Here is a 91,140-nt window from a genome sequence, read left to right on the forward strand (position 1 = left end):
GAGTAATCTTTCGCTTCACCGCCGTAAGTTTTTGCACAAATAGTTGCAATCGCAGCAGTTAAAGTTGTTTTACCATGGTCAACGTGACCAATTGTACCCACGTTTACGTGTGGTTTATTACGTTCAAACTTAGCCTTAGCCATTTGACTTTCCTCGTTTACGTCGACACCAGTTTAGAGAAAACAACCCTGAAACACTTTTCTTATCGACATTCGCCTAAAAAAACTAAACACCCAATACTTGAAAAGCAGACTATAATAGCCTGCTTCTTTAAATCTTTTGTAGAAAAATCTACTAAGCTGTATATCTGGAGCTCTTATCGAGATTTGAACTCGAGACCTCTCCCTTACCAAGGGAGTGCTCTACCACTGAGCTATAAGAGCGATGTCTTCGATAATAATGGAGCGGGAGACGAGGTTCGAACTCGCGACATGCAGCTTGGAAGGCTGCCACTCTACCAACTGAGTTACTCCCGCATGTTGGTACTTACCACTTCAATCGAAGCTAAATGGTGGTGAGAGAAGGATTCGAACCTTCGAAACTTTCGTAGCAGAGTTACAGTCTGCCCCCTTTGACCGCTCGGGAATCTCACCACATCACACTTACACAGTGCTGTTCTTTACTCAAAATATCAAAACCTTAAGATGGTGCCGGCACACGGATTCGAACTGTGGACCTACTGATTACAAGTCAGTTGCTCTACCAACTGAGCTATGCCGGCGTTTCTTAGTGTTTCGTACGTTTCGTATCGGAACGGTGTGCAGTTTAGCAAAACTTACACATGATGCAAGCAGTTTTTTTAGAAAAACTGCGAAAAACTCATAAAATCAATCCGTTTGACGATAATTCAACCGCTTTGATCACTGCGCGTGCTTTTATTTGGGTTTCATTCCACTCTGACTCAGGATTTGAGTCAGCAACAAGCCCCGCACCTGCTTGTACATAGACTTTTTCATCGCGAATCACACAAGTACGAATCGCGATCGACATATCCATTTCGCCATGCCAGCCCAAATATCCAACTGCACCGCCGAACACACCTCTTTTTACAGGCTCAACTTCATCAATAATTTCCATGGCACGAATTTTGGGAGCGCCTGAAAGTGTCCCCGCAGGAAAAGTCGCCTTAAAAACATCTAAAGCATCGACATCATCCCGCACTTCACCTTGTACATTGGAAACAATGTGCATGACATGCGAATATCGCTCGATCACCATTCGGTCAGTCACTTGCACTTTACCGATTTTAGAAACACGGCCCACATCATTACGACCTAGATCGATCAACATTAAATGTTCAGCGATTTCTTTTTCATCAGACAGCAGATCTTGCTCTAATGCCAAATCTTCTTCTTTGGTCTTGCCTCTTGGACGCGTGCCTGCCAAAGGTCGTACTGTCGCAATGCCATTTTCCAAGCGAGACAAAATCTCTGGCGATGAACCTACGATATGAAACGGTTTTTGATCTGTCAGGGTTTGACCTTGTACCAAAAACAAATAGGGGGATGGGTTTAAGTGACGTAAAGCACGATAGACTTGTAATGCCTCACCATCAAAATCAGAGACCATACGCTGCCCAGGTACAACCTGCATGACATCCCCTGCACGGATGTATTCTTTTACTTTTTCAACTGTTTCGATGAACTTTTCTTTGCCCGTAATCGATTCAAAATGCGGTGCAGTATGTGGTTTCGCTTGCAAACTTACTGGTATTGCAAGCAACTGTTCAAGCTGATCAAGTTTCTCTTGCGCCTTTGCATAAGCATCTTCTTGATGAGCATCGACGTGATGAATCAAAAACAAGGTGTCTTTTAAATTATCAAATACAATCACAGTTTGAGACAACATCAACCATAAATCTGGCAAAGTCACTGGATCGGCTGCTGGGATATTTTTGAGTTTTGGTTCGATATAGCGCACTGCATCATAGCCCAAATATCCAACCAAACCACCGGTAAAGTTAGGTAAGTCAGGTAGTTCCACTTGCGTCGGCACTTTAAATTGGCTTTGAAAGTCACGAATATATTGAAATGGATCACTGCAACGCTGCTGGGTCACAGACCCATCCGCCTGCTGAACGGTTAAAACGCCTTCATTACATGAAAAAACGGTCGACTCACCCAAGCCAATCATGGAATAGCGCGCCCAATTTTCCCCACCTTCAACCGATTCAAATAAATAAGCATGTTTGTGCTGTTTAAACCGTGCAAAAACAGAAAGTGGCGTTTCAGTATCCGCCAAACGTTGGCGGTAAACAGGTATCGTGTTATAGCCTGCTGATTTTAGTTGTTCAAATTGTGCGAATGTGGTCATGGGCATTCTCTATGCTTTTAGCTCTATGGTTTCGATTTTTTTGCGTTTCCTTGTTTCAATTGCGTCAAGCCCGCCATCGAAAAACCATAACAACATTCATGCCCCACTCCTCACTCGATCTTCTTCAATCAACTCAACTAAACTATCAACCACTTGTTGCGGCTGACAGTCATAGATACTTTCTCCATGATTATAGCCATAGCTGACCACAATACAATCAATACCTGCGCGTCTTGCTGCTTCGACATCATTGCTCGAATCGCCAATCATCAAGCTTTGTGATGCAGATGCATTTTGACTTTGCATGCAGTGCAGTAAAGGCAAAGGGTGCGGTTTTCGCTCAGATAAGCTATCCCCACCAACGACCATTTTAAAATACCGACTCAATTCCAAAATATCGAGGATACCTTTTGCTAAATGTGCAGGTTTATTGGTAACACAGACCATCGAGATATCATGCGCTTGACAATACTCCAAAAAGGCGAGAACACCATCATAAACAGTGGTGTTCACACACAACTCTTGCGCATATACCTGCATAAAAGTTTCAAGCAATTGCTTTTGCTGCTGTGCATCTACCTGCCCAAACAAATGTTCAAGCACAGTTTCACATAATCTCGCTGCACCTTTGCCAACCCACTCCCGAACCTGCACTTCGGTTACTAAAGGCAAGCTCAACTTCTCCAAACTCAGATTCATGGCGCGATACAAATCAGCGGCAGAATCCACCAACGTTCCATCAAGATCAAATAGGATCAGATGACGACTTTGTAACTGTGCAACAGACATGATACTGACTCTAGAAAATAAAAAAGGCATACCTATTATGGAATGCCTTTTATTGTAAAGACTTAGACTGATTATTTAAAGAACAGCCAAGCAACCATCGCCAAAATGATCAACACAATAATCGAAATCAAACCAACCGAAGCATTTTTTTGTTGCTGTTTTTCCTGCATCAAAGGTGATTCAGTTGCAACTGGTGGTTGTTCTGAAGCAGTTTGAACATTTACATGTTCAGGAATTGGTGCTGGTTTTGGAATCGCAACTTGCTGTGGCATACCATCACGGCTAATCGGAGTCTCAACTGCACGCTCAGCAATACTCGGCATACCTTGATCGTGCGCAGCAGATGAAATAGGTTCGATTTCAATCTCTGGCAAATCTATATCCATCGTTGTAGGCGCAAAAATCGAGAATGTAAAACTCGCAAATTGCAAAATATCACCATCATGCAATTCGGTTTCTTGCTCAATACGCAGATCATTTACAAACGTACCATTGGATGAATTTAAATCTTGCACCCACAGCATTTGATCTTTGAGCAATAGCGCCGCATGACGACGTGAAATATCCGCTGATTGCAATAAAATATCAGCATCCTGATGTCGTCCGACCAACATATCACGCTCGATCGTGATTTCTTTCCCCGTAAACTCACCTGTAATGGCTTGCAATTTCCAAGTCATAAACACCAATCCTTATCCTGATTTATTGATTATCGGTTCTGGCAATCTTAACATTGTGACATATGTGCTTGTGTGCATCTACTGTGAAGATGCAGGATGAATCGTTGTCGTGGTCACTGTGTTTTTACTTCGCTCTACTGAACGCTTTTGTAAAGGTGCTTCCACCGTCGCAACTGGCGTTGTCACAACCGCTGTTTGGCTTTGTGTGGCTGTTGGCACGTTTTGATAAGGTGAGGCATTCACCGCAGGTTGTTGACGATAAATATCGTTTACACTCTCAGGTAGTTTTGCAAAGTTGCCATTTTTATCCATCGAAAGCTGCAAGCTATAAAGCTGATTATAGCGTTGCTGAGAGATACGACGGATATCATCCGAATCCCCTACAATAGTCGGATGGATAAACACCAAAAGATTACGCTTTTCGTTGCTTCGAGTATCTGCACGGAATAAACGTCCTAAATACGGAATATCGCCTAACACAGGGATACTTTGGCGAGTTAGACTAGTATCATCAGAAATCAAACCACCCAAAATCACAGTTTGTCCATGATCAGCCAATACCGAGGTCTTAATCGCCCGTTTACTGGTCACCAAATCTGTTGCCTGCCCTCGATTAGGCTGAACATTTGAAACCTCTTGTTCAACCTCAAGACGAACCGACCCTCCTTCACCAATATGAGGCACAACTTTCAGCGTTATCCCCACATCCTTCCGTTCAACCGTCGTATAGGGGTTTACGGTACTGTTACCCTGAGTTGCAACTGACCCTGTGACAAATGGCACATTTTGCCCCACGACAATATAAGCTTCTTCATTATCCATTGTGACAATTGATGGAGTCGATAAAAAGTTCGATTTAGTATTCGCTCTCAGCGCTTGTATCAGCGCACCGTACGCCCTGCGTGGGTTTTCAAAATTCCCGACACCTATTGAAGCACCATCTCCCAAAGCACCTGCTGCACCTGCTGCACCGCCAGTTAAATAACCAGCTGCAATTTTGGACAATCCAGAACCAAGATTTGAAAAGTTAACCAGTCCAACACCGCTACTTAGATCACCTAGTACCCATTGCACACCGAGTTGATCGGCATCACTACCCACAATCTCAATAATCGCAGCCTCTATCAGCACTTGCTGACGACGGGTATCCAATTGTTGAATTGCGGATTCAATTTCGCGCATCAACTGCGGATCAGCCTTAACCACTAAAGCATTCTGCGTACTGTCCGCAATAATACTGACACCGCCACCATTGAAGCTGGTCACATCATTTTGGCGGTTATTAAAGCCACTGTTGAGGCTAATCCCCGAACTACCTGATGAATTCCCTGACGAGCTTGTGCTTTGGTTATTTGAAATCAAATTATTGATCGGATTTGATGCATTACTATTGTTTGATGAAGCAGATGAAGCAACCGACTGACCAGAAACTAAACCTTGTAAAATTTCAGCGAGACTTTTTGCGCTGGCATATTTCAAACGAAAGACTTTCAAACCACCCAAACGATCTGCCGATGGCACATCCAACATCTCAATGATTTGACGCAAACGCTTACGTGAATCAGGATCACCTTTGATTAGAATACGATTGGTGCGATTGTCAGCAACGATACGTACGCGTGATCCCACAAAGTCTTTTGCTGCACCTGTTGCACTCATGGTTTCCAACAAAGTGATCACTTCCTCAGCCTGACTCGACTGCAAGCCAATCGCCTCAATATCGTTCTGACCCGTACCATCCAAGTTACGTACAATATTTTCAAGCTGATAAATATTGGCGGCGCGATCCGAAACAATCAATGCATTGGTTCCAGCAACTGCTGCCAAGTGTGCAAACTGCGGCATCAATGGGCGTAACGCAGGAACCAGATCATTTGGATTGGTATTTTGCAACCAAATCACCCGAGTTACGATCTGATCACCACCTGCACGATTGCGCCCATCGTAAGGAATACCAGCATTTTTTACATTACTGTCTGGTACCAAACGAATGGTATTTCCAGAAGGCAATGCCACCACACCATTAACGCTAAGCACCCCCAAAAACAGATCATAAACCTCATCTTTATTGAGCGGTTTATTCGAAATAACAGTCACATTGCCTCGTACACGAGGATCAACCGCAAAGTTCTTACCTGTAATATCTGCAACTTCGTTAATAAATGCTGCTAAGTCTGCATCACGTAAATTGATCTTCCATGTCTGTGCGTGTACATGGGTACTGATTGCCGCAACCAAAGGCGCTGCAGCAAGTAATGCCCAAAGTGGACGATGATGATTCAAAGAAGCCATAACCTGCACTTATTCCTAACTAATGTGATGACGTGTTATCACTGAAAACTCTGTTGTATGGTCATCACTTGATCACCACGTTTTATTTCTATTTTGGCATGTCCTTGACGACGTACTTGCTCTAATAATTGTACTTCGCTAAGTCCTTGCCCAACTGTCTGTCCATTGACCGACAGGATACGATCACCCGAGCGCAAACCCAATGTATTTTTTAAATTCGCTGGCGTTTGATCTGATATTTCATAACCATCGGTCCCACCGCTTACACCCATATTTTTCAAATACTGTTCACGGTTGTCTTGCATCTGTTGAATCGCTTGACCCAATGCAGACTGCGGCGCGTTCTGAACAGGTTCTGGTGTTTGAGGAGGGACATTATTCGGATTGCTAATAACGGGGTCGGCTGGTTGATACAACCCTTTATCTATTCCTTTAAATTTCACTTCTCGTGTCGCACCATTCCCTTGCTTCAATACCACATGATCCCAATAGACTTCCACCAACTGATAAGAGGTCGAAGCCAAGGTCTCACCAACGCGATAACGCTCAGCCGTATCATTCAGCTTAATAACCGCTGAAGACAAGAAACTCGGCGAACCCAAGAGAACGCCTTGTAATTCTAAATTGATATTGTCTTGAGCCGTTGTCGCTGCAGGCTCATTAAATAATGCAAATGAACTGATGTTGGGAACTTGGGCTTGCTGCGAACCCAGTTCAACTCGATCAAATTGCATCGGCTGTGGCGGAGCAACCACCCACCAAAATAAAGAAGCCAGTTTCCAGCAGAGCCATAAAATAAGCAAGGCTAAAATCAAAGGACCGAGTTTATCTAACTTTTGCCAACGCAGTTGTTGTATTTTCTGCATCCATGCGTCCATCACAAACCACCCTGCAGCAATGGCTGACGTGAACTAATAACAAAAGTTTCAAGCCCCGCTTTGCCTTGATAAGACGGAACATTCAAAAGCATGCGCTGTGTCAATTGCACATCGAGCATAAGACTGGCATCTACACTTAAGTTTGCCATTTTTTGACTACGCTGATCACGAACATCAAGTTGTAATTGTCCGTTGCTATCTTTTAATTCAGCAACCAGTGAAGGCATATTCATACGATCTTGACGTTGACCAAAAGTATAGGTCAGCTCACCTCCACCCCAGTTCAATCGCCCTTCTGTTGCACTGAAGCCTTTTTCTTTCTGATAGTTTAATTGCACATCGGCAAGCTGAATTGCATTCTCTGGCCACTGCCAGTCTGCAAAATATTTCAATGTTTCAGGTGAAATTTCACCGTTCAAATCCTTAATCACGATTTTTTTCCCCAAACCATAACCAAAGATACCGTTAAATTGAGTATTGCCACTATGTATATCAAGATTGGCGCCTAAGCGAAACAACAACAGATCCAAAGGTCTCGTTTTCCAATGCACCGAACCCCGTAGCTGACCACGTTGCCAATCCGCCTGCCCCTGCCAAATATTGCCACTGACGTTATGTAATAATTGATTATCTTTAGAAAATTTCGCAATTAGCCATGTTGCTGGAATCTGTAAAATAATAAAAATTAAAAATGCAAAAATGGCGAACAACCACCATCTCCATTGCTTGGTTTTTTTCTTCATCCTACCCATACCAACATACAAAATATCATCCTTTTTGAAATATTCGCTCTGAATGACATTATGCATAATTTTTCAACATCGCCAATTCTCTCATATAAAAAAACCAAGCTTTTTCAGCTTGGTTTTTTTATAAAGGATAAAGTCAGCGTATGACAAAACGATGACTTTTAAAACTTACTTAGATTAAGAAATCTTCAAGTTTTGCACCTTTTTCTAACTCAGCAACTAACCAGCGCGGTTGTTTACCACGACCAGTCCAAGTTTCCTCAGTATTGTTTTTATTACGGTAGCGTGGCTCTACAGCTTTACGTGTTGTTTTCTTACGCTTTTGCTCACCCGCTGCCAATAACTCTTCAACCGTAAATCCAATGCCTTCAGCAATCGCAACGATTTGATTATATGCATCTTCAACAGCTTGGTCTTTTTTACTCGCAATCAATACTTCTGCTTCTGCTTGCAGACGCTTTAAGTCTTCTACCGATAAATCACTAATATCTGGTTTCATCCGAACCACTCCAACTCAATAAGGAAAAATATATATCACGCAAAAATAAAATGAATTCAAAAATTCAGTTCAATATTAATTTATAAGCAATTCACTAATCAATATAAGAATAGTCGATTTAATGGCACTATAACAAAAAAATTGCTTTTTATTTACAATAAACTTCAAAAATATAAACCCAGCATAAAATATTTATTTATCTATTTTAATTTAAACCCATTCCAAACTGATCTTAACAGTGAGCATATTAAGCCCAATAAAAACACTTTTCATCCTATTGATGAGAGCGAGATTCAATTACCATCATTATTATTTAAACAATAAAAGAACCCCATTATACATACCGCCAATAAAGACATAATTGTCTTTATAATTACGAGTTTAGCTCCAAATCATTTCCAACACTCGCTTCAAGCTGAACGATTTTCTGTCTAATAAGTTCTGGAATATTCGATTTCTTTGAGCTTACTTTATCAACACAGACAATTACCGCCTCACCTGTTGCAACAATCTCGTTTTGAGTTTCACTCCATAAAACATATTGCATTCGAAATGCACTGTTTCGAAGCTCTTCAACTTTCGCACCAATATGCAAGACATCAGGGTAAAATACAGGTCTTAAATACTTACATTGGCTAGAAGCAACCACAGTCAATATATCTTGATCGAATATATTTAATGCCATTAAATAAACAATTCGGGCGCTTTCCATATAACGATAATATTGCACATTATTTACATGGCCAAAAGCATCCATATCCCCCCAAGCAACAGCTTGCTTATGCACAATTGGATAGACAGACAATTCATTCATATTTAGACTCATAGCTTAAAATTAAGAAAATTAACATCATTTTCAAATATTAAATTCAACTGTTTGATTAAATCAAGATTATCCCCAAGCATTGACTTAATTCGTAAATAACTCATTAAAATATTATCAGGATATAAAGTTAATAATTGTTCTGCTTCAAGGTGTCGTTGAGTTGCCACATAAATATGCCACTTTGCAAAGGTCAACATTGGCACACTGGTATAGCGCTGTTCGAGCTGCATAATGCGTTGTTCAACATAACTATAATCGGGGATTTGCTTTAACAACTGTTGTTGGAACCACAGGTAAAATACTTCTGGATCAAAATGCTCTTGCAACAAATGTAAAGCCAAGTCTTCGTGCTGCACACTCATCTCTGGCATCCGCGCCAATAATTTTAGCCAGAGCACCTTACTCGTATAGGGGCGAGCTTGAATTTCACTTTGCAACGCGAGATAACGCTGCTGTAAAGCTGCCAAATCATCAACTGAAGCCTGATCAAACTGAATCAAAAGCTGTTGCAACCATAAATCACGATGCGCTGGGTCAAGTAGACCAAATTGAGTCGTTTGCAGAAATAACCAAGGCTTTTGTAAAGCAAGTTTGCCCCAAAGCGCAGTCATACGTTGCTGATAAGCTGTTTCTACTTCAGCCAACCATGGAGAAAGTTGGTGCTGTGTCAAAAACTCCAAGTGTATCAGTGCCTTTTCGGTCTCTTGTTGTGCTAGAAAAATATCGATTCGTTGCAGTTCTGCCAGCTCAAAAGCCATCGGGGCTGAGCGATCCAAGCACTGCAAGGCCGTATCAAAATCACCATTTTTATAATCAAATTGTGCATCAACGATCGGACTCAACAAACCAGATTGAGTAAAAACACGCTCAATAAACACCTGCTGATCTTTGGCTGAGTCTAGCAACCAAACGATGCCAAGCTGCTCATAAGGGTGTAAATCTTTAAAATGTAGCGCCGTTTCTTTTTTGCGTTGTTCACGCACGATGTAACGCTTACTAAATAACCACAAGAGTTGTGTCAAGAAACTCACAAAAACAAACAGTGCGATCAATCCCCATGCACTGCTTTGAAATTGCCAATCACGCCAGTAAATATAGGCATAGCCATGCCCATAGCCATAGCTCAATACAGCAAACAGGGCAAATAACAATAAACTTGCAAGTAAATAGATCCGTACTAAATGCTTCATTATCGATTATCCCAACAAGCCTAATGTGATTAATTTTGGTGTTGGTACTGCAGGAAGATTTAAAATTTTATCTAATCGTTGCTTCATTTTCTGGCTATTCTGATCAGGCAATTCAGCCAATAATTTCATCACCTCTTGAATCGACTTACGATATTCAATTAATTGCCCTTGATGCAACGCTTGCGAGGCAAGCAATAAGCGCAACTGAGCCTCTTTCAAGGTAATATTACGATGCATTAAATCAGGTGAAGAACGCTGAATTTTTTCCAACTTAAACCACTGCCACCATGCAGATGATTCATTTTTTGCAATCGTCACTTTAGGATTTTGCAGCTCTTGCTGGATTCGCTGATCAATTTCCTGCAATAAATCTTGTAGCTGTTGCTGTTGTTGGTCTTGAGTCAGAATATATTGCTGAATCGCTTGTTTATCTTGTTCAATTGCTTTAACAAGACTGTGCTGCAATGCAGGCGATAGCGCGGACTGAGCAATATGCTGATGCACCTGATTCAAATGATCCAGTGCATAAGTGAACTGCTGCTGATCTAAAGCAAACTGAACCAGTTGCAATTGTTGTTGAATTAAAATGACTGGGGCAATCCCCGTCGTTATGATCGGTGTCATGCTGTAATCAGTAGACGCGGTAGTTGCAACACCACTATTTTGTAATTGACGCTGTACGGCGACCAATTGGTCATTCAATAATGCATAACGCTGGTCTGTTTGAGCAAGTTGTTGTTGAAGTTGCGGAACACTCTGAGCATTTTTCGCAACGTCATAACTCAGCTTGGCTAGCCACAATATACTCAGCAGCAGTATCAAATACACAATTTTTCTCATACCTTTCCTTGCCAGTCACGCATGCGTTGAATAATCTCTGATGCAGATAAATTTTCAAGCTGAATAATGTTAATCGCGTCGCCTAGTTGTACTTGCGAATCTGTTAGAATTTTTGTCAATCGCTCGCCCAAAACAAGATAAATCCACTGTACATCACTGGGATGCTGAGCACAAAGTTGCAACCAATTTTGCCAACTGGCCTCACTACTCACCAGCACAGCAGTAGGTTGATTAGGATCAAGTTTTTGCACAATCTTTAAAAACCCAGACCTACTTTGCTCAGGGCACTGACGGCGGTAAAGCACAAAATTAAGGATAGAGACACCCTGCTGCTGCAATTGTTGCATCATAAATTGCCGCCCGCCTTTGCCCCGCCAGAAAGCGATTTTATTTAAATTTTCTCTTTGTTTTAAAATTGGCAACTCGAGCATTCCTTCCGAGTTTTCCACATCAGGAACATCGCTGGCAATATTAAATTTCATCAGCGCTTGTGCGGTTGCCTGCCCCACCGCAATCCACTGGATATGCTTGAGCTGCGTCAACTGGATACCAGCCTGCTGCAAATAATGCATACCAATTTCAACAGCCGTCGGACTCACCACGACGATGATTTCAGTTTCATCGAGTTGCTGATAAAGGTGTTGTAATACATCAGAAAAAGGTTCAGCAACCAACTCAAGTAATGGCAAAGCCTCGACCTGATAACCCGCCTCAAGCAACGCTTGGGTGAGTGCGTCTGCGCGATCTTCAGGACGAGTATTGATAAAAAGCATTAATACAACGCTTTCAATAATTCACCCGCACCTTGATCAAGTAGCCGCTGTCCAAGCTGCTCTCCCAACTGCTCCGCCTCTGCCGCCGTACCGACCATTTGCTCTTTCAGCAAGGTTTTACCATCAACGCTACCGACTCGCCCTTCAATCAGTAATTGATCATTGACTAAAGTGGCATAGCCTGCGATTGGCACTTGGCAGCCACCCTCCAAATAAGCATTAAGGGCGCGTTCCGCACGGACACAAATCGAGGTTTCTTCATGTTGCAAGGGTTGGATCAATTTAAGCAATTCTGCATCATTTGCGCGACACTCCAAGCCTAGAGCACCTTGTCCAACCGCAGGCAAACTCACCACAGGCGTTAAACAATGACGAATTCGATCCGCCAAACCTAAGCGTTTCAAACCTGCGCTGGCCAAAATAATGGCATCATACAAACCGTCATCCAGCTTTGCTAAGCGTGTGCCAACATTACCTCGTAAATCAATGATTTCTAGATCTGGGCGTTGTTGTAAAATTTGGCATTTACGACGTAGACTCGATGTTCCAACTTTTGCACCTTGTGGTAATGCATCAAAATGCTGATATTGATTTGAAACAAATGCATCTAAAGGATCTTCACGCTCACAAATGACTGCAAGCGTTAAACCTTGTGGCAAGTGCATTGGCACATCTTTCATGGAATGGACTGCCAAATCAGCACGACCATCCAACAAAGCGGCTTCCAACTCTTTCACAAACAATCCTTTGCCCCCAATCTTGGCTAATGGGGTATCTAAAATCTTATCGCCTTGTGTCACGAACTTAACCAGTTCAACCGTCAAATCTGGATAAAGCTCGTTTAAACGAGAACGAATATGCTCCGCCTGCCAAAGTGCAAGAGGGCTTTGTCGAGTCGCAATTTTTAAGGTTTTCATAAATCCAAATTAAGTATTGATCAAGGCAATTGTTCCAAACTTAACTTGATCCCCTAAAATTGCAAGCAAAAAATCATAAAGCCGCCCATACGCTGCCAAAAATACGGCATTTATAATTGATGCATACATTCTCTTAAACTAGGTAAATGACGGCGACTGACCGACAGCCGCTCATCCAGTTCACGTAATCGTACCTGATATTGTCCTGCGGCAACCAACTCAAGACCTTCCAAATAATCAAGAGAAACCAATGCATTTCGATGAATTCGAATAAAACGATCCGCAAATTCCAACTCTAAATCTTTGAGTGTTTCATCAATCAGTACACTGCCACTTTTATGACGCACGGTGACATATTTTTGATCGGCCAAGAAATAATAGACACTGTCTAATGGAATCAGCTCGACCCCACGATAAGTTTTCGCGGCAATTTGATGACGCTGATTTTTTACATCATACAACTCATCTTGTTGCAAACCCGTCATTTGAGCCTGAGTCAGTTGGGTTAAATGCTGAAATACCTGTTCTAAATCTTGGAGTGCTACTGGTTTTAGCAAATACCCTTGCGCTTGAAACTTAAATGCTTCCAGTGCATGTTGATCGTAGGCTGTACAAAAAATAATGGCAGGGCGAGGATTTAAATGACGCAGTTGTTCTGCACATTCCAAACCATTCATTCCAGGCATTTGAATATCTAATAAAACGACATCAGGCGAAGCATTTTCAATATGACTTAACACATCTTGTCCATGATGTGCAGTCGCAACGACTTCATGCCCCATTTGAGTAACTAAACGTGATAAACGCTCTACCGCTAGCGGTTCATCATCCGCAATTAGGACTCTCATCCTTTCCTCCTTGTCACCGCTAACATCATCCATATTTTTTATGGTTAACTTGACTTATTATTTTACTCGATAGTGGTAACAGACCACTGTGGTATATAACGATGTGCCCCCATAAACTTGAAACTTTACGGTTTGACCATAATACGCTTTCAAACGTTGCTCTACATTTTCAATCGCAATACCATTTCCTTTTCGCGTTTTTATTGTATCGCGAGAATATGGGTTAGTAATGACTATACTGACTTGATTTTGCAATATTTCAACCAATACGCTAATTGTTGACTGCTGTAAAACCTTTTCCACCCCATGGAAAATACTATTCTCAAGCAAAGGTTGCAATGTCAATAATGGAATCGTGACCCGTTTTAATTCAAGTGGTGTCGCCTGTATGTTCCATTCTACCTTTAAACGATCCCCTAAACGTATTTTTTCGATGCTCAAATACTGTTGACATAAATCAATTTCCTCCGCCAAACTCACCAATTTAAGTTCCTGAAAACTCGCGCGGAAAAGACGTGACAAACTAATCAACATATTTTCAGCTTTATCAGGATCAATCGTAATTAAACTCACCACACTATTTAAACTATTAAACAGAAAATGCGGATGAATACGCGCCTGCATCGCTTGAATACGTGCATTCAGCTCACTATATTGCTGATTGAGCCACTGTTCTCGCATATATAAATAGCGCAAACAAAATGCCCCCAACAACACTCCATAACTCAAATGCAGACTCATGCCATCAAATAAAATGTCTTCAGAGAAGTCTCCTGAACGAACAGTCCAATATTGAATAAGATTAACCGCACAGGTCGTCAACAACACGATCAGCAGCAATAAAATAAAACCAAGTGTTAATGCCACTTTCTGACTAAATTTAGCAAAAAAATCTTGAAAATAATCAACACATGCGGCAAAGGATAAAATCACCCAGTTAATAAAAAATATATATTGTAAAACACGAACACCCTGTAATGCCTGCCATGACTGAGCTTCAGCCAATGCCAACACCATTGCCAAGACATTACTGGCAACAATTAATTCCAATAAGTATTGCCATTGGCCAATTTTCGTAAAAAAATAGGAACCAGATCGATTCAACTGACGAGATTGCAATAACTTCTTACGTCGAGTTTCGGCAACTGCGTTTGGATTTGCTATACTCTTTTTTATTTTCCTGAGCTGCCATGACCACATCTTCTCAATCCTCTTCTTCAGCAAGCCCTCATCAAACCTCTGGAATGTGGGGCGGTCGTTTTTCAGAAGCAACAGATGCTTTTGTTGCAGAATTTACCGCATCTGTGCAATTTGACCAACGTTTTTATAAACAAGATATTGCTGGCTCAATCGCACATGCAACTATGCTTGCAAAAGTGGGCGTACTCACCGAAGCTGAACGTGATGACATTATTCAAGGTTTAACCACAATTCAAGCAGAAATTGAAGCAGGTAACTTTGAATGGCGCATTGATTTAGAAGATGTGCATATGAACATTGAGTCTCGCTTGACTCAACGTATCGGTATTACAGGTAAAAAACTGCATACAGGGCGTAGCCGTAATGACCAAGTTGCAACGGATATCCGCTTATATTTGCGTGATGAAATCGATGACATCCTTGGCTTATTACTCCGCTTACAAAAAGGCTTACTTGGTCTTGCAAGCAAAAATACCGACACCATCATGCCGGGTTTCACTCATTTGCAAACTGCACAGCCTGTGACTTTTGGTCATCATCTATTGGCTTGGTTTGAGATGCTGGTGCGTGACACTGAGCGTCTACAAGACTGCCGTAAACGTGTCAATCGTATGCCACTCGGTTCAGCTGCTTTGGCGGGTACAACCTACCCAATTGATCGTGCTTTTACTGCTGAACTATTAGGCTTTGAGGCGATTTCTGAGAACTCGCTTGATGCAGTGTCTGATCGTGATTTTGCCATTGAATTCAATGCCGCTGCATCACTGATTATGATGCATCTATCTCGCATGTCAGAAGAACTGATCTTATGGACTTCAGCGCAATTTAAGTTTGTGAATATTCCTGATCGTTTCTGCACAGGATCTTCAATCATGCCTCAGAAGAAAAATCCTGATGTACCTGAGTTAGTTCGAGGAAAATCAGGACGTGTATTTGGCGATTTGATTAGCCTACTGACCTTAATGAAAGGCCAACCTTTGGCGTATAACAAAGATAATCAAGAAGACAAAGAGCCTCTATTTGATGCGATTGACACCGTTCGCGGCTCGTTGATGGCATTTGCCGATATGGTTCCAGCACTTGTACCAAATATCGAAATTATGCGTGAAGCAGCCTTACGTGGCTTTTCAACAGCAACTGATCTTGCAGACTATTTGGTGAAAAAGGGTGTGGCTTTCCGTGATGCGCATGAAATCGTGGGTAAAGCGGTTGCTTTAGGTGTGGCGGAAGAAAAAGATTTGTCTGAACTCACGCTTGAGCAATTACAGCAATTCTCTGATTTGATTACTGCGGACGTTTTTGACAAAGCCTTAACTTTAGAAGCATCTGTCAATGCGCGTAATCATATTGGCGGAACTTCACCAGAACAAGTTGAAGCTGCTATTGTACGTGCACACACTCGCCTAGAACAGTTATACGCTTAAGGATTGATGATGACTAGACAAGTATTTTGCCGTAAATATAAACAAGAGCTTGAAGGCTTAGACTTTGCCCCTTTTCCTGGTGCAAAAGGTCAAGCATTTTTTGAGACTGTTTCAAAACAAGCATGGCAAGAATGGTTAAAACACCAAACCACGCTGATTAACGAAAAGCGTTTAAATGTGTTTGAGTCAGATGCAAAGAAATTTCTTGAAGAACAACGTGAAAAATTCTTTGATAATGATGAAAGTGTTGAAAAAGCTGAAGGCTGGAAGCCTGAGACACAGGAAAGCAACGATTAATAATCGTTGCCTGTGTCGCAAGACTGAGAGCTATGCTCGGAGTGCAAGGATAAGCAAACTTAAAACATCGTTTTAAGGCGCTGCCCTTGCGCAAGACAAAAGGCCACGCCTGAAGTGCAAGGAAAACTAAAGCAAAGCTTTAGTTTTCTGCAAGACAAGGACAAAGTCCGCGTAGGCTATAATCGAAAAGAGTCTAATGCCGCAAGACGAGAAGCTATGCTTCGAGTAAATTGAAAACTAAAGTTTTTAAAGATTTAGTTTTCTGCAAGACAAGGACGAAGTCCGCATAGGCTATAGTTTCAATGTTTTCATAGAAAATATTATCGCTGTGATATCGATTATCTAACCTAAAAAGAGAGCTTAAACTGGCTCTCTTTTTACGTGGCATTTACATTAGCAATAAAGCCTTACAGAGCATACACACTTGTCTACATGACAGTGATGCTCGTTGCGCTTATATTTAATTCAGAAGGACAAAGAGATACGATGATATCTCACGCAACATATGATATTTCTCTCCCAGACTTTCCCCCGAAGTCTGGGATTTTTTTATCTTTAATTTAATAAAACATATTCCCAGATCACAAAACCCAAGCCAAATCCGAGAAAGGCATAAAGGATAATAATAAAAAATACAAAACTGGCTTTGTTGTTCTTTTTTAAAAATCGCATCATCTTCTGCATACCTTAATCTGAGATTAAGATCATTTTGAATGTATTGCTCCTCAAAACATAGATACAGCGCTTTTGCAAAAAACTATAACAGTCCCGCTTAGGAAGAATCATGAGGGTAAAACAATAAAAAAGCTGAGCCTGAAATTATTTCAACGCTCAGCTAATGTTTTTATTTATCGAAACCATAAAAACAGGAAAAATTATTTTCGATGTACTGTTTGTTCAATTTCTTCAATACTGGTATGACGAACATCTCTGCCCTTAGCCATATAAATCACTTGCTCTGAAATATTACGCGAGTGATCTCCAATACGTTCCAATGAACGCAATACCCACATCACGTTAATCACACGTGAAATATGACGCGGATCTTCCATCATATACGTCATTAGCGTGCGTGTCGCTGATTGGTATTCACGGTCAATATCCCCATCCGCCATCACAACTTTTAACGCTTGATCGACATCTAAACGCGCAAAAGCATCTAAGGCATCATGAATCATTACCCGTACTTGATTACCAATATGACGCGTCTCCATATAACCACGTGGCGACTCACCTTCTTCACACAAGGTTTGAGCGATACGAGCAATCTTTGCCGCTTCATCACCAATACGTTCTAAATCTGTATTGGCTTTACTCATCGCAATGACCATACGTAAATCAATCGCTGCGGGATGACGACGTGCCAAAATCAAAGTTAAGCCTTCATCGATATCACGTTCGAGCTGATTGACGGTATTGTCTTTGAACTGAACATCCATTGCTAAATTGGCATCGGTATCTAAAAGCGCATGAATTGCATTGGCAACCTGTTGCTCAACCAATCCCCCCATGCTCATAAATTTGGTATGCACATCTTGTAAGTCTTCATTAAATTGAGAAGAAATATGATGACTTAACACAGGATTACTTGGACTCACAGTATGCCTCCACTAGACACATGGAAAATGATGGATGATTAAAACACAACAATGATGAAACTTTTATGACAATCAATCCTTCGATTTCATCTTTATATCTCAAGCCTTATAATCATGCCGCGATAACAACTTATATCCAAGAACTTTTATGCGTATTTTTATTTTTTGTATTATGAGCAGTACCTTTTTTTTATTAGGCTGCCAAAAACCAACACAACCACAAAATGAACATGAACTGGCTCCCCAACAAGTTGCCAAAAAAATAACTTCTCAAGAGGAGTGTCAAAAATTAGATCAAATCATGCAGAAAATTGATAATCACAGCACCATTGAAGCATTAAATCAGATTAATGCTCAACTCAAACAATGTATTGCAACAGTAGAAAATGTTCAACAATTAAAGTGGCTAGAAAGCTCAACACAAATGTATCAACGTTTTTTAGAAGGGCATCAACAAGCAAAAGAGTATTACACACGTTATTACCCACATTTTGAAAAATATACAACCAGCTTATTAGATAATGAAAATGTATGGGAACAGATGGATAGAAATGAACCTGTTCAAGGGGATATTGCATTATTTAGAGAACTTGCCCCACGTGATCAATATCTATTTAACCATCAACAACAAGCATATATCCATCTACAGGCATTAAGTGAAGGTGTATTTGAATTTCACCGTAAACCACAATATGTAATTGATATTTTCGCTTCTACTTTACCCAAAGACCAACAAGATTTTATTCAACGTATGGCAAAAGACAATCGTGATCCCACTTTTGGAGATGCATCATTAGCAATCTCTTGGCAGGAATTAGTTGAAAGGGCATTATTTTGGGAACGATATATCCAAAAATACCCTAAAGGATATTTCACCCCGGATGCCAAAAATCTATTTGAAGATTATAGTAATTTTATTTTCTTTGGCTTGGATAATACACCTGTATCCGAAAATTACACTTCAGATTCGTGGATTAATGAAGATGCGCTTCAGCAAATTAAACTTCTCGCAAAAAACCACAATACTCAACTAAACAAAAAAGCCCAAAAGTTCCTCAGCTTTATAAAGACACCCACAGAACAACGTCAAGAAAAATTCGCACTTCAACCCATTGAATTATTTGATGAGTATGGCCATAAAAAGTATCCACAACAAATTACACATGAACAATTACGTTTAGTACTCAACATTAAACCACGAGATTGGAATACTTCACGCGATTGTTATAGAGATGCAATTTGTTTTAGACATAAGTGGAATTAAGCCTGCAATTTTTTTTAAATCTGATAATCTAATCACCATAGCTTGACGGAGCGCAGTTAATCAACTGCTGAGATGATCTTAATCCTTAGATTTAAAGATCAGTACCGTTGAACCTGATCAGGTTAACACCTGCGTAGGAATCAAGCCCAGCAAAAACTTAGCCTCTATTTATCAAAAAGATAAATCTGCCATCGTTTTTGGTCGTGCTTGATTCGTTAATGCTCTCCATAAGGATCATGCCATGAATCAATTAACGAATCTTTCCCCTGCTGATATCTCTGCTCAACATGAGCAAGACGCTAAAGATTTAACGCGTATTTTACCCGCATCAAACAAAGTCTATGTCCAAGGTTCTCGCCCCGATATCCAAGTCCCATTCCGCGAAATCAGCCTGACTGATACCCCGACTGGCTTAGGCGGTGAGCATAATCCACCTGTGATGATTTATGACACCTCTGGCGTTTATACCGACCCAAATATACAAATTGACCTCAATAAAGGCTTACCCTCTGTTCGTCAAGCATGGATTGAGGAACGTGGCGATACCGATGTCCTTTTAGGTTTAAGTTCTGAGTTTGGACAATCACGTTTAAAAGATATTCGTACTGCTGACATTCGTTTTGCACATATTCAAAATCCACGTCGCGCCAAAGCAGGCAAAAACGTTTCACAAATGCATTATGCCAGACAGGGTATTATCACCCCTGAAATGGAATATATTGCCATTCGTGAAAACCAACGCCAACGTGAGGGCGTTGATATGCGTCAGCATGCAGGTCAAAACTTTGGTGCACAAAATCTAAAAGAAATCACCCCAGAATTTGTGCGTCAAGAAGTTGCTGAAGGACGCGCGATTATTCCTGCCAATATTAACCACCCTGAAATTGAACCGATGATTATTGGACGTAATTTCTTGGTGAAAATTAATGCCAATATCGGTAATTCTGCACTCGGTTCATCAATTGATGAAGAAGTGGCCAAAATGACATGGGCCACGCGTTGGGGTGCAGATACTATTATGGATCTATCCACAGGGAAAAATATCCACGAAACGCGTGAATGGATTATTCGCAACTCACCTGTTCCAATTGGTACTGTACCAATCTATCAAGCTTTAGAAAAAGTAGACGGCGTTGCTGAAGATCTTACCTGGGAAATCTTTAAGGACACCTTGATTGAGCAAGCCGAACAAGGCGTAGATTACTTTACGATTCATGCGGGTGTGTTACTACGTTATGTGCCAATGACCGCGAATCGCCTCACAGGCATCGTGTCACGTGGTGGTTCAATTATGGCGCAGTGGTGCTTGGCACATCATGAAGAAAACTTCTTATATACGCATTTTGATGAAATCTGCGAAATCATGAAAGCCTATGACGTGTCTTTTAGTTTGGGCGATGGTTTACGTCCCGGTTGCGTCCAAGATGCCAACGATGAAGCGCAATTCAGCGAACTCAAAACTTTAGGTGAGTTGACGCATCGCGCTTGGGAACATGATGTTCAAGTGATGATTGAAGGTCCAGGTCACGTGCCAATGCATATGATCAAAGAAAATATGGATCTACAGCTTGAAGTCTGTAAAGAAGCACCATTCTATACGCTTGGCCCATTGACGACGGATATTGCGCCGGGCTACGACCACATTACCTCTGCCATCGGCGCAGCGATGATTGGTTGGTATGGCACTGCAATGCTGTGTTATGTCACACCAAAAGAGCATTTGGGCTTACCGAATAAGAAAGATGTAAAAGATGGCATCATTACCTACAAAATCGCAGCGCATGCAGCCGACTTGGCCAAAGGCCATCCAGGTGCACAAGTGCGTGATAATGCCCTGTCGAAAGCACGTTTTGAATTCCGTTGGGATGATCAGTTTAATTTGAGCTTAGACCCAGACACCGCACGCAGTATGCATGATGAAACGCTCCCGAAAGATGCACATAAATCAGCTCACTTCTGCTCAATGTGTGGACCTAAATTCTGCTCAATGAAGATCACACAAAATGTGCGAGATTATGCGCAAAACCAACGCAATGCCAAGCAATCAGATGATGCTGAAACAGAAGTTGAAGCAGGTCTCAATGCGATGAAAGCCGCTTATCAGGAACATGGTCAAAAATTGTACCACAAAGTGTAAATCCACTAAAAAAAGATTTTCCTGCGAAACATTCTCGGTTAGGATGAGATATGTACAATCTCATCCTAATTGAAGATGAATATTCTTGAACACGCTAGCTATTCAGCATCCGATGTAAAGATAGAGTCTCGAGAGCTGTTATTTCGAGGATTCATCCAAGTTGAGAAAGTGAGTCTAAAACATCGGCTCTTTCATCGAGCTGATTATTCACCGAGCATTCAACGTGAACTTGTTCATCGTCCTGAAGCCGCTGGTGTTTTATTATATAATGACCAACAACAACGCTTTGCACTCATTGAACAGTTCCGTATCGGTGCATTCAATGATGCTGACTCTGCATGGCAACTCGAAATCATTGCAGGCGTGCTTGATGGAGATGAATCTCCTGAAAGCTGTATTCGCCGAGAAACATTAGAAGAATCAGGTTGTGAAATCACAACATTAAAACACTTATTTAGCTTCTATCCATCTGCTGGCGCTTGCTCTGAATTTTTTCATTTATATGTCGCAGAAGTTGAATTGCCAATAGATGGGGGCATTTTTGGGGTATCGGATGAAGGTGAAAATATTCAGCTTCATTTATTCGATTATTGCCAATTAGACGTATTATTACACAATGGGCGGTTGAGAAATGCACCTGTAATTATGGCATTACAATGGCTTGCTCAACATATACAACAACGATAACAAGTCTGAGGGGCTAAAGACGGTGACATTCCAAGTCTCAACATCATCTCAACAAGATTTTGTGATGATACAGATTACTGATACACATTTATTAGAGTATCCACATTTAGAGTTCGTTGGAATGCAGCCCGAACTGAGTTTTCGTGCCGTCATTGACTTAATGCGTGAACAACATCCTCAGATCGACCTCATTGTTCACACTGGTGATCTAGCCCAAACACCTACGCCTGTAACCTATCAGCGCTATATTCAGCATATGCAAAGCTTGGGTATTCCCTTTTTTCATACCCCTGGCAACCATGATGACGTGGCACATTTTCCATTCCATCAAGCCGACCAAACACAGCCCACGATTATTGAACTGGGGAAATGGTGCATTATTCTACTGAATAGTGCTCAACCACAACGCATTGACGGAAAAATTGCAGATATCCAGTTAAAACAGTTAGCTGAACTGCTCCCCCAATTGCAGGATCGCTATGTCATCATTGCATGTCACCATCATCCATTTGCCATGCAGTCTGCTTGGATTGATCAGCACAAATTAAAAAACTCGTCTGATTTACTGGAAATAGTTAAACTTTTTTCTAATATCAAAGCCATTGTTTGTGGACACGTCCATCAAGACTCTATTCAAACATGGCAAGGCATTGAGTTTTTATCTACTCCATCGACCTGTATTCAGTTTAAACCGAAAAGTGATAAATTTGCTTTAGATGAAGAACATCCAGGTTATCGGTATATTTGCCTCAAAGCCAACGGGGAATTAGAAACCCAAGTTTATCGTTTATCTACGTCCGAACGCTTAATGAGCTCAGAAGTTTTGGGTTATGACTAGCGTAGGTCAACAATCACCCGACTCTAAACTTTTGATTACAAATCACATCCATGATTTCTCACCAAATCTAGACAGGAATGACTACCATCTTGCTCAAAAAATCTATATGATGACGACCCCTGATGGAAAAAACCATCAACAGTTTCTATAAAAACACTTGCATATCACCATATTTTTTGCGTATAGATAGTACGTGTAAGATGAGGAATGCCCTATATGGCGAATGACAACCAAAATCAAGTCTTGGATGAACAAACAGAAGTGATTGACGAGCAAAAAGCGCCTGTAAAACGTGTGCGAAAAACCAAACCTAAAGCTTCAGAAGGTGGAACGACTGCCAGCTTATTTGGTATCGCACCTTATCAGCCAAAGAAAAACGAAGAATACATGTCTGATGGACAACTGGAGCATTTCCGCCTGATCTTAAATGCGTGGAAAGCTGAGTTGATGTCAGAAGTTGATCGCACCTTGAACACCATGCAAGACGAGTCATCTGCACTGCCTGATGTGAATGACCGCGCGACCCAAGAAGAAGAATTTGCGATTGAACTGCGTACACGTGACCGTGAACGTAAACTCATTCGTAAAATCGAACAATCACTTGAAGCGATTCAAGCGGGTGATTATGGTTTCTGTGAAACTTGTGGTATCGAAATCGGCTTACGTCGCTTAGAAGCACGCCCGACTGCGACTCAGTGTATTGATTGCAAAACTTTGGCTGAAATCAAAGAAAAGCAAAATAACGGGTAATTGTGACTGTTGAGAATGCTCCAGCCGAGCACAGCTCGGCTCTTGCTCAGCAGCAAAGCAATCGTTTGCTTAACCTACTTCCAAATTTGCTTAATCGCCTGCCAGAAAAACATAGTTTTTCTCTTGCGCAGCGGCAAAGCGATGCTTTGCTTAATCGCTGCTCATACATCGGGCGCTTTGCCCCCTCGCCTACAGGTCCATTGCATTTTGGATCCTTACTCACTGCGGTTGCCAGTTATTGCGATGCCAAAGCTCATCAAGGCGAATGGTTGGTCCGGATTGAAGATACCGATATCCCACGCATTTATCCGAATAGCGAAACACATATTCTTGCCTGTATAGAAGCTTTTCAGTTTGAACCCGATGCTGAGATCATTTTCCAAAAAGATCGTTTAGATATTTATGAACAGGTACTTGAACAATTAAAATCGTCTCAAGCCATCTATGCCTGTCAATGCACCCGTAAAATGCTCGGTTCAAATCACATTTATGCAGGCACATGCCGTGATTTAAATTTAGATTTTGCTCAACAAGCGATCCGCCTAAAAGTCGCCGACCATCTCATCTGCTTTGAAGATCGTCTACAAGGACGACAATGCTCAAACCTACAGGATGAACTCGGTGATTTTGTCCTAAAACGTCGTGATGGCATTGTGAGTTATCAACTGGCTGTCGTGGTCGATGATTATCTACAAGGCATCACGCACGTGGTGCGAGGCGCAGACCTACTAGATAACACAGCTCGCCAAATCTGGCTCGGCTCACTGTTAGATTATCCATTATTAAGCTATATGCATCTTCCTCTAGCCATGAATGAACAAGGACAGAAACTCTCTAAACAAAATCTAGCGCAAGCCTTAGACATATCTAAAGCCCCCGAATTATTACAACATGCCATTTTAGCACTCGGTCAGCCTGCTGTTGATCTTGACCAACCACGCATCATGCTGCAACAAGCCGTTCAACAGTGGGATGTAAGTTTGATTCCAAAAGGCAATAATTTGACTGGAATCTATCAATAGCCATTAAAAAAAAGCCCTGAGCGATTACATTCAATTGCTTAGGGCTTTTTGACTTTTTAGATATCAACTAGAAATTTGATTCTTCTTTGACAGGATTGAGCTCTTGTGTGGATGCATCAATTTTTAGAATTAAACTAATCATTGCTGCACACATCATCAACGAAGTACCACCATAACTAATAAATGGCAGTGTTAGACCTTTGGTCGGCATCAAGCCCATATTCATACCAGCATTTACCAAAATCTGTAGCAAGAAAATAATACTGATTCCATAAGCCAAGTAACCTGCACGCAAGTAATTATGCTGCAAAGCACGATGTCCGATTTTGATACAACACGCCAACATGGTAAAAGACAGGATCATGACCAAGGTCACCCCGACAAAACCAAACTCCTCACCAAGCACAGCCAACATAAAGTCAGTATGCGCTTCAGGAAGATAGGAAAGCTTTTGTACACTATGACCTAAACCTGTTCCAAACCACTCACCACGCCCAAATGCCATCAATGCGTTAGATAGCTGATAACCCACACCCAATGGATCTGCCCACGGATTGGTAAAGGAAAGTAAGCGTTGAAAACGGAATGGCTCAAAGATAATCAGCGCACTTATACCAGCTAAAATCGCACCCAGCATGATCAAGAATTGTGTCGCAGGTGCACCAGCTAAGAAGAACACACCAACCATCATCAACACGATCACGACCGTTGCACCGAGATCGGGTTCCGCTACGATGAAGCCAACCGTTAAAGCCATCACTCCACTTAAACGTAACAACCCCTTCCAATGCGTTCGAACCTCTTTGGCACGGCGCACCACATAATCAGCCGTAAAAATAGCCATCACAATTTTGGCAATTTCTGTCGGCTGCAAGGTAAAACTGCCGACCTTAATCCATCGATGTGCACCATTTACTTCAGTACCAACCAGCAATACTGCCAGTAATAAAGCCATGGTGATGAGCCACAGTAGAAATGCATTTTTGAACCACAGATTCATCGAAATTCGATAGGTCAGAAAAGCCACCACACCAGCCACACAAATCGAAATACCATGACGAATCAAAAAGTAAAATGGGTTCTCATGAATATATTCAGCATAAGGCATTGATGCAGATGCCACCATCACCGAACCGAAACACAATAAAGAAATAACACAGAAAATCAGTAGATTACGTGCCGTCATTTCTGCTGGAAGCTTTGGCAGACGACTCAATAATTGCGAAATTTTTTGTGCCGTATTTTGGGCTAAATCAGCCATAGTGTTATTCCTAATTTTTATTTTCATTCAAGGCATGTACACATGCCACGAATTGATGTCCACGGTCATTGTAGCTTTTAAACATATCAAAGCTAGCGCATGCAGGAGAAAGTAATACAACATCTTCCGCTTGAGTGACTTTCTGAGCAAGCTCTACCGCTTCTTTTAAGTTACTGACATGTTGGATAGCCGTCGTACCTTGTAACGCTTGTTCAATCATTGCCGCATCTTCACCGATCAGTATCACTTTCTTTACGTATTTTTGTATTGCATTACGTAGCGGTTTGAAATCTTGCCCTTTGCCTTGACCACCCATGATCAATGCCAGTTTACCTTTTTGGGCTTCAATAGCAGCACCTAGACCGTCGATAGCAGCCAGTGTTGCACCGACATTGGTCCCTTTAGAATCATTGTAATAACGCACACCATCGATCGTTTCAACGTATTCACAGCGATGCTCTAAACCTTTAAAGCTTTTCAGTGTTTCAAGCATCGATGACGTTGCTAAGCCAATGGCTTCACCAAGTGCCAAACAAGCCAAGGCATTGGCAATATTGTGCATGCCCTGAATATAAAGTTCTGAGCTTTTGATTAAGCGCTCACGCCCTCGTGCCAACCACATACCCCCATCGGCCTCTCGAAGCACCCCATATTGATTCAAATCAGGTGCATTCAGCCCAAAATTTTGCATCGGTGTTACATCAGGAACTAAAGGACGACTCAAACTATCATCGCGGTTATACACCACCTTTTTTACACCTTGGAAAATACGATGCTTGGCTTTGTGGTAACCCAACATATCGCCATGACGATCTAAATGATCTTCACTCATATTGAGCAATACCGCGACTTCGGCATTGAGATTCGAGGTGGTTTCAAGTTGGAAACTGGAAAGTTCCAACACTATCAATTCAGGTTGATCTTTGAGTAAATCAAGCGCTGGACGTCCAAGATTACCGCCTACAGCCACTTTTTTACCTGCATCAGCGGCCATCAAACCGATGAGAGTCGTCACTGTGCTTTTTGCATTTGACCCGGTAATTGCAACAATGGGGACTTCAGTCGCGCGACGAAGCAGTTGAATATCACTTACCACGGGGATGCCTTGGGCAATCGCTTGTTGAAGCTCGGGTAATTGTGGCGCAAGACCAGGACTTAAAATAATTTCTTCTGCTTGAAGCAAAAGATCGGTATCTAATTTTCCGAAACTTGTTCGAACATTTTTAGGAATTTGATCGTGTCCTGGGGGCGTTGTTCGGGAGTCCGTTACTGCAACTTGGTAGCCTTGTTCATATAGAAAGTTTACTGCTGACACGCCTGAAATACCCAAGCCAGCCACAACTTTTAATCCACCACGTTGTATTAACATTTTTGCCCCATTTATTACGGATCACGGAATGGCAAAAATGTTAGCACTTTACTGTTTTAAATGCTTTTTCAGTTTTGGTTTTATTCAGTCTTTTTTGTGTCAGTGCGTAAAAGTAGAGGGTGATGCACAGCATCCTGATATGAGGTCAGCAATCCTAAAAATTGCCCACATTCTCAAACATGAGCAATCATTATATTTCTTAACGCCATTTTACGGTTTGTACTGGCTCGGACTTTTTCGTCTCTTTGTCATCGGTAGCACAACCACAACCGCCACCACAACCCGCAACCATTTTAGGTTTCAGCCATGTTGCTAAACGCTGCCACCCAAAACGTTGACAGACGTTCGACAAAGCTAAAAATACTGAAGCTGCTGTTTTAGGAAATACCTTTTTAAAAACAATAACGGTACTCCATAGTACCAGTGCAGCAACAATTAAGTACTCAAACATAAGCCGCTCTCCAATGATCCCGCCCCTTAAAAAAGGGCTGCGCTGCGGTTATCGCAGCGCAAGGGAAGATTACAATCACCCCCAAATGCTGGATGCAATTTGGTAAGTGAAGAAGGACATCAAATAAGCCAATCCAAACAGATAAGCTGTCATGATGGCCACATGTTTCCAAGAACCTGTTTCACGACGTACTGTTGCCAAAGTCGCGAGACAATGTGGTGCATAAATAAACCACACCAATAAAGACAATCCAGTTGCCAATGACCAGCCTGAACCATCCGCACTAATTAAGCTCGCCAAGCCCTCTGCAATTGCATCATCATCAGCACCAGACAGTGCATAAACCGTACCCAATGCAGCAACCACCACTTCACGTGCAGCCATTGCGGGAATCAAAGCAATACAAATTTGCCAATTAAAACCAAGTGGTGCAAAAATGGGTTCCATCAAATGACCCAACATCCCTGCAAAACTATAATCAATCGCAGCGCGGGTTGCATCTTCAGGTGCTTGAGGGAAAGTACACAGAAACCAAAGTAAAATCGATAATGCGAAAATGATTCCACCAACGCGTTTTAAGAAGATTTTACCTCGATCCAATAAACCAATGGCCACACTTCTGATATCGGGAATACGGTAACTTGGTAATTCTAGTAACAATGCATGCTGTGATTTATCCTTTTGTAAAAACTTGGTCACAAAGGCAACACACAACGCGCTAACAATACCCGCCATATATAAGCCGAACAGCACCAAACCTTGCAGATTAAAGATTCCCAACACTGTTTGACTTGGAATAAATGCAGCAATTAACAGTGCATAAACAGGTAAACGCGCGGAACAGGTCATCAACGGCGCAACCATAATCGTGGTAAAACGATCCCGATGGTCGCTAATACTCCGCGTCGCCATAATTCCAGGAATTGCGCAAGCAAAGCTAGACAATAGCGGAATAAACGCACGCCCACTCAAACCAGCTTTAAACATTAACTTATCAAGTAAAAACGCTGCGCGCGGTAAATAACCTGATTCTTCTAATACCAAAATAAAGAAGAATAAAATTAAAATTTGTGGCAAGAACACCACCACACTACCCGCCCCAGCGATAATCCCATCAACAACTAAGCTATTCAGTAAAGGATTCGCAATCGATTCGCCCAACATCTCGCCGAGCCAAGCAAAAAAATTCTCGATGCCATCCATAAAAGGGGCGGCCCAAGCAAAAACCGCTTGGAACACGATAAACATCATCACGGCAAGACTAAGTAGACCTAAGACTGGATGCAAAAATATTTTATCGAGAAAATCAGTACGTTTATCTTCCTGATCAACAAAGCTCACCACATCTTTAAAAATCACCTCGATTTTCTGATGATGTTCACCCGTTAAACCACTTAACTCTGTTTGCGGGATCGCATACTTTTCTTGATCCAAAGCGTGACGTAAATTCTCGATGCCCGCACTACGAACAGCAACCGTTTCGACCACAGGTACGCCTAAGCGCTGTGAGAGCTTCTGCGTATTAATCTGGATACCGCGACGACGCGCCTCATCCATCATGTTCAATACAACCAATATCGGCCGACCAAGCTCAATCATTTCCAAGACCAAGCCCAAGTGCAATTTCAAGTTGGTTGCATCTACGACACACAAAAAGGCATCTTGTTGCCCTTCTTCTGCAATTTTACCTTGGCAAACATCACGGGTGATTTCTTCATCTGGACTGGTTGCTTGTAAGCTATACGTGCCTGGCAAATCCAGCACACGCACACTTCGACCAGAAGGCAATTGAAAGTGACCGACCTTACGCTCAACTGTTACACCCGCATAGTTGGCAACTTTTTGGCGTGTTCCAGTTAAATGATTAAATAATGAAGTCTTACCGCAGTTTGGATTTCCCACAAGGGCAACACGTAACGCATCACTCATGCAGGTGCTCCTTCAAGTTGAATTTCAATTTTATCGGCTTCAGCTTTACGCAATGCAAAGCGCGTAAAACCGATCTGGATGAGAATGGGGTCACCACCAAAAATACCTTTGGTCACCACTTGTACTTGTGTACCTGGCACAAAGCCTAAACTCTCTAAACGAACTGCCACAAGATCTGCATGTTCCGTTTCATCGACTGAGCGATTTACTTTGGTAATCATCGCTGTTTGCTTGACTTTTAATGCTGATAAACGCACCACTTTTCACCATAAAACCTTTTGCCCAAGTATACAGACAAATGAGAATAATTACCAAAAGCAATCTCAATGGCATTTACAATAAACCTCCAATCGACAAGCCTTCTGTTTTCTTTTACAGTGCCAACACATCATGCATATCTGAACGACCATGTTAAATAAAAAACCGCGTATCCCTGCCGCCGTGACCATTCCCGAACATTTGGGTTTTTTACAGGGTTTCCGTGATTATTTAGTGGCGCAAACCGTCAGTCCACATACCCGTAATGCTTATTTATCTGATCTGATTCAATGTAGTGAATTGCACAAAAATAGCGTATTACCACAATGGTCGAGTGATGATATTGCGGATGTATTGATTGCATTGACCAAAGCAGGTAAAAGCCCCCGCTCTATCGCAAGGTGCTTATCCGCTTTACGTCAATTTTATAAGTTTCTAAGAGAACAAAAACTCAGAGATGACAATCCTGTTGCCACCCATCAATCGCCGAAAATTGGTCGAGCATTGCCCAAGGATCTATCCGAACAAGATGTGGAGGCTCTGATTCATGCACCAGACATTAGCAATGCTTTAGGTCTACGTGATCGCGCCATGCTCGAGGTTTTATATGCTTGCGGTTTGCGCGTTTCAGAGTTACTCAATTTGCGTTTAGAACTCATTAATTTAAAACAAGGTTTTTTACGTATTACGGGTAAAGGCAATAAAGAACGTCTAGTACCACTTGGGCAATATGCTTGCGAGTGGATCGAAAAATATTTAGCAGAATCTCGACCACAACTGTATAAGAGTAGTACTGATTATCTATTTCTAACCCAGCATGGTGGAATTATGAGTCGTCAAAATTTTTGGTATGCAATTAAACGCTATGCCCTTCAAGCCAACATCCAAACTGAACTATCACCGCATACTTTACGCCATGCTTTTGCAACCCACCTTTTGAATCATGGTGCTGATTTACGTGTCGTCCAAATGCTACTCGGACACAGTGACCTGTCTACCACACAGATTTATACTCATGTTGCGCAACATCGTATGCAAGAACTGCACAGCAAACATCATCCGCGCGGCTAAAATGACCTTTTATCAGAGAATCAGCGATAAGATATTCTCATTCACAGAGAGTCAGCAAGATTTAACGAAGTCATTTGATTTTTTTGGTATGCTTAGCCGCTTATAGAAATGAAAACGTACAAAAAAGGTTCTTTATGGTGTTTACTCGATCTCAGCTTGTACTTGCTTGTACATTAGCCTCAACCTTATTGGTCAGTGCTTGTTCAAAAGAAAATTCAGCACAAAAACAAGATACGCTCACAGCAAGCACACCTGCGACAGGTGAAGCATCCACGTTAAATGAGCGTAATGCACAACAACGTTTGGTCTCGACTTTAGAAAAGAATTTTAAAACCGCTAAAATTAACGCCAAAATCGTTTCAATACAAAAAACTGAAGTTCCCAACTTATTCTGGGTAAATCTTGAAGGTATGGGTTCTGTGTATGCCACCAGCGATGGTCAATATATTATTCAAGGTGATGTGATTCGCTTAGGCGACAAACAGTTGCATAATGTCAGTGAAGCATTGCAAGCCACTGAGAATAAAAAACACTTGGCCTCATTAAAAACTGAAGACCTGATTGTTTATCCAGCCAAAGGCGGCAAAGCCAAACATATCATTTATGTATTTACCGATTCGAGCTGCCCATACTGCCACCGACTCCATGAAAATATTCCTGCCATAAACGAAAAAGGCATTGAGATTCGTTATATTGCATGGCCGCGTGGTGATCAATTTATGCCAACCATGCAAGCCATCTGGTGTAGTAAAGATCGTAAAGCTGCATTTGACCAAGCGATTCAAGGCTTACCTGTTACAGCAGCCGAGTGTAAAAACCCAGTAAGCGACCAATACCAACTCGGTTTAAATATGGGTGTAAATGGTACGCCTGCAATTTATAACGTTGAGGGTGAGTATTTAGGCGGCTATATGACTGCGGATGAAATCGCTCAACGCTTAAACAAATAAGCCTTTTCTCTACCGCCAAGAAAGAACGACTTGGGCGACAGATTAAAGATGATCTTAGCCCTAGTTTCGCTGCATTTTTTTAGCTATGATCAAGCTTCATTAAAATGATTGAATAAAATGGAGTGTGACGTGAAACCAGTTCGTCTGGCGATACTCGGTCTTGGTACTGTTGGTGGTGGAGCCCTTAAATTACTACAAGAAAATGCTGCTGAAATTAAACGCCGTACTGGTCGAGAAATTCAAATTACACACGTAGGCACCCGCCGTCCACGTCCAGATCTACAACTCGCAGGGATTCAGCAAAGCGCTGATTTGATGGAAATTGTACGTCAACCTGATGTTGATGTCGTTGTGGAAGTCATGGGTGGGATTCATCCTGCTTATGAACTGATTATGGAAGCCATTAAACATGGCAAGCAAGTCGTCACAGCAAACAAAGCTTTACTTGCTGAACATGGCAATGAACTGTTTAAAGCTGCTGAAGATAATGCGGTCCAAATCGCCTATGAAGCAGCCGTTGCTGGTGGTATTCCGATTATTAAAGTGATCCGTGAAGGTCTTGCTGCCAACCATATCCAATGGCTCGCAGGGATTATCAACGGTACAGGCAACTTTATCCTCACCGAAATGCGCGAAAAAGGTCGTGCATTTGCAGATGTCTTGGCTGAAGCACAACAACTTGGTTATGCTGAAGCTGACCCAACCTTCGATGTTGAAGGAATTGATGCAGCACACAAGCTTACGATTTTGGCCTCTTGTGCTTTTGGTATCCCATTACAATTTAACAAGGTGTATACCGAAGGGATCAGCAAAATCACCGCGCAGGATGTGAAATATGCCGAAGAACTTGGTTTCCGTATCAAGCATTTAGGTATTGCTCGCCGCGCAGCCAACGGTATTGAACTTCGTGTACATCCAACCTTGATCCCTGCTGAACAGTTGATAGCCAATGTAAACGGCGTTAAAAATGCAGTGTTGGTACAAGCGCATGCCGTCGGTCCAACGCTTTATTACGGTGCTGGCGCTGGTGCAAGTCCAACGGCTTCTGCTGTCGTAGCTGATGTGATTGATATTGTTCGTGACATCTCGTATACCGAAGATGGTGCGGGGACCATTCCGCAATTGGCATTTGAAGCCTTAGCCGACATGCCGATTTTAAGCCGTGAAGAAATGACGACTGGATACTACATCCGTCTAAATGCCGAAGATCAGACAGGCGTACTGGCTGATGTCACCGCGATTTTAAGCCGTACAGGTATTAGTATTGATGCCATCATGCAACAATCTCGTCTAAAAGATTTGATCCCAATCGTGATCTTAACTGATCCAATTGTTGAATCAAAAATGGATGAAGCGCTTGCACAAATTCAAGCATTACCTGCAATTCATGGCGAAATCGTCAGAATTCGTTTAGAATCGCTCGATAGTTAATCAGGTTTTTAAATCCCCCTAAATCCCCCTTTTCAAAGGGGGGACTTGCACATCGTCAAGTCCCTTTTGAAAACAAAGATTTAAAATATCTATATATTGGAACACCATCATGTCGAATGCCAATCGTTATACTGGTCTTGTAGATCGTTATCGTGACCGTTTACCTGTATCTGCAACTACGCGTGCAATTTCTTTAGGTGAAGGTAATACACCGCTCATTAAACTCGAGAATATTCCACGTATTATTGGTAAAAACGTTGAAATCTACGTGAAATACGAAGGTCTGAATCCAACAGGTTCATTTAAAGACCGTGGTATGACGATGGCGGTGACCAAAGCAGTTGAAGAAGGCTCTAAAGCGATCATCTGTGCATCTACAGGGAATACCTCAGCAGCCGCAGCAGCTTATGCAGCGCGTGCAGGCATCAAGGCATTTGTCTTGATTCCAGAAGGCAAGATTGCGATGGGTAAAATGGCTCAGGCGATGATGTACGGTGCGATTACCATGCAAATCCGCGGTAACTTTGATGATGGTATGCGTCTGGTCAAAGAAGTTGCGGATCAAGCACCTGTTACTATTGTAAACTCAATTAATCCTTATCGTTTGCAAGGTCAAAAAACCATTGCTTATGAAATCGTAGAAGCTTTGGGTCGTGCACCTGACTATCACTGCTTGCCTGTCGGCAATGCGGGTAATATCACTGCACACTGGATGGGCTATACCGAAGCTGTTGCAAATCAACCTGCTGATCAGTTTGAACAAGTGATTTATGATGCGGCTACAGATCAGTTCACAGGACCTAAGCCAGAAGGCTTACCAACGATGGTCGGTTATCAGGCTGCTGGTGCAGCACCGTTCTTACGTGGCGCACCTGTAGAGCATCCTGAAACTGTTGCAACTGCGATTCGTATTGGTAATCCACAAAGTTGGAACCATGCTAAAGCAGTAGTACGTGATTCTAAAGGTTGGTTCGATGAACTAACGGATGCTGAAATCCTAGAAGCACAACGCTTACTTTCAATGTATGAAGGTGTCTTTGTAGAACCTGCATCAGCAGCATCGATCGGTGGCGCAATCCGTGATCTTAAAGCAGGTAAAATCGCTGAAGGTTCTGTGATTGTCTGTACGGTGACAGGTAATGGCTTAAAAGATCCTGATACCGCGATCAAGCAATGCGCTGATGCTGTGATGTTGTCGATTGATGCTACGATGGATCAAGTGAAAGATTCGATTCTTTCTAATATGTAACCATCGCGTCTCATGACAAATAAAAAACCAGTTGCATGCAACTGGTTTTTTATTTGTTCAATAATAATTAAACACGTTTTGGTAAAGTATTTAACCAAGTCAATAAGTTGGTTGCATCGCTGTTACGTGCTTGCGTACTTGGCGCACCCAATAACACCACAACCGCTGGACGTGAATTCACAGTAGTGTGCATGACCACACAGCGTCCTGCTTCATTAATATATCCAGTTTTAGACAAATTAATATTCCAACCACCATTACGTACTAAAGCATTGGTATTATTTGACTTCAGTACACGATAACCTAAATTAAAATCATAGGTCGGTGTGGTTGAAAACTGACGAATCAAGCCATACTGCGATGCTGTACTGACTAGAATGCCTAAGTCACGTGCCGATGAAACATTGCCCGGATGTAAACCTGTGGACTCGACATAATGTGTCGCTGTCATTCCCAATTGTTTTGCTTTGCTGTTCATCGCCGCATAGAAGGCATTACGCCCACCTGGATAAGTTCGCGCTAAAGCAGCAGCAGCAGGATTTTCTGATTTCATCAAAGCGAATAGTAGTAATTCTGCTCGATTCATACTATCGCCTGCGCGTAGTGTGGAACTCGAGTTCTTCCCGCCTGCGCCAGCAAAATCGATGCTCTGTAAAGTAATTTCTTCAGACATGTTCAATCGAGCATCAGCAGTAACCACGGCTGTCATGACTTTGGTGATTGACGCGATTGGCAAAGCTGAGTTGGTATTTTTGCTATACAGCACCTCACCCGTTTGCGCATCCATCACCAATGCAGCACGTGCATTAACTGAAGGCTGGCTGCTGAAACCAGAAGTATCGCGTATCTGAACGCTTTGTTGTGGCGTTGCTGACGAGCTAATCGTAGCAGAGCCACCACTACGCAAGGTCGTCGTTACAGAGGTAGAGCCTTGTGGACCAATATCCAATGACTCATCATCATTCATCAATTGATTGACATCACTGGCCGACCAGCTCAATGAAGCTGAACCATTGTCAATCGAAGACGCTGAATTGTTATTGACAACTAACTCAGCAAAACTTGTTGAGCTACAAGCCAACAAGATAGACATGCATAAAACATGCATGACGGATTTTTTAGGATTTTTCACGACACAATACTCAACTCAGGATGCTGCACATTTGCGCTTACTATCATTATGCCTTACATTTGAGCATATTGGGTAAAGCTTTTATAGACACAATTGTGTACAACTATTCTCTTAAAATGAAGAATAGCATTGCTAATTTTGTCATTTCATTGCAAGCTAATTTTGCTTTATGTAACAAAAAACCAATTTTTTAATAAAAGGAGGTCTTCTTGATCACTGTTCTCGTTGTTGATGATCATGAACTCGTACGTACTGGTATTTGTCGTATGTTAGAAGACCACCCAGAAGTTGAGGTCATTGGACAGGCCGAATCTGGAGAAGACGCGATCGCTATTGTTCGCCAAAAACACCCTCAGGTTGTGCTTCTGGATGTAAACATGCCGGGGATTGGTGGTGTAGAAACCACACGACGCTTGTTACAAAGTGCTCCGGATACCAAAGTTATCGCCGTAAGTGGTCTAGCAGAAGAACCTTACCCTTCCCTTTTACTCAAAGCAGGCGCCAAAGGATATATCACCAAAGGTGCACCGATTGCGGAAATGGTTCGTGCGATTAACAAAGTGATGCTGGGTGGTAAATATTTCAGTGCTGACATCGCTGAGCAACTGGCCAGTTCTTATCTTTCTGATACGCAGCAATCCCCTTTTGATGCGCTGTCTGAACGTGAAATGCAAGTGGCGATGATGGTGGTCAACTGTATTAGCGCCCAAGAAATCGCTGACAAGTTATTTGTCAGTGTGAAGACCGTAAATACCTATCGTTATCGTATTTTTGAAAAACTGGCAATTGATAGTGATGTCAAACTCACCCATCTTGCGATTCGTTATGGACTGATTAAACCTTAAAACCCTTGTGAATCGCCTATGTTGGGAAAAATTGCATCCTCAGTGTCACAAACCATTTACCAACTAGGCGCTTGGTATAGCGGATATCGTCTGATTATTTCCGTCAGCTTATTGCTCATTTACCTATTGACCGCCGAGCAACTGGCCAACAATTACATTTACCCGTCTTTATATTTCTATACGCTGATTGCTTATGTCACGCTCAATATCGGTCAGCTTTTATTTCTAAGATTGGTTCCATCACAAATCAGTAAGCAGCTGATCTTGATCTTCATCATTGATGTGGTCTGCTTAAGTATCATCACCTTTTCGACTGGTGGCCCCAATCTGCAACTCAGCTTGCTCTACGTCATTATTATTTTTTCATCTGCGATCTTATTGGATGCCCGACTTTCCCTGATTATTACGCTTTTTGCTGTCATCATGGTGATTTACCAGCGCTTCATTGGTAACTTTCTTGATTACAACAACTTAAATCATTTAGGCAATAGTCTGCTGCTGGCATTTTTGTTTTTCGTGGTGTTTGCGATTGGGCGTATTGCAGTACAACGTTTTAATCTTTTAGAAGCATTGACCTTTCATCAATCGATTGAAATTCATCAACTTCAAAATATTAACCGCTATATTCTGGAACAAATTGAAGACGGCTATTTGGTGCTCGATGAAAGCAATCATATCGTATTGACCAATCCCGCTGCCAACGCCTTATTGGGCATCCACGTGCCTGTCTCAACTGAAAAAACGCCCCTTATTAAGTGGCAACCCGATCTCTTTGAACTGATTAAGTTTAGTGACTTAGAAGATGGTGAAGAATTTACATTTGAGTCACAACAGAGCCTATATACCGTCAATGTTCGGGTGAAACATTTAATCGTTCCTGAACAAGCATTGGTGTTGTTGGTATTAAAAGATGCGCAGAAGCTCACGCAACAAGTACAACAATTAAAATTAGCTGCGCTAGGTCAACTCTCGGCCAGCATCGCCCATGAGATTCGCAATCCTTTGGCCGCGATCGTACAAGCAAATGAATTATTCAAAGCCAGCGATGAGCATCAACAAGAAATGCTGTCTCGTATGATTAGCAAACAAGCCAAACGGATTGACTGCATTGTGCAAGACACTTTGGCGATGGCACGTAACAAGCCAACAGAGCCTCAAACGATTGAGCTGACCACATTCTTTGAAAGTCTATGCAATGAAGACTTAGCTGACGTCAAGCACATGATTCAGCTCAATATTCCTGAAGATGTCAAAGTTCTATTTGATGACAAACAATTACGCCAAGTGCTGATTAATTTAATTCGAAATGCATTGCGCCATAATGCCTCAGATGCCCCTTATATTGCGATCGAAGTTCAGCGCAATGAGGGCCGAACACGCATTGATGTCATCGATTTTGGTACGGGTGTTGCGAAACGTGACCTTTCTCAACTGTTTAAACCATTTTTTAGTACCGAAATTAATGGAACTGGTTTAGGATTGTATCTGTCTCATACATTTTGTGAGGCAAATCATGCAAAGCTCACTTATGTAGAGCGACAACAAGGAGCATGCTTCAGGATTGAGTGCTCAATAATTAATTGATTAAATTAGGTTTTTCGGGGAATGACAACTAAACAACCACTCGTCTTGCTTGTAGACGATGAAGAGGACTTGTGTCTCTTAATGCAAATGACACTTGCACGAATGGGCATCAAGACACATCTCGCTTATCGGATTGAGCAAGCAAAAAAGTTTTTCACTGAGTTTCAGTATGATGCTTGTCTAACAGATTTGAACCTCCCAGATGGCAACGGTTTAGATTTAGTCAAACACGTCACTCAGAACCATCCCAACACACCCATCGCTGTACTTACAGCTTATGGCAATATGGACATTGCGATTGCAGCACTAAAAGCAGGTGCATTTGATTTTGTCAGTAAACCAGTCAATCAAAAGCATTTGGATCAATTGATTCAAAAAGCCTTGAATCGACCGCAACCTGAGCAAGAGGCAGCCGAAACAGCGTTAGAAAATAAACTGTTAATCGGGCGCTCGCCGCCAATTCAACAGTTACGGATCGCTTTAAAGAAAATTGCGCGTTCTCAAGCGCCTGTGTTTATTACAGGTGAATCAGGAACAGGCAAAGAGGTGGTTGCAAATCTGGTCCATCGTTTAAGCAATCGTAGTGAAGGGCCATTTATCGCGATTAACTGTGGTGCGATTCCAACTGAATTGATGGAGAGCGAGTTATTTGGGCATAAAAAAGGCAGTTTTACGGGTGCGACACAAGACAAACAAGGCTTAATTCTTTCTGCGCACGGCGGTAGTTTATTTTTAGATGAAATTGCTGAATTGCCGTTGAATATGCAAGTTAAATTACTGCGTGCAGTACAGGAAAAGAGAATTCGCCCTGTCGGTTCGGATCAGGAAATTGATGTTGATTTCCGAGTGATTAGTGCCAGCCATCAAGACCTTGAACTACTGGTGCAACAAGGTCGATTTAGACAAGATTTATTTTTCCGTATTCATGTGATGGATATCGTACTTCCACCCTTACGTGAACGCGGACAAGATATCCTGTTATTGGCCAATCACTTCATCCAGAGAATTAGTCAGGAATGGGATTTATCACCTAAATCCTTATCGACTCGTGCCGAGCAGTTCTTGCTACAGCAATACTTCCCTGGCAATGTCCGTGAATTGCGTAATATCATCGAACGCGCAATGACACTCAGCGATGACAACAGCATTGACCTCGCACACTTACAGACCGCACCTTTGCGCAGTCCGATCTCGATGCCGACAGCATCACTCTATACTCAAGAAGATGTTGAACAAGCACAATATTCAACCAGTCCAAGCACTAGTTCCAAAAAGCTTCCACCTGAAGGCTTAGAACGTTATTTAGAAAATATTGAGAAAGAAGTCCTGCTCAACGCACTAAACTTAACCCATTGGAATCGGACCTTAGCCGCTAAGAAATTAGGGATGACCTTCCGCTCTTTACGCTACCGTTTAAAAAAGTTCGGCTTAGATACTGAAGAGGATGAATAATTCTTAAAAAAATGAAGCCCCTGCTAAATCAGGGGCTTCATTGCATTAAGGTTTACTTTTCAGCACTAATTCGCTGATATGCTCTAAATAATAATCTTCTTTCATTTCAGGCTGCAACGCATAGCTTTGATTCGGCTGAATGCCTTGTCCTTCGATCATCTGATCTTTCGGGGTGTAATAATGCGATACTGTCATTTGTAGCGCAGCACCACTTGGTAACGGAAACAGTTTTTGTACGACACCTTTGCCGTAACTATTTTCTCCGACCACCCATGCACGTTTATGATCTTTTAATGCGGCGGTAAATACTTCGGCAGCCGATGCTGAACGTCGATTAATCAATATTCCCAATTTAAGCTTTTGAAACTCATTCGATGGTAACGCCTGAAATTGCTGATCACCTTCAGAACGGCTCTTGGTTGTGACGATCAGACCTTGATCCAAAAATAAATCTGCCGATTCAACTGCGGCTGAAAGTAGACCACCGGGATTATTGCGCAGATCTAACACCACAGCCTTTAATTTTTGTGAACCAAATTCTTCGATGAGTCGCTTAATTTCATTGGCTGTATCTTGTTGAAATACTCTAATTTTAAGGACTAAGACTTGATTGTGTAATAAAACGGGCTCTATATCTGTTTCTACTTTCTTATTTCTGACCAAGATCAGTGTACTTATATTGCTTTCTGGCAAAATTTGTATGGTACTGCCAATCGAACCATACAATAACCCTTGGACTTGATCTTGATTTAAGTTTTTTAACTCTTGATGATCAATTTTAACAATCGCCTGCCCATTACGCAGACCTAGTTTATTCGAATCAGAGCCTGTTTTTAGACCTTGAATCTGCCACAATTTTGTATGCGCATCATAATTTAAATTAAAATCGACCGAAGCCAGATCACCTTCGGTATATTGAATCAGTTGACGGTATTCTTCAGCAGATAAATAACGAGAATAATTATCTAAGCCACTCACCAAACCTTTAATCGATTGCTGAAATAAAGCATCATCTGATTTTTTATCAACATAGTTATCTCGAACAATGCCATAAATCTGTACAAATTGTTGAATCGACTCAATCGGTACTTCGGCACTACTTGATGTACTATCATCACCCCATCCAGAAGGAGGAGCAGCATGAAGTGTAACGCCCCAACACATCAACAAACTTGCCCATAGTGCTCGATAAATGTTGTTGTGTTGAGTCATACGTTCACCTTCTAAAGCATCGCGCTGTATAAAGCGCGATTAAGGGGGAGATTACTGTAAAGTAATTAAGTTCTTACCTTGCATTTCTGGAGGTACAGGAATCTGCATCAAATGCAGTAAAGTTGGCGCAACGTCAGCCAAGATACCACCTTCAGCAATGGTTGCTTGGGTAGGACCGACATAAATAAATGGAACTGACTCAGTGGTATGCTGGGTATGCACCTGTCCACTAACATAGTCTTGCATTTGCTCTACATTACCATGGTCAGCAGTAATTAACATATGCCCTTTGTTTGCCATCACCGCATCATAAACACGACCTAAGCAGGTATCCACGGTTTCTACGGCTTTGATCGCAGCGTCAAATATCCCCGTATGTCCAACCATATCACCATTGGCATAGTTCACCACCAACAGATCAAACTCACCAGAGTGAATGGCTTTGACCAACTCATCCGTGACTTCATAGGCACTCATTTCTGGTTTTAAATCATAGGTTGCAACGTTTGGCGATGGAATGAGAATACGCTTTTCACCTACATACTCATCCTCACGGCCACCGCTGAAGAAAAAGGTCACATGTGCATATTTTTCAGTTTCAGCAATACGCAATTGGGTTTTGCCTAAACTTGACAGGTATTCCCCAATTGAGTTTTTTAACCCTTCAGGCATATAAGCAATCGGTGCATCAATACTGGCTTGGTAGCGTGTCAGCATGACAAATTTTGACAATTGAGGAATAACTTTACGTGTAAAACCCGCAAAATCTTTTTCAACAAAAGCACGGGTAATTTCGCGCGCGCGATCAGCACGGAAATTCATAAAGACCAAACTATCGCCATCTTGTACTTTTACAACATCACCAATACGTGTTGCTTTAACGAATTCATCATTTTCATTTTCAGCATACGCTTGTTCCAAACCTTCAACTGCGGTAGCTGCAACTCGAGTTGACTCACCTTCAGTCATTAAACGGTAGGCTTGCTCTACACGATCCCAACGGTTATCACGATCCATCGCAAAATAACGTCCAATCATCGAAACGATACGACCTTGATTTGGATATTGAGCGAATAATGCATCTAATTTTTCTAATGATGGTTTGGCACTACGTGGTGGCGTATCACGACCATCTAAAAATGCATGTAAATAAACCGTTGCGCCACGCTTCAAAGCGAGTTCACACATCGCAACAATATGGTCTTCATGTGAATGCACCCCACCTTCAGACAGCAGTCCCATCACATGCACTGCACCGTTGGCAGCTTTGGCTTTTTCAACGGCATCAATCAGGACTTCATGCTCAAAAAAATCACCCGTACGGATATCTTTGGTAATACGGGTAAAATCTTGGTACAACACACGTCCAGCACCAAGATTCATATGTCCAACTTCTGAGTTGCCCATTTGACCATCAGGTAGGCCAACATCTTCACCTGAACCAGAAATCAAACTGTTCGGATGCTTAGCTTTCATCGCTGTAAGGTTTGGCGTTTTAGCAGCTAAATACGCATTATCTTCGACTGCTTCGCGATGTCCTACACCATCCATAATTACAAGAACGTGAGGAATTTTACCAGCATTTGCATCCGTCATAATGGGCTCTCTGTGTGTCTATCATTTGATCGGCATAGTTTACCGAAATTTAAGCAAATTCTCTATGACCTTGCTGCTGGCTTTCACCCATCTACAGCAGGGAAATAAAGTATTGTTTATCTTGCTCGATACAATAAATAACTACCGATGCTAAACATCAACACCACCGGTAATAATACAAACCAAGCAGGTGAAGGTGCATAGACCAAGCTCGCATAACCCATAAAGTCTTGTAGGTAGAAAAAGCCTAGACCTGTAAATAAGGCAATCACCAAACGAAAACCCATTGATTGTTGGCGCAATGGACCAAAAATAAAAGAACATGCGATCAGCACTAACGCAATCAAAGCAAACGGTGATGCGACTTTCTGCCAAAACGCTAATTCATAGGTTTTTGGCACTTGGCTGTATTCCTCCATATAGCGCATAAAACTAATCAGCTGACTTGGAGAGAGATCTTCTGGATCCAAAGTCACCATATGCACATATTTCGGTTGTAGCGCCAAAGCCAAAGCTTGTTGTGCGTGGTCCGTTTTGATGGCATTGCCTTGGGCTAATAAATCAACTTGATGTGCCTGTTCTAAGGTCCATTGCCCATCTTTGACAAAGTTGCCATGTTCAGCAGTTACAAAAGACTGTAAGCGATAGTTTTCATCAAAATCAATCGATTGAATATTACGTAGCTGACCTTGGGCGTTGGCATAATCGATATAAACAAAACGCTGCCCTTCACGTGACCAATAGCCTTTGACCTCGCCTAAAGCAGCAACACTCCGTTGTTTTTTGATGCTTTGTGCTTGTTCATTGGTATAAGGGATCACCCATTCACTCAAAACAAACGACAATACGATCAACAACAGTGCCGAACGCATCACCCAGCCCACAATCCGCCAAAGGCTGATCCCAGCTGAACGCATGACGATGAGTTCACTATTTGAAGCCAATGCCCCTAGCCCCAAAACCGACCCAATCAATGCAGCAACAGGTAAAATTTCATAGAGATAACGCGGCGCACCCCACATCACATAGAGGAAGGCTTGCCACGCATTATAACTGTCTTTCAGCGCGCCTAATTCACCGAGATAGGTAAATAATACCTGCAAGAAAGACAACACCAGCGTTGTACCCAGCATGGCGAGGACTGTGGTTTTTGTGACATGCTTGGCGATGATACGACGTGCTAACATTACAACCCCACTCGCTGAATACTTTTCTTGATTTTGGGTGCCAATTTTTGTTTCCGTGCAAAAATTGCCGCGACCATTGCGTAAATGAGCAATACCACTGGATACGCCCAAACGTCTAACTCAGCTTTACTGATCCGAGTTTTAATCGCAATCATTAACACAATCAAACTAGCGAAAATAAAAATCGCAGGAATCAAACGATAATATCGTCCTTGACGTGGATTCACTTCAGATAATGCCACCGCAAGCAACAAGGCCACAAGCATGACAAATGGACCAAAAATCCGCCAACCCAGCTCACTTCTGACCACAAAATCATCACGTTTTTGCCATAATTTCGCCATCGACAAGGCTTCAACATCCTCACTTTCAAAGTTTACATCTTTATCATTTTCTAAGCGTAAACGATAAGATTGAAACTCAGCTTGGATATATCGTGGCTGGTTTGGATAGATTTCATAACGTCGACCTTGAACTAAATCAACGACACTGGCAGTCTCATTTTCCATTTCTACCCGAGTCGCTTCTTTGGCGAGAATCATTTGATCAGGTTTATCTTCGCGATCAGACTTATAATAATAAAAAATATCTTTTAGGTTTTTCCGATCTTCTGACAGCGACCCCGCATAAATCGTATATGACCCCGAGGAAATAAACTCTCTTGGCCTCACCAAATCAAAACCTGCGCGCACCGCTTGCGTCTGCATCAGGTTTTGATAGCCACTGATGCCCGCAGATGCCCCCCAACACATCAATATCGCTTGCACAATCAAAAAGGCGAAAGTCATGGGTAGCAATAGTTTTGTCAATTGATTACGACTGACCCCGCTGCCATTGAGCACCGCCATTTCATGATCGACATAGAGCCGACCAAAGACCAACATCAGACCAATAAAAAAGCCCAATGGCAAAATCAAAGTTAAGAATTCTGGCAAACGATAGGCAATAATGCTGAGTAGAACTCCAGCATCCAAACGTCCTTGTGCAGCTCGTCCAAATATCTTGATGAGCTGACCACCCATAATAATTAAAGTAAGTAAGGCAGTCACAACCAGTGAAGTGGACACCACTTGTTTGACGAGGTAACGCCGAATAATCAAAGTAATGCTTCCAAAAATAGACCAATCGAGGGGTAATGCTAGTTTACCCGAATGTTAAAAATATAAAACCTATCGCGTGTTGCGGATTGCAACCTCATATCTGAAAGTGTTTAATGGGATTCACTTTATTTTTTGTCCATTAGGTTCTATACAAACAATGAAATTTACCCTTCATCGCGCATTCCCAGCGCAAACGCCAAGTGAATCTTTGTGGATTTTGGTTGATTCTGAACAATTACAACAACAGCTAAACAGCTATAAAATCAATCAGCTAGAAGAGATACTTACTGCCACACAATTCAAAGCTGGCTTTAACGAAAACCTGCCGTTAATTGCTCAAGTTACTGCTCAAAATAACACTCAATTGTTAGGTCTTGGAAAAACGACTGAGTTAAAAGCGATAAAATTAGCAAAACTCGCACAAACGATTATCAAATCATCACAAAATAAATTTAAACAAATCACTGTAGATCTGTCAGCGCTACCTGCTGATTTACATCAGTTGTTCGCTTTAAATTTAACTCAAGCAGCTTATGCTTACGATGAATTCAAATCTAAGAAAAATGAATTTGTCTTAGAAAGCATTCAGCTTGTAGCCGATCAAAGTCCATTAAATGATCAACAATTGAATGTGATTCATGCCGTTCAATCTGGACAAAACTATGCCCGTGACTTAGGCAACCGTCCGGGCAACATCTGTTTCCCTGAATATCTCGCTGATCAAGCACTGGCCCTCGCTGCACAATACCCTGATCTACTCACCGTGAATGTGCTAAACGAACAACAAATGGCAGACTTAGGCATGAATGCCTTTTTAGCCGTCAGCAAAGGTTCTGATCGTGAAGGACGAATCATTACCCTTGAATACAACACCCAACTCGAACAAGCACCTGTCGTTTTAGTCGGTAAAGGGGTGACTTTTGATACAGGTGGTATTTCACTAAAGCCGGGCTTAGGCATGGACGAAATGAAATTCGATATGTGCGGTGCAGCCTCCGTTTTGGGTACAATGCAGGCACTCTGTGAAGCACGATTGCCAATTCATGTGGTTGGTGCGATCGCAGCAGCTGAGAACATGCCTTCAGGTCGTGCGACACGTCCTGGTGACATCGTCACCAGTATGAGTGGTCAGACCATTGAAATCTTAAATACCGATGCAGAAGGTCGTTTGGTTCTTTGTGATACATTAACCTATATCAAACGTTTCAATCCTGCACTCGTGATTGATATTGCAACATTAACAGGTGCATGTGTGGTCGCACTGGGTAAAGTGGTCAGTGGTTTATTCACGCCAGATGACGAACTTGCACAAGACTTACAACATGCAGGCGAACAGTCGCTTGACCGCGTATGGCGTATGCCAGTGATGGAAGAATATCAGGAATTGCTCGACTCGCCTTTTGCCGACATAGCGAATATCGGTGGACCGTATGGTGGTGCAATTACTGCAGCGTGTTTCCTTGAGCGATTCACACGTGAATACCGTTGGGCGCACCTTGATGTTGCGGGAACAGCATGGCTATCAGGTGCAGCTAAGGGTGCAACCGGTCGTCCAGTGCCATTATTGATGCAGTTCTTAGCAAATCGTGTTGAAACGAATAGCTAAAAACATGACCCAAATAAGCTTTTACCTCTTTGAAAAAAGTGCAGAACGGCAAGTCGAAAGTGCTTGCCGTTTATGTCGAAAGATTCTAAATCAGCATCCGCATATTTGGTGGTATTGTCCTGATTTAGCGCTCCAAACTGAGCTAGATGAAAAACTATGGACTTTCGATCCGCTTAGCTTCATTCCTCACGGCATTCATCAACCGAATAATGCGGTCTGTATTTCAGAGCAATTACCGCCATCCAATGATTGGATCGTGTTTAATTTTAACAATCATGCACTTGAACTCAATCAAGATTTTCGCCACATTATCGAGATTATTGAAAATAATGAAACCGCGAAACAGATTGGGCGAGAAAAATTTAAACAGTATCGGCGTTTAGGTATTGAAGCCCGAACATTTAAATTATAAATCTGCATGCAATAACATCATTTGAGGAGTGTCTTGTGGCATTAAATGTTGGTCAGGACTTTAAGAAACGTTGGTTAAATACCCCTGAAACTGTCCGTCAGACTTATCAGGAAGATTTAGCACGTATCTGTGATCTACTGTTGCCACAAACCCTGATTCAAACTTGGACACAACATGAGGAGCACGCGGCACAACGTTCTCAGCAACGCATCGAAAAGGCCTATGCTGATCTCAAAGCAGAGTTGATCGAACAAGCCCGCATTCGTAAACAACAAGCACTAGAAAAGGCCCTCGCCGAAAAACGTGCTGCTGAAGCTGCGTATGCAGCACAGCTACAAGCAGATGAAGCACAGCAATTTGCTCAACAAACTGAGAATCTCGTTGCATTGCGCAATCATATTGATCAAGAGATTGCGCAACAAACTGAGCGCTATCAAAGTAACCCTGAACAACCGAGCATTGACTATGCTTCGGGGCAACAGCTTGTCATTGAGGATCATCAAATTTTATCTGAGCTAGAAAGTGTTCGGGTTCGACTTGAATTAGAAGCAGAAAGTTTGATCGAACAAGCAGTGACGGTATTTCGAGCCAAACTGCATTCGCTCGCTCAAGATGAAATTGAATATATACTGAAAAATAGTGAATTTTCTAAGGAAAAATAAAGACAAAAAAGCCCAGTCGATCTGGGCTTTTCCTTACCTAAAATCTTATTTCAAAAAACCATTTTCAGCTAAAAAAGACATACTGAGTTTAGATTCAGGTTTTTGCTCGGCAGCTTTATCACCCAATAATAAACGCTCGATATAACGCGCCAACACATCCACTTCCAAATTTACTTTAGTACCAACTTGCCAAGAACCGATATTGGTACGTTCAACGGTATGTGGAATCAAATTCAAGCTAAGAATATTGCCACGTAGGTGATTAATGGTCAGACTAATGCCATCTACCGTCACTGAACCTTTTTCTGCTAGATATTTGGCCAACTCAACTGGTGCCGTCACCTCAAAATACAATGAGCGCGCATCTTGACGAAAGACGGTAATTTCACCCAAGCCATCGACATGCCCACTGACGATATGCCCACCAAAACGTGTAGTGGGTAACATGGCTTTTTCCACATTGACTGCTTGCCCTACTTTCCATTGACCTAGGGTGGTACGATTTAAGCTTTCACGGGAAACATCGGCTGCATACCAGTTCTCGCCCCACTCGATCACCGTCAAACAGATACCGTTAGTGGCTATAGAATCTCCTAAATGCACATCCGACATATCCAAATCAGTTTGAATTCGTAGACGAACATCACCACCTACACTTTGTAGACTTTCAACTTTGCCTAAACTTTCAATAATGCCTGTAAACATGTGACTTTTAACCTACCTTCATTCAAGTACGAGTCTCAGCGAATCAAGATACCTTAATGCAAAGAACTTGAGATAACAAGCGACGCTGACGCAAATGCCGCCAAATCAAAAAGGGCGATCATCTGATCACCCTGCTCTTATTTCAGTGCCTTCTTTTTATTACGCTTACATGTCCGAGATTTGCTTTTCAACCGTGGTTGGCACTTCGACTTGATCACTCACTAAAAAATGGCTAAAGAATAACTTATAGCCAAGTACACCCAAGCAAGCCCCAACAATCGGTGCAGTCATCGGAACAATAAAGTAAGCAATGTCACGACCGCCAGTAAAGGCAACAGGTCCCCAACCTGAGAAATAAGCAACGATTTTAGGGCCAAAGTCACGGGCAGGATTCATAGCAAAACCTGTTAACGGACCAAAAGAAGCACCAATCACTGCAACCAATAAACCTACCAATAATGGCGCTAAAGCACCACGCGGCAAGCCATTTTGATCATCACCTATTGCCATAATCAACCACAATAGCAGCATGGTAATAAACATCTCGACCAAAAACGCTTGCCCCATTGAAAGCAAATGATGCGGATAAGTCGAGAAAATTCCCGCCAATTCTAAACTTTCAACACTGCCTCGGACCATGTTATGGCTTTGTTCATAATCGATAAATAAATTACTGTAAAGTCCGTAGACCAGTAATGCCCCAACCGCAGCACCTGCAACTTGTGCAATGATATAGAAAGGCACTTTTCTTTTATCAAAGCCTGCAAATAATGCCAATGCGATAGTGACTGCTGGATTGAGATGTGCGCCAGAGATGCCTGCTGAAAGATAGACCGCCAAGGCAACCGCCAAACCCCAGACCACACTAATTTCCCACTGGCCAAACCCTGCACCTGTTAGCTTGAGTGCAGCAACTACACCGATACCGAATGATAAAAAAACCGCAGTAGCAAAAAACTCAGCGATACATTGTCCCAACAAAGTGGGTTCCGAGCGACTCATAACAACCTCTCTTGGCTATCGCTTCTCATCGATAAGACCCTAAATGAGCCCGGAAAATTATATTTATTTTGATATTAGGTCAATATTTTTTTAACCGAATAGTAAAATTTATTTAAGTTTTAAAAATGCAATGAAGTGGATTTAAGAGTAGAGGTTAATTTCTCATATACCCATGTATTTTATGGTTATTTTAAATAAAAATCGAAGTAAAGAAATTCTGACGAAAATTCTGCTCAGTCAAAATACAACCAAAAAATAGAAGATAATGATCATAAAAACAGCCACTTATCTAAAAATACGATTTAATTGATTATATTTACCGATCACAGCACATCTACATATAAAAACACCACTTTGTTTATAAAGTGGTGTTTGTTTGACCTTACCAAAGTGCAAGTTGAGTGCTGTTCCCTGAGGTATCCACACCACCCAATTCAGCAAAGTGGTAGAGCTGACCCAATAACTGTCGCAATGGCGGACCTGATTTTGCATGGGTATCGGTGATCACAATAAACTCAAGCACCCGTGCTCGTTCAGACTGTCGCTGCTTACTGACGCGATAACGCGGTACGTCTTGAGTCAACAACGTGACTTTTCCGCGCTTTAAATTGGCGGTCAGTAAATCTTTCGGCTCAATATTTCCATCAGTCGAATAACTGGTCAAGATATAACGCGCATTGATGGTTTCCAATAGCTTTTCATAGGCATTTTGAGCATGTTTAGACGAGTTATAAGAACTCGGACGCTCTTTACGCCATGCCCGATCAATACCGCTTTTAAAACCTTTGGTATCTGGTGAGGGTAAGTCGTTTTGATCCCACAAGGTCAGGGCATTTAAAACATGATAATTACTGCTATAGGCATGTTGGTTATACGGCGGGTCAAGATACGCGACATCCACTTCAAAGCCACTCATTTGATTGGCTAAATGCTGTGCATCGACACACCACACTTCTGCGGCAGGTCGTTTACTCTCACCAATTTCACAAAAACGACTTGGTGTTAACCACAATAATGACTCAATCCGTTCCAATGCTGTCTGCGTTTTACCACCCCAACCCTGATGGAAGCTTTTAAATACGCCACTGGTGTTACTAACAAAACTGGCCGAATACAGTAATGGTGCAAGTAAAGCACTCATTTCTACATCATTAATCGCACCTTGCGCTTGCCAAGTTGCAATTTGCTGACGAATCGCATCAATCTTCATCCCATTACGACGCTTAAAAAACAGTCGATCACGGGCAGGATCATAGATATCATCATTGCGAGGACATAAATTATGCGTTACCCAGCCTTTCACTTCAGGCAGTCGATTTAAAATATCAATCGCTTTTTGATAGCCACCTAATTCTTTAAATGCCGGCGCATCGGTACATGCCAAAATCGCGTGATTTAAGGCATGGCTATAAGGTTCCCAATCGTTGGCAATCACACGATAACCATTTTGGCGAGCCAAACGAGAAACCACACCACTGCCCGCAAAAAAATCAGCAAAAATCGGTGGATTCTTTTTCTTACTATTCAGTGTTCCCGTAATCTCAAGCGCTTCTAAAATCAGATGAAGGAGCCGGCGCTTATTACCCAGATAAGGTACGAGCTGATGAAAAAGATATTCGTCAGTGGTACGCGCCGCATGGCGACGTTTGTGATAAACCGATGCTTCAGGATTCATATCATCTCTTGGGTAGGGAGCAATCTTAGGCGAATATCTTGCCCAAGTTGGGTTACATCGACCAATTCAAAACGAAGTTGCTCTGCCATTTCGCTCAATTCAGCATTGAACATTGATCGAGCAGATTGACCAAGTAAAGTTGGTGCAACATAACTAATCATTTCATCAACCAAACCTTGTTGTAAAAAGGCAGTCGATAAAGTCGCACCTGCCTCAACCAATACATCATAAATTTGATACTGTTGAGATAAGGTTTGCAATAACTGATTTAAAGGTTGCGGCGCCAATTGTATCACGCCTAAATCGGCAAGTTCTTGACGAAATGGGGTCATTACCATCACTGTTTCAGGATTCTGTAAGATCTTGGCGCTGAGAGGTAACTGTCCTTGTCGATCGAGCACAATTCGTTTCGGTTGAACAACCGTTGTAAGGTCAACACCTGCTAATGCACGAACATTCAGTTCGCAATCATCTGCCAAAACCGTTTGAATCCCAGTAATCACTGCCCCTGAAATCGCACGCCAATGCTGTACATCTTGTCGCGCGGCTGTTCCTGTAATCCACTTCGACTCACCCGATGCCATTGCAGTACGTCCATCGAGGCTTGAAGCAATTTTCAAACGCACATAGGGTAAACCTGTTGACATTGCTTTTAGAAAACCCAAATTTAAAGTTTTCGCAACTTCAGCACAGACCCCTGTTTCAACCTCAATGCCTGCATTTTGTAAAATTTGAACACCCTTGCCTGCCACCAACGGATTTGGATCAGAGCATGCCACCACTACTTTTTTGACTTGTGCCTTGACCAGTGCCTCTGCACAAGGTGGGGTTCTACCGTAGTGTGCACAAGGTTCTAAAGTCACATAAGCGGTTGCATCTTTGGCATGTTCACCCGCTTGCGCTAAGGCGAAAACCTCTGCATGTGGTTGTCCTGCTTTGGGATGATAGCCCTCTCCAATCAATTGACCATCTTTTACAATGACACAGCCCACATTTGGATTGGGCTTAGTTGAATATTGTCCAAGTCGAGCTAAATCAATTGCTCGTTGTATCCAATACTGATCCTGAAAAGCTTGATCTTGAAACGTTTGATCTTGGTTTAGCTCAGACATGATTTCTCTAATTTAGGCTTCATTTTCACGTTGTTGCATTTGCTCAATCTGATGACGAAATGCTTCTACATCTTGGAAATCTTGATAAACCGAGGCAAATCGAACATAAGCGACATGATCCAATGCAAATAATGCCTGCATCACGATTTCACCAATCATTCTTGATTTGACATCACGTTCGCCTAAACGACGAATCTGCAACTGAATATCACTGAGCACCGTTTCGATTTGCTCTTGCGTCACAGGACGTTTCTGCAAAGCATGCATGAGTGATCGACGTAATTTCGCTTCATCAAACGGTTCACTTTTACCATCGGATTTAATCACGCGTGGCATCACCACTTCATAACTTTCAAAGGTGGTGAAGCGTTCACCACAAATCGTACATTCACGACGACGGCGAATTTGACAGCCTTCGGCAGCCAAACGGGAGTCGATGACTTTACTATCAGCAGCGTTACAAAATGGACAATGCATAGTTGTGCAATTATTTACTCACTTTGGCTAAGTGTAGCAAAGTTTCTTCATTTGCTGAACTAGCCATCACCACACAAAAAAACAGCCTTGTGCAGGAGCACAAGGCTGTTCGTTTTATCGAATTATATTTTACATCCGATTATTCAACACGTTCGCCATGTTGACTTAGATCGAGACCCATACGTTCGTCATCATTGCTGACACGAATACCAATCGCTAGATCAATCACTTTCAAGATAATAAAGGTCATCACTGCACTATATGCGATCGTTGCGAGTACACCTTCAACTTGCACCCATAATTGCGCCATCATATTTGCAGGTGCGGCATCACCCATAATAAATTCACTCGCAAACACTGCTGTCAAGATCGCACCAACGATACCACCAACACCATGTAAACCAAATGCATCTAAAGAGTCATCTGCTTTGAGTAAACGTTTAAGCGCCGTAATACCCCAGAAACATACCACACCACCGATGAGACCCATGATTAATGCGCCACCAACAGTCACAAAACCAGCCGCAGGCGTAATCACCACTAAACCAGCAACCGCACCTGATGCACCACCAAGAACAGAGGCTTTACCACGGACAACTTTCTCAACCACTAACCAAGACAGTGCCGCTGCAGCTGCTGCAACTTGAGTAACCACGATTGCATACGATGCAGAACCGTTGGCACCCAACGCAGAACCACCGTTGAAACCAAACCAACCCACCCAAAGTAAACTTGCACCAACAACAGTTAAAGCAAGGTTATGCGGCGCCATTGATTCGCGACCAAGGCCCATACGTTTGCCGAGCATATACGCTGCAACCAAACCTGCAACACCTGAGTTAATATGAACAACAGTACCACCAGCAAAATCTAACGCACCGTCATTACCTAACCAGCCGCCGCCCCATACCCAGTGAGTAATTGGTGCGTAAACGACAACAACCCAAATCGCAACAAAGGCAACAAAAGCACCAAATTTCATACGCTCTGCGATTGAACCACTAATAATAGCAACTGTAATAATCGCAAAGGTCATTTGGAATATGACAAATAGAATTTCAGGAATAGAGCCACTCAATGTATCAGTACCAATACCTGACAACATGATCTTATCAAGACTACCGATAAAGGCGTTTCCTTCGCCAAAAGCCAAACTATAGCCAATGACAACCCAAGCAATACTCACCACTGCCGCAGCAACAAAACTATGCGCCATGGTACTGAGTACGTTTTTCTTGCGGACCATACCGCCGTAGAATAAAGCCAAACCAGGAATCGTCATCAACAGAACCAGTGCTGTTGAAACAAGGATCCAAGCGGTATCACCTGTATCGAGTGTTGCTTCTGCTTCAGGTTCGACTTCCGCAACTGCTGGCAATTCTGCCGCAACAGTCGTTGATACTGTTTCAGTTACTGCTACAGTTTGTTCAGTCATTGGTGTAGAAGCAGCTTCTTCAGCCCAAACAACGGCTGAACCACCTAAGAGTGCGCCAGATAGACTAAGCGCCATAAGCATTTTTTTCATTCGTGTCCCCCAACCTCATTTTGTGAGCTGTGTCTCTTAATTTCTAACTCAGCAAACTTTATGCCAATTTAGACAGCATCTGGTCCAGTCTCACCAGTACGAATACGGATGACTTGTTCTAGATTAGTGACAAAGATTTTCCCATCACCGATTTTTCCTGTACTTGCGACACGCGTAATAGATTCAATCACTGCATCTACCATTTCATCGCTAATCGCAATTTCAATTTTTACTTTCGGTAAGAAATCAACGACATACTCTGCACCACGGTACAGTTCAGTATGTCCCTTTTGACGCCCGAAACCTTTGACTTCAGTTACGGTAATCCCTTGAACACCAATATCAGAGAGTGCTTCACGAACATCATCTAATTTGAATGGTTTTACAATTGCAGTTACAAGCTTCATGTGTGTTTTCCTTCGGCTTATTTTCACCAGTAAGGTTTTATGTTCAATTTTCATGCCAATATTGGAAGGTTAGGGGGTTTCAAATACTGGACATCAGTTTTCTTTATAACCTATTTACGCTTAGAGATGTAGATCCTCAATCGAAAATAAGTTCTATTTACCAAGATTTAACTGAATCTTGCAGTCACTCATCAAGCTGTTTTGAACAGCGCTAGAGGATTGCCGCAAGCAATGATACACTGAGCAACAAATACACATAAACGATTGAGCACTTTATGATTGAAACTCTTTTACAGGCTATTTTGCAGCAAGTCGATCAACCCAAAAAAGACTTAGAAAAAAATTTACGTGCTTTACTCAATGAAAGTATCGAAAAGTTAGACCTCGTTTCGAAGCAAGAGCTCGATCGTCAAAGAACAGCCTTGAATTTAGCTAACCAACGCCTCACTGAGCTACAACAACAGATGAAATCCCTTGAAGAAATCGTACAGAACAAAAAATAAGCACCAACACGGTGCAGACAGCACCGTAAAATGACTAAAAATAAAGCACCACAATGGAACAACAATAAAATGTCTTTCGCCAAAATTTATACAAGGGGTTTATTGGGGCTACATGCCCCTCAAATCGAAGTTGAAGTCCACATCAGTTCAGGGCTACCCTCTCTCACCATTGTCGGCTTGCCTGAAGCCGCAGTGAGAGAAAGTAAAGATCGGGTTCGCTCTGCAATTATTAACAGTGGATTTTTGTTTCCAACCAAACGCTTAACCATTAACCTTGCACCTGCGGATCTTCCTAAAAATGGCTCACGACTAGACTTACCCATCGCCTTAGGAATCCTAATCGCTTCTGGTCAACTCCCTGAAAATAGTACAGAGGGCTTTGAGTTTATTGGAGAACTTGCACTAGATGGACATTTGCGTCCAATCTCAGGAGCGCTGACGATCGCAATGGCATGCCAACAGAGTCAACACCGCTTGTTGCTTCCCACGGCAAATCTAGATGAAGCCAATCAACTTCCAAATTTTGATGTTTATGCAGCAAATCACTTACAAGAGGTTTGTGCACACTTTTCGGGCAATTCACAAATAACAGCAGCACCTAAGCAAAAAAATGCGGCATTATCTGGCTATCAATTTGATCTGGCAGATGTTAAAGGTCAGTTACGCCCACGTCGTGCCCTCGAAATCGCAGCGGCAGGGGGACATTCTTTACTGTTTAAAGGCCCACCTGGCACTGGAAAAACCTTACTTGCATCAAGGTTGCCCTCGATCTTGCCGCCACTCAATGCTCAGGAAAACTTAGAAGTTGCGAGCATCTATTCGGTTGCAAATGCCCAACATCATTTTGGACAACGTCCCTTTCGAGCACCGCATCATACTGCATCCGCAATTGCATTGGTCGGTGGTGGCTCACAACCCAAACCCGGCGAAATCACACTGGCGCATCTAGGCGTATTATTTTTAGATGAACTTCCTGAGTTTGATCGTAAAGTGCTGGAAGTATTACGACAACCACTTGAGTCTAAAGAAATTGTGATCTCACGAGCGGCAAGACAAATGACCTTCCCAGCCAACTTTCAATTTATCGCGGCAATGAATCCCTGCCCTTGTGGTTATGCTTTTAATCAAGACAGCCGTTGCCAATGTTCGCCTGAAAGTATTCAACGTTATCAAAATCGTATTTCAGGACCATTATTAGACCGTATTGACCTCCACATAGATGTGCCACCTTTGCAAGCACAAGAATTGCAAGATCGAACACCCACTGAAAACTCTGAAATTGTACGCCAACGTGTCATCACTGCGTATGAAAAGCAGATTCAGCGACAACAGTGCTTAAATCAAGCGCTTTCTCCGAAGTTATTAGAACAATATGCACTTTTAGATGATAGCTCTGCAAGAATCATTGAAATGGCACAACAACGTCTCAATCTTTCCGCTCGAGCCTATCATCGAGTATTGCGTGTTGCTCGCACAATTGCAGATTTAGCTGAAAGTGACATGATCACGAGTACTCATCTCACTGAGGCATTGTCTTATCGAGGCAATCACGCTTAAAAAAAAGCGACCATATAGGTCGCTTTTGATTGTTATTATGATTAAAAAGCATAGCCCAACGCTAAAACCACTTTATTTTTCTGCTTAGCTTCATCGCGCGTGTAGCCACCAAAAATATAATCTAAACTCCAAGTTGCACCTGTTTCAGCTAACGGATGTGATACACCTAAAGTTGCGTGGCGGAAAGCAAAATCAGTTTTAGTGACATCGCCCGCTTTGGCTTGATAAGTTAAATATTCATCATCATCACCATAATAATACGCTGCAACTTGCGCTTTACCAGTGAACCCACCTGCAAGTTTTGGTGCATAAGTTGCTAAAAAGTAGGTGTCCCCTTTATTACCAAAAGTCACGTTATTCAAAAGCGTTTGGGCTGTCACTGTTAAATCTTTATACGTTAAACCCACAATCGTTTCGTAGCCTGTTGATTCCCAACCCGGATAATAGTAATAAACTGTTGCCCCAATTTGATAACCCAAGTCATCGGTGATTTTGCCTTTATAGCCAGCATAAAAGTCATTTTCGAATGATTTTTTCTCTTTGGGTACATAAGTCGGTGATGTATTAAAATCAGCATAGGCCGCAGTCAATGTTGAAAACCAATAACCCAAATAAAATCCACTGTCATGGCTATAGTCAAGCCCACCCTGAATTGCAGGTGTATCACTTTCAGGTGAATTGGTCATTCCGCGTAAGTTATAACTGGATACAACACTTATATTTCCTGAAAGTGCACCCGGAAATGGCAAAGTACTATCTTCCGCCATCACCCAAGTTGAAGTTGCAGCTATCATCCCCAAAGCAACAGCTTTACATGCAAATTTCATCATATTGATCTCCCCCATGATTTAGACATTCAATTGATTTAAGTTTTAAATTGCATCACGGGGTAATTTGCAAATGCTATGCCAAGCTTAGAGCACTTAAAAAAATATAATAAACACCATAAATAACAATTATTTAATTAGATATAAAATCTAGAACCCGATCATGCTTTGGGTTTTTAAAAAAGGATGAACTAAATAGTGCAACTAAACTGCAATGGAACTGATCATTATGGCGCACTCAAAAAGTAACAATGAAAATGCAAGCAACTTTATCACCCCATATTCAACTCAATCATTATTTAAAAATACAGTGATGATCTAGCTCTATATGCATTTACGCTGCTTTTCGGTTAAATAAAAATAATATTCATCAGAAAGAATATTTTCCCATGAGAAAATATAGGTATAAAAAAAGCAGAGCATTCGCTCTGCTTTAGAGAAACAATAGCTTAGAAGGTTTTTGTTAGCGTAAAGACAGCACCAGTTTCCACACCACGCTTATAAGGTTGTGCATCTGCATCAATATTTGTCCCTACAGCAGCCAATTCTGCACTGAAACCTTCAATAGATTTTACAGCATAAGTCACGCCTACTTTCCAGTCGACATAATTATCATCTTCACTGCCGTTGTCACTAAAGTCATAGTTATCTGCTTTGGTATAACCAACGCTCGCAACACCACCAAAACCCGTATCAGCGAATGGTATTGAATAAGTCGCATTTAAGTACCAAGCATCTTCGTCTAGACCAAAGAAGTCATTGGTATAGTTAACACTTGCTAAAAGACTATCACCACTAGCAATAAGGTCACTGAATCCTAATTTTGCGTACAATTCAAGCCAATTTAAATCTGATGCGCTTGGATAGCCGTAATACCATAAACCTACATCCAGAGTTGGTTTACCCGCAAATGGTAACTCTGTCGCATAACCGATATATGGATCAAGCTCTAAATGTGGATCAGCTGTACCAAAATTAACATTTGAACCCCATACCCCAGCATAAACACCAGATTCGTGAGTTAAAGCAAAACCACCTTGTAGAGCAGGATCACTTTGCGTCTGAGTCATACCACGATAGCGATAATCAGTTGTCAATGCAGCACTTCCTGAAAAGCTTAAACCACTTTTCGCAAGTACATTATCTTCTGCAGCGAAACTCACTGTTGAAAGTCCAGCAATCATACTAAGCGCAAGTGCCTTACATGCAAATTTCATCATATTGATCTCCCCCATATGGATATTCGACTGATTTATGTTTTAAATTGCATCATGGAATAGATAGCAAATGCTGTGCCAACTTTAAACAATCCTTAGAAAATATAGTTCCCGTACCATAAAAGTGCCATTACGACACTTTAGATGCGCTTCAATTGATCCTAATGTCTTTATTTCTTAATTTTTTGATCCATTTAGAAGCAATGCAGAAATTCAGGTTGTTTATTGCACAAAAAAGACGCACTTTTCAGCACCATAAGTTGTCTAACTATTGGAAATATCAGTTATACGTATGTAATTTAATGAGTGCTCAATAAAAGTGCACCTGAGATACCTTAAAATAATCTGAATAAAGTGTTCCTTTTTCGTCGTTGTAAGATTGCCATTCGTCGGGATGTAATTTTTTGCAAATCAAGTTGCTACATTTCTAACCAATCAATAAATAACCCATTAAATTTAAACAAAATTTATATTCCCTAATCACACTTTTTAAACATAACTTGTATAGAAATAACAATCGAATATTACAACCTTTATAAACACATTTAACAATTAAAATCATTAACTTAATTTTATTATGATCACTTTTTAAACGAGAAACAAATCATAAAATTGTATAAGCTTTTTATTAAAAATTAATGAAAAAATTTTAATAAAAATCTATCTTTTTCATGTATAACTTATACAATTGTTCAAAATTTGCAGTTTCTTTCCCAATTTTTTTATGAGGCTAAGCTATGCCAAAGGCACAGAAACTTACATTAGCGGTATTGATTAATGCCGCACTAATCACCTCAACATATGCAAGCGAACAAAGCGAAGCAAAAGGATTTGTTGAAGATGCAAGCGGAAATGTTTTATTCCGTACGGGTTATTTACATCGTGACAAGAAAAACGGTAATAAAGATACTAGTTCATACGCACAAACTGCGATGGTTAAACTAGACTCAGGCTTTACCCAAGGTGTTGTAGGCTTCGGTGCTGGTATTATCGGTGATGCATCTTTCAAATTAGGTCCTAATAAAAATGCTGGTAACGGCATGATCCCTCGTGAAAGATTAAACGGCATAGACGGTATTGGTGATACATACGATCATTGGGCACGTGGTGGCGGTTATGTAAAAGCCCGCGTATCGAATACAACTGTTACCTATGGTACTCAGATTCTTGACCTTCCAGTTCTTTCAAGCAACACTGCTCGCTTAGTACCAGAATACTTTGAAGGTGTTTTAGCAAATAGCCGTGAAGTTGAGGGTTTAGAAGTTACCGTCGGTAAATTTACCAAAAACCAATATTCTGATCAGATTAAATCTGATGGCAATGAATTAGACCGTGCGGTAGTTTGGGGCGCAAAATACAAAGTAAATGATCAATTAAATACAGCGTACTTCGGTACTGATATTAAAGATCGTTTAGAGCGTCATTATATCAATGCTAATTATAAGCAAACTTTGGCAAATAATAGTTCATTAACTTATGATTTCAGCGGATACCATACTGATTGGGATCGCCAAGCAAACCAAAGCTTGTACTCTTATATTGGCTCAGCTGATGACAAATACCAAAACTCTATTTGGGCAATTTCGACCACTTATAATACTGGCCCACATACAGTAATGCTTGCTTACCAACAAAACAGCGGTAATGCAGGATATGACTATGGACTAGGTAAAGGTGTTGGAGATGGTCATCAAACCATTCATTTACCTAACTCATACCTTTCTGACTTCATCGGTAATGATGAGAAATCAGCCCAACTGCAATATAGCCTTGATTTCGGAAGCTTTGGAGTACCGGGGTTAAGTTGGACCACAGCATTTGTTTATGGTTGGGATATTGATACCAATACGGCTGTTAAAGTTGGCGATACTGTAGTAAACCGTGTACGTACAGCAGATAATGCAACTGAGCGTGAATTCTTTAACCAAGTTAAATACACGGTTCAATCAGGTTTTGCTAAAGATGCCAGCTTACGTGTACGTCACTCATACTACCGTGCTAGTGATGAATACCAAGCTGGATACATCGGCGACACTAACGAATGGCGTCTCTGGCTTGATATTCCTGTGAAATTCTTCTAATTCACAGTGAATAACTCGCCATAAAAAAAACCTCCATTCAATCTGAATGGAGGTTTTTTTAAACCAAATTTTTAAAATTAGCAAATTTGGTTTAATCCTCTAAACTTACTTTTGGGCAGCTTCGATTGATTTAATGATTTCTGCTTTAGCAACTTCAGAACTTTCCCAACCATTCAATTTCACCCACTTACCAGGCTCTAAATCTTTGTAGTGTAGGAAGAAATGTTCAATTTGGCTGATCAACAATTGTGGAAGATCTGTATATTCTTGAACATCTTTGTACAATGGAGATAATTTTTCATGTGGAACTGCGATCAGTTTCGCATCGATACCACCATCATCTTCCATATTTAATTTACCCACTGGACGACAACGAATCACGGAACCCGCTGCAACTGGATAAGGCGTCACAACAAGTACGTCTAAAGGATCGCCATCTTCAGATAAGGTGTTTGGTACATAACCATAGTTTGCTGGGTAGAACATTGCTGTACCCATGAAACGGTCTACAAATAAAGCATCTGAATCTTTATCGATTTCGTATTTGATTGGCGCTGCATTTGCAGGAATTTCAATGATGACATAGATGTCATTTGGCGCGTCTTTACCCGCAGGAATATTGCTATAACTCATATCAACACTCGTGTATGTGAAATTAAATATAAAAAATCGGTCAGATTATAACGTGAATACAGTCAAAATGATGCTGTATATTAGTATTAGGCGTCATGAATTTTTATGAGCAACTTGATTTAAGTCATTTTAATGGTGATCACAAACAAAAATATTGGGCAAAGTAAGGAAAAAAACCAAATGATTGAGCGTAAAGTTGCGAGATTGGCTAAATAACAAATCCCATAAATGACGCGAAAAACAATATATGCCCAGCCCAATGTCAGGATAAATCGCTCAGGAATCACCATATATTCCGCCATTAAAATTGCAGCGATAAATAAAGGTAAGCTCTCGAAGCTATTTTGCTGTACAGCATTTGCTCGTGCCGACAACCCTGTCGTTCTAGCCAAAAATTCACGAGGATTGTGATTGTCTTTTGCTTGAAAACCACCTTTTGATTTCGCAATCAAAGTAAAAACATAAGGCAATAAACATGCGACGATAATAATCAATATAATGCCGCTAATACCCTGCATCCTGACATCCATCATTTGAAGTTCTTCTGATCATGCTATCATAACTTATGATTTATGAAACTTTCATTTGTACTTGTTCAAGGTGCATTTGTTTTGGTACATGTGCGCTGCTTGGAAGTTAGATCAAATAACATTGCTATATTTTTATATTGTTTTAAGGTCGATTTATGCAACGCCAAGATCAAAAAGAACTGTTTGATAGCCTTGATCAACAACGCCAAAACCAACTTAAGGTTGATCGGATTTTAAAAATTGTATTTCCGATTGTTGCTTTTTTACTCAGCGTGATCTGTGCCAACCTAAACTGGCAATCGACCTTAGGCACTTTTGTTATTTTGACCATTGCCTTTTATGCGGTTGGGATTAAGCGTTTCACGCTCTGGCACTGGTTGATCATCACCACATTCTATGTCTTTGTTGATAATTATTTTAGCTTCAACGGCATCGACCCAACGCGTTTACGTTTCCAACTCATCACCATGATCATTTTCGTGGGGATTGCAGGTATTAGTCGACGCTATATTGATCGCTGGTTTCTGAAAAAATCTTCCTAGTCAGCACAACAACAATCGATAGTCATAAAAAATGCCGCAATTGCGGCATTTTTTATGTGCTTCCCTTTAAAAAGAGAGGCTAGAAAAGATCTTTAAGCTGGTTTACGTAAATCTTTACGTAAGATTTTACCTACGTTCGATTTTGGCAACTCATCGATGAACTCAACATAACGTGGGCATTTATAGCCTGTTAAGTGTTCTTTCGCATATGCAATGATTTCTTCAGTCGTTAATGACGCATCTTTCTTCACGATGAATAATTTAGGTACTTCACCTGATTTTTCATCTGGAACGCCAATCGCTGCCACTTCCAATACTTTTGCATGTTGTGCAACGACTTCTTCAATTTCACTTGGGTAAACGTTAAAGCCAGATACCAAGATCATGTCTTTCTTACGGTCCACAATTTTGAAGTAACCACGTGGATCCATGATACCAATATCACCTGTACGGAAGAATCCGTCAGCAGTCATTACTTTCTCGGTTTCATCAGCACGATTCCAATAGCCCTTCATCACCTGAGGACCACGGATTGAGATTTCACCTTGCTCGCCTTGAGCAACTTCTTTCCCATCATCATCCAAGATCGCAACTTCAGTCAACGGCAATGGAATACCAATCGTACCACTGAATTCAGTAGTTGCTGGCGGGTTTGCTGTTGCTACAGGAGATGTTTCAGATAAACCATAACCTTCAATGATGGTTGTACCCGTAACTTTCTTCCAAGCTTCGGCTGTAGATGGTAATACTGCCATACCACCGCCCATCGCCATCTTAAGATTGCTATGATCCAGTTGTTTAAACTCTTCGTTATTCACCAATGCGTTAAACAAAGTGTTTACTGCTGGGAAGAATGAAGGTTGGTATTTACGTAGTTCACCAATAACTGCAGGTAAGTCACGTGGGTTAGGAATCAAGATATTTGCTTGACCTTTGTACATGCCGTACATCGCACAAACCATAAATGCAAAAATATGGTAAAGCGGTAATGCACAAACAATACGATCGCCTTTTTCACTATCCGCAGCACCAAACTTACTTGAGAAAATGGCTTCACACTGTAAAAGGTTTGCCACTAAATTACGGTGAGTCAGTTCGGCACCTTTAGAAACGCCTGTCGTACCACCCGTATACTGAAGGACCGCTGTATCACTTAAAGTTAAGCTTGGGCGTTTATAGTTACTTGGATTTTCTTTGTTTAATGCGGTGTTAAATTTGGTATAACCTGGAATATCCCAAGCTGGAATTTGTTTACGCACTTTACGTAATACAAAGTTGACCAATGTTCCTTTGAGGGTACCAAGCATATCTCCCACTGTCGCAACAACGACGTGCTTCACAGGAGTCTTACCAATAATACTTTGATATACACTGGCAAAGTTTTCAATAATGACTAAAACTTCTGAACCTGAGTCATTTAATTGGTGTTCTAACTCACGCGCAGTATAAAGTGGATTGACGTTGACAAGAACCAAACCTGCTCGGAATACACCTAATGCAACCACTGGATATTGGAAAACGTTCGGCATCATCACCGCAACACGTGTTCCCTTTGCCAAACCTAAACTTTGTAAATAAGCTGCAAATTTACGACTCGCAACTTCTAACTCATTAAACGTTAAAACCTTATCCATAAAGATAAAGGCATCACGTGATCCGAATTTTTGGAAATTGCGTTCAAAAATATCAACAAGTGAAGTGTTTTCAGCAGGCAGTGCAACTGTTTCTGGGATTCCTGTCTTTTGGTATTCAGCAAACCAAATCTTTTCCATAATGCCATTATCTCCGAGTGGTAATCCTTAAAAATGTAACAACGTTACTTTCCATGGCAAAACATTTTTATTAAGTTCTTGAATTGCCCTGTAGACCTATCCAAATAATATGAATACGTCATCATATATAACGTATTTGTATCACAGAATACCAGCCTTATCTCTGAACGAGGAGTCTATTTGCTTTTTGATATCCCCGTGGTAAAAGTTGCCCCTTTGTTGCTCTTTTTCCTATATATTTTTGGAGATCATCCCCTTTCAGTTTTAAATGCTGTTGTCCTGCAGCGACTTGGATTATTTCATCTAACGTCAAGGTTGTCATGGATAAAATTTGTTCTTTCTCCTCAAGTTGTATCAACTTGTTACCTTTACCTTTATTTAGGACAGGGAGTTCAGCCAAATCAATAATAAGTAATCGTCCTGCTGAACTTAGTATTGCAACATGGCTTGCCTGCTGAATTGGTAACAACGGTAACGCCGTTGCTTTATCTCCAACCGTTAAAAAGGTTTTACCCGCTTTGGCATTGGTATCCAATTGACCTACTTGTGTTTTAAAACCGTAGCCTTTTGAACTTGCCACCAATAACTCATTGTTGTCATCATCAACTAAAACTTGGATAAATGACACTCCACTCGCGGGTGCAAGTTTCGAGCTTAACGGCTCACCTAAACCACGAGCTGAAGGCAAACTACTGATGGGTAAAGCATAACTCCGCCCTGTTTTATCCAAGAAATAAACGCGTTGATTGGTCTTACCCACTGCATGACTTAAATACTGGTCACCCGCACGGAAGTTGAGATTTGCGGCATCCACATCCCCCCCTTTGGCTGCACGGACCCAACCTGCTTCTGACAAAACCACCGTTACCGTTTCGGCTGGCAGCAAGTCTTGTTCTTTAATTTGAACCGCATCTGCTCGTCGTACCAATGGCGAACGACGATCATCACCAAACTTTTTGGCATCTTCTTTCAGTTCATTGATAATCAAATTTTTCAGTGACTCAGGGTTTTCGAGTTGCTCGCGAAGGATAGCGGCTTTCGCTTCCAGTTCTTCTTGCTCACGGCGAATTTCCATTTCTTCAAGCTTGGCCAAATGGCGAAGTTTCAATTCTAAAATTGCTTCAGCTTGAATTTCATCAATACCAAAATGCTGCATCAGCACAGGTTTGGGTTTGTCTTCTTCACGAATAATACGAATCACCGTATCAATATCCAAATAGGCAATCAAAAGGCCTGCCAAGATATGTAAACGCTTTTCGATTTTAGTTAAATGGTATTGCAGACGACGCGTCACGGTTTGCTTACGAATCTCAATCCATTCCAACAAAATACGGCGAATGGATTTCACCTGCGGACGACCATCCGCCCCAATCATATTCAGATTGACACGATAGCTTGATTCCAAATCAGTCGTTGCAAACAAATGGCTCATGACCGTTTCTGCATCAACACGATTGGAACGTAATACAATCACCAAGCGCGTTGGATTTCTGTGATCGGATTCATCCCGAATATCAGCCACCAAAGGCAACTTCTTCGCAATCATTTGATCAGCGATTTGAGTAACCACTTTTGAACCTGAAACCTGATAAGGCAATTCAGTAATCACGATTTCATTTTTTTCTATCGTATAAACCGCACGCATACGATAACTACCACGACCTGTGGTTTGAATTTTGAGTAATTCTTCAGGTGGGGTAATGATTTCTGCTTTGGTTGGTAAATCTGGTGCTGGAATATACTCCGCCAATTTTTCATCGGTGGTTTCAGGATTACGAATCAGTGCAATCGTCCCTTTCACCACTTCACGCAAGTTATGCGGCGGAATATCGGTCGCCATCCCGACTGCAATACCCGTTGTACCATTGAGCAGAATATTTGGAATACGAGCAGGCAAGGTTATCGGCTCTTTCATCGAACCATCGAAGTTATCTTGCCATTCACTGGTGCCTTGGCCCAACTCATTCAGCAATAATTCACTATAAGCTGAAAGTTTGGCTTCGGTATAACGCATTGCCGCAAATGATTTAGGGTCATCAGGTGAACCCCAGTTACCTTGACCTTCAACCAATGGATAACGATAGCTAAAGGGCTGCGCCATCAACACCATTGCTTCATAACAGGCAGAATCACCATGTGGGTGATATTTACCGAGTACATCACCAACGGTACGCGCTGATTTTTTTGGTTTTCCAGTCGACTTTAAGCCAAGCTCACTCATGGCGAAGACAATACGCCGTTGTACAGGCTTCAAACCATCACTGATATGCGGCAATGCACGATCCATAATCACGTACATGGCGTAATTTAAGTAAGCTTGTTCTGTGAATTCGGCTACGGAACGGTTTTCGGTTGCATGGTGTGCAAGGCTGGTCATTTCAGCAAGTCATCCAAAATCATTGTTATCGTCAATGCTTTGTATGCTATGTGGATGCAAGCGTTGTGACAAGCCCTTGTTGTTGTTTAAACGTCAAATGGTGTCTTGTTAAACTTAATGCAACATATTCAATATAACGTCTGATGCTGGAAACCAACCATTTTTCTCAGCCTTTTTTAACCATTCCCTAGCTAATTCATCATTTTTTTCAACATAGAGCCCCTTTAAATAAAAAAGACCCAAACTATACTGTGATGCTGCAATTTCTTGATTCGCAGCAACAGAATAGAACTCAAAAGCTCTTTTTAAATTCTTTGAAACACCTGTTCCATTTTCATATTTATCAGCAAGATTATTAATGGCTGGAAGAAACTTCTGCTGTGCAGCTTTCTCATAGTATTTTAATGCAAGATCAATATCGACCTGTTCTTCTTCATTTGAGCCAGAATGATAAACGCCTAAAAGATACAAAGCAGCTGCGTTGCCTTGCTCTGCAATTACCTCAATATCTTCAATATAAATAACATCACTTTCGTTATATTCGGGTTGCTCCATCCAAGTTGAAGCCCAATTATATTCAGCAACAAGTGATCTATTATAAGTTGCTGCAATCCATAGCCAATTCCTACCCAATAAAAGATTTTCAACCCTGTCATTCCGCCCAAGACAATAATCAAGACCTATCTGTATTTGTTGACCTACATCAAACTCCATAACTTCAGGAGCCATTTCTTGTACAGATAAAAGATTCATTTTTAATTTAAGATTCTGTTAAAGGTTAATTTATTTAATGTAAATGAATTTTAGGTTTTTTTACCTAAAACTCTCTTCTCACTTTAATATTAATCAATGCTCATCAGTAGACGAAGCAGACTCTGCATCATCTTCTTGATAAATGAATTTCGGCATCTCTAAACCAAAGTAGATCGCAATTAAACGCAAAGTAAAACCAAAGACTAAGGTAAAAATCACCGTTAAATCATGTGGCAATCCCACTTCTAAACACACCCAATAACAAATCACCGCTACAAAGGAAATACTGGCATACAGCTCACGACGGAACACCAAAGGCACATCATTACATAAGATATCACGCAGAATACCACCCGATACGCCTGTTAAGACCCCTGCAACCGCAGACACCACAAAACCATGCCCCATAGATAAAGCGATTTGGCAGCCAATAATCGTAAAGCCAATTAGACCCAAAGCATCCAGTACCAAGAAGATATTACGGAGATGACGCATCCATTTGGCAATAATAATCGTCACAAAAGCCGCACAACAGGTCAAAACTAAATATTCAGGATGTTTCACCCAAGTTAAGGGATAGTGCCCAAGTAACACATCACGGACTGAGCCACCACCCAATGCAGTGACACAAGCAATTAGTGTTACGCCGAACCAGTCCATACTGCGTCGACCCGCTGACAATGCACCTGTCATCGCTTCCGCAGTAATGGCAATAATATAAATCACGGTCAGTAACATTTGCCTGAATCCTTAAACAAGGCGGAAAAGTGTGCGCTATTTTAAGACAAACTTAGATGAATTGCGCACAACATTGCTTAAATTTTTTCCCTGAGCCACAAATACAAGGTTGCTTCATGGTGATTTGCATATCTAAAGTCGGGTCAAGGAAATACCAACGCTGTTGATGTCGCACAAAATGTGAAATTTCATGATGAATATGAGGTTGTGTCCCATCATGGTTTTTATCGCGGTAATGCGCTTTAAACTCAACCAAGGCATGGGTTTTATCTAGCTTAGGCTGATGTTGTAACACTTCTAATTGCAACCATTGATTGGACTGACTCCAATCTGCAATCGCAGCTCGATCTAAGAAGGCTTGTTGTCCTAGAGCCGTTGTTTCGAGAATATAGTCAATCTGCTGTAAGGCAAAAGCACTATAGCGCGAACGCATGAGTTGTTCAGCAGTTTCAGCAAATTGTTTTTTCAAATGTAGGGGCTGACAGCACGCAGCATATTGCCCTTGTCCACATGGACAATTTTGTGACGATGTCATTTCCACTTCTCAAATAAAATAGTCTGGAGAGACAAGTCTTCGCAATTCATTCAATAACTTAAAATATAGTGCGTCATATATACAATGGATACGGTTACAGGTGTAGAGGCGAAGACAGTTCACCTCTACAATGATCGTAAAACTGAATTACTTTTCGTCCGTTTTCTCTTTGGCAATAATGCGCACTTTTTCAATCTTGTGCCCATCCATCGTCACCACTTCAAAACGATGTCCGTCTGCTTCCACCATTTCACCATTTTCAGGTAAACGACCTAAATGGAACAAGATATAGCCTGATAAAGTTGAATACTCTTCACTTTCATCCACCAAGTCTTTACCTAATAATAAAGACACATGGCGAATATCGGTTGATCCCTCTAATAACATAGAACCATCGTCAAGCGTTTCGGCTGTCGCCTCAAGCTCATCTTCATCAGGGAATTCACCCGCGATCGCTTCTAATATATCAATCGGTGTTGCAATCCCTTCAATCGAACCATATTCATTGAGTACGATTGCCATTTGTAATGGCGCTTGGCGCAATTGCTCCATGACCATGAGAACCTGTGCGTTCTCATGCACAATCACGGGCTCGCGTATATGTTTTGCGAAATCAATTGCACCTGTTTCAATGTATTCATTCAACACTTTATGCGTGAGTACGACACCTTCAATATTATCCAACTCTCCCCGCGCAATAATCAAACGCGAATGTGTCATCGACATTAAACGGTCTTTTAATTCTGTTGGATCATCATCTAAGTCTAACCATTCCAATTCTGGGCGTGGTGTCATCACTGACTTGACTGGTCGTTCGGATAAGCCTAATACGCCTTGTACCAAAACACTGTGATAAACCCCTGTATCCTCGTCAAAGACTTCTTTGGCGTAGGCTTGTGTAGCGAGTACATCCTCTGTTTCTTTGTGCTGTTCGCCAGCGCCTTTACTGCCTAACATACGCAATACAGCGGATGCCGTACGGTAACGTAAATCGGTTGTGGTCACCAGTTTCTCTTGATTACGGCGCATGGTCTGATTCACGGCCTCAACCAAAACTGAGAAACCAATTGCTGCGTATAGATACCCTTTTGGAATATGGAAACCAAAACCTTCCACGATCAGTGAGAAACCAATCATCATCAAGAAACCGAGGCATAGGATCACCACGGTTGGATGTTTATTGACAAAGTCCATCAATGGTCGAGAGGCGATCAGCATAATCCCGATCGCAATCGTCACCGCGATCATCATCACGGATAGATCTTTCACCATTCCAACTGCGGTAATTACGCTATCTAGTGAGAAGACTGCATCTAGCACAACGATCTGAACCACTACGACCCAGAACACGGCATGTACAGGATTTTCCTGCCTTAATGCTTGCTTACCTTCAATACGCTCATGCAGTTCCATCGTTCCTTTAAACAATAAGAACGCCCCACCAAACAGTAAAATTAAGTCTCGACCTGAAAATGCATGATCAAAAATCTGGAATAGTGGTTCAGTTAAGGTAATCACCCAAGCGATAGATGCGAGTAACACCAAACGCATTAACAATGCGAGCATTAAACCAATTTTACGTGCAGCATTACGTTGTTCTGGTGGTAGTTTTTCAGCTAAAATTGCAATAAAAACAAGGTTATCAATACCAAGTACAATTTCAAGCACCACCAAAGTCGCTAAGCCCACCCATGCGGCAGGATCCGACATCCATTCAAAAATCATAGAGCTGACTCCTCTACAAAATCAGCTTTAAACTGATGATTGAATCGATCGGCATAAATAGCCCAAATATTTTTTTTAGAAAAAGAGAACAAAGCAGAGTGACAACAACCACTACTCATAGAGGTACATTTATGAATGAAAGGATTTTTAGTATAGGTAAGATTTCAATAAAATTCATCATTTTTTATATGGGTGTTTTTTTAATTTTTTTCTAACAATAGCGCAAAGGCTTTGTATGTGAAATGTGCATAAAACTGTCATAAAAGTCATTTAGCCTAGACAAGTACGACGAAAATGATAAGGTAAAAATAAAGTAGATGAATAGTGTATTTAGAATGACAGTTAAAAAAACCACTCCTCCCATAAAAACAACCCTCCCGCTTATTGCTTTGTATTGTGGTTCTCGTTCAGGCAACAATCCGATTTACCGTGAAAAGGCGATTGAACTTGCCCAACACCTCTCTACACAAGACTTTGGTATTGTTTATGGCGGCGCCAGTATCGGTCTCATGGGACAAGTCGCAGATACTGTACTTGAGCACGGCGGCGAAGTTGTCGGCGTTATTCCTGAGTTTATGTTGGACTATGAAATTGCACATAATCAACTGACTGAACTGCATGTTGTGAGAAGTATGCACGAACGTAAAGCCCTGATGGCTGAACGTGCCAATGCCTTTATCGCGCTACCAGGTGGACTCGGCACTTTTGAAGAAATTCTAGAAATCGCCACATGGGGACAGCTCAACCAACATCAAAAACCGATGATCATTTATAACGTGAACCGTTTTTATGATGCCTTAATTACTCAACTCGATCATGCGGTTGAAGAAGGCTTTTTACCCCCTCAACATCGTGCCAAAGTGATTATTTGCGAAAATACCGAACAAATCTTCAATGTGATTAAAAATCTAAACTCTCCTAAACATGTGGCGATGTAAAATAAAAAAGGCGGATCAAATTTGATCCGCCTTTTGCATTTTTGACTTAGTTTGAATTGACTTGGTAAATGGTAGTTGTGCCACTGACTTCATTACCGACCACCAACAATGGTTTGCCATTTGGCGAATCTTTTGCAGAAATAAAGATTAAACCTTCTGGTCCAAGATCACCATGTGCAGATAATGTGGTCGATGGATCAGCCTGATCCCATATCTCACGAGTATTTAAATAATCTTGGAAAATTGGCTGTTTTGGATTACTGACATCAAATGCCATCACCCCACCCATCCGCTCAAGCCCTAGGAACAAGAATTGTTTATTGCCAATCTTACCGATGGTGAGACCTTCTGGCTCTGGACCTTTGTTACTACTACGACCACCCAATGTATTGCCTTTTTCGTGGTTGCTATTAAACCAATCTTTACATGGAAGGTTACGTGCCTTGCCTAATTTACATTGGTCACTATTCAGGTATTGTTCAATAAAATCACCTGAGTCATAGGCGATTTTGACCTGATTTTGTGTATCCCAAATCGAGAATGAGCGAGCGCCGAGCAGATATAACTCGTCATACATTAAATAATCGGTTAATGGATTACCATTGACTCCAATTTTATCGCCCGCTTTTGAGTAGTACACTGGTTTGCCATTTTCAGTTTGATAACCTTGTGTCCACGTAATTTTTAAACGGCCTAATTGCTTGTCATCACGACAATCGCCTGCATCACCTTTGCTTGCACCACAATAACTAAAGGCGGTTGGATTCAAATGTGCGCCAGCGGCTAAATCACGTAGTTGTGCCGGTAGGTCATCGGCACAACGGCGATCAAAACCGTCTTTGTGTACCAAATGCTTGACGCGCCACTCTTCAACAAAGCCTTTGCTGTTGTCATTATCACAACGTTGCAAATTATTCTTTTCAAAGTCTTTGAGTTTAGTCAGACCAAAGTATGTAGCTGTATTTTCTCCCCATGCACGTGCATCACCTTCATTGGCAGAGATTAAATAGGTTTTTTGATCTGCCGCCGTATAAGCTGCCATGGCATCAGGATGATAAATCCCTTTCAACCCGTTCCAAGACTTGATCATAATATCTTGGACGGTTTTCTTGCCATCAAAGTCACTGACATCCAAGCCATTACTTGAGTTTTTAGTTGGATCTAGCATCGACTTAAAGCCACTATCGCTGAGGCCATGATCTTTATAACCCATTGCCTCGATCGAGGTTACAGTGGCTGTCGCGATGTCCAAAACGGCAATCGCATTATTTTCTTGCAGTGCCACCCAAGCAGTTTTGCCATCATCAGAAACCGCAATATATTCAGGCTCTAAATCTTGAGCAACTGTGGCATTAGGTCCAAAAATACGCACACCTTTGGCAATCAATGCCTCTTTCTGGCTATTAAAGGCTTTAAAATCAGCTGTCTTGACTGTTGGCTTACTGATATCACTGACATTAATCACACTGATCGAACCTTCTGGATCAATTTGATAGTCATCTGATGGCTCACCTTCATTGGCGACCAATACTGTTTTTCCATTAGGTGTAAAGGTCAACATATCAGGCAATGCACCGACTGGCACATGGCTCAATCGTTTTAGATCACTGGCTTGGTAAAATGCCACAAAACCATGATCAGTTTTATTGGCTGATTCAACTGCCAATGCAATAATGCCATTCTGTATGCTGACACTATTCACCTTTGCACCTTCAGCAATATCATCAACTGTCAGTGATTGTAGATAAGTTGGCTTCGCAGGATCAGAAAGATCCAATACATCCAACGCCCCTATTTCAGCATTGACTACAAAAACACGTTTCGTTGCTGGATCATAAGCTGGAATTTCAGCGGCACTTTTAGCAAAAACACCTGATTCATAACGACTCATAAAACTAAGCTGAATACGCTCAGGCGTCGGTTCAACCACTTCAGGTTTTGGTTCAACTTCTTTGTTCGGTGTCTTATTTTGCTTGTTATCATCATTACACGCCACCAACCCCGCTGACAGCATTGCGGTCAATACCACTGAAATTTTAAATTTCATGATCAAATTCCATAGATTTTATTTTGTAGGGCTAATCTAGTATTCTGAGATGCAAGTTCGATGACACTTTTATGTCAGTTCGATGACCACTCTTTGACAATTTTTGTCTTTATTTCAATGACAATTGCATTAAACTAAAACGGATATTTCATCCACCAAGGCTCATGACAACAACCACGCATCAAGCTGTACAGCCCGAATTTCGTTTGTTGGTGTTATTGGTTTCCATTGGCTTTTTTATGCAGGCACTGGATACCACCATCGTCAATACCGCGATTCCAATGATGGCACTGCAACTCAATGAAAATCCATTACAAATGCATGGGGTAATTGTCGCCTACGTGCTTTCTGTGGCTGCTTTTATACCACTGAGTGGCTGGTTGGCAGATCGCTTCGGTATCCGCAATACCTATCTCGCAGCGATGGTCATCTTTAGTTTGGCATCGCTTGGCTGTGGTTTATCTCAGAATCTAAATCAACTGTTAGTCTGTCGTGTGATTCAAGGCATGGGCGGCGCATTGTTGATGCCTGTCGGGCGGCTCGCTTTATTAAAGCTGATTCCACGTACGCAATTTCTATCTGCCATGAGTTTAATGAGCCTTGCAGGTCTGATTGGTCCATTGATGGGACCCACTTTGGGTGGATGGTTGGTTCAGGTTGCGACATGGCACTGGATTTTTTTAATTAATCTACCCATGGGCGTACTCGGCGTGATCATGGCACTCAAAGTCATGCCAAATCACAAAGAACCCACAGTGAAATCGTTTGACCTGAGTGGCTTTATCTTATTAATCGTCGCCATGGTCGGGCTTTCATTGGGAATTGAAAATATTGCCGCACCACAATACTCAGGTGTCGTCAGTATCAGCTTACTGGTGATCGGGAGTATTGCAACGTTAGGCTATGCTTATCATGCACATAGCCACCAAAATGCACTATTTCATGGACGTTTGTTTCGACACAAAATCTTTTCCATCGGTGTATTGGGTAACTTTTTTGCCCGTTTAGGCAGTAATGCCATTCCCTTTATTTTACCGTTGATGCTACAAGTCGCTTTTGGTTTTGAACCTTTTATTACAGGTTTAATGATGATCCCAATGGTATTAGGTTCATTATTTTCCAAGCCAATTGTTCGCCCGCTCATTCAACGCGTCGGCTATCGTCGCTTTCTGCTGACCAATACGATTTTAGTCGGCTTGTGTATTGCCAGTTTTGCTTTAATGACTGCTGCAACACCGCTTTGGCTCAAAATTGTGCATCTCTTTATTTTTGGTACACTCAACTCACTCCAGTTTGTGGGAATGAATACCCTGACTTTAAAAGATTTACCTCAACACGATGCCAGCAGTGGCAATAGCTTCTTATCCATGATTATGATGCTCTCGATGAGTATCGGGGTAGCTTTGGCAGGAACATTGATCAATCTGTTTAGTCAGTATTATCCCTCAGCATCCATTACCACTGCATTCCATGCTTCACTGATTACGCTGGGTTGTATTAACATCATTACCGCGATAGTGTTTTGGCAGATTCCAAAAGAGACCACGGATGAGCTGAAATAGCATCCGCTCCGAAATCACGTTATGATGATTATTTTAAAATCGCTGTAAAATTTACATGCCAAAATCGAATCCGAAACCCGTATACCAACGCCGAAATACCTATGTCAGTATTGGGCTTGCGAGTCTGTTGGGTGTTTTGACGTATTTCGGTGTGTTCTACCAGCAAAAAGCCTCTGCCCAAGATTATGCCATTCGCGGTTTTGATGTATCCCATCATCAAGGTGAGATTAACTGGAAAAAAATCTCGCCACTGCAATATCAATTTGTCTATCTCAAGGCCACAGAAGGCGGTGATTTTAAAGACCGAAAATTTCAGGACAACTGGCTCAAAGCACGTGAACAAGGTCTACATGTGGGTGCCTATCACTTCTATCGTTTATGTCGTGATGGCAAAGTTCAGGCTGATAATTTCATTGCCACCGTACCCAACAAAACCGATGCTTTGCCACCTGTCATTGATTTGGAATATGACAGTAACTGTATTAATACCTATACCAAAGAGCAGTTACTCAAAGAAATTCAGCTCATGCATGATCAACTGCATCGACATTATGGTAAACAACCTATTTTCTATATTTCTAAAAGTTTTTATCACATTGTCTTGATGGGAAATTTTACCGACACGCCACTTTGGGTCAGAGACTACGATGGCAAACCTGAACTCAAAGATGGTCGAGCATGGTTATTTTGGCAGTACAGTCAAACAGGGAAAATTGACGGTATTGCAAAGCCTGTTGATTTAAATGTCTATGCTGAATCACCACAGCAGTGGCGTATGTTTTTAAAAGAACAAGGCATTCAGGATGACAAATGAACTGCGTAAAATCATCCATATCGATATGGATGCCTTTTTTGCTTCAGTCGAACTCAGAGAGCGCCCTGACCTCAAAGATTTGCCGGTGGTGATCTCCTCGCATCATCCTCGTGCGGTGATTGCGGCTGCATCTTACCCTGCGCGCGTCTTTGGTTTGCGTTCTGCGATGTCGATGGGACAGGCCAAAAAGCTGTGCCCGCAAGTGATTGTGATTGAGCCAAATTTTGAAAAATATCGTGAGGTTTCAGCACAAATTCATCAAATATTTCAGCAATACACCACGCTGATTGAACCACTGTCTTTAGATGAGGCCTATTTGGATGTCACTGAAAATCTAAAAAATATCCCAAGTGCCACCGAAGTTGCGACACAGATCCGTTCGGATATTTTCAAAATGACAGGACTGACGGCTTCCGCAGGTGTGGCACCGAATAAATTTTTGGCAAAAATCGCTTCAGATTGGAATAAACCGAATGGCTTATTCGTGATTAAGCCCAATCAAGTGCTGCAATTTATTCAAGACTTAGCATTGAGTAAAATTCCAGGTGTCGGCAAAGTCACCCATGAAAAATTAAATCAATTGAATTTGCATACCTTAGGCGATCTACAAAAAATCGAAGAAAATGTCCTTATCCATCATTTTGGAAAATACGGCAAACAGCTTTATTTATATGCACAAGGTATCGACCATCGTCCTGTCAAAGCTGAACGTGAACGTCAACAAATTTCTAAAGAGATTACCTTTGATGATGACTACAATCTCGATCAATGTGCGCATACATGGCAGCCGTTGACGACAAAGATCTGGCAAAGTTTAGATAAAAAACAACTCACCGCACGGGGTGTCAATGTCAAACTAAAGCTCAAAAATTTTCAAGTATTACAACACGGAAAAAGCTTTAAACACCCGCTACAGTCTCCACAACAATTATTACAAGTGGTTATGCAATTACTGAATGAAATGCATATTGATCCTAACTTTCAGTTTCGTTTAGTGGGTGTTGGGGTCTATCAGTTGCAACTGATTCAAGAAGAATCCCAACTTTCCTTATGGTAATGTCGTTTTTTACACAAAAATACCATTCACCCTGAAATTTATATTTGCTTTTTATGCAGTTTTCAGTACTCTAGGCAACGCAGTAGCATTATCCATGTTGCTTGCTCTTGCTAAAGAAATCCTCGCTTTTAGCATCTGCTCCTGTGGTTGGCGTGACGATCAAATCCGAATATTACAGGGCACTTCAAGTGTCCTTTGTTTTATTAAATAATTATAAAAATGAGTATTCCTACTTTTCTGTACCGTATCTTCCGCTAAACTAACCCAATAAAATTAGAAAATATTGATTAGTTAATCATGATGAATCAAAAACAAATTCTCTGTGTTGAAGATGAAGCTGCGATTATTCTCCCGCTACGTTATGCGCTTGAGCGCGAAGGCTGGAGTGTAAGCTGGGCAAATACAGGTGCTCAGGCATTACAATTTCTTTCGGAACAAGCTTTTGATTTTATTATTTTAGATGTCGGTTTACCTGATCTGAATGGTTTTGAAGTCTGCAAACAGCTGCGCCAAAAATATCAAACACCTTTATTGTTCCTCACCGCACGTGATGATGAAATTGATCGGGTTGTTGGTTTAGAAATCGGCGCAGATGATTATTGTACAAAACCTTTTAGCGCTCGAGAAATTGTGGCACGCATCAAAGCTATTTGGCGCAGAATGGAAATACAAACGCAAAATACCTCGTCACAACAATCAATCACCCAAACAGAAACTATCATGCAATCTACGACGTGGGCGTGCAATCCACAATCGCTGCAAATTCAATACTATGGAAAACCATTACAACTGACACGTTATGAATATCGTTTGTTATTTTTAATGATTCAGCATCCAGAAAAAGTCTTTAGCCGTCAACAATTAATGGATCATATTTGGGAACATCCTGAACATAGTTTAGAACGCACCGTCGATACACATATTAAAAGTTTAAGACAAAAACTAAAGCAGATTACCCCTGATGATGATCCCATTCGGACACATCGAGGGTTTGGGTATAGTTTAGTGAAGTTAGGTTAACCAATGTCCATCTTTATCCGCATTTGGTTTTTCTTTAGCTTGGTGGTGGTGCTAAGCCTGAGCTTTATTGCTTATACGTTGAATCAACAGGTTAAACCAAATGTCCGCCAAGTGGTCGAAGATACACTCGCCGAGAATGCCAATATCATTGCCCAACTGATTGCAGAAGATGTGGCACAACAAAAAGTCAGTACACCTGAATTTGATCAAAAAATTCAAGCAGCATTATCTCGCCAACTCAATGCCACAATTTGGCAGCATCAAAAAGATGAAATTAACCAACAACTGTATATTACAGATCAGCACGGTATTGTCATCTACGACTCAGAAGGACAAGCGGTTGGACAAGATTATTCAAAATGGAATGATGTTTATTTGACGCTGCAAGGTAAATACGGCGCACGATCTACTGCAACCAATCCTTATGATCGAAACAGCAGCGTGATGCATATTGCTGCACCTATTATCTACAAACAACAATTACTTGGTGTAGTCAGTATTGGTAAACCGAATCAATCCGTACAGCCTTATATTGCTCGCGCAGAACGTCAACTGATTCACCAAGCTCTATGGATTGCTGCATTGAGTTTATTACTCGCAAGCATGGTGGCATATTGGTTAAGACACAGTATTGATAAAGTGCGTCGTTATGCTCAAGCGCTAGCACCCGTCAATCAAGCTCCATTTTTCTATTCTGCAAAAGAGCTCAACCAAGTGACTCAAGCATTGAGTGAAATGCGAGAAAAACTTGAAGATCGCGCTTATGTCGAGAACTATGTCAATACGCTAACCCACGAGTTAAAAAGTCCACTCACGGCAATTCAAGCCAGTGCAGAACTATTACAAGATGATCTACCATTAGAAGATCAACAAAAATTTGCAGCACATATTGTTGCGCAAAGTCATCGCTTGCAATCCTTAATCGAACGCATGCTGTTGCTGACACGCTTAGAAAAAAATCAGCATGCTTTAGAGTTTCAAAATATTGATTTATCAAAATTGATTCGGGACTGTGTGATACAACAACAGAGTGCTCTCCAAATTAAACAGATTCAAATAGAGCTAAATCTTCCTGAAGATTGCTCAATTTATGCTGATCCCTTTTGGCTTAAACAAGCAATCAATAATGTCTTAGATAACGCAAGAGACTTTTGCCCTGAACAAGGTGTTCTCGCCATTCAACTCAGGGAAAATACCGTTACTAATGACATTGAAATTCTATTATTCAATGAGGGGGAAGCTATTCCTGAATACGCTTTAAATCGTGTCTTTGAAACCTATTTTTCATTACCACGTCCGCATAATCAGCAACGAAGTACAGGTATTGGTCTGAGTATTGTGCAGCAGATTATCCAACAGCATCAAGGTCACATCACCATTCAAAATATCCCTGAAAATTATTTAGATTTTTTAGAGCAACACAATTCAGGGGTACTGGTAAAAATTATACTTCATCGAAACTTCACATAAGCTTCAATTACAACTCATTTAGAACGCATATCGATTCGAGATACTTGTCATACCACAATGACAATGGAATCCACCATGCGCAGAAACTTTATTAATCTGAAAATAGGAGCGATTTTGTTCCTGATTTTGATTTTTTATATTGGTCTTTTTTTCATCTCCAATTTGGTAGATGAGCGCCAAAGCTATCAAAAACAAGTGATTCAGGACATTGCAAAAGAACAAATTCGCCCACAACAAGTGATTGCACCCTATTTAAAACTTCCCTATCAAATTAAAACTACATGTACCGATGAACACAAGAAAACTTACGATTGCACGCAAACAACATTTATTACATTAGGTGCAGAAACAACAGACTGGACAGCTCAATTTAAAGTTTCAGACAGTACCTACAAACGCAGTATGTATAAAGCGATTAGTTATCAAAATCACATGCGAGGTAAAGGTGTATTTAAAGGCGCCACGATTGAACCGCAACGCAACTATCTTTGGAATCAAGCTGAAATCATTTTTCCTATCCAAGATGCTCGCGGTCTAAACGCCAAGCCAACATTTAATATTGATGGAAAAAATTATAAGTTTGGCTTTTCTGAGCAAAGCCAAGGACAGCAAGGCTTTGATCTACTACATATCACCAGCAAGCAATATCCTGAACTGATCCAAAAATTCCAACAGGGTTTTAGCTTTAGCCTGCAATTTGATCTAGAAGGTTTAAGCGAATTTGCCTTTATCCCAACCAGTTACGAAATGACTTATCAAGCTAAAGGCAATTGGGGTGATGTGAAATACGATGGTCAAAGTTTACCTTTTAAGAAACTCAGCAAAAGACAACTTTTTGAAGCGGACTGGAAAAATATTGCATTAGGTAAACGCAACCTTGATCGACTTTCAACCTGTGAAAACAGTCAGTGTTTCTACCAAGCTTTAAATACTCAAAGCAACCTGATCAGTGATGTTGAAGCTTCTTATGCTGCTTCAAATGCATCTTCAAACAACATTTCTGGTATTTCAACGCAGTTTTTAGAACCCGTTAATATTTATACCCAAACTGATCGTGCCATCAAATATGGCATTATGGTGATCATTATTACCTTTGGTTGCTTCTTCTTATTCGAAGTTTTGAAGAATCTTAAAATTCATCCTGTTCAGTATGCTTTGGTCGCCATGGCACAAGGCGTGTTCTTCGTCTTATTACTATCAATCAGTGAATATTACGCTTTTTCCCTTGCCTATCTGATTGCGGCAGTTGCATGTATTGGCTTGATTACTTGGTATTTATACTTCGTCGTTCAAGGTTTTAAAGCCGCCATACTCTTCGGTGTTTTACTTAGTGCTTTATACGGCATGATGTATCTATTACTACAATCTAGCGGTAAAACTTTCTTATTTGGCTCCATTTTGTCTTTCATTTTAATTGCATGCGTCATGTACATCACACGCCATGTCAATTGGTATCAATCCGAACAACAAAGCGTATAAATGAATCGGGCAAGGCCATATCTTTGCCCAATTTTTAACAATGATGATAAGGAATAAGACCATGTATCACACGACCACTTCAGCTTTAAGCCAACTCAAACAACTGTGTCCCAACCAGAGCTCAATTGCGAGCTGTTTAAATCAACTTCGACAAGCCGAAATTCAATTTATGAATCTAGGCAATATTATTATTTGCCCACAATCCCGCTCTATTTTGATTTTCAAACAACGTAAATTAATGGAAATAGAAACTTTTAGCAGCTGATTTAAAACAAAATTACACAGCAACTAAAGGCCATCAAGTACAATCTTATAAATACATTTTTAATTAGGTAGCACCTCTATGTCTGTGCAACGACTGCATGTCACTTCACGTTTTTGCGAAGTCGCAATTTCAGGAAATCTTGTTCATTTGGCGGGTCAATTGGCAGATGATACCAGTGTAGATGTGAGCGCACAGACACAGCAAACCTTAGACCATATTGATCGTTTACTTGCTGAAGCAGGTACCGATAAGACCCATATTTTATCGGTATTGATTTTCTTAAAAGACATCGAAAAAGACTATGCAGCAATGAATGCCGTTTGGGATGCATGGATTGCTGAGGGTCATCCCCCAGCACGTACCTGTGTAGAGTCTAAACTATACGCACCTGAGGTCTTGGTTGAAATGACCGTGACTGCGGTACGCCCAGATTAAAATGATTTTGCCGCAAACACATTGTATTTCATCAAATGTTCAGTTTGCGGCATCGGACTTGAGATTGTGGATGTCGCAGAACTCATTGGATCAAATAAATCAGGGATCAAGTCCTCACGTAATTCTTGCTCAGTTGGAATACTGCTGTAACGAAAAACACGATATCCAGCCAATTCAAGTAGGCTGTCTTGATAATGCTTTTGATTCAGACGATTGACATAAGATTCATCTGCAATCTCAACAATCGCAAGCACCTGATGTTGTTGATCGAGCACCACAAAATCAGCAACCAAACCCTGATACTTGCGTCGCGTATGGCTAAACTTAGTGGTAAGCAAAGCATCAAACGATACATGTGCCAATATCGTATGACGGTGCAAAACGGCTTGCAAACGCATTAAAGTAATTTGCTCAGCAATATTCAAAATACCACGTCGCTTTAATGGACTATCTTGACGCCGATTTTGATGTAAATGTCGAAGTGCAAGTACTGTAATCAACAGCAAACCAACTATTGTTATGAAATAATACATTTCTAACTAATCCCTTTAGATTTTTTATAATCATTTTTGGCTTTATGCCAATTTTTTAATCAATAACAACGATAGTAAAGTTATTTTAACAGTTCAAACTTAAAGTTCTTAATCGGTCCTACCAAAGTCGTAAAAGCTTGCTGTCTTGTTATTTATAATCAGCATATCGCAAATATTCAAGTCGATATTGTCAGTATATGTTTCCATAGAGCATAGTTTTGAAATTGGACTGCGACCCATTTATCATTTTTATATAAAAAGAAGGCATGCTTCCACATGCCTTCTTTGATGCTGATTAGCGATGTGTTTTCGCTTTGGCTTTCGGCTTGCCTGAAAATGGTCTTTTCTCACCAGTTTCACGCGGTGGCAAACCCGTGTGTTGGGTCAGTATTTGACCTTTTTGCGGACGTTTTTGACCCGATTGTGGTTGCGATTGATTGCGTTTTGCTGAATCTCCCGCGACGGTCGAGTTCTTCTTACGCGCAGATTTATATTCACTCTCAGCAGTACCTTGAGGCTGATAAGTCGGAATCAAATGCTGTTTTGAGTTACCAATCAAGTCAGGTCGACCCATTTCTTTTAGCGCCTCACGCAACAATGGCCAGTTATTTGGATCATGGTAACGTAAGAATGCTTTATGCAAACGACGACGTTTATCGCCTTTAACAATATCGACATTTTCCGTATAACGCGCCACTTTAGACAATGGATTTTTGCCTGTGTAATACATGGTGGTTGCCGTTGCCATTGGCGATGGATAGAAGGTCTGTACCTGATCAGCACGGAAACCATTCTTCTTCAACCAAATCGCCAAATTCATCATGTCGTAATCGGTCGTACCCGGGTGCGCAGCAATGAAGTAAGGAATTAAATACTGTTCCTTGCCTGCTTCCTTACTGAAACGCTCAAACATTTGTTTAAAGCGATCATAAGTGCCAATACCCGGCTTCATCATCTTCGATAATGGACCTTGTTCGGTATGCTCAGGTGCAATTTTTAAATAACCACCAACATGGTGCTGTACTAACTCTTTGACATATTCTGGATTCAACACTGCCAAGTCATAACGTAGACCTGAACCAATCAGAATCTTTTTCACACCTTTGATTTCACGCGCTTTACGATAAAGCTGAACCAATGGTGCATGATCAGTATGTAGGTTTTGACAAACACCCGGATAGACACAAGATGGCTTACGACAGTTCTTTTCAATCTCAGGATCATTACAGTGCAAACGATACATGTTTGCCGTTGGACCACCTAAGTCTGAAATAATGCCTGTAAACTGAGGTGCGGTATCACGAATCTTTTCAATTTCCCGTAAGATCGACTCTTCGGAACGGTTTTGAATAATACGTCCCTCATGCTCAGTAATCGAACAGAAGGTACAACCGCCAAAGCAACCACGCATGATATTGACTGAGAATTTAATCATATCAAAGGCAGGGAAACGCGCATTGCCATAAGCAGGGTGCGGTAAACGTGCATAAGGTAAATCAAAGACATAATCCATTTCCTCAGTGGCTAGAGGAATCGGAGGCGGATTAATCCAAATATCACGTTCGCCATGACGTTGAACTAAGGCGCGCGCATTACCGGGATTGGTTTCAAGATGCAAAATACGGTTGGCATGTGCATAAAGGACCTGATCATTCGCGACCTCCTCATAAGAAGGTAAACGGATCACCGCAAGTTCACGTGGTGGCAGTTTATGCTTAATCGCTTTTGATGGTGCAGCTTTGAGCTGTACGATCTGTGTGTCAGGATCTAAATTATCCCCTTCACGGACAATCGGATTTGCAACGAATTCTTTTTGAAAATCTTGATATTGTGCCAGTGAGTTGCCCTTTTCTTTTTCAACTTCACAGCCATCAATATCTTCAGTCATCACATAGGGATTGATGATCTGATCCACTCGTCCGATGGTATCGACATCATTACTGGCAATTTCAACAAACTTTGCTTTTGAATTTTTATTATGTTTATTGATAATAAATGCAGTACCACGGACATCAGTAATATCCTGAACTTTTTCACCTTTCGCTAAACGATGCATCACATCGATAATGGCGCGCTCACCATTGCCGTACATCAATAAATCAGCCTTAGAGTCCATCAAGATTGAACGACGGACTTTGTCTGACCAATAATCATAATGCGCAATACGACGTAAACTGCCTTCAATACCACCAAGTAACACAGGTACATCTGGGAATGCCTCACGACAACGCTGACAATAGACTGTTGCCGCACGATCAGGACGTTTATTGGCTTCATTATTTGGTGAATATGCATCATCCGAACGGATTTTACGATCTGCCGTATAACGGTTGATCATTGAGTCCATGTTGCCTGCGGTTACACCCCACGCAATGGTTGGTTTACCGAGTACACGAAAACTTTCAGCATTGGTCCAGTCAGGCTGCGCGATAATACCGACACGAAAACCTTGTGCTTCAAGCACACGACCAATCACACCTGATACAAATGAAGGATGGTCAATGTACGCATCGCCGCAAACTAAAATAAAGTCACATGCATCCCAGCCGAGGAGATCCATTTCTTCTCGTGACATCGGCAAAAATGGTGCGGGTTCAAAACACGACGCCCAATATTTGTCGTAATCAAACAACGCTTTTGGCGCGGTCTGCATGGTATAGGCAGTAGACATAGCTTGCGAATCTCGGCTAGCAATAAGGAAGAGAGAGGCATCTCGGAATTTTTGATGCCAAAATGAAAGCTGATCAGTTTAACATGAATTCTATTCATTTTTATAGATTAAAAAACATACAAAAAAGATTCCCCATTCTTTAGCGTTTAGAGAATGGGGAAATATGGTGATAACTAACTGATAATGTTTAGGCTTCGTTTAAAAAACCTTCCTTAATTTCTATTGGTAAGTCTTTATGCCACCATGCATAAATTGATGCTTTGATATTCTCATCTTCCTCAGGATCGTTAAATGGCTCATCATCTTCTCGAATTAACTCATCCCCATTAAATTTGAACCAAAACTCCCAAGGATCATCATCACCACATCCCCATGCTTGGGCATGTATCTCTGGCAGCAAAGCTTTTAAAAAAAGTAAGATATTTTCAATATTTTCATCGCCAGAAGAACCATGAACAAAATCTAAAACGGCATACCCTGCCTCATAATATAAACTTTCTGGTTCCAAATCATATTCAGGCGAATCAATTTGATCAAGCAAGTCTTGTGCGGCTTCCACACTTTCTGGATTGATGGCTAAAGCAGCTTGTAAGAACCGTTCCGCATTTCCCTCATGTTCCTTAAATAAGACTTCTAATTGCCCCATTATTTTTGCATCTGGATGCTTATAATAAACACGACTATGTAATTCCATTGTTATTTCCCCATGATAAAAAATCTAAAAAATATGATAATGCTTTAAATTAGCACTTGCTTAAGTTACTAAAATCCAATGATTTTTAGCAAGTCCTCAGCGACTATATCTGTCGCTTTATTTTATGAGGTTATCTTGTTTTTTTGAGTCACCTAAATAAAAGGTGAGCATGAAACCGATTGCCAAGACCACACCCACACTTAAATTAATGCCGAGCCAGCCAAAGTTTTCCCAAATTAAACCGCCGCTGCTCCCCAACACACTAGATCCTAGGTAATAGCAAAATAAATACAGTGATGAAGCCACTGCTCGATATTGCACGGCTTGTACAGAGACCCAACTACTTGCGGTTGAATGGGCAGCAAAAAATGAAAAGGTAAAAACAGTTAAACCAATTAAGATGGCCCAAAGCGATGGGATCAAGGTAATCAATAATCCAATGATCATACTCAACAACAAAAATGGCAGAACTTTATCCCGTCCGTATTTAAAGCCCCATTGTGCCGCTTTAGGTGAACTATAAATTCCTGCCAAATAGGCAATCGAAATCACCCCAATCCATGTTTGTGATAAATGAAAAGGCGCTTCTAACAAGTGATAACTGATGTAATTAAACACCGTCACCAAACACCCCATCAGGATAAAACCTTGAGCAAATAAAATCCGTAATTTCGGATCTTTGAGATTCTGTTCAAAAGCAGCTTTAAAGCGAGAAAAACGGAACGGATAGGGTTGGAAATGCTGAGATTTTGGTAATAACAGATAGAATAAACAGGCGATTATAAGGTTGAGAAATCCAATAATATAAGTAGCAGATTGCCAAGAAATAAAATCGACCAACACCCCTGCAATCAAGCGACCACCCATGCCCCCAATCGCGGTTCCAGATATATAAAGTCCCATCGCGAAACCAATATCTTTTTGTGCGATTTCTTCCCCGATGTAGGTCATGGCTACGGCTGCCACGCCACTGACCGCTAAACCAATAAAAATACGGGTACCTAAAAACACTTCCCAAATCGGGAAAGAGGCACTGATCAGCAATAGAATCGAAACCAGAAATAAGGCAAACACCATAATCGGTTTACGTCCAAACCGATCTGAAATAAAGCCTGTAAACAACAGACCAGTTGCCAATGCAATGGTGGAAAAAGACAAAGGAAAACTACTATGCGTCGGGCTAACCTGAAAGAATTTTGCAAAAATCGGCATCATTGGCTGAACACAATAGAGCGATGAAAATGAAGCAAAACCTGCAAAAAACAATGACCATAAAATTGAAGTAAACGATTTAGAACCATACTCAATATGGCTTGGGCGTATAACTGATTCAGACATGACCACTCCTTTTGCCTGATCAGTATACGCGCGTTTTCACCAAAATAATCAACGACAATATAGGTGACTTTTCACTTAAATTTTTATAGCAATACATTCAAGTTTAGTCGGTTGATATGCCCAACAATGATTATCCTCATCCCTCAAGCCCCTCTAATTCACTTTTCACCTTTTCGAGCGAACACGGTATGATAGCAATTGGCCATGCCATTTTATCCAAACAACTCAAGAGGCTAACCGATGAAGGCAGCTACGCTTTTATTTCCATTAATTCTATCTTGTATCATGTCATTTCTAATTTCTGGAATCACCACTTTAAAAGCATTGGGCTTCGTTGAAAACTTCTTTTCCATGTGGATGTCAGCTTGGATGATTGCATGGATGTTTGCTTTTCCAAGTGTACTGGTTTGCGCACCTATCGCACAGAAACTCGTCAGTCTCATTCTTAAAAACCGTTAAAGGTCATCATCGTCAAAAATTCACTATAGGTTAAAACGCACACAACTTGCAGTGAATGGCGAATATACCCATACAAGTTTATTCCGTAATATATAAATCATAGAGAGACAGGAGGTCTCATTCAGAACAACAAGATGCACAGGACGTGGTCGTTGACAGGAGTTAACGGCAATAAACTGAATATAAAAAAGTCTCGATAGGATGTCGGGGCTTTTTTGTTTGTACTCAGTAAAATAACCACACTTGACGGCATGAATTTAACTTCATACCATCACCCTACTTTCGAATATGCGATTAAGTTTTTATTTTCACGATGATCACTCCAAAAAACAGTGTAAAACGCCATTTCAGTAATATCGCGATATTACTTTTTAAACTCAGCATGATGTTTGCTGCTGTTTACTTAACGGCTTGTAGCCATTTAAGTGGTTCAAGCGCAACACGCGCTCAGAAATTATCAGTTGGGATTCAAAAAGCCTATTCAGTACAACCAGATACAGCCAATCGTGTTGCTCCGATGATCATTCAAAGTGCTAAACAACACGATGTTGATCCACTGCTTATTGCCGCGATGATTCGACAAGAGTCAAGCTACAGACCTTATGTCACCTCGTCAGCAGGTGCAGTTGGACTCACACAAATCATCCCACGGTATTGGCAAAGCACCTGTGGCGGTAACTTATTTGATGAATATACCAACGTCAATTGTGGTACTTACATTCTTGCAAAATATAATCAATCTGCGGGCAGTTGGGAAAAAGCACTGGCTTATTATAATGTGGGGCCAACGGGTTATCAGCGCAATTGGAAAATGAAGCGCCAAGGTAAGAAATATGCGAAGTCGGTTAAACATCATAAAAAAATGCTGAAAGCTGCGTTATAAATCATTGCAGCAAGTATAAAAAAGCCACGCTTTAAGCATGGCTTTTTTTGCTAAACTTATAACTAAGCCTCATCAAATAAACCTTCAAACAATACTGAAGATAAATAACGCTCGCCGCTATCAGGTAAAATAACCACAATAGTTTTACCTGCATTTTCAGGACGTTCTGCGATTTGAGCTGCCGCTGCTAATGCTGCACCACTAGAAATACCAACCAAAATCCCTTCTTGCATCGCACATTTTCTAGCCCATTCAATTGCATCGGCACTATTCACGGGTACAACTTCATCGACCAAATCTAGATCTAAATTTTTCGGAATAAAGTTCGCCCCAATGCCCTGAATCTTATGTGGCGCAGGTGTAATACTTTCACCGCGTTTCGTTTGGGTGATGATTGCCGATTCAGCAGGTTCAACTGCAACAGAATACAAAGACTGATTTTTTATTTGCTCAAAATAACGTGAGATACCTGTAATGGTACCGCCTGTACCGACACCTGCAACCAAAATATCCACTTGACCATTGGTTGCTTGCCAAATTTCAGGACCCGTTGTTTCAACATGAATCTGCGGGTTTGCTGGGTTTTCAAATTGTTGTGGTAAAAAATACAGTTCTGGATTTTCCGTAGCCAAGCGTACCGCTTCATCTACCGCACCTTTCATACCTTTGGCTGGATCAGTCAAGACTAAGTTTGCGCCCAAAGCTTTAAGCACTTTCCGACGCTCTAAACTCATACTCGATGGCATGGTTAAAGTAATGGGATAACCTTTTGCTGCTGCCACGAAAGCCAAGGCAATACCTGTATTACCACTGGTTGGTTCAACAATATGCATCCCTGCTTTGAGTACACCACGTTTTTCCGCATCGGCAATCAAAGCTGCACCAATACGGCATTTTACTGAAAATGCAGGATTACGGCTTTCGATTTTTGCCAATACCGTTGCACCCGTTTTGATAATACGATTAATACGCACTAAAGGGGTATTACCAATTGCCTCTGCATTATTTTCATAAACTGCGATACCAAGATTGGCAGGTGTTGGAAATTGTTGATCAGTAGACATGTTATTTCCTTATTAGATTTGGAATGATTCCCAATCATTATAGGCATGTCAGCCTATGAGAAAAGTAGAAAACCTTAGCTTTTATGAAAAACAATATTTTTAGAGCACGAGATCTTAAGATTCATAATAACGCATTACTCCTTAGGCATACTCCACTGCAACGCTACAACTCATCACTACATAGAAAACATAAGCCCATAAAACCTGCGATTCATTTTTTATCATTTGAAAATGCAATCATGTCATGATGGTAATTGAGTTGATCCCAATTCCTCATTCAATAATACTTGCTCTGTATCACCCAGTAAAATCGCCACACGACTACAATGAATCACTAAATGTTCTAACCAACGTTGTGCAGCGAGTTGGTCCAAGGTATAAGTAACCGATACTGTTCTTGATGAAGAGTCCTCAATAATTTTCTGCCGAACCAAATCTTGATGTGCTTGCATCTCTGAGGAAAAATCAGCTAACTCATCTACAAGTTTTTTTGGGATTCGTGCAAATGGTTCATGCATTAAATACGGAATAAATTGCTCAAGAATCGTTGCAAACTGATTGGCCAATTCATGTATATTTCTTTGATTTTGAATGCTTTCAATATGCGCAACGCTGCTTAAATCATTTTTAAGAACACGGACATACACTGCCAATCTCAATAAAATGATTAAACGATGTTGATCTTCTAAGGATTGTGAAACCGTCATTTTATCTAAATAATGCTCAACTTTAAGCAAGGTTTGATCGAACTCATCCGTTTTAACCAATGAAGTAACGACGCCTCCACGAATACAACGTATAAAAATCCCATACATATCAGCTATCGATTGCAAAAGTGCACGTTCTACTGCTGCAATCGCCAAAGCAGGAACTGTATAAAGTGACTCGTCTAAATACCGTGTGATTAGCGGTTGTTTTTCGGGCAATAAACGAATAATCAATTGCTCAAATTGAGACAAAAAAGGCATGAAAATACATGCACCTAATAAACTAAAAGTCGTGTGAAATCCCGCAACTAAAATCACAGAATCCAGTTGATGAATACTTTCAATATGATGATACGCCCATATAAATACTGGAGATAATAAAATAAATGCAAAAATGGCAGTCACAATATTAAACATGACATGAACTGCGGCTGTTCGTTTAGCACTGGTAGTCGCCCCTATCGCTGCAAGGATAGCAGTTGCAACCGTTCCGACATTTTGACCAATCACTAAAGCCAGAGCTTGTTCTAAATTAATTGTAGAGGTAGAGAGCGCTGCTAATGTGGTTGTAATGGCTGCACTGGAGGATTGCAATAAGATCGTCATGAGGACACCAATAACCACAAGAATGAGTTTCATCATTAAAGTTGGTTCAGCCCACCGAGATAGATCGATTAATAAAGCCATACCACTCATGGCATCTTGTAAAAATTGGATCCCTAGAAATAACAGCCCAAAGCCTGCCAAAGTGAGTCCAATAAAACTAAATTTTTCTTTACCAAATAATTTGAGTGCCGCACCTATACCAATCAAGGGCAAGGCAAAACTGGCAATAGAAAACTTTAAACCGAGTAATGCAACCATCCAACCAGTGCTTGTGGTGCCTATGTTTGCACCGATAATCACACCAATCGCATGACTAAAACTTAATATTCCTGCACTGACAAAACCGATCGTTGCCAAAGTTGTAGCTGTCGAGGATTGAACCACAACGGTTAAACCAATCCCTGATAAAACAGCCTTCATTGGTGAGTTTGTAAATCTGACTAACCATTGCCGCAGTGCTTCACCCGCGATTGCTTTTAGGCTATCTGTCATCAGAGACATGCCTAAAAGAAATAAACCGATTCCACCCATCAACTGCACAATGACATTGAACACAAACATTTCCTTCTTATAATTTTAAGGTACTAAAAGTACATCTAAATAATAGCTTACATTGTTCTATTCAAATATTTATATTTGATTTACGCCTCACAATAAAGGACTGATTAAATTTAATGTGCTATCTAAACCCAAATTAATTATAAAACGCAGTTTTTCCCCATTTTTTTATTGAAATTCTACACAATAAAAAACCTCCCAACATAAGTTGGGAGGTTTAGATTTAAAAGCTGGCGATGACTTACTCTCACATGGCAAGTGCCACACTACCATCAGCGC

General features: G+C 41.3%; 83 protein-coding genes, 4 tRNA genes and 1 riboswitch. Of the genes, 33 read left to right on the top strand and 54 right to left on the bottom strand.

Features of this window, described 5'->3' with window-relative positions:
- The 19 genes from J2Y37_RS12435 to J2Y37_RS12525 all read right to left on the bottom strand — a co-directional run.
- On the bottom strand, positions 1-143 hold a 143-nt coding region (locus J2Y37_RS12435; RefSeq protein WP_228156027.1), incomplete at its 3' end, for a GTP-binding protein.
- Positions 144-308: 165 nt separating this feature from the next.
- Positions 309-383 (bottom strand) — tRNA-Thr (locus J2Y37_RS12440).
- A 17-nt stretch (positions 384-400) separates the two neighbouring features.
- Positions 401-476, bottom strand: a tRNA-Gly gene (locus J2Y37_RS12445).
- Positions 477-509: 33 nt separating this feature from the next.
- Positions 510-593: transfer RNA gene (locus J2Y37_RS12450), tRNA-Tyr, on the bottom strand.
- Positions 594-645: 52 nt separating this feature from the next.
- Positions 646-721: transfer RNA gene (locus J2Y37_RS12455), tRNA-Thr, on the bottom strand.
- Positions 722-819: 98 nt separating this feature from the next.
- A complete protein-coding gene (gene trpE / locus J2Y37_RS12460; protein ID WP_349033020.1) occupies positions 820-2,313 on the bottom strand; it encodes an anthranilate synthase component I in 1,494 nt (497 codons plus the stop codon).
- Positions 2,314-2,409: 96 nt separating this feature from the next.
- Positions 2,410-3,102, bottom strand: a complete 693-nt coding sequence (locus tag J2Y37_RS12465; protein ID WP_349033021.1) for a phosphoglycolate phosphatase — start codon at positions 3,100-3,102, stop codon at positions 2,410-2,412.
- 71 nt (positions 3,103-3,173) lie between these two features.
- The gene (locus J2Y37_RS12470; protein ID WP_004668254.1) at positions 3,174-3,782 is read right to left on the bottom strand and encodes an FHA domain-containing protein; all 609 of its coding nucleotides are present in this window, start codon (positions 3,780-3,782) and stop codon (positions 3,174-3,176) included.
- A gap of 78 nt (positions 3,783-3,860) precedes the next feature.
- Entirely contained in the window at positions 3,861-6,074 is a 2,214-nt protein-coding gene (gene gspD / locus J2Y37_RS12475) for a type II secretion system secretin GspD (protein WP_349033022.1), read from the bottom strand.
- 38 nt (positions 6,075-6,112) lie between these two features.
- Complete coding sequence (locus J2Y37_RS12480; RefSeq protein WP_349033023.1) at positions 6,113-6,952, bottom strand: type II secretion system protein N; 840 nt, start codon at positions 6,950-6,952, stop codon at positions 6,113-6,115.
- A complete protein-coding gene (gspN, locus tag J2Y37_RS12485) occupies positions 6,952-7,695 on the bottom strand; it encodes a type II secretion system protein N (protein ID WP_034594874.1) in 744 nt (247 codons plus the stop codon). Before gspN ends, J2Y37_RS12480 begins: the two co-directional genes overlap by 1 nt.
- Before the next feature lie 178 nt (positions 7,696-7,873).
- On the bottom strand, positions 7,874-8,200 hold the full coding sequence (locus J2Y37_RS12490; RefSeq protein ID WP_004668250.1) for an H-NS histone family protein: 327 nt from the start codon (positions 8,198-8,200) through the stop codon (positions 7,874-7,876).
- Positions 8,201-8,573: 373 nt separating this feature from the next.
- Positions 8,574-9,014: a thioesterase family protein gene (locus tag J2Y37_RS12495; protein WP_004668248.1), complete on the bottom strand. Its 441-nt coding sequence runs from the start codon at positions 9,012-9,014 to the stop codon at positions 8,574-8,576.
- Between the two features lie 8 nt (positions 9,015-9,022).
- Positions 9,023-10,216 (bottom strand): heme biosynthesis protein HemY, encoded by a 1,194-nt coding sequence (locus J2Y37_RS12500; RefSeq protein WP_349033024.1) that lies wholly within the window; start codon positions 10,214-10,216, stop codon positions 9,023-9,025.
- A gap of 6 nt (positions 10,217-10,222) precedes the next feature.
- Positions 10,223-11,056, bottom strand: coding sequence for a hypothetical protein (locus J2Y37_RS12505; RefSeq protein WP_005194704.1), 834 nt, complete (start codon positions 11,054-11,056; stop codon positions 10,223-10,225).
- Positions 11,053-11,829 (bottom strand): uroporphyrinogen-III synthase, encoded by a 777-nt coding sequence (locus tag J2Y37_RS12510; RefSeq protein ID WP_349033025.1) that lies wholly within the window; start codon positions 11,827-11,829, stop codon positions 11,053-11,055. Before J2Y37_RS12510 ends, J2Y37_RS12505 begins: the two co-directional genes overlap by 4 nt.
- Positions 11,829-12,746, bottom strand: a complete 918-nt coding sequence (gene hemC, locus J2Y37_RS12515) for a hydroxymethylbilane synthase (protein WP_349033026.1) — start codon at positions 12,744-12,746, stop codon at positions 11,829-11,831. Before hemC ends, J2Y37_RS12510 begins: the two co-directional genes overlap by 1 nt.
- Before the next feature lie 110 nt (positions 12,747-12,856).
- On the bottom strand, positions 12,857-13,594 hold the full coding sequence (locus tag J2Y37_RS12520; protein ID WP_349033027.1) for a LytTR family DNA-binding domain-containing protein: 738 nt from the start codon (positions 13,592-13,594) through the stop codon (positions 12,857-12,859).
- Positions 13,595-13,651: 57 nt separating this feature from the next.
- Positions 13,652-14,794 (bottom strand): histidine kinase, encoded by a 1,143-nt coding sequence (locus J2Y37_RS12525; RefSeq protein ID WP_349033028.1) that lies wholly within the window; start codon positions 14,792-14,794, stop codon positions 13,652-13,654.
- Between the two features lie 44 nt (positions 14,795-14,838).
- On the opposite strand from J2Y37_RS12525, the gene argH reads away from it, so the two are divergent.
- On the top strand, positions 14,839-16,218 hold the full coding sequence (gene argH, locus J2Y37_RS12530) for an argininosuccinate lyase (protein WP_349033064.1): 1,380 nt from the start codon (positions 14,839-14,841) through the stop codon (positions 16,216-16,218).
- A gap of 9 nt (positions 16,219-16,227) precedes the next feature.
- Positions 16,228-16,515, top strand: coding sequence for an oxidative damage protection protein (locus tag J2Y37_RS12535; protein ID WP_349033065.1), 288 nt, complete (start codon positions 16,228-16,230; stop codon positions 16,513-16,515).
- Between the two features lie 875 nt (positions 16,516-17,390).
- Here J2Y37_RS12535 and phoU read toward each other — a convergent pair.
- Positions 17,391-18,113, bottom strand: a complete 723-nt coding sequence (gene phoU, locus J2Y37_RS12540; protein WP_004668238.1) for a phosphate signaling complex protein PhoU — start codon at positions 18,111-18,113, stop codon at positions 17,391-17,393.
- Between the two features lie 148 nt (positions 18,114-18,261).
- On the opposite strand from phoU, the gene J2Y37_RS12545 reads away from it, so the two are divergent.
- The 6 genes from J2Y37_RS12545 to gluQRS all read left to right on the top strand — a co-directional run bounded on the left by J2Y37_RS12545 (position 18,262) and on the right by gluQRS (position 24,811).
- The gene (locus J2Y37_RS12545; RefSeq protein ID WP_349033029.1) at positions 18,262-19,377 is read left to right on the top strand and encodes a hypothetical protein; all 1,116 of its coding nucleotides are present in this window, start codon (positions 18,262-18,264) and stop codon (positions 19,375-19,377) included.
- A 36-nt stretch (positions 19,378-19,413) separates the two neighbouring features.
- Positions 19,414-19,534: riboswitch (TPP riboswitch) on the top strand.
- A gap of 84 nt (positions 19,535-19,618) precedes the next feature.
- The gene (thiC, locus tag J2Y37_RS12550; protein ID WP_004668237.1) at positions 19,619-21,514 is read left to right on the top strand and encodes a phosphomethylpyrimidine synthase ThiC; all 1,896 of its coding nucleotides are present in this window, start codon (positions 19,619-19,621) and stop codon (positions 21,512-21,514) included.
- A gap of 75 nt (positions 21,515-21,589) precedes the next feature.
- On the top strand, positions 21,590-22,201 hold the full coding sequence (locus tag J2Y37_RS12555) for an NUDIX domain-containing protein (RefSeq protein ID WP_004668235.1): 612 nt from the start codon (positions 21,590-21,592) through the stop codon (positions 22,199-22,201).
- A gap of 22 nt (positions 22,202-22,223) precedes the next feature.
- The gene (gene cpdA, locus J2Y37_RS12560) at positions 22,224-23,039 is read left to right on the top strand and encodes a 3',5'-cyclic-AMP phosphodiesterase (protein WP_349033030.1); all 816 of its coding nucleotides are present in this window, start codon (positions 22,224-22,226) and stop codon (positions 23,037-23,039) included.
- Between the two features lie 216 nt (positions 23,040-23,255).
- Positions 23,256-23,789 (top strand): RNA polymerase-binding protein DksA, encoded by a 534-nt coding sequence (gene dksA / locus J2Y37_RS12565; protein ID WP_004668232.1) that lies wholly within the window; start codon positions 23,256-23,258, stop codon positions 23,787-23,789.
- A 146-nt stretch (positions 23,790-23,935) separates the two neighbouring features.
- Entirely contained in the window at positions 23,936-24,811 is an 876-nt protein-coding gene (gluQRS, locus tag J2Y37_RS12570) for a tRNA glutamyl-Q(34) synthetase GluQRS (RefSeq protein WP_349033066.1), read from the top strand.
- 67 nt (positions 24,812-24,878) lie between these two features.
- On the opposite strand, the gene ftsW is transcribed toward gluQRS, so the two are convergent.
- From ftsW to J2Y37_RS12595, 5 genes are all read right to left on the bottom strand, one after another.
- Positions 24,879-26,072 (bottom strand): putative lipid II flippase FtsW, encoded by a 1,194-nt coding sequence (gene ftsW, locus J2Y37_RS12575; RefSeq protein ID WP_005194692.1) that lies wholly within the window; start codon positions 26,070-26,072, stop codon positions 24,879-24,881.
- Between the two features lie 10 nt (positions 26,073-26,082).
- The gene (gene murD, locus J2Y37_RS12580; protein ID WP_349033031.1) at positions 26,083-27,441 is read right to left on the bottom strand and encodes a UDP-N-acetylmuramoyl-L-alanine--D-glutamate ligase; all 1,359 of its coding nucleotides are present in this window, start codon (positions 27,439-27,441) and stop codon (positions 26,083-26,085) included.
- 199 nt (positions 27,442-27,640) lie between these two features.
- Positions 27,641-27,892 (bottom strand): DUF6587 family protein, encoded by a 252-nt coding sequence (locus J2Y37_RS12585; RefSeq protein ID WP_241323662.1) that lies wholly within the window; start codon positions 27,890-27,892, stop codon positions 27,641-27,643.
- A 75-nt stretch (positions 27,893-27,967) separates the two neighbouring features.
- Positions 27,968-29,821: a ferrous iron transporter B gene (locus J2Y37_RS12590; RefSeq protein ID WP_349033032.1), complete on the bottom strand. Its 1,854-nt coding sequence runs from the start codon at positions 29,819-29,821 to the stop codon at positions 27,968-27,970.
- Positions 29,818-30,078, bottom strand: coding sequence for a FeoA family protein (locus J2Y37_RS12595; RefSeq protein WP_034594829.1), 261 nt, complete (start codon positions 30,076-30,078; stop codon positions 29,818-29,820). The genes J2Y37_RS12590 and J2Y37_RS12595 overlap by 4 nt, the downstream gene beginning before the upstream one ends.
- A 151-nt stretch (positions 30,079-30,229) precedes the next feature.
- Between J2Y37_RS12595 and xerD the strand changes: the two genes are divergently transcribed.
- The 4 genes from xerD to thrC all read left to right on the top strand — a co-directional run bounded on the left by xerD (position 30,230) and on the right by thrC (position 34,780).
- Positions 30,230-31,150 (top strand): site-specific tyrosine recombinase XerD, encoded by a 921-nt coding sequence (gene xerD, locus J2Y37_RS12600; RefSeq protein ID WP_349033033.1) that lies wholly within the window; start codon positions 30,230-30,232, stop codon positions 31,148-31,150.
- 134 nt (positions 31,151-31,284) lie between these two features.
- Entirely contained in the window at positions 31,285-32,100 is an 816-nt protein-coding gene (locus J2Y37_RS12605; RefSeq protein ID WP_005194684.1) for a DsbC family protein, read from the top strand.
- Positions 32,101-32,229: 129 nt separating this feature from the next.
- Positions 32,230-33,531 carry a homoserine dehydrogenase gene (locus J2Y37_RS12610; RefSeq protein ID WP_004668219.1) on the top strand — a complete coding sequence of 434 codons (1,302 nt, stop codon included), beginning with the start codon at positions 32,230-32,232 and terminating at the stop codon, positions 33,529-33,531.
- A gap of 109 nt (positions 33,532-33,640) precedes the next feature.
- A complete protein-coding gene (thrC, locus tag J2Y37_RS12615; RefSeq protein ID WP_005194683.1) occupies positions 33,641-34,780 on the top strand; it encodes a threonine synthase in 1,140 nt (379 codons plus the stop codon).
- Between the two features lie 67 nt (positions 34,781-34,847).
- On the opposite strand, the gene pbpG is transcribed toward thrC, so the two are convergent.
- On the bottom strand, positions 34,848-35,912 hold the full coding sequence (gene pbpG, locus J2Y37_RS12620) for a D-alanyl-D-alanine endopeptidase PBP7/8 (protein ID WP_349033034.1): 1,065 nt from the start codon (positions 35,910-35,912) through the stop codon (positions 34,848-34,850).
- A 209-nt stretch (positions 35,913-36,121) separates the two neighbouring features.
- On the opposite strand from pbpG, the gene J2Y37_RS12625 reads away from it, so the two are divergent.
- Genes J2Y37_RS12625 through J2Y37_RS12635 form a run of 3 tightly spaced genes read left to right on the top strand, consistent with a single transcriptional unit; the run spans position 36,122 to position 39,793 of the window.
- Positions 36,122-36,757, top strand: a complete 636-nt coding sequence (locus J2Y37_RS12625; RefSeq protein WP_004668213.1) for a response regulator — start codon at positions 36,122-36,124, stop codon at positions 36,755-36,757.
- Positions 36,758-36,775: 18 nt separating this feature from the next.
- Positions 36,776-38,341: a PAS domain-containing sensor histidine kinase gene (locus tag J2Y37_RS12630; RefSeq protein ID WP_349033035.1), complete on the top strand. Its 1,566-nt coding sequence runs from the start codon at positions 36,776-36,778 to the stop codon at positions 38,339-38,341.
- Between the two features lie 21 nt (positions 38,342-38,362).
- Positions 38,363-39,793 (top strand): sigma-54 dependent transcriptional regulator, encoded by a 1,431-nt coding sequence (locus J2Y37_RS12635; protein ID WP_005194681.1) that lies wholly within the window; start codon positions 38,363-38,365, stop codon positions 39,791-39,793.
- 45 nt (positions 39,794-39,838) lie between these two features.
- Here the strand turns inward: J2Y37_RS12635 and J2Y37_RS12640 are convergent, their stop codons facing one another.
- From J2Y37_RS12640 to lptF, 4 genes are all read right to left on the bottom strand, one after another.
- Complete coding sequence (locus J2Y37_RS12640; RefSeq protein WP_349033036.1) at positions 39,839-41,005, bottom strand: S41 family peptidase; 1,167 nt, start codon at positions 41,003-41,005, stop codon at positions 39,839-39,841.
- 51 nt (positions 41,006-41,056) lie between these two features.
- Positions 41,057-42,601, bottom strand: a complete 1,545-nt coding sequence (gpmI, locus tag J2Y37_RS12645) for a 2,3-bisphosphoglycerate-independent phosphoglycerate mutase (RefSeq protein WP_349033037.1) — start codon at positions 42,599-42,601, stop codon at positions 41,057-41,059.
- A 116-nt stretch (positions 42,602-42,717) separates the two neighbouring features.
- Entirely contained in the window at positions 42,718-43,788 is a 1,071-nt protein-coding gene (gene lptG / locus J2Y37_RS12650) for an LPS export ABC transporter permease LptG (protein WP_241323670.1), read from the bottom strand.
- Positions 43,788-44,888 carry an LPS export ABC transporter permease LptF gene (lptF, locus tag J2Y37_RS12655; protein ID WP_349033038.1) on the bottom strand — a complete coding sequence of 367 codons (1,101 nt, stop codon included), beginning with the start codon at positions 44,886-44,888 and terminating at the stop codon, positions 43,788-43,790. The genes lptG and lptF overlap by 1 nt, the downstream gene beginning before the upstream one ends.
- Before the next feature lie 157 nt (positions 44,889-45,045).
- On the opposite strand from lptF, the gene J2Y37_RS12660 reads away from it, so the two are divergent.
- From J2Y37_RS12660 to J2Y37_RS12670, 3 genes are read left to right on the top strand one after another with little or no spacing between them, the layout of a single operon-like run.
- A complete protein-coding gene (locus J2Y37_RS12660) occupies positions 45,046-46,494 on the top strand; it encodes a leucyl aminopeptidase (RefSeq protein WP_349033039.1) in 1,449 nt (482 codons plus the stop codon).
- A gap of 4 nt (positions 46,495-46,498) precedes the next feature.
- The gene (locus J2Y37_RS12665) at positions 46,499-46,906 is read left to right on the top strand and encodes a DNA polymerase III subunit chi (RefSeq protein WP_005194665.1); all 408 of its coding nucleotides are present in this window, start codon (positions 46,499-46,501) and stop codon (positions 46,904-46,906) included.
- A gap of 35 nt (positions 46,907-46,941) precedes the next feature.
- The gene (locus tag J2Y37_RS12670) at positions 46,942-47,568 is read left to right on the top strand and encodes a hypothetical protein (RefSeq protein WP_349033040.1); all 627 of its coding nucleotides are present in this window, start codon (positions 46,942-46,944) and stop codon (positions 47,566-47,568) included.
- A 45-nt stretch (positions 47,569-47,613) separates the two neighbouring features.
- On the opposite strand, the gene J2Y37_RS12675 is transcribed toward J2Y37_RS12670, so the two are convergent.
- From J2Y37_RS12675 to glnK, 7 genes are all read right to left on the bottom strand, one after another.
- Positions 47,614-48,273 carry a riboflavin synthase gene (locus J2Y37_RS12675; protein WP_121930607.1) on the bottom strand — a complete coding sequence of 220 codons (660 nt, stop codon included), beginning with the start codon at positions 48,271-48,273 and terminating at the stop codon, positions 47,614-47,616.
- Between the two features lie 165 nt (positions 48,274-48,438).
- The gene (locus J2Y37_RS12680) at positions 48,439-49,275 is read right to left on the bottom strand and encodes an MIP/aquaporin family protein (RefSeq protein WP_241323674.1); all 837 of its coding nucleotides are present in this window, start codon (positions 49,273-49,275) and stop codon (positions 48,439-48,441) included.
- Between the two features lie 382 nt (positions 49,276-49,657).
- A complete protein-coding gene (locus J2Y37_RS12685; RefSeq protein ID WP_004668195.1) occupies positions 49,658-50,950 on the bottom strand; it encodes a DNA adenine methylase in 1,293 nt (430 codons plus the stop codon).
- Positions 50,947-52,062, bottom strand: a complete 1,116-nt coding sequence (gene ribD / locus J2Y37_RS12690; protein WP_349033041.1) for a bifunctional diaminohydroxyphosphoribosylaminopyrimidine deaminase/5-amino-6-(5-phosphoribosylamino)uracil reductase RibD — start codon at positions 52,060-52,062, stop codon at positions 50,947-50,949. Before ribD ends, J2Y37_RS12685 begins: the two co-directional genes overlap by 4 nt.
- 12 nt (positions 52,063-52,074) lie before the next feature.
- Positions 52,075-52,539 (bottom strand): transcriptional regulator NrdR, encoded by a 465-nt coding sequence (gene nrdR, locus J2Y37_RS12695; protein WP_004668188.1) that lies wholly within the window; start codon positions 52,537-52,539, stop codon positions 52,075-52,077.
- A 139-nt stretch (positions 52,540-52,678) separates the two neighbouring features.
- A complete protein-coding gene (locus tag J2Y37_RS12700; RefSeq protein ID WP_005194657.1) occupies positions 52,679-54,064 on the bottom strand; it encodes an ammonium transporter in 1,386 nt (461 codons plus the stop codon).
- Between the two features lie 68 nt (positions 54,065-54,132).
- Entirely contained in the window at positions 54,133-54,471 is a 339-nt protein-coding gene (glnK, locus tag J2Y37_RS12705) for a P-II family nitrogen regulator (RefSeq protein WP_000780326.1), read from the bottom strand.
- Between the two features lie 275 nt (positions 54,472-54,746).
- Here glnK and J2Y37_RS12710 point away from each other — a divergent pair, with 275 nt between their 5' ends.
- On the top strand, positions 54,747-54,974 hold the full coding sequence (locus tag J2Y37_RS12710; RefSeq protein ID WP_130162885.1) for an accessory factor UbiK family protein: 228 nt from the start codon (positions 54,747-54,749) through the stop codon (positions 54,972-54,974).
- Positions 54,975-55,043: 69 nt separating this feature from the next.
- Complete coding sequence (locus J2Y37_RS12715) at positions 55,044-56,531, top strand: YifB family Mg chelatase-like AAA ATPase (protein ID WP_004668181.1); 1,488 nt, start codon at positions 55,044-55,046, stop codon at positions 56,529-56,531.
- 41 nt (positions 56,532-56,572) lie between these two features.
- Here the strand turns inward: J2Y37_RS12715 and J2Y37_RS12720 are convergent, their stop codons facing one another.
- Both J2Y37_RS12720 and J2Y37_RS12725 read right to left on the bottom strand, forming a co-directional pair.
- The gene (locus J2Y37_RS12720; RefSeq protein ID WP_005194652.1) at positions 56,573-57,361 is read right to left on the bottom strand and encodes a TorF family putative porin; all 789 of its coding nucleotides are present in this window, start codon (positions 57,359-57,361) and stop codon (positions 56,573-56,575) included.
- 446 nt (positions 57,362-57,807) lie between these two features.
- Entirely contained in the window at positions 57,808-58,578 is a 771-nt protein-coding gene (locus J2Y37_RS12725; RefSeq protein WP_349033042.1) for a TorF family putative porin, read from the bottom strand.
- 734 nt (positions 58,579-59,312) lie between these two features.
- On the opposite strand from J2Y37_RS12725, the gene J2Y37_RS12730 reads away from it, so the two are divergent.
- A complete protein-coding gene (locus J2Y37_RS12730) occupies positions 59,313-60,656 on the top strand; it encodes an OprD family outer membrane porin (RefSeq protein ID WP_349033043.1) in 1,344 nt (447 codons plus the stop codon).
- 105 nt (positions 60,657-60,761) lie between these two features.
- Here J2Y37_RS12730 and ppa read toward each other — a convergent pair whose 3' ends face one another.
- Positions 60,762-61,289, bottom strand: a complete 528-nt coding sequence (gene ppa / locus J2Y37_RS12735; RefSeq protein ID WP_004668173.1) for an inorganic diphosphatase — start codon at positions 61,287-61,289, stop codon at positions 60,762-60,764.
- Positions 61,290-61,408: 119 nt separating this feature from the next.
- Positions 61,409-61,807, bottom strand: a complete 399-nt coding sequence (locus tag J2Y37_RS12740; RefSeq protein ID WP_349033044.1) for an MAPEG family protein — start codon at positions 61,805-61,807, stop codon at positions 61,409-61,411.
- A 167-nt stretch (positions 61,808-61,974) separates the two neighbouring features.
- On the opposite strand from J2Y37_RS12740, the gene J2Y37_RS12745 reads away from it, so the two are divergent.
- Positions 61,975-62,361, top strand: a complete 387-nt coding sequence (locus J2Y37_RS12745; RefSeq protein ID WP_349033045.1) for a hypothetical protein — start codon at positions 61,975-61,977, stop codon at positions 62,359-62,361.
- Positions 62,362-62,453: 92 nt separating this feature from the next.
- On the opposite strand, the gene J2Y37_RS12750 is transcribed toward J2Y37_RS12745, so the two are convergent.
- The 6 genes from J2Y37_RS12750 to J2Y37_RS12775 all read right to left on the bottom strand — a co-directional run bounded on the left by J2Y37_RS12750 (position 62,454) and on the right by J2Y37_RS12775 (position 70,261).
- Positions 62,454-64,133 (bottom strand): long-chain-fatty-acid--CoA ligase, encoded by a 1,680-nt coding sequence (locus J2Y37_RS12750; protein ID WP_005194642.1) that lies wholly within the window; start codon positions 64,131-64,133, stop codon positions 62,454-62,456.
- Between the two features lie 157 nt (positions 64,134-64,290).
- Positions 64,291-66,510 carry a DNA topoisomerase IV subunit A gene (gene parC / locus J2Y37_RS12755; RefSeq protein ID WP_349033046.1) on the bottom strand — a complete coding sequence of 740 codons (2,220 nt, stop codon included), beginning with the start codon at positions 66,508-66,510 and terminating at the stop codon, positions 64,291-64,293.
- A gap of 114 nt (positions 66,511-66,624) precedes the next feature.
- The gene (locus J2Y37_RS12760) at positions 66,625-67,263 is read right to left on the bottom strand and encodes a tetratricopeptide repeat protein (protein WP_349033047.1); all 639 of its coding nucleotides are present in this window, start codon (positions 67,261-67,263) and stop codon (positions 66,625-66,627) included.
- Positions 67,264-67,356: 93 nt separating this feature from the next.
- Positions 67,357-68,001 (bottom strand): trimeric intracellular cation channel family protein, encoded by a 645-nt coding sequence (locus J2Y37_RS12765; RefSeq protein ID WP_004668163.1) that lies wholly within the window; start codon positions 67,999-68,001, stop codon positions 67,357-67,359.
- 52 nt (positions 68,002-68,053) lie between these two features.
- Complete coding sequence (locus J2Y37_RS12770) at positions 68,054-68,536, bottom strand: YchJ family protein (RefSeq protein ID WP_349033048.1); 483 nt, start codon at positions 68,534-68,536, stop codon at positions 68,054-68,056.
- A gap of 147 nt (positions 68,537-68,683) precedes the next feature.
- Positions 68,684-70,261, bottom strand: a complete 1,578-nt coding sequence (locus J2Y37_RS12775; RefSeq protein WP_349033049.1) for a TerC family protein — start codon at positions 70,259-70,261, stop codon at positions 68,684-68,686.
- A gap of 335 nt (positions 70,262-70,596) precedes the next feature.
- On the opposite strand from J2Y37_RS12775, the gene J2Y37_RS12780 reads away from it, so the two are divergent.
- Entirely contained in the window at positions 70,597-71,199 is a 603-nt protein-coding gene (locus J2Y37_RS12780; protein ID WP_349033050.1) for a TIGR00730 family Rossman fold protein, read from the top strand.
- Positions 71,200-71,245: 46 nt separating this feature from the next.
- Here J2Y37_RS12780 and J2Y37_RS12785 read toward each other — a convergent pair whose 3' ends face one another.
- Positions 71,246-73,246: a choice-of-anchor I family protein gene (locus J2Y37_RS12785; protein WP_349033051.1), complete on the bottom strand. Its 2,001-nt coding sequence runs from the start codon at positions 73,244-73,246 to the stop codon at positions 71,246-71,248.
- A gap of 164 nt (positions 73,247-73,410) precedes the next feature.
- On the opposite strand from J2Y37_RS12785, the gene mdtD reads away from it, so the two are divergent.
- From mdtD to J2Y37_RS12825, 8 genes are all read left to right on the top strand, one after another.
- Positions 73,411-74,808 carry a multidrug transporter subunit MdtD gene (gene mdtD / locus J2Y37_RS12790; RefSeq protein ID WP_349033052.1) on the top strand — a complete coding sequence of 466 codons (1,398 nt, stop codon included), beginning with the start codon at positions 73,411-73,413 and terminating at the stop codon, positions 74,806-74,808.
- 55 nt (positions 74,809-74,863) lie between these two features.
- On the top strand, positions 74,864-75,622 hold the full coding sequence (locus J2Y37_RS12795) for a GH25 family lysozyme (protein WP_349033053.1): 759 nt from the start codon (positions 74,864-74,866) through the stop codon (positions 75,620-75,622).
- Positions 75,612-76,679 carry a DNA polymerase IV gene (gene dinB, locus J2Y37_RS12800; RefSeq protein ID WP_349033054.1) on the top strand — a complete coding sequence of 356 codons (1,068 nt, stop codon included), beginning with the start codon at positions 75,612-75,614 and terminating at the stop codon, positions 76,677-76,679. Before J2Y37_RS12795 ends, dinB begins: the two co-directional genes overlap by 11 nt.
- Before the next feature lie 297 nt (positions 76,680-76,976).
- Positions 76,977-77,699, top strand: a complete 723-nt coding sequence (creB, locus tag J2Y37_RS12805) for a two-component system response regulator CreB (RefSeq protein WP_349033055.1) — start codon at positions 76,977-76,979, stop codon at positions 77,697-77,699.
- A gap of 3 nt (positions 77,700-77,702) precedes the next feature.
- Positions 77,703-79,169 (top strand): two-component system sensor histidine kinase CreC, encoded by a 1,467-nt coding sequence (gene creC / locus J2Y37_RS12810; RefSeq protein WP_349033056.1) that lies wholly within the window; start codon positions 77,703-77,705, stop codon positions 79,167-79,169.
- Positions 79,170-79,244: 75 nt separating this feature from the next.
- Complete coding sequence (creD, locus tag J2Y37_RS12815) at positions 79,245-80,648, top strand: cell envelope integrity protein CreD (protein WP_349033057.1); 1,404 nt, start codon at positions 79,245-79,247, stop codon at positions 80,646-80,648.
- A 61-nt stretch (positions 80,649-80,709) separates the two neighbouring features.
- Complete coding sequence (locus J2Y37_RS12820; protein ID WP_349033058.1) at positions 80,710-80,913, top strand: hypothetical protein; 204 nt, start codon at positions 80,710-80,712, stop codon at positions 80,911-80,913.
- A gap of 78 nt (positions 80,914-80,991) precedes the next feature.
- Positions 80,992-81,348 (top strand): RidA family protein, encoded by a 357-nt coding sequence (locus J2Y37_RS12825; RefSeq protein WP_121930581.1) that lies wholly within the window; start codon positions 80,992-80,994, stop codon positions 81,346-81,348.
- On the opposite strand, the gene J2Y37_RS12830 is transcribed toward J2Y37_RS12825, so the two are convergent.
- The 4 genes from J2Y37_RS12830 to J2Y37_RS12845 all read right to left on the bottom strand — a co-directional run bounded on the left by J2Y37_RS12830 (position 81,345) and on the right by J2Y37_RS12845 (position 86,584).
- Complete coding sequence (locus J2Y37_RS12830; RefSeq protein ID WP_349033059.1) at positions 81,345-81,881, bottom strand: DUF2726 domain-containing protein; 537 nt, start codon at positions 81,879-81,881, stop codon at positions 81,345-81,347. The two genes, J2Y37_RS12825 and J2Y37_RS12830, sit on opposite strands and share 4 nt — an antisense overlap.
- A 295-nt stretch (positions 81,882-82,176) precedes the next feature.
- Positions 82,177-84,552: a YgiQ family radical SAM protein gene (locus J2Y37_RS12835; protein WP_349033060.1), complete on the bottom strand. Its 2,376-nt coding sequence runs from the start codon at positions 84,550-84,552 to the stop codon at positions 82,177-82,179.
- A 187-nt stretch (positions 84,553-84,739) separates the two neighbouring features.
- Positions 84,740-85,246, bottom strand: coding sequence for a hypothetical protein (locus J2Y37_RS12840; protein WP_130162868.1), 507 nt, complete (start codon positions 85,244-85,246; stop codon positions 84,740-84,742).
- Positions 85,247-85,363: 117 nt separating this feature from the next.
- A complete protein-coding gene (locus tag J2Y37_RS12845) occupies positions 85,364-86,584 on the bottom strand; it encodes an MFS transporter (protein ID WP_130162867.1) in 1,221 nt (406 codons plus the stop codon).
- Positions 86,585-86,824: 240 nt separating this feature from the next.
- Between J2Y37_RS12845 and J2Y37_RS12850 the strand changes: the two genes are divergently transcribed.
- A complete protein-coding gene (locus tag J2Y37_RS12850) occupies positions 86,825-87,043 on the top strand; it encodes a DUF2798 domain-containing protein (RefSeq protein WP_004668147.1) in 219 nt (72 codons plus the stop codon).
- Between the two features lie 313 nt (positions 87,044-87,356).
- Positions 87,357-87,926, top strand: a complete 570-nt coding sequence (locus J2Y37_RS12855; RefSeq protein ID WP_349033061.1) for a transglycosylase SLT domain-containing protein — start codon at positions 87,357-87,359, stop codon at positions 87,924-87,926.
- A gap of 62 nt (positions 87,927-87,988) precedes the next feature.
- Here J2Y37_RS12855 and cysK read toward each other — a convergent pair whose 3' ends face one another.
- Both cysK and J2Y37_RS12865 read right to left on the bottom strand, forming a co-directional pair.
- Complete coding sequence (gene cysK, locus J2Y37_RS12860; protein WP_349033062.1) at positions 87,989-88,990, bottom strand: cysteine synthase A; 1,002 nt, start codon at positions 88,988-88,990, stop codon at positions 87,989-87,991.
- Positions 88,991-89,232: 242 nt separating this feature from the next.
- On the bottom strand, positions 89,233-90,858 hold the full coding sequence (locus tag J2Y37_RS12865; protein ID WP_349033063.1) for a Na/Pi symporter: 1,626 nt from the start codon (positions 90,856-90,858) through the stop codon (positions 89,233-89,235).
- Positions 90,859-91,140 lie beyond the last annotated feature (282 nt).

The sequence above is a fragment of the Acinetobacter sp. 3657 genome (assembly GCF_031456775.1).
Taxonomy (GTDB): domain Bacteria; phylum Pseudomonadota; class Gammaproteobacteria; order Pseudomonadales; family Moraxellaceae; genus Acinetobacter.

Excerpts from the sequence above, each read along its gene's own strand:
- J2Y37_RS12830 (WP_349033059.1), bottom strand. The coding sequence starts at position 81,881 with ATGTATTATTTCATAACAATAGTTGGTTTGCTGTTGATTACAGTACTT.
- parC (WP_349033046.1), bottom strand. The coding sequence starts at position 66,510 with ATGACCAGCCTTGCACACCATGCAACCGAAAACCGTTCCGTAGCCGAA.
- J2Y37_RS12740 (WP_349033044.1), bottom strand. The coding sequence starts at position 61,807 with ATGCAGGGTATTAGCGGCATTATATTGATTATTATCGTCGCATGTTTA.
- nrdR (WP_004668188.1), bottom strand. The coding sequence starts at position 52,539 with ATGCATTGTCCATTTTGTAACGCTGCTGATAGTAAAGTCATCGACTCC.
- J2Y37_RS12495 (WP_004668248.1), bottom strand. The coding sequence starts at position 9,014 with ATGAATGAATTGTCTGTCTATCCAATTGTGCATAAGCAAGCTGTTGCT.
- J2Y37_RS12490 (WP_004668250.1), bottom strand. The coding sequence starts at position 8,200 with ATGAAACCAGATATTAGTGATTTATCGGTAGAAGACTTAAAGCGTCTG.
- xerD (WP_349033033.1), top strand. The coding sequence starts at position 30,230 with ATGTTAAATAAAAAACCGCGTATCCCTGCCGCCGTGACCATTCCCGAA.
- hemC (WP_349033026.1), bottom strand. The coding sequence starts at position 12,746 with ATGAAAACCTTAAAAATTGCGACTCGACAAAGCCCTCTTGCACTTTGG.
- lptG (WP_241323670.1), bottom strand. The coding sequence starts at position 43,788 with ATGTTAGCACGTCGTATCATCGCCAAGCATGTCACAAAAACCACAGTC.
- J2Y37_RS12525 (WP_349033028.1), bottom strand. The coding sequence starts at position 14,794 with ATGTGGTCATGGCAGCTCAGGAAAATAAAAAAGAGTATAGCAAATCCA.
- creB (WP_349033055.1), top strand. The coding sequence starts at position 76,977 with ATGATGAATCAAAAACAAATTCTCTGTGTTGAAGATGAAGCTGCGATT.
- J2Y37_RS12635 (WP_005194681.1), top strand. The coding sequence starts at position 38,363 with ATGACAACTAAACAACCACTCGTCTTGCTTGTAGACGATGAAGAGGAC.
- J2Y37_RS12770 (WP_349033048.1), bottom strand. The coding sequence starts at position 68,536 with ATGACATCGTCACAAAATTGTCCATGTGGACAAGGGCAATATGCTGCG.
- J2Y37_RS12585 (WP_241323662.1), bottom strand. The coding sequence starts at position 27,892 with ATGTTTGAGTACTTAATTGTTGCTGCACTGGTACTATGGAGTACCGTT.
- murD (WP_349033031.1), bottom strand. The coding sequence starts at position 27,441 with ATGTTAATACAACGTGGTGGATTAAAAGTTGTGGCTGGCTTGGGTATT.
- J2Y37_RS12500 (WP_349033024.1), bottom strand. The coding sequence starts at position 10,216 with ATGAAGCATTTAGTACGGATCTATTTACTTGCAAGTTTATTGTTATTT.
- J2Y37_RS12630 (WP_349033035.1), top strand. The coding sequence starts at position 36,776 with ATGTTGGGAAAAATTGCATCCTCAGTGTCACAAACCATTTACCAACTA.
- J2Y37_RS12715 (WP_004668181.1), top strand. The coding sequence starts at position 55,044 with ATGTCTTTCGCCAAAATTTATACAAGGGGTTTATTGGGGCTACATGCC.
- J2Y37_RS12480 (WP_349033023.1), bottom strand. The coding sequence starts at position 6,952 with ATGGACGCATGGATGCAGAAAATACAACAACTGCGTTGGCAAAAGTTA.
- J2Y37_RS12825 (WP_121930581.1), top strand. The coding sequence starts at position 80,992 with ATGTCTGTGCAACGACTGCATGTCACTTCACGTTTTTGCGAAGTCGCA.
- J2Y37_RS12840 (WP_130162868.1), bottom strand. The coding sequence starts at position 85,246 with ATGGAATTACATAGTCGTGTTTATTATAAGCATCCAGATGCAAAAATA.
- J2Y37_RS12510 (WP_349033025.1), bottom strand. The coding sequence starts at position 11,829 with ATGCTTTTTATCAATACTCGTCCTGAAGATCGCGCAGACGCACTCACC.
- J2Y37_RS12730 (WP_349033043.1), top strand. The coding sequence starts at position 59,313 with ATGCCAAAGGCACAGAAACTTACATTAGCGGTATTGATTAATGCCGCA.
- J2Y37_RS12665 (WP_005194665.1), top strand. The coding sequence starts at position 46,499 with ATGACCCAAATAAGCTTTTACCTCTTTGAAAAAAGTGCAGAACGGCAA.
- J2Y37_RS12465 (WP_349033021.1), bottom strand. The coding sequence starts at position 3,102 with ATGTCTGTTGCACAGTTACAAAGTCGTCATCTGATCCTATTTGATCTT.
- J2Y37_RS12710 (WP_130162885.1), top strand. The coding sequence starts at position 54,747 with ATGATTGAAACTCTTTTACAGGCTATTTTGCAGCAAGTCGATCAACCC.
- J2Y37_RS12775 (WP_349033049.1), bottom strand. The coding sequence starts at position 70,261 with ATGATTTTTGAATGGATGTCGGATCCTGCCGCATGGGTGGGCTTAGCG.
- J2Y37_RS12850 (WP_004668147.1), top strand. The coding sequence starts at position 86,825 with ATGAAGGCAGCTACGCTTTTATTTCCATTAATTCTATCTTGTATCATG.
- J2Y37_RS12535 (WP_349033065.1), top strand. The coding sequence starts at position 16,228 with ATGACTAGACAAGTATTTTGCCGTAAATATAAACAAGAGCTTGAAGGC.
- J2Y37_RS12835 (WP_349033060.1), bottom strand. The coding sequence starts at position 84,552 with ATGTCTACTGCCTATACCATGCAGACCGCGCCAAAAGCGTTGTTTGAT.
- J2Y37_RS12765 (WP_004668163.1), bottom strand. The coding sequence starts at position 68,001 with ATGTTACTGACCGTGATTTATATTATTGCCATTACTGCGGAAGCGATG.
- J2Y37_RS12750 (WP_005194642.1), bottom strand. The coding sequence starts at position 64,133 with ATGGAAAAGATTTGGTTTGCTGAATACCAAAAGACAGGAATCCCAGAA.
- J2Y37_RS12545 (WP_349033029.1), top strand. The coding sequence starts at position 18,262 with ATGCGTATTTTTATTTTTTGTATTATGAGCAGTACCTTTTTTTTATTA.
- dksA (WP_004668232.1), top strand. The coding sequence starts at position 23,256 with ATGGCGAATGACAACCAAAATCAAGTCTTGGATGAACAAACAGAAGTG.
- J2Y37_RS12845 (WP_130162867.1), bottom strand. The coding sequence starts at position 86,584 with ATGTCTGAATCAGTTATACGCCCAAGCCATATTGAGTATGGTTCTAAA.
- ribD (WP_349033041.1), bottom strand. The coding sequence starts at position 52,062 with ATGTCTGAGCTAAACCAAGATCAAACGTTTCAAGATCAAGCTTTTCAG.
- J2Y37_RS12680 (WP_241323674.1), bottom strand. The coding sequence starts at position 49,275 with ATGAGTCGCTCGGAACCCACTTTGTTGGGACAATGTATCGCTGAGTTT.
- thiC (WP_004668237.1), top strand. The coding sequence starts at position 19,619 with ATGAATCAATTAACGAATCTTTCCCCTGCTGATATCTCTGCTCAACAT.
- J2Y37_RS12555 (WP_004668235.1), top strand. The coding sequence starts at position 21,590 with ATGAATATTCTTGAACACGCTAGCTATTCAGCATCCGATGTAAAGATA.
- creD (WP_349033057.1), top strand. The coding sequence starts at position 79,245 with ATGCGCAGAAACTTTATTAATCTGAAAATAGGAGCGATTTTGTTCCTG.
- J2Y37_RS12745 (WP_349033045.1), top strand. The coding sequence starts at position 61,975 with ATGCAACGCCAAGATCAAAAAGAACTGTTTGATAGCCTTGATCAACAA.
- J2Y37_RS12720 (WP_005194652.1), bottom strand. The coding sequence starts at position 57,361 with ATGATGAAATTTGCATGTAAAGCTGTTGCTTTGGGGATGATAGCTGCA.
- J2Y37_RS12700 (WP_005194657.1), bottom strand. The coding sequence starts at position 54,064 with ATGAAAAAAATGCTTATGGCGCTTAGTCTATCTGGCGCACTCTTAGGT.
- argH (WP_349033064.1), top strand. The coding sequence starts at position 14,839 with ATGTGGGGCGGTCGTTTTTCAGAAGCAACAGATGCTTTTGTTGCAGAA.
- J2Y37_RS12640 (WP_349033036.1), bottom strand. The coding sequence starts at position 41,005 with ATGACTCAACACAACAACATTTATCGAGCACTATGGGCAAGTTTGTTG.
- J2Y37_RS12685 (WP_004668195.1), bottom strand. The coding sequence starts at position 50,950 with ATGAATCCTGAAGCATCGGTTTATCACAAACGTCGCCATGCGGCGCGT.
- glnK (WP_000780326.1), bottom strand. The coding sequence starts at position 54,471 with ATGAAGCTTGTAACTGCAATTGTAAAACCATTCAAATTAGATGATGTT.
- J2Y37_RS12590 (WP_349033032.1), bottom strand. The coding sequence starts at position 29,821 with ATGAGTGATGCGTTACGTGTTGCCCTTGTGGGAAATCCAAACTGCGGT.
- J2Y37_RS12795 (WP_349033053.1), top strand. The coding sequence starts at position 74,864 with ATGCCAAAATCGAATCCGAAACCCGTATACCAACGCCGAAATACCTAT.
- J2Y37_RS12785 (WP_349033051.1), bottom strand. The coding sequence starts at position 73,246 with ATGAAATTTAAAATTTCAGTGGTATTGACCGCAATGCTGTCAGCGGGG.
- J2Y37_RS12820 (WP_349033058.1), top strand. The coding sequence starts at position 80,710 with ATGTATCACACGACCACTTCAGCTTTAAGCCAACTCAAACAACTGTGT.
- J2Y37_RS12855 (WP_349033061.1), top strand. The coding sequence starts at position 87,357 with ATGATCACTCCAAAAAACAGTGTAAAACGCCATTTCAGTAATATCGCG.
- J2Y37_RS12725 (WP_349033042.1), bottom strand. The coding sequence starts at position 58,578 with ATGATGAAATTTGCATGTAAGGCACTTGCGCTTAGTATGATTGCTGGA.
- creC (WP_349033056.1), top strand. The coding sequence starts at position 77,703 with ATGTCCATCTTTATCCGCATTTGGTTTTTCTTTAGCTTGGTGGTGGTG.
- J2Y37_RS12520 (WP_349033027.1), bottom strand. The coding sequence starts at position 13,594 with ATGAGAGTCCTAATTGCGGATGATGAACCGCTAGCGGTAGAGCGTTTA.
- J2Y37_RS12780 (WP_349033050.1), top strand. The coding sequence starts at position 70,597 with ATGACAGTTAAAAAAACCACTCCTCCCATAAAAACAACCCTCCCGCTT.
- dinB (WP_349033054.1), top strand. The coding sequence starts at position 75,612 with ATGACAAATGAACTGCGTAAAATCATCCATATCGATATGGATGCCTTT.
- ppa (WP_004668173.1), bottom strand. The coding sequence starts at position 61,289 with ATGAGTTATAGCAATATTCCTGCGGGTAAAGACGCGCCAAATGACATC.
- J2Y37_RS12660 (WP_349033039.1), top strand. The coding sequence starts at position 45,046 with ATGAAATTTACCCTTCATCGCGCATTCCCAGCGCAAACGCCAAGTGAA.
- J2Y37_RS12675 (WP_121930607.1), bottom strand. The coding sequence starts at position 48,273 with ATGTTTACAGGCATTATTGAAAGTTTAGGCAAAGTTGAAAGTCTACAA.
- thrC (WP_005194683.1), top strand. The coding sequence starts at position 33,641 with ATGTCGAATGCCAATCGTTATACTGGTCTTGTAGATCGTTATCGTGAC.
- ftsW (WP_005194692.1), bottom strand. The coding sequence starts at position 26,072 with ATGGCTGATTTAGCCCAAAATACGGCACAAAAAATTTCGCAATTATTG.
- mdtD (WP_349033052.1), top strand. The coding sequence starts at position 73,411 with ATGACAACAACCACGCATCAAGCTGTACAGCCCGAATTTCGTTTGTTG.
- gspN (WP_034594874.1), bottom strand. The coding sequence starts at position 7,695 with ATGAAGAAAAAAACCAAGCAATGGAGATGGTGGTTGTTCGCCATTTTT.
- J2Y37_RS12505 (WP_005194704.1), bottom strand. The coding sequence starts at position 11,056 with ATGAGAAAAATTGTGTATTTGATACTGCTGCTGAGTATATTGTGGCTA.
- gpmI (WP_349033037.1), bottom strand. The coding sequence starts at position 42,601 with ATGACGGATGCAAATGCTGGTAAAATTCCTCACGTTCTTGTAATTATG.
- trpE (WP_349033020.1), bottom strand. The coding sequence starts at position 2,313 with ATGACCACATTCGCACAATTTGAACAACTAAAATCAGCAGGCTATAAC.
- cysK (WP_349033062.1), bottom strand. The coding sequence starts at position 88,990 with ATGTCTACTGATCAACAATTTCCAACACCTGCCAATCTTGGTATCGCA.
- gspD (WP_349033022.1), bottom strand. The coding sequence starts at position 6,074 with ATGGCTTCTTTGAATCATCATCGTCCACTTTGGGCATTACTTGCTGCA.
- J2Y37_RS12760 (WP_349033047.1), bottom strand. The coding sequence starts at position 67,263 with ATGAATCTTTTATCTGTACAAGAAATGGCTCCTGAAGTTATGGAGTTT.
- J2Y37_RS12470 (WP_004668254.1), bottom strand. The coding sequence starts at position 3,782 with ATGACTTGGAAATTGCAAGCCATTACAGGTGAGTTTACGGGGAAAGAA.
- J2Y37_RS12605 (WP_005194684.1), top strand. The coding sequence starts at position 31,285 with ATGGTGTTTACTCGATCTCAGCTTGTACTTGCTTGTACATTAGCCTCA.